The sequence below is a fragment of the Georgenia sp. Z1344 genome (genome assembly GCF_049856295.1).
GTDB lineage: Bacteria > Actinomycetota > Actinomycetes > Actinomycetales > Actinomycetaceae > JB111.
The window spans coordinates 1-91,519 of the sequence record NZ_JBNDMZ010000003.1; the positions used below are offsets into that span (position 1 = coordinate 1).

General features: G+C 72.8%; 92 protein-coding genes and 1 riboswitch. Of the genes, 18 read left to right on the forward strand and 74 right to left on the reverse strand.

The window, feature by feature from the left end; genetic code table 11:
• Window positions 1-48 precede the first annotated feature (48 nt).
• Window positions 49-1,173 carry an IS30 family transposase gene (locus ACPYO6_RS03450; RefSeq protein ID WP_425713196.1) on the forward strand — a complete coding sequence of 375 codons (1,125 nt, stop codon included), beginning with the start codon at window positions 49-51 and terminating at the stop codon, window positions 1,171-1,173.
• Between the two features lie 99 nt (window positions 1,174-1,272).
• Here the strand turns inward: ACPYO6_RS03450 and purH are convergent, their stop codons facing one another.
• Together purH and purN are read right to left on the reverse strand one after the other, a co-directional pair.
• Window positions 1,273-2,931: a bifunctional phosphoribosylaminoimidazolecarboxamide formyltransferase/IMP cyclohydrolase gene (gene purH / locus ACPYO6_RS03455; protein ID WP_425713779.1), complete on the reverse strand. Its 1,659-nt coding sequence runs from the start codon at window positions 2,929-2,931 to the stop codon at window positions 1,273-1,275.
• A 228-nt stretch (window positions 2,932-3,159) separates the two neighbouring features.
• Window positions 3,160-3,248: riboswitch (ZMP/ZTP riboswitch) on the reverse strand.
• 4 nt (window positions 3,249-3,252) lie between these two features.
• On the reverse strand, window positions 3,253-3,876 hold the full coding sequence (purN, locus tag ACPYO6_RS03460; protein WP_425713502.1) for a phosphoribosylglycinamide formyltransferase: 624 nt from the start codon (window positions 3,874-3,876) through the stop codon (window positions 3,253-3,255).
• Window positions 3,877-3,916: 40 nt separating this feature from the next.
• Here purN and ACPYO6_RS03465 point away from each other — a divergent pair, with 40 nt between their 5' ends.
• Together ACPYO6_RS03465 and ACPYO6_RS03470 are read left to right on the forward strand one after the other, a co-directional pair.
• Window positions 3,917-4,552 carry a hypothetical protein gene (locus tag ACPYO6_RS03465; RefSeq protein WP_425713503.1) on the forward strand — a complete coding sequence of 212 codons (636 nt, stop codon included), beginning with the start codon at window positions 3,917-3,919 and terminating at the stop codon, window positions 4,550-4,552.
• A 122-nt stretch (window positions 4,553-4,674) separates the two neighbouring features.
• Window positions 4,675-5,853 (forward strand): cystathionine gamma-synthase, encoded by a 1,179-nt coding sequence (locus ACPYO6_RS03470; protein WP_425713504.1) that lies wholly within the window; start codon window positions 4,675-4,677, stop codon window positions 5,851-5,853.
• 86 nt (window positions 5,854-5,939) lie between these two features.
• On the opposite strand, the gene ACPYO6_RS03475 is transcribed toward ACPYO6_RS03470, so the two are convergent.
• The 8 genes from ACPYO6_RS03475 to ACPYO6_RS03510 all read right to left on the reverse strand — a co-directional run bounded on the left by ACPYO6_RS03475 (window position 5,940) and on the right by ACPYO6_RS03510 (window position 17,663).
• Window positions 5,940-7,607, reverse strand: a complete 1,668-nt coding sequence (locus tag ACPYO6_RS03475) for a DUF6350 family protein (protein ID WP_425713505.1) — start codon at window positions 7,605-7,607, stop codon at window positions 5,940-5,942.
• 136 nt (window positions 7,608-7,743) lie between these two features.
• Window positions 7,744-8,670 carry a succinate--CoA ligase subunit alpha gene (sucD, locus tag ACPYO6_RS03480; RefSeq protein ID WP_425713506.1) on the reverse strand — a complete coding sequence of 309 codons (927 nt, stop codon included), beginning with the start codon at window positions 8,668-8,670 and terminating at the stop codon, window positions 7,744-7,746.
• A 16-nt stretch (window positions 8,671-8,686) separates the two neighbouring features.
• Window positions 8,687-9,853, reverse strand: a complete 1,167-nt coding sequence (gene sucC, locus ACPYO6_RS03485) for an ADP-forming succinate--CoA ligase subunit beta (protein WP_425713507.1) — start codon at window positions 9,851-9,853, stop codon at window positions 8,687-8,689.
• Between the two features lie 183 nt (window positions 9,854-10,036).
• A complete protein-coding gene (locus ACPYO6_RS03490; RefSeq protein ID WP_425713508.1) occupies window positions 10,037-12,361 on the reverse strand; it encodes an acyltransferase family protein in 2,325 nt (774 codons plus the stop codon).
• Between the two features lie 220 nt (window positions 12,362-12,581).
• A complete protein-coding gene (locus ACPYO6_RS03495) occupies window positions 12,582-15,284 on the reverse strand; it encodes a UvrD-helicase domain-containing protein (protein WP_425713509.1) in 2,703 nt (900 codons plus the stop codon).
• A gap of 71 nt (window positions 15,285-15,355) precedes the next feature.
• On the reverse strand, window positions 15,356-15,943 hold the full coding sequence (locus ACPYO6_RS03500) for a hypothetical protein (protein ID WP_425713510.1): 588 nt from the start codon (window positions 15,941-15,943) through the stop codon (window positions 15,356-15,358).
• A 29-nt stretch (window positions 15,944-15,972) separates the two neighbouring features.
• Entirely contained in the window at window positions 15,973-16,629 is a 657-nt protein-coding gene (locus tag ACPYO6_RS03505; RefSeq protein ID WP_425713511.1) for a hypothetical protein, read from the reverse strand.
• Window positions 16,630-16,904: 275 nt separating this feature from the next.
• On the reverse strand, window positions 16,905-17,663 hold the full coding sequence (locus tag ACPYO6_RS03510) for a DUF4352 domain-containing protein (RefSeq protein WP_425713512.1): 759 nt from the start codon (window positions 17,661-17,663) through the stop codon (window positions 16,905-16,907).
• A 160-nt stretch (window positions 17,664-17,823) separates the two neighbouring features.
• Between ACPYO6_RS03510 and ACPYO6_RS03515 the strand changes: the two genes are divergently transcribed.
• Window positions 17,824-19,200, forward strand: coding sequence for a sensor histidine kinase (locus ACPYO6_RS03515; protein WP_425713513.1), 1,377 nt, complete (start codon window positions 17,824-17,826; stop codon window positions 19,198-19,200).
• A gap of 9 nt (window positions 19,201-19,209) precedes the next feature.
• On the forward strand, window positions 19,210-19,869 hold the full coding sequence (locus tag ACPYO6_RS03520; protein WP_425713514.1) for a response regulator: 660 nt from the start codon (window positions 19,210-19,212) through the stop codon (window positions 19,867-19,869).
• A 12-nt stretch (window positions 19,870-19,881) separates the two neighbouring features.
• Here the strand turns inward: ACPYO6_RS03520 and ACPYO6_RS03525 are convergent, their stop codons facing one another.
• The 5 genes from ACPYO6_RS03525 to ACPYO6_RS03545 all read right to left on the reverse strand — a co-directional run bounded on the left by ACPYO6_RS03525 (window position 19,882) and on the right by ACPYO6_RS03545 (window position 23,852).
• Complete coding sequence (locus ACPYO6_RS03525) at window positions 19,882-20,700, reverse strand: hypothetical protein (RefSeq protein WP_425713515.1); 819 nt, start codon at window positions 20,698-20,700, stop codon at window positions 19,882-19,884.
• 66 nt (window positions 20,701-20,766) lie between these two features.
• A complete protein-coding gene (locus ACPYO6_RS03530) occupies window positions 20,767-21,240 on the reverse strand; it encodes a DUF456 domain-containing protein (protein WP_425713516.1) in 474 nt (157 codons plus the stop codon).
• Window positions 21,241-21,303: 63 nt separating this feature from the next.
• The gene (locus ACPYO6_RS03535; protein ID WP_425713517.1) at window positions 21,304-21,651 is read right to left on the reverse strand and encodes a hypothetical protein; all 348 of its coding nucleotides are present in this window, start codon (window positions 21,649-21,651) and stop codon (window positions 21,304-21,306) included.
• A gap of 126 nt (window positions 21,652-21,777) precedes the next feature.
• The gene (guaA, locus tag ACPYO6_RS03540) at window positions 21,778-23,382 is read right to left on the reverse strand and encodes a glutamine-hydrolyzing GMP synthase (protein WP_425713518.1); all 1,605 of its coding nucleotides are present in this window, start codon (window positions 23,380-23,382) and stop codon (window positions 21,778-21,780) included.
• On the reverse strand, window positions 23,379-23,852 hold the full coding sequence (locus ACPYO6_RS03545; protein WP_425713519.1) for a DUF3817 domain-containing protein: 474 nt from the start codon (window positions 23,850-23,852) through the stop codon (window positions 23,379-23,381). The genes guaA and ACPYO6_RS03545 overlap by 4 nt, the downstream gene beginning before the upstream one ends.
• A 106-nt stretch (window positions 23,853-23,958) precedes the next feature.
• On the opposite strand from ACPYO6_RS03545, the gene ACPYO6_RS03550 reads away from it, so the two are divergent.
• Window positions 23,959-25,830 carry an ABC transporter transmembrane domain-containing protein gene (locus ACPYO6_RS03550; RefSeq protein ID WP_425713780.1) on the forward strand — a complete coding sequence of 624 codons (1,872 nt, stop codon included), beginning with the start codon at window positions 23,959-23,961 and terminating at the stop codon, window positions 25,828-25,830.
• Window positions 25,827-27,560, forward strand: coding sequence for an ABC transporter ATP-binding protein (locus ACPYO6_RS03555; RefSeq protein ID WP_425713520.1), 1,734 nt, complete (start codon window positions 25,827-25,829; stop codon window positions 27,558-27,560). The genes ACPYO6_RS03550 and ACPYO6_RS03555 overlap by 4 nt, the downstream gene beginning before the upstream one ends.
• A gap of 130 nt (window positions 27,561-27,690) precedes the next feature.
• On the opposite strand, the gene ACPYO6_RS03560 is transcribed toward ACPYO6_RS03555, so the two are convergent.
• Window positions 27,691-28,848, reverse strand: a complete 1,158-nt coding sequence (locus tag ACPYO6_RS03560) for an SURF1 family protein (protein ID WP_425713521.1) — start codon at window positions 28,846-28,848, stop codon at window positions 27,691-27,693.
• A gap of 137 nt (window positions 28,849-28,985) precedes the next feature.
• Here ACPYO6_RS03560 and pta point away from each other — a divergent pair, with 137 nt between their 5' ends.
• Window positions 28,986-31,058, forward strand: a complete 2,073-nt coding sequence (gene pta / locus ACPYO6_RS03565; protein WP_425713522.1) for a phosphate acetyltransferase — start codon at window positions 28,986-28,988, stop codon at window positions 31,056-31,058.
• A complete protein-coding gene (locus tag ACPYO6_RS03570; RefSeq protein ID WP_425713523.1) occupies window positions 31,055-32,242 on the forward strand; it encodes an acetate/propionate family kinase in 1,188 nt (395 codons plus the stop codon). Before pta ends, ACPYO6_RS03570 begins: the two co-directional genes overlap by 4 nt.
• 264 nt (window positions 32,243-32,506) lie before the next feature.
• Here ACPYO6_RS03570 and ACPYO6_RS03575 read toward each other — a convergent pair whose 3' ends face one another.
• Both ACPYO6_RS03575 and ACPYO6_RS03580 read right to left on the reverse strand, forming a co-directional pair.
• Window positions 32,507-33,901, reverse strand: a complete 1,395-nt coding sequence (locus tag ACPYO6_RS03575; RefSeq protein ID WP_425713524.1) for a class II fumarate hydratase — start codon at window positions 33,899-33,901, stop codon at window positions 32,507-32,509.
• A gap of 142 nt (window positions 33,902-34,043) precedes the next feature.
• Window positions 34,044-35,168 (reverse strand): GuaB3 family IMP dehydrogenase-related protein, encoded by a 1,125-nt coding sequence (locus ACPYO6_RS03580; protein ID WP_425713525.1) that lies wholly within the window; start codon window positions 35,166-35,168, stop codon window positions 34,044-34,046.
• A 65-nt stretch (window positions 35,169-35,233) separates the two neighbouring features.
• Between ACPYO6_RS03580 and ACPYO6_RS03585 the strand changes: the two genes are divergently transcribed.
• The 3 genes from ACPYO6_RS03585 to ACPYO6_RS03595 all read left to right on the forward strand — a co-directional run bounded on the left by ACPYO6_RS03585 (window position 35,234) and on the right by ACPYO6_RS03595 (window position 38,790).
• A complete protein-coding gene (locus ACPYO6_RS03585) occupies window positions 35,234-35,950 on the forward strand; it encodes an exonuclease domain-containing protein (RefSeq protein ID WP_425713526.1) in 717 nt (238 codons plus the stop codon).
• Between the two features lie 79 nt (window positions 35,951-36,029).
• On the forward strand, window positions 36,030-37,151 hold the full coding sequence (locus tag ACPYO6_RS03590) for a DNA glycosylase AlkZ-like family protein (protein ID WP_425713527.1): 1,122 nt from the start codon (window positions 36,030-36,032) through the stop codon (window positions 37,149-37,151).
• A gap of 190 nt (window positions 37,152-37,341) precedes the next feature.
• Window positions 37,342-38,790: an HNH endonuclease gene (locus tag ACPYO6_RS03595; RefSeq protein ID WP_425713528.1), complete on the forward strand. Its 1,449-nt coding sequence runs from the start codon at window positions 37,342-37,344 to the stop codon at window positions 38,788-38,790.
• Window positions 38,791-38,940: 150 nt separating this feature from the next.
• Here the strand turns inward: ACPYO6_RS03595 and guaB are convergent, their stop codons facing one another.
• Window positions 38,941-40,452, reverse strand: a complete 1,512-nt coding sequence (gene guaB, locus ACPYO6_RS03600) for an IMP dehydrogenase (protein ID WP_425713529.1) — start codon at window positions 40,450-40,452, stop codon at window positions 38,941-38,943.
• A 4-nt stretch (window positions 40,453-40,456) separates the two neighbouring features.
• Window positions 40,457-41,752: a MerR family transcriptional regulator gene (locus tag ACPYO6_RS03605; protein WP_425713530.1), complete on the reverse strand. Its 1,296-nt coding sequence runs from the start codon at window positions 41,750-41,752 to the stop codon at window positions 40,457-40,459.
• Between the two features lie 213 nt (window positions 41,753-41,965).
• Between ACPYO6_RS03605 and ACPYO6_RS03610 the strand changes: the two genes are divergently transcribed.
• Window positions 41,966-42,268 carry a WhiB family transcriptional regulator gene (locus ACPYO6_RS03610; RefSeq protein WP_425713531.1) on the forward strand — a complete coding sequence of 101 codons (303 nt, stop codon included), beginning with the start codon at window positions 41,966-41,968 and terminating at the stop codon, window positions 42,266-42,268.
• A 129-nt stretch (window positions 42,269-42,397) separates the two neighbouring features.
• Here the strand turns inward: ACPYO6_RS03610 and groES are convergent, their stop codons facing one another.
• Window positions 42,398-42,694 carry a co-chaperone GroES gene (gene groES / locus ACPYO6_RS03615; RefSeq protein ID WP_425713532.1) on the reverse strand — a complete coding sequence of 99 codons (297 nt, stop codon included), beginning with the start codon at window positions 42,692-42,694 and terminating at the stop codon, window positions 42,398-42,400.
• Window positions 42,695-42,886: 192 nt separating this feature from the next.
• On the opposite strand from groES, the gene ACPYO6_RS03620 reads away from it, so the two are divergent.
• Window positions 42,887-44,095: a class I SAM-dependent methyltransferase gene (locus ACPYO6_RS03620; protein ID WP_425713533.1), complete on the forward strand. Its 1,209-nt coding sequence runs from the start codon at window positions 42,887-42,889 to the stop codon at window positions 44,093-44,095.
• A 94-nt stretch (window positions 44,096-44,189) separates the two neighbouring features.
• Window positions 44,190-45,299: a glutamate--cysteine ligase 2 gene (locus ACPYO6_RS03625; RefSeq protein WP_425713534.1), complete on the forward strand. Its 1,110-nt coding sequence runs from the start codon at window positions 44,190-44,192 to the stop codon at window positions 45,297-45,299.
• A 60-nt stretch (window positions 45,300-45,359) separates the two neighbouring features.
• Here ACPYO6_RS03625 and tsaD read toward each other — a convergent pair whose 3' ends face one another.
• On the reverse strand, window positions 45,360-46,403 hold the full coding sequence (gene tsaD / locus ACPYO6_RS03630) for a tRNA (adenosine(37)-N6)-threonylcarbamoyltransferase complex transferase subunit TsaD (RefSeq protein WP_425713535.1): 1,044 nt from the start codon (window positions 46,401-46,403) through the stop codon (window positions 45,360-45,362).
• Between the two features lie 31 nt (window positions 46,404-46,434).
• Window positions 46,435-48,297: a dihydroxy-acid dehydratase gene (gene ilvD / locus ACPYO6_RS03635; protein WP_425713536.1), complete on the reverse strand. Its 1,863-nt coding sequence runs from the start codon at window positions 48,295-48,297 to the stop codon at window positions 46,435-46,437.
• 94 nt (window positions 48,298-48,391) lie between these two features.
• Between ilvD and ACPYO6_RS03640 the strand changes: the two genes are divergently transcribed.
• Window positions 48,392-49,183: a helix-turn-helix transcriptional regulator gene (locus ACPYO6_RS03640; protein ID WP_425713537.1), complete on the forward strand. Its 792-nt coding sequence runs from the start codon at window positions 48,392-48,394 to the stop codon at window positions 49,181-49,183.
• Window positions 49,184-49,226: 43 nt separating this feature from the next.
• On the opposite strand, the gene ACPYO6_RS03645 is transcribed toward ACPYO6_RS03640, so the two are convergent.
• The 11 genes from ACPYO6_RS03645 to glmS all read right to left on the reverse strand — a co-directional run bounded on the left by ACPYO6_RS03645 (window position 49,227) and on the right by glmS (window position 60,658).
• Window positions 49,227-49,979, reverse strand: coding sequence for a succinate dehydrogenase/fumarate reductase iron-sulfur subunit (locus ACPYO6_RS03645; RefSeq protein ID WP_425713538.1), 753 nt, complete (start codon window positions 49,977-49,979; stop codon window positions 49,227-49,229).
• Entirely contained in the window at window positions 49,976-51,940 is a 1,965-nt protein-coding gene (locus tag ACPYO6_RS03650; RefSeq protein WP_425713539.1) for a fumarate reductase/succinate dehydrogenase flavoprotein subunit, read from the reverse strand. The genes ACPYO6_RS03645 and ACPYO6_RS03650 overlap by 4 nt, the downstream gene beginning before the upstream one ends.
• A 10-nt stretch (window positions 51,941-51,950) precedes the next feature.
• The gene (locus tag ACPYO6_RS03655; RefSeq protein WP_425713540.1) at window positions 51,951-52,652 is read right to left on the reverse strand and encodes a succinate dehydrogenase cytochrome b subunit; all 702 of its coding nucleotides are present in this window, start codon (window positions 52,650-52,652) and stop codon (window positions 51,951-51,953) included.
• Window positions 52,653-52,792: 140 nt separating this feature from the next.
• Window positions 52,793-53,272 carry a ribosomal protein S18-alanine N-acetyltransferase gene (gene rimI, locus ACPYO6_RS03660; RefSeq protein ID WP_425713541.1) on the reverse strand — a complete coding sequence of 160 codons (480 nt, stop codon included), beginning with the start codon at window positions 53,270-53,272 and terminating at the stop codon, window positions 52,793-52,795.
• The gene (gene tsaB, locus ACPYO6_RS03665; RefSeq protein ID WP_425713542.1) at window positions 53,269-53,952 is read right to left on the reverse strand and encodes a tRNA (adenosine(37)-N6)-threonylcarbamoyltransferase complex dimerization subunit type 1 TsaB; all 684 of its coding nucleotides are present in this window, start codon (window positions 53,950-53,952) and stop codon (window positions 53,269-53,271) included. Before tsaB ends, rimI begins: the two co-directional genes overlap by 4 nt.
• Window positions 53,953-53,972: 20 nt before the next feature.
• A complete protein-coding gene (locus tag ACPYO6_RS03670) occupies window positions 53,973-54,947 on the reverse strand; it encodes a hypothetical protein (RefSeq protein WP_425713543.1) in 975 nt (324 codons plus the stop codon).
• Complete coding sequence (tsaE, locus tag ACPYO6_RS03675; protein WP_425713544.1) at window positions 54,944-55,594, reverse strand: tRNA (adenosine(37)-N6)-threonylcarbamoyltransferase complex ATPase subunit type 1 TsaE; 651 nt, start codon at window positions 55,592-55,594, stop codon at window positions 54,944-54,946. The genes ACPYO6_RS03670 and tsaE overlap by 4 nt, the downstream gene beginning before the upstream one ends.
• Window positions 55,591-56,787, reverse strand: a complete 1,197-nt coding sequence (gene alr, locus ACPYO6_RS03680; RefSeq protein ID WP_425713545.1) for an alanine racemase — start codon at window positions 56,785-56,787, stop codon at window positions 55,591-55,593. The genes tsaE and alr overlap by 4 nt, the downstream gene beginning before the upstream one ends.
• A 23-nt stretch (window positions 56,788-56,810) precedes the next feature.
• Complete coding sequence (locus tag ACPYO6_RS03685; RefSeq protein WP_425713546.1) at window positions 56,811-58,439, reverse strand: NAD(P)H-hydrate epimerase; 1,629 nt, start codon at window positions 58,437-58,439, stop codon at window positions 56,811-56,813.
• On the reverse strand, window positions 58,439-58,780 hold the full coding sequence (locus ACPYO6_RS03690; RefSeq protein WP_425713547.1) for a holo-ACP synthase: 342 nt from the start codon (window positions 58,778-58,780) through the stop codon (window positions 58,439-58,441). Before ACPYO6_RS03690 ends, ACPYO6_RS03685 begins: the two co-directional genes overlap by 1 nt.
• A gap of 24 nt (window positions 58,781-58,804) precedes the next feature.
• A complete protein-coding gene (glmS, locus tag ACPYO6_RS03695) occupies window positions 58,805-60,658 on the reverse strand; it encodes a glutamine--fructose-6-phosphate transaminase (isomerizing) (protein ID WP_425713548.1) in 1,854 nt (617 codons plus the stop codon).
• 41 nt (window positions 60,659-60,699) lie between these two features.
• Between glmS and coaA the strand changes: the two genes are divergently transcribed.
• Window positions 60,700-61,692 carry a type I pantothenate kinase gene (coaA, locus tag ACPYO6_RS03700; RefSeq protein ID WP_425713549.1) on the forward strand — a complete coding sequence of 331 codons (993 nt, stop codon included), beginning with the start codon at window positions 60,700-60,702 and terminating at the stop codon, window positions 61,690-61,692.
• Between the two features lie 14 nt (window positions 61,693-61,706).
• Here coaA and ACPYO6_RS03705 read toward each other — a convergent pair whose 3' ends face one another.
• From ACPYO6_RS03705 to ACPYO6_RS03725, 5 genes are all read right to left on the reverse strand, one after another.
• Window positions 61,707-62,483, reverse strand: coding sequence for a DedA family protein (locus tag ACPYO6_RS03705; protein WP_425713550.1), 777 nt, complete (start codon window positions 62,481-62,483; stop codon window positions 61,707-61,709).
• A 5-nt stretch (window positions 62,484-62,488) separates the two neighbouring features.
• Complete coding sequence (gene glmM, locus ACPYO6_RS03710; RefSeq protein WP_425713551.1) at window positions 62,489-63,853, reverse strand: phosphoglucosamine mutase; 1,365 nt, start codon at window positions 63,851-63,853, stop codon at window positions 62,489-62,491.
• Window positions 63,854-63,984: 131 nt separating this feature from the next.
• Entirely contained in the window at window positions 63,985-64,476 is a 492-nt protein-coding gene (gene rpsI / locus ACPYO6_RS03715; protein WP_425713552.1) for a 30S ribosomal protein S9, read from the reverse strand.
• A 29-nt stretch (window positions 64,477-64,505) separates the two neighbouring features.
• Window positions 64,506-64,964, reverse strand: coding sequence for a 50S ribosomal protein L13 (rplM, locus tag ACPYO6_RS03720; protein WP_425713553.1), 459 nt, complete (start codon window positions 64,962-64,964; stop codon window positions 64,506-64,508).
• A 230-nt stretch (window positions 64,965-65,194) separates the two neighbouring features.
• Entirely contained in the window at window positions 65,195-66,127 is a 933-nt protein-coding gene (locus ACPYO6_RS03725; RefSeq protein ID WP_425713781.1) for a tRNA pseudouridine synthase A, read from the reverse strand.
• 165 nt (window positions 66,128-66,292) lie between these two features.
• Between ACPYO6_RS03725 and ACPYO6_RS03730 the strand changes: the two genes are divergently transcribed.
• Window positions 66,293-66,874: a hypothetical protein gene (locus ACPYO6_RS03730; protein ID WP_425713554.1), complete on the forward strand. Its 582-nt coding sequence runs from the start codon at window positions 66,293-66,295 to the stop codon at window positions 66,872-66,874.
• A gap of 243 nt (window positions 66,875-67,117) precedes the next feature.
• On the opposite strand, the gene rplQ is transcribed toward ACPYO6_RS03730, so the two are convergent.
• The 35 genes from rplQ to rpsL form a co-directional block, all read right to left on the reverse strand.
• Entirely contained in the window at window positions 67,118-67,765 is a 648-nt protein-coding gene (gene rplQ / locus ACPYO6_RS03735; RefSeq protein WP_425713555.1) for a 50S ribosomal protein L17, read from the reverse strand.
• Between the two features lie 42 nt (window positions 67,766-67,807).
• Window positions 67,808-68,830 carry a DNA-directed RNA polymerase subunit alpha gene (locus ACPYO6_RS03740; RefSeq protein ID WP_425713556.1) on the reverse strand — a complete coding sequence of 341 codons (1,023 nt, stop codon included), beginning with the start codon at window positions 68,828-68,830 and terminating at the stop codon, window positions 67,808-67,810.
• 179 nt (window positions 68,831-69,009) lie between these two features.
• A complete protein-coding gene (gene rpsK, locus ACPYO6_RS03745) occupies window positions 69,010-69,417 on the reverse strand; it encodes a 30S ribosomal protein S11 (protein WP_425708312.1) in 408 nt (135 codons plus the stop codon).
• 74 nt (window positions 69,418-69,491) lie between these two features.
• Complete coding sequence (rpsM, locus tag ACPYO6_RS03750) at window positions 69,492-69,866, reverse strand: 30S ribosomal protein S13 (protein WP_425713557.1); 375 nt, start codon at window positions 69,864-69,866, stop codon at window positions 69,492-69,494.
• Window positions 69,867-70,007: 141 nt separating this feature from the next.
• Window positions 70,008-70,121, reverse strand: coding sequence for a 50S ribosomal protein L36 (rpmJ, locus tag ACPYO6_RS03755; RefSeq protein ID WP_100421663.1), 114 nt, complete (start codon window positions 70,119-70,121; stop codon window positions 70,008-70,010).
• Between the two features lie 76 nt (window positions 70,122-70,197).
• Complete coding sequence (gene infA, locus ACPYO6_RS03760) at window positions 70,198-70,419, reverse strand: translation initiation factor IF-1 (RefSeq protein WP_043501486.1); 222 nt, start codon at window positions 70,417-70,419, stop codon at window positions 70,198-70,200.
• Window positions 70,420-71,033: 614 nt separating this feature from the next.
• Entirely contained in the window at window positions 71,034-73,499 is a 2,466-nt protein-coding gene (locus ACPYO6_RS03765) for a LuxR C-terminal-related transcriptional regulator (protein WP_425713558.1), read from the reverse strand.
• A 269-nt stretch (window positions 73,500-73,768) separates the two neighbouring features.
• Window positions 73,769-74,599: a type I methionyl aminopeptidase gene (gene map / locus ACPYO6_RS03770; RefSeq protein ID WP_425713559.1), complete on the reverse strand. Its 831-nt coding sequence runs from the start codon at window positions 74,597-74,599 to the stop codon at window positions 73,769-73,771.
• 10 nt (window positions 74,600-74,609) lie between these two features.
• Window positions 74,610-75,185 (reverse strand): adenylate kinase, encoded by a 576-nt coding sequence (locus ACPYO6_RS03775; protein WP_425713560.1) that lies wholly within the window; start codon window positions 75,183-75,185, stop codon window positions 74,610-74,612.
• Window positions 75,182-76,468 carry a preprotein translocase subunit SecY gene (secY, locus tag ACPYO6_RS03780; protein ID WP_425713561.1) on the reverse strand — a complete coding sequence of 429 codons (1,287 nt, stop codon included), beginning with the start codon at window positions 76,466-76,468 and terminating at the stop codon, window positions 75,182-75,184. The genes ACPYO6_RS03775 and secY overlap by 4 nt, the downstream gene beginning before the upstream one ends.
• Window positions 76,469-76,693: 225 nt before the next feature.
• Complete coding sequence (gene rplO / locus ACPYO6_RS03785; RefSeq protein ID WP_425713562.1) at window positions 76,694-77,164, reverse strand: 50S ribosomal protein L15; 471 nt, start codon at window positions 77,162-77,164, stop codon at window positions 76,694-76,696.
• Window positions 77,165-77,166: 2 nt separating this feature from the next.
• Complete coding sequence (rpmD, locus tag ACPYO6_RS03790) at window positions 77,167-77,349, reverse strand: 50S ribosomal protein L30 (protein ID WP_425713782.1); 183 nt, start codon at window positions 77,347-77,349, stop codon at window positions 77,167-77,169.
• Window positions 77,349-78,059, reverse strand: a complete 711-nt coding sequence (gene rpsE / locus ACPYO6_RS03795) for a 30S ribosomal protein S5 (RefSeq protein ID WP_425713563.1) — start codon at window positions 78,057-78,059, stop codon at window positions 77,349-77,351. The genes rpmD and rpsE overlap by 1 nt, the downstream gene beginning before the upstream one ends.
• A 29-nt stretch (window positions 78,060-78,088) precedes the next feature.
• Window positions 78,089-78,460: a 50S ribosomal protein L18 gene (rplR, locus tag ACPYO6_RS03800; RefSeq protein WP_425713564.1), complete on the reverse strand. Its 372-nt coding sequence runs from the start codon at window positions 78,458-78,460 to the stop codon at window positions 78,089-78,091.
• A gap of 2 nt (window positions 78,461-78,462) precedes the next feature.
• Window positions 78,463-79,002: a 50S ribosomal protein L6 gene (gene rplF / locus ACPYO6_RS03805; protein ID WP_425713565.1), complete on the reverse strand. Its 540-nt coding sequence runs from the start codon at window positions 79,000-79,002 to the stop codon at window positions 78,463-78,465.
• Window positions 79,003-79,021: 19 nt separating this feature from the next.
• Window positions 79,022-79,420: a 30S ribosomal protein S8 gene (gene rpsH / locus ACPYO6_RS03810; RefSeq protein WP_425713566.1), complete on the reverse strand. Its 399-nt coding sequence runs from the start codon at window positions 79,418-79,420 to the stop codon at window positions 79,022-79,024.
• Between the two features lie 58 nt (window positions 79,421-79,478).
• Window positions 79,479-79,664, reverse strand: a complete 186-nt coding sequence (locus ACPYO6_RS03815; protein ID WP_425713567.1) for a type Z 30S ribosomal protein S14 — start codon at window positions 79,662-79,664, stop codon at window positions 79,479-79,481.
• A gap of 3 nt (window positions 79,665-79,667) precedes the next feature.
• Complete coding sequence (rplE, locus tag ACPYO6_RS03820; RefSeq protein ID WP_425713568.1) at window positions 79,668-80,234, reverse strand: 50S ribosomal protein L5; 567 nt, start codon at window positions 80,232-80,234, stop codon at window positions 79,668-79,670.
• A gap of 1 nt (window position 80,235) precedes the next feature.
• Window positions 80,236-80,577 (reverse strand): 50S ribosomal protein L24, encoded by a 342-nt coding sequence (rplX, locus tag ACPYO6_RS03825; protein ID WP_425713569.1) that lies wholly within the window; start codon window positions 80,575-80,577, stop codon window positions 80,236-80,238.
• Window positions 80,577-80,945: a 50S ribosomal protein L14 gene (rplN, locus tag ACPYO6_RS03830; protein WP_425713570.1), complete on the reverse strand. Its 369-nt coding sequence runs from the start codon at window positions 80,943-80,945 to the stop codon at window positions 80,577-80,579. Before rplN ends, rplX begins: the two co-directional genes overlap by 1 nt.
• A 79-nt stretch (window positions 80,946-81,024) precedes the next feature.
• Window positions 81,025-81,321 carry a 30S ribosomal protein S17 gene (gene rpsQ / locus ACPYO6_RS03835; protein ID WP_425713571.1) on the reverse strand — a complete coding sequence of 99 codons (297 nt, stop codon included), beginning with the start codon at window positions 81,319-81,321 and terminating at the stop codon, window positions 81,025-81,027.
• 8 nt (window positions 81,322-81,329) lie between these two features.
• Window positions 81,330-81,584 carry a 50S ribosomal protein L29 gene (gene rpmC / locus ACPYO6_RS03840; RefSeq protein WP_425713572.1) on the reverse strand — a complete coding sequence of 85 codons (255 nt, stop codon included), beginning with the start codon at window positions 81,582-81,584 and terminating at the stop codon, window positions 81,330-81,332.
• Window positions 81,584-82,003, reverse strand: coding sequence for a 50S ribosomal protein L16 (gene rplP / locus ACPYO6_RS03845; protein WP_425713573.1), 420 nt, complete (start codon window positions 82,001-82,003; stop codon window positions 81,584-81,586). Before rplP ends, rpmC begins: the two co-directional genes overlap by 1 nt.
• Window positions 82,004-82,005: 2 nt before the next feature.
• Window positions 82,006-82,800 (reverse strand): 30S ribosomal protein S3, encoded by a 795-nt coding sequence (rpsC, locus tag ACPYO6_RS03850; RefSeq protein WP_425713574.1) that lies wholly within the window; start codon window positions 82,798-82,800, stop codon window positions 82,006-82,008.
• The gene (rplV, locus tag ACPYO6_RS03855) at window positions 82,800-83,189 is read right to left on the reverse strand and encodes a 50S ribosomal protein L22 (protein WP_425713575.1); all 390 of its coding nucleotides are present in this window, start codon (window positions 83,187-83,189) and stop codon (window positions 82,800-82,802) included. The genes rpsC and rplV overlap by 1 nt, the downstream gene beginning before the upstream one ends.
• A 38-nt stretch (window positions 83,190-83,227) precedes the next feature.
• Window positions 83,228-83,509 (reverse strand): 30S ribosomal protein S19, encoded by a 282-nt coding sequence (rpsS, locus tag ACPYO6_RS03860; protein ID WP_425713576.1) that lies wholly within the window; start codon window positions 83,507-83,509, stop codon window positions 83,228-83,230.
• A 19-nt stretch (window positions 83,510-83,528) separates the two neighbouring features.
• Window positions 83,529-84,365, reverse strand: coding sequence for a 50S ribosomal protein L2 (rplB, locus tag ACPYO6_RS03865; protein WP_425713577.1), 837 nt, complete (start codon window positions 84,363-84,365; stop codon window positions 83,529-83,531).
• A gap of 34 nt (window positions 84,366-84,399) precedes the next feature.
• Entirely contained in the window at window positions 84,400-84,705 is a 306-nt protein-coding gene (rplW, locus tag ACPYO6_RS03870; RefSeq protein ID WP_425713578.1) for a 50S ribosomal protein L23, read from the reverse strand.
• Window positions 84,702-85,346 carry a 50S ribosomal protein L4 gene (gene rplD / locus ACPYO6_RS03875; RefSeq protein ID WP_425713579.1) on the reverse strand — a complete coding sequence of 215 codons (645 nt, stop codon included), beginning with the start codon at window positions 85,344-85,346 and terminating at the stop codon, window positions 84,702-84,704. The genes rplW and rplD overlap by 4 nt, the downstream gene beginning before the upstream one ends.
• 2 nt (window positions 85,347-85,348) lie before the next feature.
• Window positions 85,349-86,017, reverse strand: coding sequence for a 50S ribosomal protein L3 (rplC, locus tag ACPYO6_RS03880; protein ID WP_425713580.1), 669 nt, complete (start codon window positions 86,015-86,017; stop codon window positions 85,349-85,351).
• 11 nt (window positions 86,018-86,028) lie between these two features.
• Window positions 86,029-86,337, reverse strand: a complete 309-nt coding sequence (gene rpsJ / locus ACPYO6_RS03885; RefSeq protein WP_019146773.1) for a 30S ribosomal protein S10 — start codon at window positions 86,335-86,337, stop codon at window positions 86,029-86,031.
• 448 nt (window positions 86,338-86,785) lie between these two features.
• Window positions 86,786-87,979: an elongation factor Tu gene (gene tuf, locus ACPYO6_RS03890; RefSeq protein WP_425713581.1), complete on the reverse strand. Its 1,194-nt coding sequence runs from the start codon at window positions 87,977-87,979 to the stop codon at window positions 86,786-86,788.
• 119 nt (window positions 87,980-88,098) lie between these two features.
• Window positions 88,099-90,213 (reverse strand): elongation factor G, encoded by a 2,115-nt coding sequence (gene fusA, locus ACPYO6_RS03895; RefSeq protein WP_425713582.1) that lies wholly within the window; start codon window positions 90,211-90,213, stop codon window positions 88,099-88,101.
• Window positions 90,214-90,285: 72 nt separating this feature from the next.
• Window positions 90,286-90,756: a 30S ribosomal protein S7 gene (gene rpsG / locus ACPYO6_RS03900; protein ID WP_425713583.1), complete on the reverse strand. Its 471-nt coding sequence runs from the start codon at window positions 90,754-90,756 to the stop codon at window positions 90,286-90,288.
• Complete coding sequence (rpsL, locus tag ACPYO6_RS03905) at window positions 90,756-91,130, reverse strand: 30S ribosomal protein S12 (protein WP_425708342.1); 375 nt, start codon at window positions 91,128-91,130, stop codon at window positions 90,756-90,758. Before rpsL ends, rpsG begins: the two co-directional genes overlap by 1 nt.
• Window positions 91,131-91,519: the final 389 nt, after the last annotated feature.

The window sequence follows — 91,519 nt, forward strand, 5'->3', positions numbered from 1 at the left end:
GGCGGTTTCAATCGGTTGTTGCAACGTGCGCCTTGGGAGGGTGTACGGATGGCTGGGAAGAGATTGACACTTGAGGAGCGGGCGAAGATCGAGGCGCTGTTCGGTCAGCGATTGACGTTCCCGCAGATCGCTGAGCGGATCGGTCGTCACCGGACCACGGTGTGGCGCGAGGTCACTCGCAATAACTCCTACCGGGGCGCTCACCTGGACACACCCGGGACGCGTTCCCCGGCGGGACGCCGGCAGGCCAATCCCGCCGGTCGTGGTGGCGCCTACCGGTGGGCGTACTCGTGCCGGAACGCGCAGCGCAGGGCCGACAAGCGGGCCCGCAGGCCCAGGCCCGGCAAGTTGACCGGCGATCGCCGCCGCGGGGTGACCTCGGGTCGCGGCCGGCTATGGCCCCTGGTGCGGGACAAGCTCGAACAGCGGTGGTCTCCGCAGCAGATCGCACACTGGCTTCGTCAGGAGTATCCCGACCGGCCGGAGCGATGGGTGTCCCACGAGACGATCTACCAAGCGATCTACTACCAAGCTCGTGGCGGGCTGCGCAGCGAGATCGCACGCCAGGTCGCACTCCGTACCGGGCGGACCAGGCGGCGCCCCCAGTCCCGCCTCGCGCGGGCGGCACACTCGGGCAAGGCCTGGACCCATGGCCTGAACATCAGCACCCGGCCGGCCGAGGTCGAAGACCGGGCCGTGCCCGGGCACTGGGAAGGTGACCTGATCATCGGTGCGCGTAGCGCGTCGGCGATCATCACCCTGGTCGAGCGTTCCACGCGGTACGTCATGCTCGGCGCTCTACCGGAGAGCAGGGTCTCCGAGCAGGTGATCGACGTGCTGATCGAGACGATGGGCCGCCTGCCGGCCGAGCTGGCCGCGACTCTGACCTGGGATCAGGGCGCTGAGATGGCCAAGCACGCCCACTTCACGCTGGCGACAGACTGCCGGGTCTTCTTCTGCGACCCGCACTCGCCCTGGCAGCGAGGCTCGAACGAGAACACCAACGGCCTGCTGCGGCAGTACTTTCCCCGCTCGAGTACCGACTTCCGCACCTACGCCCAGCGCGACCTCGACGCCGTCGCCCGCGAGCTCAACACACGACCACGCATGACACTGGGCTGGCAGACTCCAGCGAAACGACTCAACGACCTACTCGTTGCAACAACCACTTGAAACCGCCGCCACCTGAACCGCACTCTCGACGAACTCAACCTCGACGAACCGCAATCTCGGCGACGACGAACCGCAATCTCGACGAGGGGACGTGCGTCGTCAGTGGGCGAAGTGGCGCGTGCCCGTGAGGTACATCGTCACGCCGGCGGCCTGGGCGGCCGCAGTCACCTCGTCGTCACGGATCGAGCCGCCCGGGTGGACCACCGCACGGACGCCGGCGTCGATGAGCACCTGCAGTCCGTCGGCGAACGGGAAGAACGCGTCCGACGCCGCGACCGAGCCGCGCGCACGCTCGGGCGTCGCCCCGGCCGCACCGTCCTCCGCACCGGCCTGCGCACCACCGGCGGACTCGACGTCGGAGCTCACCTCGACCCCGAGCGTGTTCGCCCGCTCGACCGCGAGACGGCACGAGTCGACGCGGTTGACCTGCCCCATGCCCACGCCGACCGTCGCGCCGGCGTCGGCGAGCAGCACGGCGTTCGATCGCACGGCCCGCACGGAGCGCCACGCGAACTCGAGGTCGGCAAGGGTCGCCTCGTCGGCGGGCTCCCCGGACACGTGGGTCCACCCCTCGATCGAGTCGCCGGGCGCGTCCACGGCGTCGCGGGCCTGGACGAGCGCCCCGCCGGTGATCGGCCGGATCTCGGTGCCGCCGCGCGGTTCGGGCGTCACGGTGAGCACGCGCAGGTTCTTGCGCCGGGCGAGCAGCTCGCGCGCCGCCTCCTCGACCTCGGTCGCCACGAGCACCTCGGTGAACACGCCCGCCATCGCCTCGGCCATCGCCGCGGTCACGGGCCGGTTCGCCGCGATGACGCCGCCGTAGGCGGAAACCGGGTCACAGGCGTGCGCGGCACGGTAGGCGGCCTCGACGCTCTCGCCGACCGCGATCCCGCACGGGTTGGCGTGCTTGATGATCGCCACGGCGGGCCGCTCGTGGTCGAGCGCGGCGCGCAGGGCGGCGTCGGCGTCGACGTAGTTGTTGTAGCTCATCGCCTTGCCCTGGAGCTGGGTGGCGCCGGCGATCCCGCCCTCGACGCCGGCGGCCGCGTAGAGCGCGGCCGCCTGGTGCGGGTTCTCGCCGTAGCGCAGGGTGGCGCGCCGCTCGAGACCGAGCCCGACGTAGGCGGGGGCCTGCGCGGCGGGGGCGTCGGCCTCGTACCCGGAGGTGGCCGTCTCGGCGTCGGCGGCCTGCTCGGCGAACCAGGTGGCCACGGCGGCGTCGTAGGCGGCGGTGTGGGCGAACGCCACGGCGGCGAGGGCGCGCCGCTCGGCGAACGTGAAGCCGCCCTCGGCGAGCGCCCGGGTCACCTCGCCGTACCGGTCCGGGTCGACCACGACCGCGACCGACGGGTGGTTCTTCGCCGCGGCCCGCACCATCGTGGGGCCCCCGATGTCGATCTGCTCCACGGCGTCGTCGTACCCGGCGCCGGAGGCGACGGTCTGCGCGAACGGGTAGAGGTTGACGACCACGAGGTCGAACGGCTCGATCCCCAGCTCGTCGAGCTGCTCGCGGTGGTCGGCGAGCCGCCGGTCCGCCAGCACGCCGGCGTGGACGTTGGGGTGGAGGGTCTTCACGCGCCCGTCGAGGCACTCGGGGAATCCCGTGACCTGCTCGACCGGGGTGACGGGGATGCCGGCCTCGGCGATGCGGGCAGCGGTCGACCCGGTCGAGACGATCTCGACGCCCGCCTCCGCCAGCGCCCCCGCGAGCTCGACCAGCCCGGTCTTGTCGTACACGGAGACCAGCGCGCGGCGCACGGCGTGGCGGTCGGCGGCGGCGCGGGTCGTGCGCTCGGGCCCGGCGCCGGGGGCGGTGTCCGCGGTCGGGGTCGCGTCGGCCACGGGACTGTCGGCTACGGGGCCGGCGGCTACGGGGCCATCGGCAGCGGGTCCGGCGGTTGCGGTGCCTGCAGCGGCGTCGGGGGTCGGCTGGGCGTTCACGGGGTCCTCCTCTTCTCGGCGGTCCCGGGCGCGGTGCGCACCCGGCCCCGGCGCCCAGGCGAGCGGCGCGGTGAGGGGTTCGTCGGCCGCTCCCCGGTGGTCACCCACCTCGTTCGCCAGTCGCGGCCGTCCCCGAGTCTACGCGGGCGGGACCGCCCCGTGCCGGGGGGTCGGCAGGCTGAGATCGCTGCGCGCGAGACGCGTGAGGACGTCGACGAGCATGGCCCGCTCCTCGACCTTGATCCGCTCGTGGAGGGTCTCCTCGGTATCGCCGTCCTCGATCCGGACGGCCCGCTGGTCGACGATCGGGCCGGTGTCCACCCCGGCGTCGACCACGTGGCACGTGCACCCGGTGACGCGCACGCCGTGGGCGAGGGCGTCGCGGACCCCGTGGGCGCCGGGGAAGGACGGCAGCAGCGCGGGGTGGGTGTTGAGGACGGGCCGCGCGCCGAGCACGGCGGGGCCGAGGATCTTCATGAAGCCTGCGCTCACGACGACGTCCGGCTCGTACGCGGCGATCTCGCCGGCGAGGTGGGCGTCCCAGGCGGCGCGGTCCGGGTGGTCACGGAGGGGGGCCACGAAGGTCGGGATCCCCGCGCGCCGAGCCCGCTCCTCGCCGAGCGTCCCGGTCCGGTCCGTCCCCACGCCGACGACGACGAACGGCGCGCCCGGTGCGGCGGCGTCGAGGACGGCCTGCAGGAGGGTCCCGGAGCCGGAGACGAGCACGAGGAGGCGGAGCGGGCGCGGGGGTGCGGAGGTCACGACGTCCAACGGTAGACGCCCGGCGGGTGACAATGACCGGGTGACGACGCCATCGAACGGACGGCAGCCCGCCCCGACGACGGACCCGGCGCCGCCGCGGAGCTCCGAGGAGGAGCGCGCGCACGAGCTCGGCCGGTGGTCGACGGCGGCCAGCGTGCTCGTCATCGGCAGCGCGCTGGGCACCCTGGTCGTCACCCGCTTCCCCGCGACGATCGGGCTGGGCGTGCTCGCGCTCCTCGGCGTGGCGGCGGCCGTGTACGCCCGCCGGTTCCGGGAGCCGAGGAGCGGTACGGACGCGCGGTCGAACCCGGCGGGCGCGCCGGCGGGCCGGACGACGGACCCCCGGGGCGGTGCCGGCGTCCCGGGAACGGGCGTGCCCGGCGTGCTGCCGCCGAGGCGGGGCGGGAGCAGCCCTCCCGGCAGGGGCACGAGCGAGGACGGCGGGTCGTCGGAGCGTCCCGCGGGTCCGACCCTCGCCCAGCGCCGCGAGCGCTCGCTCACGGTCACCGTCGTCATCGGCTCGATCATCGCCGCCCTCCACCTGGTCCCGGCGTTCGCCTGGAACATGCAGATGGAGAACCAGGAGTGCCTCGACGGCGCCGTGACGAACCAGGGCCGCGACGCCTGCGCGAACGAGCTCGACGACCAGCTGCGGGGCCTCCTCCCGACCGGTTGACCGGGGCCGACGCCCGCTCGCGTCGGCCCGCGTCGAGCCCTCCGTCAAGTCCCCGTCCCACGTCCCGGACACCGCGAGGCACGCGCACCGGTCCCCCGGCTCGCACCGTTAGCGTCGGGAGCATGACGCAGCCGAGCACACGCACCATCCACGCAGGTCAGTCCCCCGACGAGGCGACGGGGGCCGTGAGCAGACCGCTCCACCTCTCCTCGACCTTCCGGCACGACTCCGTCGGCGTGCTGCGGGCCGGCTTCGAGTACACCCGCACGGGCAACCCGACCCGGTCCGCGCTGCAGGACACGCTCGCCGAGCTCGAGGGCGGGCGGTCGGCACTGACGTTCGCGAGCGGGATGGCCGCCGAGGACGCCGTGCTGCGCGCGCTGACCGGGCCGGGCGCCCACGTGCTCCTCGGGGACGACGCGTACGCCGGCACCCACCGGCTGCTCGAGTCGACCTACGGCGCCTGGGGCGTCACGCTCGCCACCGTGGACCTCACGGACGTCGACGCGGTCCGCGCCTCCGTGACCGCGCAGGCGCCGACCGTCGTGTGGGTCGAGACGCCGAGCAACCCGCTGCTGCGGATCGTCGACGTCGCCGCCGTCGCCGAGATCGCCCACGCGGTCGGGGCCGTGGTCGTCGTCGACAACACGTTCGCCACGCCCTACCTGCAGCAGCCGATCACCCTCGGCGCGGACCTCGTCCTGCACTCGCTGACGAAGTACCTCGGCGGGCACTCCGACGTCGTCGGCGGCGCGGTGGTCCTGGCCGACGACCGGTGGCGAGAGTCGCTCGCCGACCTGCAGAACGACACCGGGACGGGCCTGGCCCCGTTCGACTCCTGGCTCGTCAGCCGCGGGATCAAGACCCTCGCGGTGCGCATGGACCGGCACTGTACGAACGCCGCCAGGGTGGCTGACGCCCTGACGGCCCACGACCTCGTCACCGAGGTCGCCTACCCCGGCCTCGCCACGCACCCGGGGCACGACGTCGCCGCCCGCCAGATGAGCGGCTTCGGCGGCATGGTCTCGGTCCGCCTGCGCGACGCCGAGACCGCGCGTACCTTCGTCGAGTCCACCGAGCTGTTCACCCTCGCCGAGTCGCTCGGCGGGGTCGAGTCCCTCATCGAGCACCCCGCGACCATGACCCACCTCGCCGCCGTCGGCACGCCGCTGCAGGTGCCCGACGACCTCGTGCGCATCTCGGTGGGCATCGAGGATGCCGGGGACCTCGTCGACGACCTCCACGCCGCGCTCGACCTCGCGCGCAGCGCCACCGGGACGCGGGTCACCGGCCGCGCCTGATCAGGTCCCCGGGCCTGACGAAGGGCCCGTACCGGGCGAGACAGGTCCGGACCGACGACGACGCCGGCACGCGAGGGGCGCCCGGGTCAGCCGGCGGTGCCGCTCGCGGTCGCGCCGTGCCCGTACGCGCGGCGCGTCGGCGTCGCGCTGGCCATCGACCCGGTGGCCGACCAGCGGCCGGAGCGGGACGCGTTCCCCTGGGCCGCCGACGCTGTGCGGGTGGCGGTCGCGCCGGAGCCCGTGCCCGTGCGCGTGCCGCTCTTCGCGCTACCCGCTCCCGTCGAGCCGGCGGCAGTGCCCGCGCCCGTGCCGCCCTTTGCACTGCCCGCGCCCTTCGCACCGCTCGTTGCCGTGCCACCCGTTGTCCCGGTCGCGCCCGACTCTCCTGCCGCACCAGCGCGCGCACCACCGCCACTCGCGCCTCCACCGGGCGTGTCGTCGCCCGACGCGGCGGTGCCAGGCCTCGAACCGCGCGTGTCGTCGTCGGAGGGTGTGTCGTCGTCGGGCGCCTCGTCCGTGGTCCCGTCGGTGCGCTCGAGGCGCTCCCGGACCGAGCCCACTCCCCCGGCCAGCGCGGTGCGGGTGCGGGGGTGGAGGAGGGTGGCGACGAGGACGGCGCCGAGCGCGACCTCCCCGGTGACGAGGCCGGCGAGGACGAGGGCGTCCGGCCCGAGGTCCGCCATGCGACCCGAGCCGATGGCGCCGGCCGACACGAGGCCCGCCAGCAGCGTCGCGACGCCGACGAGGAGGGCAGCACCGAGCGCGGAGGCGACGGCGTCGAGCAGGCGGTGCGCGTGCCCGGGACGGCACATCCACCAGGCCCCGACCGCACCGGCGAGGACGACGAGCAGGGTGGGCCAGATCCCCAGCGGGGACGGGGACTCCGGCAGGGCTCCGAGCAGCGGGATCGCCGGGACCGCGCCCAGCTCGACGCCCCCGTGGCCGACCGCCGTCCCGGTGCCCACGGCGAACCCGGGCCCGGCGACGTAGGCGAACGCCCACACGCCGAGTGTCGGAAGGTAGGCGAGCTGGCCGAGGACGAGGACGGTTCCGCCGACGATCCCGGCGTCGTAGCTCTCGTGCAGGGCGAGGACCCGGTCCGCGTGCAGCGCGATCGCGGCGACGGCGGCGGCGAGCCCGACGACGACGAGCACGGCCAGCGTGGCACCCGCCCCGCGCAGCGCCCGCACACCGACGAGTCCCGCACGGTGGGTGAACCGGTCGCTCGGGGCGCCGGCCGCGTCGTCCTCGATGAGGTCCCGGGTCCGCGCGCCGGTCCGCCACCAGGACCAGGCGCAGCCCGCGGCCGCGACGACGGCGGACCCGACGGCGAGCCGCACGTGGTCGACCGCGAACGGCGAGAGCAGGCTGACGAGCTGGACGAGCACGACGTACCCGAGCGCGACCACCACGTGCGCACCGCCGCGGAGGACGTGCCGGCGGGCGGTGCCCATGACGAGGGCGGCGAGCACGGCACTGAGCCCGAGCGGGACGAGGGAGAGCGAGCCGGCCGGGGCGCCGTGGCCGAGCAACCAGGCGGCGGAACCGATGCCGAGCCCGGACTGCCACGTGCTGTCCCCGAGCGCCGGCGAGGCGGCGGTGGCGACGTACGCGGCGATCGCGGGGACCACGCAGACGAGCCAGCCGAGCAGCGCGGCCTCGAGCGCGGCGACGAGCGCGCGCAGCCAGCCCTCGGGCAGGAGCGAGGCGCGGGCGGCACCGGTCGCCTCGGGTCGGGTCGTCGTGGCGGTCATCGGAGCCATGGTCGCGCCGATCGCCCCCGGCGAGCGGGAGCCACGCCCAGGTGTCGGCGCTCACCACGGCGCGACCCCGCAGACGACGCACGCCCCCGACGACCACGGAGGTCGCCGGGGGCGTGCGTCGGAAAGGTCAGGCCTTCGCCGCGAGGATCTCCTTCGCGAGGTTTGCCGTCTCGGTGGGGGTCTTGCCCACGCGGACGCCGGCGGCCTCGAGGGCCTCCTTCTTGGCGGACGCGGTGCCGGCGGAGCCGGAGACGATCGCGCCGGCGTGGCCCATCGTCTTGCCCTCGGGGGCGGTGAAGCCCGCGACGTAGCCGACGACCGGCTTGGTGACGTTCTCCTTGATGAAGGCCGCCGCGCGCTCCTCGGCGTCGCCGCCGATCTCGCCGATCATGACGATGAGGTCGGTGTCCGGGTCGGCCTCGAACTCGCGGAGCGCGTCGATGTGGGTGGTGCCGATGACCGGGTCGCCGCCGATGCCGATGGCGGTGGAGAAGCCGATGTCGGACAGCTCGTACATCATCTGGTAGGTCAGCGTGCCGGACTTCGAGACCAGGCCGATGCGGCCGGGGCCTGTGATGTCCGGGGGCGTGATGCCGACGTTGGACTGGCCGGGCGTGATGATGCCGGGGCAGTTCGGGCCGATGAGGCGCACGCCCTTGGACTGGGCGTAGGTGAAGAACTCCGCCGAGTCCTTGACCGGGATGCCCTCGGTGATGATGACGACCAGCTCGACGCCGGCGTCGACGGCCTCGACGACGGCGCCCTTGGCGAACTTCGGCGGGACGAAGATGATCGACACGTTCGCGCCGGTGGCCTCCTTGGCCTCGGCGACCGTGCCGAACACGGGGACGGAGACGGCCCCGCCGGTGCGCTCCTCGGCGCCCGGGCCGACCGGCGTCACGTCGAAGTCGACGGTCGTGCCCGCCTTGCGGGGGTTGGTCCCGCCGACGACGTTCGTGCCGGCGGCGAGCATGCGGCCGGTGTGCTTGGTGCCCTCGGAGCCCGTGATGCCCTGGACGATGACCTTGGACTCGCGGTTGAGAAAGATCGACATGTGTGGGTCCCGTTCCTTACTTCGCAGCCGCGAGCTCGGCGGCCTTCGCCGCTCCGCCGTCCATGGTGTCCGCCTGGGTGACCAGGGGGTGGTTGGCCTCGGCGAGGATCGCCCGGCCCTCCTCGACGTTGTTGCCGTCGAGCCGCACGACGAGCGGCTTGGTCGCCTGGTCGCCGATGATCTCGAGCGCCTGCACGATGCCGCGGGCGACCTCGTCGCAGGCGGTGATGCCGCCGAAGACGTTGACGAACACCGAGCGGACCTGCGTATCGCCGAGGATGACGTCGAGGCCGTCGGCCATGACCTGCGCCGAGGCGCCGCCGCCGATGTCGAGGAAGTTCGCGGGGCCGACCCCGTGCGCCTCGCCCGCGTAGGCGACGACGTCGAGCGTGGACATCACGAGGCCCGCGCCGTTGCCGATGATGCCGACCGAGCCGTCGAGCTTGACGTAGTTGAGCCCCTTGGCCTTGGCCTTGGCCTCGAGGGGGTCCTCCGACGCCGCGTCGACCAGCGCCTCGTGGTCCTCGTGCCGGAAGGAGGCGTTGTCGTCGAGCGAGACCTTGCCGTCGAGGGCGATGATCTCGCCCTCCGGGGTGCGCACGAGGGGGTTGACCTCGACGAGCGTGGCGTCCTCCTCGCGGTAGACGGTCCACAGCTTCTGGATCGCGTCGGCCACCTTCGGGGCCACGTCCGCGTCGAACCCGGCGGCGGCGACGATCTCGTCGGCCTTGGCCTGGTCGATGCCGACGATCGGGTCGACGGGCACGCGGGCGAGGGCCTCCGGGCGCTCGACGGCGAGCTGCTCGATCTCCATGCCGCCCTCGACGGAGCACATCGCGAGGTAGCGGCGCTCGGAACGGTCGAGGAGGACGGAGAAGTAGTACTCGGTGTCGATGTCGGCACCGGCGGCGACGAGCACCTTGCGGGCGGTGTGGCCCTTGATGTCCATGCCGAGGATGGCCTGGGCGTGCTGCTCGGCCTCGTCCGCGGAGCGGGCGAGCTTGACGCCGCCGGCCTTGCCGCGGCCGCCGATCTTCACCTGCGCCTTGATGACCGCGAGCTCGCCTCCGAGCTGCTCGTACGCGGCACGCGCCTCGGCCGGGGTCGAGGCGACGATGCCCGGCAGCACGGGGACACCGTGCTTCTCGAACATGTCGCGCGCCTGATACTCGAAGAGGTCCACCCGATGGTTCCTTCCCTCGCTCATTGGCGGTGTCTCGGCTCCGGGACACCGCTCGGAGCCTAGCGCGGGACGAAGGTCCCTCCCGGGCCGTCTCACCGTGTGCCAGGCCACGTTCGACGCCGGTTTCCCGCCGTTTCTCGCGGTCGTGGCCGAGTCTTGGCACGCCCGTGGCGGGGTGTTGTGCTACCCCTGGCCGTGGCGTGCGGCGAGCTCCTCGAAGGCGGCGGTCAGGGTGTGCGTGTACTCGTGCGCCCCGTCGATGTCCGGGTGGATGTTGTCCGCCTGGAGCGCCCCGGGGTTGGCGGACGCGGTCGCGTTCCAGTCGGCGATCGCCACGTTGTCGCGCCCCTCGGCGAGGCGCTCGAGCTCGGCGTTGGCCTCGGGGATCCACGACGACGATCCGTAGAGGTTGACGAGGACGACCGGTCGGTCCGGGCCGAGCGAGTCGAGGATCCGCTCGGGGATGCTGGGGTCGGGCACGCCGCCGTTGGTGCCGTAGTGGATGACGACGGCGCGGCGCACGGAGTCGGTCGCGAACGCGGCCTCGACGGCGGCCTCGCCCTGCGGCCACTGGTCGTTCGACAGCGCGCTGACGTGAACGCCCGGGTAGTAGTACTCGAGCGCGTCGAGGGTCGTGACGACCATGGAGTCGCCGAACACGGACAGCTCGTCGCCCGTGGGGACGGAGAAGTCGGCGTCGGTCTCGATCGGGTCCTCGTCGCCGGGGGCCTCCTCCGACGGCGTCTCCTCGCCCTCGGGAGGCGTCTCACCCTCGCCGGGCTCCTCGCCGGGAGCGCCCTCGGAGGATCCCTCGCCCTCGGGGGGCGGGTCGCCCTCGGCGGGCGCGTCGTCGGAGGGGCTCTCCCCCTCCCCGCCCTGGGCGTCCTCGGCGGCGGCGAGCTCCTCGGCGCGCTGCTGGGCGAGGCGCTCCTCGTTGGTCGCGATCTGCTCGGCGGTGTCCGTCTGCTCGGGGGCCGTGGCGACGGCGACCCCGGTGCCGGCCACGAGCAGGAGACCGAGCGCGCCGGCGATCCGGGCGGGGGCGGTGAACGAGGGGCGCATGCCGGTGACGGCGGCCAGCCAGCCGCGCAGGGTCGCGCGGATCCCGTTGCGCCGGACCGGCTGCTCGAGCCACTCGTAGGAGGCGGCCGAGACGCCGAGGGTGACGACGAGCGCGGCGAGCCGGAGCACGGTGCGGGCGGCCGACCCCTCGGCGGTGGGCACGAGGGCGTCGAGGATGATGACGACCGGCCAGTGCCACAGGTAGATGCCGTAGGAGCGCTCGCCGAGCCAGCGCAGCGGGGCCAGCTCCATCACGCGGGTGAACCAGGTGCGCGGGCCGAGCAGGGCGGCCACGAGCACGGCGCCGGCGAGCGAGGCCGCGAACAGGCCGCCGCGGAAGGTCCACACCGACTCGAAGGGCACGAGGGTCGAGAGCAGGAGGAGGGCGGCGAGGCCCGCGAGCGGGACGAACGGGCGGGCCCGCTGCCAGGCGGGCGTCGTCAGCGGGCCGCGCGAGTCCTGGGCGACGAACGCCAGCGCGATGCCGAGCATGAGCCCGAACAGGTGGGTGTCGGTCCCGTAGTAGACGCGGGTCGGGTCGGCGCCCGGCGTGACGAGGACGGCCATGAGGACGGCCGAGAGCACCGCGACGACGATCGCGATGAGGGCCAGCGCCCGCGGCGCCCGGACGAGCTTGACGAGCGGCAGGGCGAGCAGCGGCCACAGCAGGTAGAACTGCTCCTCGACGGCGAGGGACCAGAAGTTGACGAAGAGCTGCGGAGCGGTCTGGTCGGCGTAGGAGGAGCCGGCGGCGATCTCGAGCCAGTTCGACGAGAACGTCAGGGCACCGAGGACCTGCCGCCCGATGTTGACCATGAGGTCGCGCTCGACCAGGGCCGCGACCGGCACGGTGACGACGACGACGAGCGCGAGCGCCGGCAGCAGGCGTCTCGCGCGCCTGCGCCAGAACCCGGGCAGGTCGATGCGGCCCGAGCGCCCGATCTCGCGCAGCAGCAGGGTCGTGATGAGGAACCCGGACAGCACAAAGAACAGGTCGACGCCGATGAACCCGCCCGGGGCGAGCACCGGGAAGAGGTGGAAGACGAGCACGGCCCCGACGGCGAGCGCCCGGACGCCGTCGAGCCCGGGGATGCGCCCCGACCGGACGATGTCCTTGGCGGAGGTGCCGCCGCGGGGCGGGGCCTGGTCGGAGGTGCCGGCTGAGCGCCCGGAGGTGCCGGTCGAGCGATCGGAGTGACCGCCGGTGCGCTCGGAGCGTGACGGCGACGCCTGGCGGGAGCGGGACGGTTCACGGCTGCCGGCCGGTGCGTGCGTGCGAGTCGAACCGCCGGTGCGGGGCGACCTCTCACCGGGGGTCTCCCGGCCGGAGCGGCCGGACGCCCCGGGCCCCGGAGCGAGCGGACCGCCGGCGAACGGGGACCCGGAGCGCGCGGTGGGGCCGCGTCGTGCGCCGGACCCCCCGTCCGGCCCGTGACGGCCGTCCATCGCTCCTCCACCAGTCGCTCGCTGTCCCGGCCGTGCCGGAACCACGTCTTGAGCGCACACGCTATGACCACGTTCCGACACCGAACAGGTCGACGCGCGGACAGACGTCCCCGATCGGCCGACCCCGCGCACCACTGTTCCCGCACGTCACATGCGCACCACAGGCACCTCACGCTCCGTCGCCCGCACCCCGGGCCGGAGCATCGGCGGCTGCGTTCCGTCAGAGCTTGGTGACCGGCGCGTAGCGCAGGAGGAGCCGCTTGACCTGTCCCCCGCCGAAGTCGACCTTGGCGACGGCGGACGGGCCGGGGTTCTCGAGGCTGACGACGGTGCCGAGCCCGTACGCGTCGTGGGTGACCCGGTCGCCCGGACTGAGGTCGGGCACCTCGACGTCGGCCCGCGGGGTGGCGGACCCGAACCGGGCCTCGCCGTCCTTGCGCACGTTCTCACCCGGCTTCCACGGTCCCTTCGGCGCCCCGCCGCGCGGCACCGACCGCGGTTCGGCCCGGGAGACGCGTACGCCCGACGCCCACGTGCGGCCGTCGGCGCCCCGGCCGGAGCCGCGGATCGCGTCGGTCGAGGACTGCTCGCGCCGCCACTCGACGAGCTCGGGCGGGATGTCGGAGACGAACCGCGACTCCGGCATCTCCTGGGGCAGTCCGAACGCGGTGCGCACGGCGGCGCGCGAGAGGTAGAGCCGCTCGCGGGCGCGGGTGAGCGCGACGTAGGCGAGCCGGCGCTCCTCGGCGATCTGGTCGGACTCCCCCAGGGAGCGCTGGTGAGGGAAGGTGCCGTCCTCGAGGCCGGTGACGAACACGACCGGGAACTCGAGCCCCTTGGCGGTGTGGACGGTCATGAGGGTGACGACGCCCTCGTCCCCGGCGCGCCCGGGGATCTGATCGGCGTCGGCCACGAGCGCGACCCGCTCGAGGAAGTCCCCCAGGGTGGCTTCCGGGTCGGCCTCGGCGAACTCCTGCGCCACGGCGTGGAGCTCGGCGAGGTTCTCCACGCGGCTCGCGTCCTGCGGGTCCTCCGAGGCGCGCAGCTCGGCGAGGTAGCCGGACCGGTCGAGCGCGGCGTCGAGGATCTCCGCCGTCGTCGACCCGTTCTCGGCGAGCTCGCGCAGACCGCTCATCAGCTCGTGGAAGCCGGCCACCGCGGTGCGGCTGCGGGTGGCCAGTCCGAGGACCTCGGGGGTCGACCGGCCGTCGACGACCTCCCCCACGGTGCCGGCGGCGTCGGCGATCGCCTGGCCGAACGAGACGCGCTCGCGGGCCGCGTGCCGCTCGAGCGCCTCCTCCGCCTTGGTCCCGAGGCCGCGCCGCGGGACGTTGATGATGCGCCGGAGGTTCGCCTCGTCGTCGGGATTCGCGACCGCGCGCAGGTAGGCGACGGCATCCTTGATCTCGCGGCGCTCGTAGAACCGCGTGCCCCCGACGACGACGTACGGCACCCCGGCGCGGACGAGCACCTCCTCGAGCGCCCGCGACTGGGCGTTGGTGCGGTAGAAGATCGCCATGTCGCCGTAGCGCATGCGGCGCTCGCCGGGACCGGGACCACCCGTGGTCGCGGACTCGTCGTCCCGCAGGCGGTCGATCTCCTCGACGACGAACCGCGCCTCCTCGTGCTCGCTGTCCGCCACGTAGCCGACGATCCGCGGCCCCGACCCGGAGTCGGTCCACAGGTTCTTCGGCCGCCGGCCCGGGTTCGGCGTGATGACGGCGTTGGCGGCGGTGAGGATGTTCTGTGTCGAGCGGTAGTTCTGCTCGAGCAGGATGGTGCGGGCCTGCGGGTAGTCGGCCTCGAACTCGAGGATGTTGCGGATCGTGGCGCCGCGGAAGGCGTAGATCGACTGGTCGGCGTCGCCCACCACCGTGAGCTCGGCCGGTGGGACCGCCGCCCCGGGACCCATGGGCGCCGTCGCCTCCTCCGTGCCGCCGGAGAGCTCGCGCACGAGGACGTACTGGGCGTGGTTGGTGTCCTGGTACTCGTCGACGAGGACGTGCCGGAACCGGCGGTGGTAGTGCTCGGCGATCGCGGGGAACGCCTGGAGGAGATGGACCGTGCGCATGATGAGGTCGTCGAAGTCCATCGCGCTGGCCTGGCGCAGCCGGGCGTCGTAGCCGCGGTAGACCTGGGAGACGATCTCGTCGAGCTCCTGGCCCGAGCCCATGACGGTGGCCGCGTGGTCGTCCGGGTCGACGAGCTCGTTCTTCAGGTCGGAGATCTTGCGGGCGAGCAGCTTGGCAGGGAAGCGCTTGAGCTCGACGTCGAGCTCCTTGGCCACGAGCGTGATGAGCCGCTGGCTGTCGGCGGAGTCGTAGATGGAGAACGACGAGCGCATGCCGAGCGCCTCGTGCTCGCGGCGCAGGATCCGCACGCACGCGGAGTGGAAGGTCGAGACCCACATCCGCTGGGCGGAGGAGCCGACGAGGTCCTCGACGCGCTCGCGCATCTCGGCGGCGGCCTTGTTCGTGAACGTGATCGCGAGGATCTCCCCCGGGCGGGAGCGGCCCGTGGCGAGCAGGTGCGCGACGCGGTGCGTGAGGACGCGGGTCTTGCCCGAGCCGGCGCCGGCGACGATGAGCAGCGGAGCGCCCGCGTGCGTGACCGCCTCGCGCTGCTGCGGGTTGAGGCCGACGAGCAGGGACTCGGCGCGCTCCTCGTCGCTCCCACGTGCGGCGGCGCGCGCGGCGTCGCGCTCCGCCCGGCTGGGCAGCTGCGCGCCCGAGCCGGCGCCCGGCAGCCCGGCGAACGGGTCGGCCTGGGTGGGCAGCAAGTCCGAGGGGCCCGCGTCCTCCTCGGGCGGCGGCTGGGCGGGCACCCAGCCGTCCTCGTCCGGGCGCGGGGCAAGGGTCGCGGGCAGGGCAGTGGTGCGGCCCGGGCGCGCGGGGAGGTCGAGTCCGTCGAACAGGGTGCTCATCGTCGGTCCAGGGTAGTTGGCCGGGCCGACACTCGAGAGCGAGGCTGTGGACGAGAGCGCAGTGGGCCTCTCTACGGCTCCGTGAGCGCCACTAGTTGCTCACCGGTCAGCGGGTCGCCCCACTCGGTCCCGCCGACGAGGCGGACGTGGTCGAGCGGCCCGAGGTGCCCGGCATCGAACACGAGCACGCGGCGGACCTCCTGCCCGGGATTGACGTGGAGGGACGGCGGCATGGCCCGGTCGCCGGCGACGACCCCAGCGAGCCCGGGCCCGTCGAGCCAGTCGAGCTCGGTCGTCGTGTCCCAGCGTCCCTCGTGGTCCACGAGCACGCTGTTGACGAGTCCGATCTCGTGCGGGTCGTCCGTCGGGTTGCTGATCGCGACGGTGACGAGCTCGACGTCGCGTGCGTACGACCCGGTGCTCTCCTCCGCGAACAGGTCGCTCACCGTCATCGAGAAGTTGTCGTCCTCAGTCTCGACGACCCGCACGTCGAGCTCGCCCACCCGGACGGTGTCCCCCACACCGGGTCCGTCGCCCTCGACCGTGTCGAACCGCCCGGGAAGGTCGTTCGATCCCCCGACCAGGACGAGCGCCTGGACGACGGCGATTGCGAGCAGGACCGCGGCGACGATCGACAGCCCCTTCTGGGTTCGCGTCATGGTGACTCGTCCTCTCGTCGTCCGGGTGGTCATCGCAGCTCCACGAGGACGTCGCCGACACCCGACGTCGTGGTCTCGTCGGGGACCCAGAGGCGCTCGGGCACGGCGTCCACGGGGATGTCGAGGACGAGTCGTCCGCTCGTCCGGGCGTCGCCCGCGAGGAAGACGCGGTCCTCCAGCAACCAGGAGTGCTCCTGCCACAGCTCCTCGGTCGTGTCCACCCCGTGACGCCTGCCCTGGTCGTCGACGACCCTCAACCGCTCCGTGTCGAGCTGGACCGTGGAGCCCTCCCTGTCGTTCTCGAGGACGAGGTCGAGGATGACGAGCTGGCCGTCGGGCTCGCCGAGGCCCGCAGGCACGTCGGCACCGACCTCGACGTCGTCGACGCGCAGCGTGCCGTTCGAGCGCACGTCCTCTCCCGCCGCGGAGATGCGCCCCCCGACGGGGATCCGCTCACCGAGCGCCACGGTCTCGGCATCGTCGTCGGGCGCCTGGCCGGACGCCGGCAACCGACGTCCGTCGAACCAGAGATAGACGTTGGCGGCGACCATCGCGACGACGAGAAGGACGAGCAGACGCGTCCAGGTCGAGCCCCCGCCCCGGATCCCGCTCAAACCCTTCGTCGGTACCGCGTCTCCGGCATCGCTCGCACGACGGTTCGCCGCCGCCTCGTCCGTGTCGCTCATCATCGCCTCCCCCGGTCGTCGTCGCCCCTCGGGCCGTCCCTCGCACGGATACTTCCATCACACCGTCCGGGACCACGGCGTCCAGGGCGGGAACTTCTGCCTGGTGCCATCTGCCCCGGTCGGGAACAGGCCGGACGACGACCAGCGGCCCGACGACGGACCGGGTGGGGTTCGTCGTCGGGCCGCAGTGATGCCCGGGAGCCGCGCGCCGGGGGTCGCACGATCCCGGGGCCCGACCCGCGCCGGGGAGGGTCGCGGGCCGGGCGATCAGGGGGTCAGCGCAGGCGGATGTCGACGTCGTCGGAGAACAGGCCCGCGGAGACCTGGAGGAGGTCGGCCTCAGCGTCGGCCGGGATGTCGAACAGCAGCGCGCCGTCGGCGGTGTTGCCCGGGTTGATGTCCGTGATCAGCCAGGACGACGACTCGTCGAGGTAGATCGACGCCGACGACGTCTCGTGCTGCCGGCCCTCGGTGTCGACGAGCACGGCGTCCTGCTCGAAGAAGGTGGCCGCGCTGTCGCCGGTGTTCGTCATCGTCACCTGGACGAGCACGAACTGGCCCTGGGCCTGCTCGCCGAGGTACTCGTCGCCGACCGACGCGATGCCGGGCTCGACCTCGGTGACGGTGACGTCGAGGTCACCGACCTGGACGGGCATGCCGACCTGCGCGCCGGCGGCCTCCTCGGCCGGCGCCTCCTCGACGACGGCCTCCTCGGCGGCGGGCTGCTCCTCCGCCGGTACCTCGGTCGTGGCGGGGGCCGAGCCCTCGGGGGCCTCGGGTGCTGCGGAGGTGGAGTCTGCGGCCGCGTCGGCCGAGGTGTCCTCCTCGCCGCCGCCCGCGATGCCGGCGACGGCCGCGACACCCACGATGCCGAGCGCGCCGGTGAGGATCTTGTGCCGCGCGACCCAGGGGCGCGCCGCCTTCTGCATCCGCTTCTGGACCTTGAGCTCCTTCTTGCTCATCGGCGCCGCGGGCGTGCCGTAGGGGTTCGGCGCGGCGGGGCCGCCGGTCTCGGGGGTGTGCTGCGTGGTCATGATGTCCTCCGGTGGGGGCTGAGCGGTACGGGTGAAGACTCGCCCGCCGGCCCTGCCTGCCGGATCCCCCGACCGGTCCGGCTCCCCTCCTCCGATCGGTCGGCCCTGCCGGACCGTCCGGAGGGGGTCGGCGTCGGCGCCTGCGGCGACAATGTCCGCCATGCCCATGTCGAACGCCGCCGGACGGTCTGCCGCGAGCGCCGGACCGGCCGGCCGTGCTGGCGCGTCGCGGCGCGACGTCGTCGGTCGTCGTGTGCTGCGCCCGGCACGCGGGCTCGTGCTCGGCGTGGTCCTGGCGGTCGTCGCCCTGATGGACCTCATCTACACGCCGTGGGTGCGGGACTGGATGGAGGAGGACCCGGACACGGTCGCCGGCTGGAAGGTCGGCGTGCTGATGGCGCTCATGTTCGGGGCGATGCTGCACGGCCTGGTGCTGCGCGCCCGAGCCCGTCGGCCGACGGCGACGCTCGTGGTGGTGACGGCGATCGCCCTCGTGCTGCCGTTCTCCCCGCTCGCCGCGCTCGTCGTCCTCTCGAGCCACCTGTCCCACCGCCGGCTCGACCGCCCGGTGCTCGCCTGCTCGGTCGTCGCACTGGCGACCGTGGTCTGCACGTGGCGGGACCTGCTCGGGCAGACGACGTGGACCTCGTGGGTACGGGTGATGCTCGCGAGCTCACCGTCGGACCATGCACCGGCCCCGGCGCCGTGGCCGGGTGTCGCACTCTTCGTGGCGCTCGCCGTCGGGTCGGCGATCGGGATCGGCCTGCTGCGTCGCTCACGGGCGGACGCCCGACGGGCCCGCGCCGCCGCCGAGGCCGCCCGCAGCGCCGCGCAGCAGGCACGGACCGCCGAGACCGACGCGCGCCGCGAGCGCGACGACGCCGTGACCACCGCGTCCCGCACGGCCGAGCGCGAGCAGGTCGCCCGGGAGATCCACGACGGGATCGGGCACCGGCTCTCCCTGCTCAGCCTCGAGGCCGGCGCGCTCCAGCTCGAGGTGCAGGACGACCCCCGCCTGGCGGAGTCGGCGGCCCGCGTCCGCTCGCAGGCCGCTGCCGCCACGGAGGACCTCCGCTCGCTGGTCGGCATGCTCCGCGAGCCCACCCCCGAGCCGGTCGTCACGCTCGACCACCTGCAGACCGTGCTCGACGAGTCCGCCGACGCCGGGCAGCTCCTCTCGGCCACCGTGCGGATCGACGACGGCGCGTCCGCCCCCGCCACGCTCGCCCGCGCGGTGCACCGCATCACCACCGAGATCATGACGAACGCGCGCAAGCACGCCCCGGGTGAGATCCTCCGCCTGCGCGTCACCGGTGGTCCGGGGCACGGGGTCGAGATCGAGGGCGCGAACCGCGTGCCGGCCCCGGCGGCCTCGCCGGGCGAGTGGCACGCGGACGGCAGCTCCTCCGGCCTGGTCGGCATCGTCGAGCGCGCCGAGCTGCTCGGTGGATCCGTCCGGTACGGGGTCGACGGCGACCGCTTCCGGGTGACCGTCCACCTCCCGTGGCCGGTGAACGATGTCGGGGGCCGCTCCTAGACTGCTCGGGTGTCCCCGCCGGTCCGCGTGCTCGTCGACGACGACCCGATGGTGCGCACCCTCGTGCGACGGATCATCGGGACGGACCCGACGCTCGAGGTGGTCGGGGAGGCGACCGACGGCGCTGCGGCGCTCGACGAGGTCATCGCGCACCACCCGGACGTCGTCCTCATGGACCTGACGATGCCCGGGACGGACGGCGTGGCCGCCACCCGTGCGATCCGCGCACGGCCATCGCCGCCGGCGGTCCTCGTCCTCACCACGTGGGACCTGGACACCAGTGTCGACGCGGCACTGCAGGCCGGCGCCGACGGCTACCTCCTCAAGACGGCCGAGCCGGCGGAGATCCTTGCCTCGGTCCACGCGGTGGCCGCCGGGCACGGGGCGATCTCGCCGAGCGTCCAGCCGGGCGTGCTCCGGCGGATCCGCGACGCCGGTGGCGACCGACGCAGGGAGGCGCGCGCGGCGTTGGCGACCCTGACGGGTCGCGAGCTCGAGGTGGCCCTGCTCGTGGCCCGCGGGGACGGCAACGCCGAGATCGCGCGCAGGCTGCACCTCGGCGAGACGACCGTGAAGTCGCACCTCAGCAGCGTGCAGGCCAAGCTCGGAGCGACGAACCGCACCCAGGTGGCCGTCGTCGTCGACCGTGCGGAACCCGAGGCCCGGTAGACGAGCGACCGTCTAGTGCTCCCGGAGGAATACCGCCGTGCCGTCGTCGACGAACCCGATCGACAGCCGCACCGGACCGCTGCGCTCGCCACCCGAGACGTCGAGGTCGAGCTGGTCGAGCGGCACCTCGGAGACCTCGATCCGGGGCTCGTCGCACGCGGGCGGTTCCGTCCCCGTGACCTCGTCGCACACGTACGCCGAACCCGCGGGTGCGTCCGTGGTGACGAGGACGCCGTCGACGACGAGCCCGAGGTTCGGCTCCGCGATCTCGAGGGCGTCCGTGACGGTCCATGTCTCGCGCGGCGCGGGAGCCCCGGACGGCGTCTCGTTCTGCTCGATCACGTCGACGTAGGCGACCGTGTCCTCGTCGACGACCTCGACAACGATGACGACGCCTCCCCACCGCACGCCCGACGCCTCGAACAGGTTGAGGTCGTCGAGCGGAGCACCGGTCAGCTCGAGGATCGCCGGCGAGCAGACGGGCGGGTACGTCTCCCCGACGACATCGCACAGCTCGGCGCGTTCGTCCTCGACCAGTGCCGCGTCGACGACCACCACGTCGCCGGGCTGTGCCGTCTCTGCGACCGTGCGCGCGGGCACGGGCGGACCCGTCGGGCCCTCACCACCGTGCGGCTCGGTCACGGTCGGCGACTCCGCCGTGGCGGTGCCGGCAGACGGCACGTCGCCCGGTGTCGTCGTCCCGTCGTCTCCGGACGATCCGCACGCGGCGAGTGCGGGCACGAGCAGGAGCGACACCAGCCCGGCCCGGGCGCGGGCATGTGCTCGGCCCCCGTCCACGTGCTTCCCGCCGCGCCGTCCGTCGCCCGTCATGCCTGACAGCCTCCCACCTGGTGCCGTCCGCGGGAGGTCTCGTGACAGACCGATGCCCACTCGGGACTACCGCACGATCCATCCCACGACGAACGCCCCGACGGCGACCATCGCATCCGCGAGCTCGATGAGGATCGTCAGCCCGGCAGCCTCGAGCGCCCGGACGGTCGCCGGCCATGCGCGCGCGGCGCTTCGGGCGCGGCCGAGCTCGATGAGGAACACGGCGCCGACGAAGAAGAGGAACATCCCGACCACCGGGACGACGAAGAAGCCGACGACCCCGGCGATCGCCGCGATCACGAGCGTCGAGCTCTTGACCCCGCCGCGTTCCATGTATCGCGCCGCGAGGACGTACTTGAGCACCATCGCCACGACCATGGCGACGACGGCGACGATCGCCACCGTCCAGCCGAGCGTCCCGCCCTGGTACCAGCCCCAGATCGCCACGGCGCCGGCCACGATCGTGCCGCCGGGGAAGACCTGGCTGACGACACCCGCCAGCCCGACGACGATCGCGAGGATCGTGAGCAGCTCGGCCATGGTCGCGCTCCTGCCTCGAGGACGCGCGCCGGTCGGCCGCGCGGCTCAGATCGTACGCAGGGGTCAGTTCCAGAGCACCGCGACAGCGACGTTGACGACGATGAGGCCCGCGAGCGTGGGGATCATCGGCGACCCCTTCTTGCCGGCCTTGCGGTCGCGGTCGCCGAGGAACGCGACGACGGTCGCGCCGATCGCGACGAGCGCCTTGACGCCGATCTTCATGTGGTTGACGTCGCCGTCACCCATCTCGGCCATGCCGACGAGCAGGATGCCGGCCACGAGGGCCGTGAGCACGCCGTGGGTCGCCCCCTTGGGGAGCTCGCCGCCGCGCATGCCCGCGATCGCCATGCCGAGGGCCATCGCCCAGCCGAGGAGGTGGATGACGAGGAGGATGCCGGTGACGATGTCCATGCATCCAGATTATCTGTCACCGTGTCAGAACGGTCGGCCGGGCCCGGAGAGGTCACTCACGTCGGCCGAGGTCGGAGCACTGCCCGACGACGAACGACGCGCGTGACGCCGGGCACCCGCCCGGCGTCACTCCCACTCGATGGTGCCCGGGGGCTTCGACGTGACGTCGAGGACCACCCGGTTGACCTCCGGGACGGAGTTGGTGATGCGGGTCGAGATGCGGGCGAGGACGTCGTAGGGCACGCGCGACCAGTCGGCGGTCATCGCGTCCTCGCTCGTCACGGGGCGCAGCACGATCGGGTGTCCGTACGTGCGGCCGTCGCCCTGGACACCCACCGAGCGGACGTCGGCGAGGAGCACGACCGGGCACTGCCAGATCGACTCGTCGAGTCCGGCGGCGGTGAGCTCCTCGCGGGCGACGAGGTCGGCGGCGCGCAGGATGTCGAGGCGCTCGCGGGTCACCTCGCCGACGATCCGGATACCGAGCCCGGGCCCGGGGAAGGGCTGGCGGGACACGATGGCCTCGGGGACGCCGAGCTCGCGGCCGACGGCCCGGACCTCGTCCTTGAACAGCAGGCGGAGCGGCTCGACGAGCTCGAACGTCATGTCCTCCGGCAGCCCGCCGACGTTGTGGTGCGACTTGATGGTGGCCGCACCCTCGCCGCCGCCTGACTCGACGACGTCCGGGTAGAGCGTGCCCTGGACGAGGAACTTCACCTCGGCCCCACCGTGCCCCGCCTCGGCGACGATCGACGCGGCCGCCTCCTCGAAGGTGCGGATGAACTCCCGGCCGATGATCTTGCGCTTCTGCTCTGGGTCGGTGACGCCGGCGAGCGCCTCGAGGAACGTCTCCGAGGCGTCGACGACCCGCAGGTCGACGCCGGTCGCGGCGACGAAGTCGCGCTCGACCTGCTCGGCCTCGCCGGAGCGCAGCAGCCCGTGGTCGACGAACACGCAGGTCAGCTGGTCGCCGACGGCGCGCTGGACGAGCGCCGCGGCCACGGAGGAGTCGACGCCGCCGGAGAGGCCGCAGATGACGCGGGAGTCGCCGACCTGGGCGCGGATCGCCTCGACCTGCTCGGCGAGGACGGAGGCGGGCGTCCAGTCGGCGTCGACGCGGGCACCCTCGCGCAGGAAGCGGGTGAGCAGGGTCTGCCCGTGCTCGGTGTGGTGGACCTCGGGGTGCCACTGGACGCCGTAGAGCCGGCGTTCCCGGTCCTCGAAGGCCGCGACGGGCGCCCCGGTCGAGGTCGCGAGGACCTCGAAGCCGGCGGGAGCCTGCGACACGGCGTCGCCGTGGGACATCCACACGGTCTGGACGTCGTCCGAGCCGTCGAGCAGGGTCGAGCCCTCGCGCTCCTCGGCGACGCGCACGATCGTGCCGCCGTACTCGCGCTCGCCGGTCCGGTCGACGGTGCCACCGAGCGCCTGGGCCATCGCCTGGAATCCGTAGCAGATCCCGAGGACCGGGACCCCGGCGTCGAACAGCGCGGGGTCGACCCCCGGGGCGCCGTCGGCGTACACCGAGGACGGGCCGCCGGAGAGGATGATCGCCGCGGGCTCCTTGGCGAGCATGTCGTCGACCGAGGCGGTGTGGGGCACCACCTCGGACAGGACGTTCGCCTCGCGTACGCGCCGCGCGATGAGCTGGGCGTACTGGGCGCCGAAGTCGACGACGAGGACCGGGCGGTGGTTCGTGGTGCCGGCGGTGTCCGGCGCGTCCGTGCTCACCGGCCCAGGGTAGTCCGACGCTCGGCGACCACCCGGGCACGTCCCGTGACGGCGGGCAGGTCGGCCTCGACCCAGCCGTGCGCCTTGCGCTCGAGGACGAAGGACAGGACGGGGACGACGCCGGCGGCCACGAGGGCGACCACCCGGCCGAGTCCCCAGCGCATGACCGACCAGAGATTGAGCACGGTGGCCGCGTAGACGACGTAGATCCAGCCGTGCAGGATCGCCACCCACGCACCCATGACGGGCCGAGCGGTCCACCACTTCGTCTCGTCCTCGTAGCCGGCGACGCCGAACACGTACTTGAGCACCATCTCGGCGGTGAGCACGAGCAGCATGACGCCCGTGACGAACGCCATCGCGCGGTACCAGCCGAACGCGCGGTGTGCCCTGGTCTCGGCGGCCTGCGCGGCCGCCTGACCGGCGGCTCGCGCCTCGGCCGAGGTGGTGGTGGGACCGGTCTCCGACATGGGCCCATTGTCCCCCGGACCTGGGTCGGTGCGGGTGAGTCGGCCGTCACCCCAAATCCGATGGCCGGTGTCGGGGGCGCGGCGTAGCGTCCCGGGGGTGCTGACCATGCCCATCGACCACCCCGGGACGCCGCCGCTGACCTCCGCGAACGCGCTCCTGCTGTGGCTCGCACGCAGGCAGCGGCTCACCCTCGTGATCGCGGTCCTGTTCGGCGTGGCACGCAACCTCTCGACGGCGGCGATCCCGCTCGTGCTCGGCCGCGCGCTGGACGCCGGGCTCACCGACGGCCTCTCGGCGGCGACCTGGTGGGGCGCGGGAGCGGTCCTGCTCGTCGGCGTCGCCGCGACCCTCACCTCCGCCTACGGGCACCTGTTCGAGACCCTCGCGTGGGTCTACGGCACGTTCCACACGGGGCGTCTCGTCGGCCACCACGTCACGCGGATCGGCCCGAACGTCACGCGCCGTGCCGCGACCGGCGAGGTGGTCGCGACCATCACGAACGACACGTTCCACATCGGCAACGTCTTCGAGATGGCCCAGCGGTTCGTCGGTTCCCTCGCGGGCGTCCTGTTCGTGGCGCTGGTGCTCCTGCGGTCCTCGGTCGTGCTCGGCGTCGTCGTGCTCGTCGGCATGCCGCTCGTCTCGGTGCTCGTCGCGCTGCTCGTCCGCCCGCTCCAGACCCGGCAGCGCGTCCAGCGCGAGGCCCAGGGCCGCCTCGGCGCTCTCGCGACCGACACGGTGGCGGGCCTGCGGGTCCTGCGCGGCATCGGCGGCGAGGACGTCTTCACCGACCGGTACGCCACCCGCTCCCAGGAGGTGCGGGCGGCCGGGGTCTCGGTGGCGACGATCGCCGCCTCGATGCGCGGTCTCCAGGTCCTCCTGCCGGGCCTGTTCGTCGCGTTCGTCGTCTGGTTCGGCGCGCACCTCGCGCTGTCCGGCGAGATGTCGCCGGGCGACCTCGTGGCCCTGTTCGGCTACACCACCTACCTGGCGGCCCCGCTCCAGGCGTTCACCCAGTTCATCCAGCTCCTCGTCCGCGCGCGGGTGGGCGCCGACAAGGTCATCCGGGTCGTCGGTACGGGGCCGTCGGCCGGCACCCTCGCCGAGTCGGAGGCCGCGGACGAGCGCCCGTGGCCCGCGCCGGCGACCACGGGGGCGCGCCTCGTGGACCCGACGTCGGGCTTCGTCGCCGAGGCGGGCACGTTCGTCGCCGTCGTGTCCGACCCGCCCGAGGACGCGAACGCGCTCGCCGCGCGCCTCGGCCGGCTGCTCGACCCGGAGCGGTCCGACCTCGGTCTCGTCGACCCCGCGCTGGTCCCGGACGCGAGCGAGCCCCTGCCCGGACCCGACCGGCCCGACGCCGACCGGCCAGGCACCGACCGCTCCCCCGCCACCCTCGACGGCACGCCGGTCGACCGGCTGCCGGTGGCCGAGGTGCGCGAGCGCGTCGTCGTCGCCGGTTCGACCCCCGAGCTGTTCGCCGGCACGCTGCGCGAGACGCTCGACGTCCGCGACCGGGGCGACGACGACGAGCTGCTCGGCGCCCTCGCCGCCGCCGACGCCCAGGACGTCCTCGACTCCGTCGGCGGCACGCTCGACGGCGAGATCGCCGAGAAGGGCCGTTCCCTGTCCGGCGGCCAGCGCCAGCGCGTGGCCCTGGCGCGCGCCCTGCTGACCGAGGCACCGGCGCTCGTCCTCGTCGAGCCCACCTCGGCGGTCGACGCCCACACCGAGGCGCGGATCTCCGCCACCCTCGCCGCCCGGCGGGCCGGACGCACCACCGTGGTGGTCACCACCTCGCCGCTCGTGCTCGAGCACGCCGACTCCGTCGCGTTCCTCGACGGCGGCCGGGTCACCGCGCACGCCCCGCACACCGAGCTGGCCCGCCGGGCGCACGAGGGCGACCCCGCGGCCCGCCGCTACCGGTCCGTCGTCACGCGGACCACGGCCGACGACGAGCAGGAGGCCGTGCGATGAGGCTGCCCGTCGCGGACACGCGCACGACCACCCGGCAGGGGCTCGCGTTCCTCAAGGGACACGCCGGCCAGCTCGCCGTCGTCGTCCTCGTCCAGTCGCTCGCGGCCGTCGCCGCCCTGGCGATGCCGTGGCTCCTCGGCCGGCTCGTCGACTCGGTCGCCACCGGGACGACGGCCGCCGAGGTGGACCGGACCGCGCTCTGGCTGGTCGCGGCCGTGGTCGCGCAGACCCTGCTCGCGGCCTGGGCCCACCGGGCCTCCCTCGTGCTGGGCGAGCAGCTGTTCGCCGAGCTGCGCGAGGACTTCCTCCGCACGGTCACCCACCTGCCGCTGTCGACCGTCGAGCGCGCCGGGACCGGCGACCTGCTCGGCCGCACGACGAACGACATCGACCGCGTGCAGTGGGTGCTGCGCTTCGGCATCCCTGCACTCCTCGTCGGCGCCACGACGGTCGCCCTCACCTACGGCGCCGCGTTCCTCGTCGACTGGCAGGTGGCGATCGGGCTGCTCGTCGGGCTGCCCCTGCTGTGGTGGAGCGCCCGCCGATACCTGCGCAAGGCCATGCCCGCCTACCTCGCGGACTCCGCCGCCTTCGCGGACATCAACGGCGTCGTCACCGAGAACGTCGAGCAGGCCGGCACGGTCGACGCCCTGAGCCTGGGGCGGCAGCGCCGGCGCCGCTCGGACGGCGCGATGGCCGACGCGTGGCACTGGGAGGTCGTGACGATCTGGCTGCGCGTGCACCTGTTCCGCAGCCTCGAGCTCAGCTTCGTCCTCCCGCTGGGCGCCGTCGTCGTGTGGGGCGCGTTCCTCATCGAGAACGACCTCGCGTCGATCGGCGCGGTCACCACGGTGGCGCTCTACGCGATGCAGGTGCGGGCGCCGTTCACCGAGCTCCTCATGTGGATCGACGAGCTCCAGGTGGCCGCGGCCTCCCTCGCCCGGATCTTCGGGATCTCCCTCGTCGAGCCCGACCGCACCGCCCGTGACGAGCGGCCGCGCGGCGCCGAGCTCACCGCCCGCGGCGTGCGGTACGCCTACGTCGAGGGCAAGGACGTCCTGCACGGGATCGACCTCGACCTGCGCCCCGGCGAGCGCCTCGCGATCGTCGGCCCGTCGGGGGCCGGCAAGTCGACCTTCGGCCGCATGCTCGCCGGCATCCACCCGCCCACCGGCGGCTCCGTCACGGTCGGTGGCGTGCGCCTCGTCGACCTGCCCGAGGAGGAGCTGCGCCGCCAGGTCGCCCTCGTCACGCAGGAGCACCACGTGTTCGTCGGGACGCTCGCGGACAACCTGCGCCTTGCGGACGCGGGTGTCGACGACGCCGGGATGCGCCGGGCGCTCGACGCCGTCGACGCGCTCGACTGGGTCGACCGCCTCGAGGACGGCCTGCAGACCGAGGTCGGCTCCGGCTCGCTCGAGCTGACGCCGGCGCAGGCGCAGCAGCTCGCGCTCGCGCGGCTCGTCCTGCTCGACCCGCACACGCTCGTCCTCGACGAGGCGACCTCGCTGCTCGACCCGCGCGCCGCCCGGCACCTCGAGCGGTCGCTGTCGAACGTGCTCGCCGGACGCACGGTGGTCGCGATCGCGCACCGCCTGCACACGGCGCACGACGCCGACCGGGTCGCCGTCGTCGAGGGCGGGCGGATCGTCGAGCTCGGCTCGCACGACGAGCTGGTCGCCGCGGGCGGCGAGTACGCGGCCCTGTGGGCGAGCTGGCAGCAGGACTGAGCAGGAGCCGTCCCGGGAGGCGCATCGTCCGGCGCGCCTGGCGTCGGCGCGTCACCTGACATCGGCGTTTCACCCGGCGCCGGCGCGACCGACGGCGCCGGAGCGGTCACCGCCCGGGCGGCGGGGAGGACTACTCGGACCGGTCGGCGTCGGCGTCGGCGTCGCGACGATCGGGGTCCCGGCCGCCACCCGCGAGCAGCAGCTCCTCGTCGCGGCGGTCGAGGGCGTCGTCGCGGACGAGGCGCCACCACAGCCACAGGGCGAAGCCCCCGAACACGAGCCACTCGATCGCGTACATGAGGTTCTGCAGGTTGAGGCCGGTCTCGACAGCGATCGTGGGGTCGGGCGCCTGTTCGAGAGCGCCCTCGAGCGGGACCCACTGCTCGCCGTCGTGGGCACCCTGGACGAGGTAGCCGGAGAACGTCGGCCCGCCCCACGTGCCGGCGAAGCCGGCGGTGGAGATCGACAGGGCGGTCCCGGGCGCGGTCTCGCCGTCGCGCTGCGCCTCGGAGTTCGACAGGTGCCCGGTGACGGCGACCTCGCCGTCCGGGAGCTCGAGGGCCGCCGGGGCGGCGACGCTCGCGCCGGCGTCGGTCACCTCGACGTCGGACTCCGGCAGCCAGCCGCGCAGGACCGGGATCATGGCACCCGAGTCAGGTCCCTCGGTCACGCGCAGGGCGGCGACGACGAGGACCGCTGGCTCGCCCTCGACGGCCCGGTCGACGACGAGGACCTGGTTCTCTCGCTCCCACTCGCCCGTCACCGTGACGCCGGTGGCGTAGACGTCCATGGAGAAGCTCGACTGGGCGGGCAGCACGTCGTCGAGCGGGACCGGGTCGGCCTCGAGGGTGGCCTCGTGCGCGGCGATCGCTCGGTCCGCCCCACGCAGGGAGGCGCGGTCGAGCTGCCAGGCGGCGAGCTGGACGCACACGACGGCGGCCGCGATGAGCAGGACGAGGAGCCCGATCATCCGCGGGGAGATCGCGGAGCGCCACAGCTCGCCCGCCGAGACGCGCGGCCGTCGCGGTCCCTTGCGCCTGCCCTTCCGCGCCGCGGCGTCGGCCCTGGCCTCAGCGGCAGCGGCCGCGTCGGCGGCGATGGCGGCCGGATCGCGCCAGGGATCGAGCCCACGCACGCGGTCCGTCCCCGGGTCGAGCCCCGTCGAGGTGACGTCGTCCGCGGAGGTTCGTGCCGCCGTCGCGCTCGCGCCCTCGTCTGCGACGGCGAGCCCCCCGCGCCCGGCGTCGCCCACCGGCTCGCCGTGGGGTCGTTCGGCCGAGGGGTCCATCGTCCCAGGGTAGGCGAGCGCCCACGGTGTTGACTGGTCCGGGCTCTGCGTGGCCCGCCACTCCCGTGCCGCACGCGCGCCGCCGATCTGGAAGCATCGACCTCGCGAGCCACCACCTCCCGATAGGAGCCCTGAGCATGACCCAGAGCCTGTACATCGCCTCGATCGAGGGGTTCACGGGGAAGTCGCTGGTCGCGCTCGGGGTGGTCGACCAGCTGGCACGGCGCGCGTCCCGGGTCGGCGTCTTCCGACCGCTCGTGGAGTCCCGCGAGAAGCGCGACTCCGTCCTCGAGCTGCTCCTCGAGCACGACGCGGTCGACCTCGACTTCGACGAGTGCCTGGGCGTCACCTACGACGAGTGGTTCGAGGACGAGGACGCGGCCCTGACGAGGATCGTCGAGCGGTACCGGGCGGTGGCGCGGCAGACCGACGTCGTCGTCGTGGTCGGTTCGGACTACACGGACGTGACGACGCCGACGGAGCTCGCCTCGAACGCGCGGATCGCGGCGAACCTCGGCGCGCCGGTGCTGCTCGTGGTGCTCGGCCTCGGGCGCAGCATCGACGAGATCCGGCAGGTCGTGGCCGTCGGGCAGCACGAGATCGCCCAGGGGCACGCAACGACGGTGGGGGTGGTCGTCAACCGGTGCGAGTCCGACCGGCTCGACGAGGTGCGGGCGGCCTTCGCGGACGACGAGCTCGAGACCGGCGTGCTGCCCGAGCTCCCCGTGCTCTCCGCCCCGACGGTCGACGAGGTGCGCGAGGCCCTCGGCGGGCGGCTCTACATGGGTGAGCCCGACCTGCTCGCCCGCGAGGCCGAGCACATCCTCGTCACCGGGATGAACGCCGAGCACATCATCGAGCGGCTGCGCGAGGGCACGCTCGTCATCGCGCCCGCCGACCGGGTCGACGCGGTCCTCGCCGTCATCGCCTCCCACGCCGCGGACGGGTTCCCCTCGCTGTCCGGCCTCGTCCTCAACGGAGGCCACCTGCCGAGCGAGCAGGTGCGCCAGCTGATGTCGGGGCTCGTCGACCGCCTGCCCGTCATCACGACCGAGGACGACACGTTCGAGACGGCGCTCAAGGTCTCGGGCACGCGGGGCGTGCTCTCCCGCAACACCCAGCGCAAGCTCGACCTCGCGCTCGGCGTGGTCGAGCAGCACCTCGACTCCGAGAAGCTCCTCGCCCTCATCGACGTTCCCACCAGCGAGGTGGTCACCCCGCTGATGTTCGAGGCCACCTTGCTCGACCGCGCCCGCTCCGACCGGCAGCACATCGTGCTCCCCGAGGGCGACGACGACCGGATCCTGCGCGCGGCCTCGACCGTCCTGTCCCGGCAGGTCGCGGACCTGACGATCCTCGGCAAGGAGTCGGAGGTGCGGGCGAGGGCCGCCGAGCTCGGCCTCGACATCGACGCCGCGCGCGTCATCGACCCCGCCACCTCGGAGCACGTGGAGGAGTTCGCGGCCGAGTACACGCGACTGCGCGAGCACAAGGGCATGACGCTCGAGCGGGCGCGCGAGGTCATCACGGACGTCTCCTACTTCGGCACCCTCATGGTCCACCTCGGGCTCGCCGGCGGCATGGTCTCCGGCGCGGCCCACACCACGGCGCACACGATCAAGCCGTCGTTCGAGATCATCAAGACCCGTCCCGGGGTCTCGATCGTCAGCTCGGTGTTCCTCATGTGCCTGGCGGACCGCGTACTCGTCTACGGCGACTGCGCCGTCAACCCCGACCCGAACGCCGACCAGCTCGCGGACATCGCGATCAGCTCGGCGCAGACCGCCGCACAGTTCGGGGTCGAGCCGCGGATCGCCATGCTCTCCTACTCGACCGGGACGTCCGGCGCGGGCGCCGAGGTGGAGAAGGTGCGCGCCGCCACGGAGGCCGTCCGCGAGCGGGCGGCCGAGCTGAGCGTCGAGGGACCCATCCAGTACGACGCCGCCGTCGATGCCTCCGTCGCCTCGAAGAAGCTGCCCGGCAGCGAGGTCGCCGGCCGCGCCACGGTGTTCATCTTCCCGGACCTCAACACGGGCAACAACACCTACAAGGCCGTCCAACGATCTGCCGGTGCTGTCGCCGTCGGCCCGGTCCTCCAGGGCCTCAACAAGCCGGTCAACGACCTCTCACGCGGTGCGCTGGTCAGCGACATCGTCAACACCGTCGCCATCACGGCCGTCCAGGCCCAGGCGCAGAAGGAGAACGCATGAGCGGCACCGTCCTCGTCGTCAACTCGGGCTCGTCGTCGATCAAGTACCAGCTGCTCGACCCGGACTCCGGCGACGTCGTCGCCTCCGGCCTGCTCGAGCGCATCGGCGAGCCGTCGGGCCACTTGCGGCACACCGTCGACGGCGAGAAGCACGAGCGCGACCTGCCGCAGGTCGACCACACGGCGGGGCTGTCGGCGGTCCTCGCGGCCTTCGACGAGCTCGGGCCGGCCCTCGCCGACGCCGGGATCCGAGCGGTCGGCCACCGGGTCGTGCAGGGCGGCGCCGAGTTCTCCGGCCCGGTCGCGCTCGACGACGACGCAGTCAGCCGGATCGACGCCCTGTCCCCGCTGGCGCCGCTGCACAACCCCGGGAACGTCGCCGGGATCCGCGTGGCGCGCGAGCTGCTGCCCGACGTCCCGCACGTGGCCGTCTTCGACACCGCGTTCTTCGCCGACCTGCCCGAGGCGGCGGCGACCTACGCGCTCGAGAAGGAGACCGCCAAGAAGTACGCGATCAAGCGGTACGGCGCGCACGGGACCTCGCACCAGTTCGTCTCCGACGCCGTCAGCACCATGCTCGGCCGCGACGACCTGCGCCAGATCGTCCTCCACCTGGGCAACGGGGCGTCGGCGTCGGCGGTCGTGGGCGGGCGCGCGGTCGACACCTCGATGGGGCTCACGCCGCTCGAGGGCCTCGTGATGGGCACGCGCACCGGCGACATGGACCCGGCGGTGGTCTTCCACCTGCGCCGGGTCGGCGGGCTCGGGGTCGACGAGATCGACGACCTGCTCAACAAGCGGTCCGGCCTCAAGGGCCTGACCGGCCACAACGACATGCGTGAGGTCCGCGAGCTGGCCGGTGCCGGCGACGCCGACGCCCGCCTCGCGCTCGACGTGTACGGGCACCGGCTGCGGAAGTACGTCGGCTCCTACGCGGCCGTCATGGGTGGGCTCGACGCGGTGACGTTCACCGCCGGCGTGGGCGAGAACGACGCGCTGATCCGCGCCGAGGTCCTCGCCCCCCTCGGCTTCCTCGGGATCGAGCTCGACGACGCCGCCAACACCGCGCGCTCGAGCGAGCCGCGCGTGATCAGCGCGCCGGGGTCGGCCGTCACCGTGCTCGTCGTGCCGACGAACGAGGAGCTGGCCATCGCGCGCCATACGATCGAGGTCAGCGGCGCCTGAGGATCGTCGTCGTCGGGCCCGGTCTCCGTCGTCGAGATCGCGGTTGGGGCCCGTCGAGATTGCGGTTGGGGCCCGTCGAGATTGCGGTTGGGGCCCGCCGAGATTGCGGTTCGTCGTCGGGCCTGAGGATCGTCGTCGGGCCTGAGGTTCGACAGTGGTCGAGAGTGTGGCTCAGAGATCTCTGAACCGCACTCTCGACCAAGGCACCACGAGCGACTCCCGACGACGACGAACACCCGGCGACCACCAACCGCCGACCGCCGCTCAGGCCTTGTTCGGACCCGTCATCGAGCGGACGTCGAGGAGCTCGTCGAGCTGGGCCTCGGTGATCTCGCCGCGCTCGACGTGTCCGAGGTCGACGACGGCCTCACGGATCGTCAGATCGGCCTTCACCGAGTGCTTGGCGATCGCCGCGGCCGCCTCGTAACCGATGACCCGGTTGAGCGGGGTGACGATCGACGGCGACGACTCGGCGAGGCGCAGGCAGCGCTCCTCGTCGGCCTCGAGCCCGTCGACGCACCGCTCGGCGAGCACGCGCGAGACGTTGCCGAGGATCGTCATCGACTCGAGCAGGTTCTGCGCCATCACCGGCAGCATGACGAGCAGGTCGAAGTTGCCCTGGGCGCCGGCGAAGGCGATGGCCGCGTCGTTGCCGATGACCTGGGCGGCGACCATGACGGCGGCCTCGGGCAGGACCGGGTTGACCTTGCCGGGCATGATCGAGGAGCCGGGCTGGAGGTCGGGCAGGCGGAGCTCGCCGAGGCCGGTGCGGGGGCCGGAGCCGCCCCAGCGCAGGTCGTTGGCGATCTTGGTGAGGGACACGGCGGTCGCGCGCAGGGCGCCCGAGGTCTCGACGGCGGCGTCGAGGGCGGCCTGGGCCTCGAAGTGGTTGGGCGCCTCGGTCAGCGGGAGTCCGGTGTTCTCGGCGATGAGGCCGATGACGCGCGGCGCGAAGCCCTCCGGGGTGTTGATGCCGGTGCCGACGGCGGTGCCGCCCAGCGGGAGCTCGGCCAGGCGCGGGAGGGTGGCCTCGATCCGGGCGATGCCGTTGCGGATCTGCTGGGCGTAGCCGGAGAACTCCTGCCCGAGCGTGATCGGGGTGGCATCCATGAGGTGTGTGCGGCCGGACTTGACGATGTCCGCGAACTCCTCGGCCTTGCGCTCGAGGGACTCGGCGAGGACGGTGAGGTTCGGGACCAGCTCGCCCGTGGCCAGGCCGACGGCGGCGATGTGGATCGACGACGGGAACGTGTCGTTCGACGACTGCGACGCGTTGACGTGGTCGTTCGGGTGCACGGCGAGGCCGGAGTCCCGCGAGGCGATCGTCGCGATGACCTCGTTGGTGTTCATGTTCGAGCTCGTGCCGGAGCCGGTCTGGAACACGTCGATGGGGAACTCGGCGTCGTGCTCGCCGGCGATGACCTGCTCGGCGGCGGCGACGATCGCGGCGGAGACGTCCTCGGCGATGACCCCGAGCTCGGCGTTCGCGATCGCCGCGGCGCGCTTGATCTGGCCGATGGCGTGGATGTGGTGCGGCGTGAGGGTCTTGCCCGAGATCGGGAAGTTCTCCACGGCCCGCTGCGTCTGCGCGGCGTACAGGGCGTCCGCGGGGACGCGGACCTCCCCCATGGTGTCGTGCTCGATCCGGTACTCAGTCACGTCGTCGTATCCCTTTCGCTGCGCGGGTCGCAGGCGCGTCCGCGCGCCCGTCCGGGTCCATCCTCGCACCCGGGAGAAAGGCGGGTGCCCGACGACGAGGGCGCGCAGGCGAGGTGCGCCCCCAGCCTGGCGCGCGTCCCGGTCAGGACGCCTGGTAGGGCGAGACGACGACCTCGACCCGCTGGAACTCCTTGACGTCGGAGTAGCCGGTCGTGGCCATGGCGCGGCGCAGGGCGCCCATGAGGTTGACGGTGCCGTCCGCGCGGTCGGACGGGCCGTGGAGGATCTCCTCGAGCGACCCGGCGGTGCCGACCTTGACGCGCGAGCCGCGCGGGAGGTCGGGGTGGTAGGCCTCGGGGCCCCAGTGCCAGCCGCGCCCGGGGGCCTCCTCGGCGCGGGCGAGCGCCGCGCCGAGCATGACGGCGTCGGCGCCGCAGGCCACGGCCTTGACGAGGTTGCCCGAGTGGCCGACCCCGCCGTCGGCGACGACGTGGACGTAACGCCCGCCGGACTCGTCGAGGTAGTCGCGGCGCGCGGCGGCGACGTCGGCGATGGCCGAGGCCATGGGCACGTGGATGCCGAGAGACTGGCGGGTCGTCGAGGCGGCGCCGCCGCCGAACCCGACGAGGACGCCCGCGGCGCCCGTCCGCATGAGGTGGAGCGCGGCGGTGTAGGTCGCGGCGCCGCCGACGAGCACGGGCACGTCGAGCTCGTAGATGAACCGCTTGAGGTTGAGGGGCTCGGCCGCGGAGGAGACGTGCTCGGCGGAGACCGTGGTGCCGCGGATGACGAACAGGTCGACGCCGGCGCTGACGACGGTGCGCCAGTGCTCCTGGGTGCGCTGCGGGCTCAGCGAGCCGGCCACGGTCACGCCCGCCGCGCGGATCTCCTGCAGGCGCGAGGTGATGAGCTCGGCCTTGATCGGCTCGGCGTAGATCTCCTTCATGCGCGTGATCGCGGTCTCGGCGTCGAGCCCCGCGATCTCCGCGTACAGGGGCTCGGGGTCCTCGTAGCGCGTCCACAGGCCCTCGAGGTCGAGGACGCCGATGCCCCCGAACCGTCCGAGCGCGACGGCCGTCGCGGGAGACATCACCGAGTCCATCGGCGCCGCGAGGACAGGGATGTCGACGTGGTAGGCGTCGATCTGCCAGGCGATCGACACGTCCTCCGGGTCCCGGGTGCGACGGGAGGGGACGACCGCGACGTCGTCGAAGGAGTATGCGCGGCGGGCCCGCTTACCGCGTCCGATCTCGATCTCGATGCTCACATGTGGAGGCTACCTGCACGATGTCGGGGTGCTCTGCGACAGTGGCCGGGACGACAGGAGGATCCATGACCGGGTGGACGCAGGACGTGTGGCTGGGCTTCGACACCGAGACCACGGGGATCGACGTCGGTCACGACCGCATCGTGACGTCGGCGCTCGTCGTCCGCGAGTCGGACGGCTCGATCGGCAGCTCGAGGACGTGGCTCGCCGATCCCGGCATCGAGATCCCCGAGCAGGCGACGGCGGTGCACGGCATCACCACCGAGTACGCGCGGGAGCACGGCGCGCCGCCCGCTCAGGTGCTCGACGAGGTCGCGCAGGTGATCGCCGGGGCGCTGGGCTCCGGTGCGGTGCTCGTGGCGTTCAACGCGACCTACGACCTGTCGATCCTGCGGGCCGAGCTCGTCCGGCACGGGCTGGCCACGCTCGAGGACCGGCTCGGCCGGGACGTCTCCCCCGTGGTCGACCCACTGGTGGTCGACCGGAAGGTCGAGCGGTTCAGGAAGGGCAAGAAGACGCTCGAGGCCATGGGCGAGGCGTACGGCGTGGCGGCGAACGACGCGGCGCACACGGCCGACGGGGACGTCGCGCACACGCTCGCCGTGCTCGAGGCACTGACGGCCAAGTACCCCCAGGTCGCGGAGATGGCGGCAGCCGACCTGCACCGGTCGCAGGCCGCGTGGCACGCCGAGTGGGCCGAGAACTTCGAGGAGTTCCTGCGCGGCAAGGGGCGCGCCGACGCGCACATCTCCCGGGCGTGGCCGGTCGAGCCGGTGGCCTAGGACGCGAGGACGGGACGACGGCGACGGCGACGGCGACGGCGACGGCGACGGCGACGGCGACGGCGGGAGTGTCGAAGAGATGACTCGCGAGATCGGGCTCGACGTCCGCCAGGCACTCGCCTGGCGGCTCGACCGGCACAGGCTCGGCACCGAGGGCGCGACGGACGCGGTCGACGTCGTACGACGGGTCGTGGCCCTCCGCGGCTGGCCGGCGGATCGCGCCGACCTGGCCGTCGGCGTGCGCCTGGCGTCGCCGCGTCCCGGGATGCTCCGGCCCGCGCTCGACGACGACGAGCTCGTGCTCGCCTACGCCTTCCGCGGCGGCGCGTACGTCATGGATGCTCGCGCGGCGTCCGTGCTGCTGACGGTGCGCCGGACGACGCGCGTGTGGGAGTCGGCGCGTTACCAGCGTCAGGCGGGGTTCGAGCTCGACGACTGGGCCCCCTTCCGGGCCGCGGTGCGCGACCTGCTCGGCGAGGGACCGGCGAGCCGCGACGAGATCGCCGTGCACCTCGCCGGCAGCCCGTCCCTCGCCCACCTCGTCCCGGCCGCCGACGGGCGCGGCTCGGACGCCCTGTACAAGCCGCTCCACTGGTGGGGCGACCTCTCGTTCGGGCCGACTCGTGACGGGCGGGCGACGTTCAGGCTCGCGCCGGATTCGGGCGACGAGACCGGCATCGGGGCCGACTCCGACGCGGCGATCGACGCGGCCGGTCGCGCCGCGGTCGAGCTGTACCTCGCCGCCTACGCGCCGGCGACGGAGGCCAACCTCCTCTACTGGCTGGGAGAGGGGTTGAGCGCGCCGCGCAGCCGGATCCGCCGCTGGCTGGATGCGGCGGAGGTGGTCCCGGTCACGGTGCACGGCGTGGACTCGTGGGTGCGTCCTGCGGATCTCGACGAGATCCGCTCGGCCCGGCCGTCCGGCGTCGTGCGCCTGCTGCCGGCCCACGACTCGTGGGTGCTCGGACCCGGCACCGCCGACGAGCGCATCGTCCCGACGGCGCATCGCGCCGCCGTGTCGAGGGGTGCGGACCTCGTCGTGCGCGACGGCGTCGTCGTCGGGACGTGGCGGCTCCGAGGGCACGAGGTGTCCGTCGAGTGGTTCGACGATCGCGAGGCGGCGACGGCGCACGAGGTCGGGGAGGAACTGGCACGTGTGGGTCGCGCACGGGGCGCCACTCTCACGCTCGCCGACGATTGAGACGATCGTGGCGCCACGCCGTCCCGCGCTCCCCCGCGCGGTTCTCGCCACGCCGTCACCACACATCCACCGGTGACAGTCGCATCCACAGGCGCGGGATCGGCCGCTCTCGATGTCAGTCCCGGCAGGTAGCGTGGCAGTCATATCGAACACGCGTTCTGTTCCGACGACGATGCGGAGGGGGCAGGCGATGACGACGACGGAGCAGGACGAGCACGACGCCGCGCTCACCGCGACACCTCCGCCACCCCCGACGCTGGCCGACCTCCGTGCGCTGCGGGACGCGATCGGCAGGCTCGAACGCCACTCCGATGCCGACGCGGTGGACCAGATCCGGTTCCTCGAGGAGCTCAAGGCGGTCGCGTCCGCCGGCCAGGCCGTGGCGTCGGCCGATCTCGCCGAGCGGCGTGAGGCGGACGAGGAGATGCGTGGCATTCCCGCGGACGAGCGGGGACGCGGCCTGAAGGCCGAGGTCGCACTGGCGCGCAACGACTCGCCCAGCAGGGGCGACCAGCACCTCGGGCTGGCACGCGCGCTGGTCCACGAGCTCCCCCGCACCCTCGACCTCATGTCCCAGGGGCTGGTCAGCGAGTGGCGTGCCACGATCCTCGCCCAGGAGACGGCCGGCCTCACTCCTGAGGACCGCCGAGAGGTCGACGCCGCTCTCGCTCCCGACCTGCCGGGCTGGGGCGACAAGCAGGTTCGGCGGCACGCCCGCAAGGCCGCGCAGGAGCGCGAGGAGGACGCCGCCGAGCTGCGCCGCCTGCGCGAGAAGCGCCAGCGCCACGTGAGCATCCGGCCGGCCACCGGATCGATGGCCCGCGTGACGGCCCTCCTGCCGATGACGGAGGCCGTCCGTGTCCACGCATCGCTGCTCAAGCAGGCCGCGAGCATCGTCACGGCCGGCGACGCCGATGGACGCACACCGGGCCAGATTGCCGCGGACCTGCTCGTCGAGCACGTGACCGGGACGCCGTCGAGCGCTCCACGGGACGTCGACCTCACGATCGTCATGACCGGCGAGACTCTCGCCGGCGGACGGGAGTCGGCCTGGCTGCCCGGCCAGGGGCCGCTGCCGGCACAGGCGGCGCGGGACCATGTGCGCGAGGCGGGTCGGGTCTGGTTCCGTCGCCTCTGGACCGATCCGGCCACGGGCGGCGTCGTGTCCCTGGAGTCCCAGGGTCGCACGTTCGAGGGCGGGCTCCGGCGCCTCATCCTCATGCGCGACGACCTGTGCACCGAGCCCTTCTGCAATGCCCCCATCCAGCACGTCGACCACGTGGTCGAGCACGCGAGGGGCGGGGCGACGAGCGCCGCCAACGGCACCGGGCTGTGCGCGGAGCACTACTACCTGAAGATCAGGCCCGGTTGGCGCCACGAGGTCGACGAGGCGGGCGAGAGCGCCGAGATCCGCACGCCCACGGGGCACCGGTACCGGCGGTCGCGGTCACCGTTCCCTTACCGGCGGCCGGCCACGCCACCACCCGAGATGACCCGGGAGCGGTACGAGGCGCTCAGGCAGCGGGTGGCCGAGCGCGTCCGCCGGCCGGACGACCGACCCTCACGGACCGACTCGGGATCCTCGACAGGCGGGCCGTCGGGCGGCGACCCTCCGGATCCGGATCAGCCCGGTGACTGACCGAGCTCGTCATCCAGATCACCCGATGCCTGACCGACCTGGTTAGCGCGTGCCGGCCCGGTTGCGTTCCCGCCTGCCACACCGGCTATCTACCCGCGTGCCGGCCTACCTGCTCGCCGTTCGGCGGGACGACCGACCGGACAGCTCCGATCAGCGCGTCGAGTAGTTCGGCGCCTCGGCGATCATCCGCACGTCGTGCGGGTGCGACTCCTTGAGACCCGCCGGCGTGATGCGGATGAACTTGCCGCGCTCCTTGAGCTCCTCGGTCGTGCGCGCCCCGACGTAGAACATCGACTGGTGCAGCCCCCCGACGAGCTGGTGCGCGACGGCGGACAGCGGACCCCGGTAGGGCACCTGCCCCTCGATGCCCTCGGGGACGATCTTGTCGTCCGTGCTGACGTCGGCCTGGAAGTACCGGTCCTTCGAGTAGGACACCCGACCGCGGGAGGCCATCGCACCGAGCGAGCCCATGCCGCGGTAGTGCTTGTACTGCTTGCCGTTGACGAACACGAGGTCGCCCGGCGACTCCTCGCAGCCGGCAAGGAGCGAGCCGAGCATGACCGTGTCGGCCCCGGCGACCAGCGCCTTGGCGATGTCGCCGGAGTGCTGGAGCCCACCGTCGCCGATGACGGGGATGCCGGCCGGCCGGCAGGCCTGGGCCGCCATGTGGATGGCGGTGACCTGCGGGACGCCGACTCCGGCGACCACGCGCGTCGTGCAGATCGACCCCGGCCCGACGCCGACCTTGACGGCGTCCACGCCCGCGTCGACGAGGGCCTGCGCGCCCTCGCGGGTCGCCACGTTCCCGCCGATGATCTGGACGTGAGCGAAGGCCGGGTCGTTCTTCAGCTTGCGCACCATGTCGAGGAGCAGACGGGCCTCGCCGTTCGCGGTGTCGGCCACGAGCACGTCGACACCCGCGTCCGCGAGCGCGGTCGCACGCTCCCACGCGTCGCCCCAGTAGCCGATCGCCGCGCCCACGCGCAGCCGCCCGTCGGCGTCCTTCGTCGCCTGCGGGTACTGCTCGGACTTGACGAAGTCCTTGACGGTGATGAGACCGCGGAGGTGGCCGCCGTCGTCGACGAGAGGGAGCTTCTCGATCTTGTTCTCGGCAAGAAGCTTGGCGGCGTCGTCGTTGCTGATCCCGACCGGGGCCGTCACGAGGGGCATCGGCGTCATCGCGGAGCGCACGGTGCGAGTCGCCATCTCGGCGCCGGGGACGAACCGGAGGTCGCGGTTCGTGATGATGCCGAGCAGCACGCCCTCGCCGTCCACTACCGGAAGACCGGAGATCCGGTACTGGGCGCACAGCTCGTCGAGCTCCGCGAGCGTGGCGTCCGGGCCGATGGTCACGGGGTCCGTGATCATCCCCGACTCGGAGCGCTTGACGACCGTGACCTGCTGGGCCTGGTCCTCGATGGAGAGGTTGCGGTGGAGGATGCCCAGCCCGCCCTGGCGCGCCATCGCGATCGCCATGCGCGCCTCGGTCACCGTGTCCATCGCCGCGCTCACCAGCGGGATCCTCAGCTCGATCTCGCGCGTGAGTCGGGCGCCGGTCGTCACCTCGGAGGGAATGACGTCCGTGGCCCCCGGCAGGAGAAGCACGTCGTCATAGGTGAGTCCGACCAGCGCGAACGGGTCGTGTGCGGGGGTCTCCGTCATCCCCTCATGCTAGATCCGCGTCCTCGAGCAGCGCAGTGACCGTGGACACCGCGGACGGGAGGTCGGAGGCCAGTATCGCCTCGGGCGGAACGCGGCGCGGCAGACCGGGCCCGACGAGCACGACCTCGGGCCGGCGGTCACGTCGCGACCTCGCCAGGGCTCGCACGCTCGCGGCACGTCCGAATCCGACGACGACGGTCACCCCCGACTCCCGGACCGTGAGGTCGGCGAGCGCCTCCGTGGGCACGCGGTGCCGACCGACCCGGCGCAGGAGGCTCGAGATCCCGCGCTCCCCCATCGCGCCGGCGAACACGTGCGCGGCGAGGACGTGCTTGGGAGTCGTGTGCACGACGACCCGCACGCGATCCTCGACGTCGTGCGCCAGGACGTCCGTGCGCACGACCTCGAGGGCGCAGCCCGTGAGCACCGTGATGCCGTCGCTGCCCGGAGCCTGCGGCTCCGCGCCGACGGCGAGCAGGTCGCAGGTCGGAGCAAGCAGCCGCATCCAGGTCGAGCTCCACCCGTGGGCGTCGACGTGCCGCGAGATCGCGAGCCGCACGTCGTTGACGTCGCCGGCCGCGGCCGCGGCGCCGAGGGACTGGACGTCGAGACTGGTTGCCGTGCTGGCGACGGGCATGACCTCGCCGTGGCCGGTCGGGCGCTGCGTGACCGCCCGGGCGGCGTCGGACGGGCTCACCCCGGAGAGCGTGAGTGCCCGCATCCGCTCCAGGCGCACGACGTCGGCCGGCCCGTATCGACGGCGGTCCCCCGCGCGGTGGTCGCTCGGCCCGAGACCGTAGCGCCGGTCCCAGCTGCGCAGCGTCGAGGTCGCGATGCCGAGCCGCTCGGCCAGCGCACCGACGGTCAGCGGCGCCTCCCCGTGCATAACGCGCGGGACGTCGAACCGGGCGCCCGAGTCCGGGCGCGTACGGCCCTGGGGCGACGCACCCGCACCGGCATCGGCATCGGCATCGGCATCGGCATCAGCATCAGCATCAGCATCAGCGTCGTCGTCGGCCCCGCCGGCAGGCCGCTCGTCGTCGGACGCGGCGACGTCTCGATCGACACCGTTCGACCCCGCGTCGTTGCGCTCTCCGCCGTCGAGGCCTACCCGCACACGCTCGCCGGTGAGATCGCGAACATCGTCATGTCCGTTAAGGGATCCGCCCACGACGGCGGCCCCGGGCTGGACCGGCACGGACCCGTCGATGTACGTGCCGTCGATCTGCTCGACCGCGTCCGCCAGCTCACCCATGGCTCCGCCGGGCGCGACCCCGTCGGTTCCCTGGCGAGCAGCCATGCTCCATCCTCCGTCGGTCGGGCCGGGTCGGCAATCCGTAGACGTCCAACCTATGCAGATCCGGTGCACGCGCAACAGGAGACACACAGCGACGACGGCACGGTGTGCCGCCACGCACCCCCTTGCCCAACTTTCGCGCAAGCAATAACCTGTTGATGAATGGTCTGCGCCGGATCCCGGTCCGGACCACGGTGAACTTCTGAGGAGGCCCCCATGGCCGAGCTGTCCCGCCTTCCCGGCCCGCTCCTGGACGTCTGGAGCTGGCAGGCCGACGGCTCGTGCCGCCAGGTGGACCCGGAGCAGTTCTTCCACCCCGAGGGCGAACGCGGCGGGGTCCGACGCCGGCGTGACGACGCGGCCAAGGCCATCTGCTCCCGCTGCCCCGTCATCGAGCAGTGCCGGGACCACGCCCTGACGGTTCGCGAGCCGTACGGGGTCTGGGGCGGGATGAGCGAGGACGAGCGCGCGGCGGTCTACCGCAGCGAGCGTCGGCGAGCGACACCGAAGGCCGGCTGACCAACCCGGTCTGCCCAGCCGAAGCCGGACCGACCCCCGACCACCCGACGCACCCGGCCGGCCCACAGACACGGAAGGGCCCCGCGACCGACATGGTCGCGGGGCCCTTCGCTGTGCTGGTGACGCTGGTCAGCGGTCGACCACCGCGAGCAGGTCGCGGGCCGACAGCACGAGGTACTCCTCGCCCGCGTACTTGACCTCGGTGCCGCCGTACTTGCTGTAGAGCACGACGTCGCCCACGGCGACGTCCATCGGCACGCGCTGGCCGTTGTCGTCGACACGGCCGGGGCCGACCGCGACGACGGTGCCCTCCTGGGGCTTCTCCTTGGCGGTGTCCGGGATGACGAGACCGGACGCGGTGGTCTGCTCGGCCTCGAGGGTCTGGACGACCACGCGGTCCTCGAGCGGCTTGATGGAGACCGACACTGCGGACCTCCCCTTCCTACGTATGGAATGGATCTCTGACTGTCGTCCTCAGCCTCGCTCCCGCCGTCGCGGGGGTCGGGCGCGTGGTGAGTCCGTCAGTGCCCAGACTAGGTCGCCAGTTAGCACTCGCGCAATCAGAGTGCCAACCGTGAGCGGGCGTCGGCCGGCGGCACCCTCTGCGACCATGACCGGATGGAGCTCGAGACCGCACGCACCCTCGCCTCGACCGAGGGCCGCGCGATGCTCGCGGCGCTGCCGCCCTACTCCGCGGCGACCGCCGACCACATGAACTCACGGCTGCGCGCCCACGGCATGGCCCCCGACCTCGCCGCCGCCGCCCTCACCCAGCTCGCCCTGCGCGCCGAGGCCGCCGACCGCCTCGGCCCCGTCGCCGACCTCCTGCTCCTCACGCGCACCGGCCTCGAGCAGGCGACCCGCACCGTCGTCGCCGCGCACCACGCGCACCGCTTCCGCCGCGCCGAGGTCGACCTCGTCGCGGACCTCGGCTGCGGGCTCGGCCTGGACTCGCTCGCGATCGCGGGCCTCGGCACGCGCGTCCTCGCCGTCGAGCGGGACCCCGTCACCGCGACGTTCGCCCGGGCGAACCTCGAGCCCTTCGACGGCGCCGAGGTCCGCGAGGGGGACGCCCTCGAGATCGACCTGCCCGACGTCGGCGCGGACGCACTGTGGGCCGACCCCGCCCGGCGCGACGCGGCCGGTCGGCGCCTCGCGGACCCCGAGAGCTGGGGACCGCCGCTGTCCGCCGTCGTCGCCCGCGCCCGGTCCGTGCGCGCGGCCGGCATCAAGGTCGCTCCCGGCATCGACCTCGACCACGTCCCCGACGACGCGCACGCGCAGTGGGTGTCCGTCGACCGCGAGGTGGTCGAGGCCGCCCTCTGGTTCGGCGACGCAGCCCCGGAAGGCCCCGGCCGCTCCGCCCTCGTGCTGACCGACGAGCAGCCGCACCTGCTCGCGCCCGAGCAGGGCGGGCCCCGGCCCCCGTCCGCCCCGCACGAGGAGGCGCCGGTCGCGCCGCTCGGGGCCTACCTGCACGAGCCCGACGGCGCCGTCATCCGCGCCGGTCTCGTCGCCGAGCTCGGCCGCCGGCTCGGAGCAGGCGTCGTCTCCGAGCGGATCGCGTACCTCACCTCCGACGAGCCCGCCGGTTCCCCGTTCGCCCGCTCCTACCGGGTCCTCGAGCAGGTCGACGCCGGCGCGAAGGGCCTGGCCCGCGCCCTCGCGGCCCGCGAGATCGGGGATCTGACCATCAAGCAGCGCGGCTCCGGGGTCAAGGTCGAGGACGTCCGCCGTCGGCTGCGCCTCACGGGCCCGAACCGGGCGACCCTCGTGCTCACGCGCGCGCAGGGCAGGCACGTGGCGCTCCTGGTCGAGCCGGTCTGAGACCCCGGGCGACATCACCGTCCCGCGCTGACACGATCCGGGACGGCCCCTCCGGCGCACGCGCACGGGCCGAGCACCGGTGCACAATGTCGCCGTGCCTGTCGAGTTCGGATCGTCGGAGCGCTCGACCCTCGGCGTCGAGTGGGAGCTCCAGGTGCTCGACGCGGGCACGGGCGAGCTGCGCAGCGACGGGCTCGAGCTCATCGACGACCTGCGGGCGCCCGGCGGAGCACCGCACCCGCGCCTCGCGCACGAGCTGCTCGCCAACACGGTCGAGATCGTCACGGGCGTGCACGACTCCGTCGCCTCCGCGCTCACGGAGGTCCGCGACGTCCTCGCCGAGCTCACGGAGGCGGCCGGGCGGCGCGGGCTCGTCCTCGCCGGCGGCGGCACCCACCCGACGGCGGACCCCCAGGCCCAGCCGACGACCACGGGCTACGAGCGGCTGCTCAGGCGCACCGGGTGGTGGGGCCGCGAGATGCTCATCTACGGGCTGCACGTGCACGTCGGGGTCGAGCGGCGGGAGAAGGCGCTCCCGATCATGCGCGGCGTCCTCGACCGGATCGGCACCCTCCTCGCCCTCTCGGCCGCCTCCCCCGTATGGCGCGGCACCGACACCGGCTACGCCTCCAACCGCACGATGATGTTCCAGCAGCTCCCCACGGCGGGCCTCCCGGACGTCATGCGCACGTGGGAGGACTACGAGCGGGTGGTCGAGCAGCTCGTCGCGTCCGACGTCATCGCGCGGCGCAACGAGACGCGCTGGGACGTACGGCCCACGCAGTTCGGCACGGTCGAGTCCCGCATCTGCGACTCACCGCCGACCCTCGCCGAGGTCACCGCCCTCACCGCGCTCAACGTCTGCCTGGTGGACGCGGTCTCCCAGGCCATCGACGACGGCGAGGAGCCCGCCGCGCTCCCCCGCTGGCTGACGGCCGAGAACCGCTGGCGCGCGGCGCGCTTCGGCCTCGACACCGACTTCGTCACCGACAGCTCCGGCGGCTCGCTCGACGCGCGGGACTCGGTCCGCGCGCTACTCACCGAGCTCGCGCCGGCCGCGCACCGCCTCGGCTGCGCGCCGGAGCTCGCGCTCGTCGAGGACATCCTGGGGCGCGGCGCGTCCTACGAGCGTCAGCGGGCCTGGGCGGAGGCGGACGGGTGGGACGGCGTCGCGCTGCGGCTCGCCGGCGAGCTGACGGGCTGACGAGCTGACGAGCTGACGAGCTGACGGGCTGACGGGCTGACGGGCTGAGGTTCCCTCCCGTCAGACGAGCACGCTGGTCGTCGGCATCGCGGAGTCGGCACCGAAGTCCAGGTCCGACGCCGGAAGACCCGCCTCGACGACCGCGCTCCCCAGCGCGGCGATCATCGCACCGTTGTCGGTGCAGAACCTGATCGGCGGGATCCGCACGTCGACCCCGGCCTCCGCCCCGCGCTCGGCGAGCAGCTCGCGCAGCCGGGAGTTGGCGGAGAATCCCCCTCCGACGACGAGGACCTCCGCCCCCCTGTCCGCGCACGCCCGGAGCGCCTTGGTGACGAGGACGTCGGCGACCGCCTCGGAGAAGCCGGCCGCGACGTCCGCCGCCGGGATCTCCTCCCCGCGCGCCGTCCGGGCCTCGAGGTCGCGGGCGACCGCGGTCTTGAGGCCGGAGAACGAGAAGTTGTACGCGTGCCGCTCGCGGTCCTTCGGCGCGGTCAGGCCCCGCGGGTAGCGGATCGCCTCCCGGTCGCCGGTGGCGGCCAGCCGGTCGACGTGCGGGCCGCCCGGGTACGGCAGGCCGAGCAGGCGACCCACCTTGTCGAAGGCCTCGCCGGCGGCGTCGTCGAGGGTCTCGCCGAGCAGCGTGACGTCGGTGATGTCGTCCCCGACGGCGAGCAGGGTCGTGTGCCCGCCGGAGACGACGAGCGCCACCGACCGGGCGGGGACGGGCCCGTGCACGAGGGCGTCGACGGCCGCGTGCCCGATGACGTGGTTGACGCCGAGGAGCGGCCGGTCGATCGACAGCGCGAGCGCCTTCGCCGCCGCCACCCCCACCGTGAGCGAACCGACGAGCCCGGGGCCCGCCGTCACCGCGACGGCGTCGACGTCCGTGAGGTCGACCTCCGCGCGCTCGAGGGCCGCGTCGAGCGTGGGCCCGAACGCCTCGAGGTGGGCGCGCGACGCGATCTCCGGGATGATCCCGCCGAACCTCGCGTGGTCGTCCATCGACGACGCCGTGACGTCGGTGAGCAGCTCCGTGCCCCGGACCAGCGCCACGCCGGTCTCGTCGCAGGAGGTCTCGATGCCGAGGACGAGCGGTGAGGTCACCCGAGGATGGTACGCGCGGCGCGGTTCCGGCTCAGACGGTCTCCGGGACGAGCCGGACCGCCCCCTTGTCGGCGGACTGGGCGAACGCCGCATAGGCCCGGAGCGCCGGGGTGACCTTCCTGGGCCGCGGCTCCCGCGGCCGGTAGCCTCCGCCCTCCTCGAGGGCCGCCCGACGCCGCTCGAGCTCGTCGTCCGGGACCTCGAGCCGCATGCTGCGCCGGGGGATGTCGATGGTGATCGTGTCCCCCTCCTCGACGAGCGCGATCGTGCCGCCTGCCGCTGCCTCGGGCGAGACGTGCCCGATCGACAGCCCCGAGGTGCCGCCGGAGAACCGCCCGTCGGTGATGAGCGCGCACGCCTTCCCGAGGCCGAGCCCCTTGAGGTAGGAGGTCGGGTAGAGCATCTCCTGCATCCCCGGTCCGCCCTTGGGTCCTTCGTACCGGATGACGACGACGTCGCCCTCGCTCACCTCCTTGCCGAGGATCCGCTGCACGGCCTCCTCCTGCGACTCGCAGACCACTGCGGGCCCGGTGAACGTCCAGATCGACTCGTCGACGCCTGCCGTCTTGACGACGGCGCCGTCGGGGGCGATGTTGCCGCGCAGGACGCCGAGGCCGCCGTCCTTGGAGTAGGCGTGCGCGAAGGAGCGGATGCAGCCGTGGGTGTCGTCGAGGTCGAGCCCGGCCCAGCGCTCGGACTGGGAGAACGCCGTCGAGGAGCGTCGCCCGCCGGGGGCGGCGTGCCACAGCTCGACGGCCTCGTCCGTCGCGCGCCCGCTGCGCACGTCCCACTCGTCGAGCCAGGCGCCGAGCGTCTGCGCGTGCACCGTGTGGACGTCCTCGTCGAGCAGCCCGGCGCGGCGCAGCTCGCCCAGCAGGGCGGGGATGCCGCCGGCGCGGTGGACGTCCTCCATATAGTAGGTCCGGCCCTCGGCGACGTTGGGGGCGACCTTCGCCAGGCACGGCACGCGGCGCGAGACCTCGTCGATCTCCTCGAGCCCGAACGCGACCCCGGCCTCGCTCGCCGCCGCGAGCAGGTGGAGGATCGTGTTGGTCGAGCCGCCCATCGCGATGTCGAGCGCCATCGCGTTCCCGAACGCCGCAGGCGTCGCGATGCTCAGCGGGAGGACGGTGTCGTCGTCGTCCTCGTAGTACCGGCGCGTGATGTCGACGACGAGCGAGCCGGCCTTCTCGTACAGCGCGCGACGGGCGGTGTGGGTGGCGAGGACCGAGCCGTTCCCGGGCAGCGAGAGGCCGATCGCCTCGGTCAGGCAGTTCATCGAGTTCGCGGTGAACATGCCGGAGCACGAGCCGCACGTGGGGCAGGCCGCCTCCTCGATGCGCATGAGGTCGGCGTCGGACACACTCTCGTTGACGGCCTCGGACATCGCGTCGACGAGGTCGAGGGTGCGCACCGTGCCGTCGACGAGCGTGGCCCGGCCGGACTCCATCGGCCCGCCCGAGACGAACACCGTGGGCACGTTGAGCCGCAGCGCGGCGAGCAGCATCCCGGGCGTGATCTTGTCGCAGTTCGAGATGCACACGAGCGCGTCCGCGCAGTGCGCGTTGACCATGTACTCCACCGAGTCGGCGATGAGGTCGCGCGAGGGCAGGGAGTAGAGCATGCCGTCGTGCCCCATGGCGATGCCGTCGTCCACCGCGATCGTGTTGAACTCGCGGGCGATGCCGCCGGCCTCCTGGATGGCCTCGGAGACGATCCGGCCGACCGGGGCGAGGTGGGTGTGGCCGGGGACGAACTCGGTGAAGGAGTTCGCCACGGCGATCACCGGCTTGCGGCCGATGTCGCCGCCGGCCACGCCGGAGGCGCGCATGAGGGCGCGGGCGCCGGCCATGTTGCGGCCGTGGGTGACGGTGCGGGAGCGGTACGCGGGCATCCACCCATCCTCCCCCGCCCCGGCCGGCCGACCGGACGATCCGGGGCCGAGAGCCGGATGCGGGTGGTACCGGTACTCGCAGTACCATCTCCGGGTGATCCGTCCGCGCACTCCCCGGCGCGTCGAGCTGGGCGACTTCCTCCGGGTCCGGCGCCTCGCGTCCGACCGTGCCGCGCTCGGCCTCCCGACCCCGCCCCGCCGCGGCGGCGCGGGCCTCAGCCGCGAGGAGGTCGCCACCCTGTCCGGCGTGAGCGCCAGCTGGTACACGTGGCTCGAGCAGGGGCGCGACACCAACGTCTCGCGCCAGGTCCTCCTCGCCGTGGCCCGCGTCCTGCGCCTCACCGACGACGAGACCGCCTACGTCCTCGGTCTCGCCGAGCAGGAGGTCGCCGTCCCGCAGGTGCGCCGCGAGGCCGTCCCGGCCCACCTGAGCCGGCTCGTCGACGCGCTCGACTTCCCCGCCTTCGTCGTGACGACGGACTGGGCGATCGTCGCCTGGAACGCGGGCTACGCGTGGCTCTACCCGCGCATCGCGGACGTGGACCCGGCCGACCGGAACCTGCTCTGGCTCGTCTACACGGACCCAGACCTGCGGGAGATGCTCCCCGACTGGGAGCAGGACAGCCGGCGGTTCCTCGCCGAGTTCCGGGCGGAGTCCGGCGTCCGCCTGGCGGGCGCGGAGCACAGGGCCGTCGTCGACCGGCTGTCGGCGGCGAGCGAGGAGTTCCGCACCCACTCCGCCGAGATGGCCGTCTCCCGGTTCGAGTCGCGCACGCGCACGTTCCGGCACCGAGAGCTCGGGCTGCTCGAGTTCGAGCACCACCGGCTCGTGCCCGCCGACGCGGTCGACCTGCACGTCGTCATGTACGTGCCGGTCAGGTCGTAGCCGCGGTCAGGACGAGGCGCGCCCACCGGCGAGCGCCGCGCGATCAGGACGAGGCGCGCCCGCCGACCGCGGCGCGGCCGAGGTCGGAGTTGAGCTGGGAGATGACGTCGAGCGGGATCTCCTTGGGGCACACGGCAGCGCACTCGCCGATGTTCGTGCACCCGCCGAAGCCCTCGGCGTCGTGCTGGGCGAGCATGTCGACCACGCGGGCCTGTCGCTCGGGCTGGCCCTGCGGCAGCATCCCGAGGTGCGTGACCTTCGCGCCGAGGAAGAGCATCCCCGAGGCGTTGGGGCAGGCCGCCACGCACGCGCCGCACCCGATGCAGGCGGCGGCCTCGAACGCGCGGTCCGCGTCGTTCTTCGGCACCGGGGTGGCGTGCGCGTCCGGGGCGGCGCCCGTGTTGACGGACACGTACCCGCCGGCCGCGATGATGCGGTCGAAGGCGCCGCGGTCCACCACGAGGTCCTTGACCACCGGGAAGGCGTCGGCGCGCCACGGCTCGATCGTGATGGAGTCGCCGTCCTTGAAGGACCGCATGTGCAGCTGGCAGGTGGTCGTCACCTCGGGCCCGTGGGCCACGCCGTCGATGACGATGCCGCACGCGCCGCAGATGCCCTCGCGGCAGTCGTGGTCGAACGCGATCGGGTCCTCGCCGGCGGCGAAGAGCTGCTCGTTGAGGACGTCGAGCATCTCGAGGAAGGACATGTGCTCGGAGACGTCGTCGAGCCGGTAGGAGTGCATCGACCCCTTCGCCTCGGGCCCGGACTGACGCCACGCGTTGATGGTGATCTTCACTTGTAGCTCCGCTGCTTCATCTCGACGTACTCGTAGGTGAGGTCCTCCTTGTGGAGCACCGGGACGCCGTCGGCGCCGTGCTCCCAGGCGGCGACGTACGCGAACTCGTCGTCGTGCCGCAGGGCCTCCCCCTCCTCGGTCTGCGACTCGGCACGGAAGTGCCCGCCGCACGACTCCCTGCGGTGCAGGGCGTCGATGCACATGAGCTCGCCCAGCTCGAAGAAGTCGGCCACGCGGCCGGCCTTCTCGAGGCTCTGGTTGAGCTCCTCGTTCGTGCCGGTCACCTTGACGTCGCGCCAGAACTCCTCGCGCAACGCCCGGATCTTCTCGATCGCGGTCCGCAGGCCCTCCTCGGTGCGCTCCATCCCGCAGTACTCCCACATGATCGAGCCGAGCTCCTTGTGGAAGGAGTCCACGGAGCGCGTCCCGTCGTTGGACAGGAAGTGCTCCACGCGCTCGCGCACCTGGTCGGCCGCGGCGACGACGTCCGGGTGGTCCGGCGCCACCGGCGAGCCGTGGTTGTCCGCCAGGTAGTCGTTGATCGTGTTGGGCAGCACGAAGTAGCCGTCCGCAAGGCCCTGCATGAGCGCCGACGCGCCCAGCCGGTTGGCCCCGTGGTCGGAGAAGTTGGCCTCGCCGGCCACGAACAGGCCCGGGATCGAGGACTGGAGGTCGTAGTCGACCCACAGCCCGCCCATCGTGTAGTGCACGGCCGGGTAGATGCGCATCGGCACCTCGTAGGGGTTCTCCCCCGTGATGCGCTCGTACATGTCGAAGAGGTTGCCGTACTTGGCCTCGACCGCCCCGCGGCCCATCCGCCCGATGGCCTCGGCGAAGTCGAGGTACACGCCGCGCCGCACACCGTCGACCTCGGGGCCCACCCCCCGCCCGTCGTCGCACATGTTCTTCGCCTGTCGCGAGGCGATGTCACGCGGCACGAGGTTGCCGAACGAGGGGTAGATCCGCTCGAGGTAGTAGTCGCGGTCCCCCTCGGGGATCTCGCGCGGGTCCTTCGTGCAGTCGTCGGCGCTCTTCGGCACCCAGATGCGGCCGTCGTTGCGCAGCGACTCGCTCATCAGCGTGAGCTTGGACTGGTAGTCGCCCGCCTGCGGGATGCACGTGGGGTGGATCTGCGTGTAGCAGGGGTTGCCGAAGTAGGCGCCCTTCTTGTGCGCGCGCCAGGTGGCGGTGACGTTGCAGCCCATCGCGTTGGTCGACAGGAAGAAGACGTTGCCGTAGCCGCCCGAGGCGAGCACGACGGCGTCGGCGAGGTGGGTCTCGATCTCGCCGGTGACCATGTCGCGCACGATGATCCCGCGGGCACGACCCTCGACGACGACGAGCTCGAGCATCTCGTGCCGGGTGTTCATCTGCACCGTGCCGGCGCCGATCTGTCGCTCGAGGGCCTGGTAGGCGCCGATGAGCAGCTGCTGGCCCGTCTGGCCGCGCGCGTAGAAGGTCCGCGAGACCTGCACGCCGCCGAAGGAGCGGTTGTCGAGGAGGCCGCCGTACTCGCGGGCGAAGGGGACGCCCTGGGCGACGCACTGGTCGATGATCTGCTTGGAGACCTCGGCCAGCCGGTAGACGTTGGACTCGCGCGAGCGGAAGTCGCCGCCCTTGACCGTGTCGTAGAACAGCCGGTAGACGGAGTCGCCGTCGTTCTTGTAGTTCTTCGCGGCGTTGATGCCGCCCTGCGCGGCGATCGAGTGCGCCCGGCGCGGGGAGTCCTGGTAGCAGAACGCCTTGACCTGGTACCCGGCCTCGCCGAGCGTCGCCGCCGCCGAGCCGCCGGCCAGCCCGGTGCCGACCACGATGACCGAGATCTTCCGGCGGTTGGCCGGGTTGACGAGCTTGGCGCCGAACTGGCGCTTCTCCCACCGCTCGGCGAGGGGGCCCACGGGCGCCTTGGTGTCCGCGACCGGAGCGCCCTCGCGGTACAGGTCCTGGATCAGTGCAGTCATCTGGGGCGCCTCAATTCACGATGCCGAGGAGGATGGCCGTCGGGCCCGCCATGAACCCGACGAGGAGCAGGAGGGCGACGACGATCGCCAGGCCGTTGAAGGCCGCCTCGCGCCGCTTCGTCGACAGTCCGAGCGTGGCGAGCGCCGACCACACGCCGTGCCGCACGTGGAACGCGAGGAGGACGATCGCGACGAGGTAGATCGCGAACACCCACCAGTGCTCCGGCTGGAACGCCTCGACCATGCGGGCGTAGGGGCTGTCGAACGAGCCGCCGACCTCGATGGTCATCGTGGTGAACTGCAGGATGTGGAAGACGAGGAAGGCGAGGATGATGACGCCGCCCCACCGCATCGTGCGCGACGCATAGCTCTGCTGCAGCGACCGCCTCTTGACGTACCGCGTGGTGCGGGCGCCCTTGGCCCTCTTCCACAGCGTGAACGCCGCGCCCGCGTGGATCACCAGCGAGGCGAGCAGCACGACCCGCATGATCCACAGCATCCCCTGGTGCGGCAGCATCGGGTAGAACGCCTCGCGGAGCCAGTGCGCATATCCGTCGAACGCCTCGGCGCCCTGGAACATCTTGAGGTTGCCGTACATGTGGGACAGGACGAAGAGCACGAAGATCACACCCGTGACGGCCATCGAAGCCTTGAGCGCGACCGTCGTCCTCCGTACCGTCTGCGCCCTCGATGGCGCTGCAGTGGTGGTCACGGGCCGATCCTAACCCCCGCAGATCGGTCGATCCGGGCACCCGCCGAATGCGAGACGAATCGTCCCGAGATTGTCTTTCCGGAGCCTCTCGACACGGTCAAGAACAATTGTCGTGCGTATTTTCGTGCGCCTTTCGTGCGCTATTCCTTCTCGGTGTTCCCGGCGTCCTCGGGGGCTGTGAGATCGAGCCGCATGACGACCGCGTCGCGGCCCGAGCGCTGGTAGTACCGCGGCCGGATCCCGATCTCCTCGAAGCCCCGACGCGCGTACAGGGCGCGGGCGCCGGGGTCGTCGGCCCGCACCTCGAGCAGCATGCTGCGTGATCCGTCACGCCGCGCGCGGTCGACGAGCTCGTCCATCAATCGGGTCGCCAGGCCTCGGCGCCGGTGGTCCGGGTCGATCCCGATCGTCATCACCTGGACCTCCTCACCCGCGGCCGTGCCCGCCCAGCCGACGAGCCGGTCCTCCTCGTCGACGACGGCGAGGTAGGTGCGCCCCACGAGCTCGAGCTCGGTGCGGTAGACGGAGGCCGACCAGTCGTCGGGGCCGAAGAGCACCGGCTCCAGCTCCGCGACCCGGCGCACGTCCGAGGGGCGCAGCGGGCGCAGCCGATAGCTCACGGCGCCACCTGGGCGGGGACGGCGGCGTCGGGCCTGCGCAGGTAGAGCGGCTCGGTGGGGAGGCTCGCGCCGGCGGCGCGGCGCACGAGGGCGAGCCGGGCGAGCGCGCGCGGGAACGCGGCCGGGTCGGGGGTGGGGACGTCGGCCTGCCGGTCGCCCCCGGTGACCTCGTCGGCCTTCTCCCCCACGACGACGACGCCCGGCGCGAGATCGGCACCGACCTGCGCGCCCGCGGCCACGGCGGGACCGGCGAGCACCTCAACCTCGTCCGGCCCGGCCGCCCGGTACCGCCCGTGGTAGACCTCGCGGCGGCGCGCGTCGGTGGCGACGACGACCGTGGCACCCGGGTGCGCGTCGAGCGCGACCCGGGCGACGGCGTCGAGCGAGGGGACGCCGGCCAGAGCGGCGCCCCAGCCGCGCGCCAGCGTCCGCGCGGTGACGAGTCCGACCCGCAGCCCCGTGAACGGCCCGGGCCCGGTGCCCACGACGACGAGGTCGGGGCGGCCGTGCTCGGCGGCGAGCGCGGCGACGGCCGGCGCGAGCTCCTCGGCGTGCCGGCGGTCGTGGGCACCCTCGACCAGTCCGAGGTGCTGCACGAGGGGCGACGCGTCGGGCGCGTCCCCCGCGACGAGCATCGCGGCGACGGGGCGGGACGAGGTGTCGATGACGAGGACGCGCACCGGTCAAGGGTAGGCGCGCGTCAGCCGCGGTGGCTCCATCGGCCCGAGCGGCCCTCGCGGAGCTCGGCGCGGACCCGCGCCCGGAGCCGCTCGGTGGCCGGGGCGGCCGGCGACTCGTCCTCCTCCTCGCTGCCGCGCAGCCAGACGGCGATCCCCGCCGCGAGCAGCACCGCACCGACGGCCACGACGCCACCGACGACGACCCAGCGCACAGAGTCCTCGCGCTCCGCCCCGCCGCTTCCGGAAGGCTCCGGGTCCAGGAGGAACGGCAGGTAGGCGGCAAGGTCCGTCGAGCCGGCGAGCATGCCGCCGGCCCGGTCGTCGAGGGGGCTGACGCGGCCGTGGGCGTAGGCGTACCAGGCGCCGGTCCGCCCGTCCTCGACGACACCGACCTCGGGGTCGAGCTCGGCGAGCGCCGGGCCGAGCCCGGGCACGTCCCGCACCTCGCCGACGTACGTCCCGGTCGCGGTCTCCAGCACGACGACGCCGACCGCCGTCCCGTCGAGCAGCACGGGTGCCACGACCCTCGTCGTGGCCACGACGACGGGCTCCACCGCGTTCCCGACCATGAGGTCGGACGACCAGGCGAGGACGGGTCGTGGCGTCCCCACCGTCAGGTCCTCGGCCCGACCGTCCACGGCATCGGCCAGCACGGTGGGCGCGCCGGACCTCGCGACCGCCTGCGCCTCGACCGTGAACCACCGCTCGACGGTCATCGGGAGCGTGAGCAGGTTCTCGAGCGCGGGGTCGGGCTCGACGGGCCCGTCCGAGTCGGACTCCGAGGGGGCCTCGGTCGGCACCTCGGCGCGTGCGGCGGTCGCCGTGGCCGCGCTCTCGTCGAGCGCCGTCGCGGCCGGTCCCGCGTCGAGCGCCGTCGCGGCCGGTCCCGCGTCGAGCGCCGTCGCGGCCGGTCCGGCGTCGGGCGACGCCGCGGCCGGTCCCGCGAGGAACGCGGCGACGAGCAGGACGAGCAGCGCCGCGGATGCCCGCCTCACCCGGGGCCCGTCACGTCCGAGAGGTCCGTACCGGCCCAGCGCGGTCCGTGCGCGGTGATGTCGATCGTGCGGGGCTCGTCGGCCGGCGGGGCGAGGTCGGTCTCCTGATCGTCCTCCTCGGAGGCCGCCGAATCCTCCGCCTCGCCGGCCACGTCCCCCACCGGCCGGGTGAGCACCACGTCGAGGCGGCTCTCGGCGAGCGCCTCGGCGGTCCCCTCGCCCCACTCGACGACCGTCACCGACTCCTCGAGCGAGCTGTCGAGGTCGAGCGCGTCGAGGTCGCCGGCCCCGGCCAGGCGGTAGGCGTCGACGTGGACGAGCCCCGGCCCGCCGCCCTGCCCCACGTGCTCGCGGGCGATGACGAAGGTCGGCGAGGCGATCGTCCCGCGCACCCCGAGCGCCGCCCCGAGGCCCTGGACGAAGGTCGTCTTGCCGGCGCCGAGCGGGCCCGTGAGCACGAGCAGGTCGCCGGCCCGCAGGTGCGCGGCGAGCCGGGCCGCGAGGGCGCGCGTGTCCTCGGCCGTCGGCGCCGTCGCGCGCCAGGTCGCGCTCACCTGCCGGGCCTGCCCGCCCCGACCCGCGACCTCGGCCTGCCCGGTCCGTCTGTACTGGCCCACCTGCCCGGTGTCCCCGGTCCGTCCCGTCATCGTTCCTCCCGCCCCGCGCCGCCGGCGGCGCCCACGTGCACGCGCGGGACCCGCACGCCGACCGACGTGAGCATCTCGTAGGCGATGGTCCCGGACGCCTCCGCCCAGTCCCAGGCCGACGCCTCGCCGCGCGCGGGGTCGCCGAACAGGACGATGTCGTCGCCGGGCCGGTCCGCCGCCCCCGGCCCGAGGTCGACGACGACCTGGTCCATGCTCACGCGCCCGACCTGAGGGACGCGCCGCCCCGCGGCGCTGAGCGCGACCTGGTTCGAGGCCGCGCGCGGGACGCCGTCCGCGTACCCGAGCGGGACGAGCCCGAGGACCGTGTCCCGCTCCGTGGCGGCGGTGTGCCCGTAGCCCACGGGCGTGCCGGCGGGCGCCTCGCGCGTGAGGACGAGCCGGCCGCTCACCGTCATCACCGGACGCAGGCCGTGCTCGGCCGCGGGGGCGACGTCCTCGGCCGGGGAGACCCCGTACAGGGCGATGCCGGGACGGATCATGTCGAGATGGGTGGCCGGGTGCAGGAGCACGCCCGACGACGCCGCGAGGTGCAGCGGCCCGGGCTCGGTCCCGGCGGCGCGGAGCCGGTCGACGAGCGCGAGGAACAGCTCGGTCTGACGCTCCGTCACGCCGCTGCCGGGCTCGTCCGCGCTCGCCAGGTGGGAGAAGGTCGAGGCCACGCGGACCGACCCCTCGGCGACCGCCGGGCCGAGCCTGGCGGCGAGCTCGTCGACCTGCCGTGGCTCGACGCCGTTGCGGGCCATCCCCGTGTCGAGCTTGAGGTGCACGTCCGCGGCGATGCCGGTCTCCCGGGTCGCGGCGAGGACCTCGTCGAGCATCCACGGGGCACCGATGCCGATCTCGATGTCGGCCCGGAGCGCCGCGGCGAGCGGGGCGCCGGGGGCGTACAGCCAGGCGAGCACGCGACCGCCGGGGCCGAGCCCGTGCCGCAGCGTCAGCGCCTCGGCCAGCTGCGCCACCCCGAGGAGGGTGGCCCCGGCCTCGAGAGCGGTCCGCGCGACGGGCAGCAGTCCGTGCCCGTAGGCGTCGGCCTTGACGACGGCGAGGACGTCGACCCCGCCGGCACGGTCCCGCAGGGTGCGGAGGTTGTGCGCGAAGGCCTCGTGGTCGATCCGCGCCCGCGCCGGCCAGTGGCTCTCCGCGGCGCTCACGCTCCCGCCCTCGTTCGTCACCGCGACAGTGTGCCAGGCGCCGCTCACCGCAGGCCGAACCGCTGGAGGATCCCACCGCCGCGGGCCGACGTCTGCTCGCCCGCCGGGTCGCGCCCGGCCACGAGGTCGGCGACGACGTCAGGCAGGGCGGCCGCGACGTCGCCGGCGACGATCGGCCGACCTGGTGCGTCCCCGGCCGCGCGCAGGCCCGCGCTGCCGTGGACGTGGGCGGCCGCCACGGCGGCGTCGGCGAGCTCGGCGCGGCTGAGCGGGCGCCCCACCGCCTCGGCCCGAGCGCCGGCCGAGGTGAGGAGCGCGCCGAGCACGCCGGCAAGGACGTCGCCGGAGCCGGCGGTCGCGAGCCACGGGACGCCGGCGGAGGCCACGCGCAGCGGTCCGCCCCCGGCGACGACCGTGCGGGCGCCCTTGAGGAGCACCACCGCGCCGGTCCCGTGGGCGATCTCGGTCGCCGCGGCCGCGGGGGCGGCCTCGACCTCCGCGCGGTCCACCTCCGCCGACCGCAGCGTGCTCAGCAGCCGCGCAGCCTCCCCGGGGTGCGGGGTGAGGACGAACGGCACCGTCCCGGCGAGGTCGCCGGTCACCCCGTGCCCGCTGCGGTCGAGCCCGGTCACGAGCGGCAGCGCACCGGCGTCGACGACCGTCGGGGTGCCGTCGCGCAGCGCCCGCTCGAGGGCGGCCGAGAGCCGCTCCCGGTCGGCGCCGTCGGCCGTGCCGGGGCCGACGACGAGGGCCTGGACGCGCCCGTCGGCACCGACGACCTCGGGGTGGGCGGCGAGCACGAGGTCGACGGACCGCCGGTCCGCGAGGTGCCGGACCATGCCGACCCCGGTGCGCAGCGCGCCCGCCACCGTGAGAACGGCGGCGCCCGGGTAGGTCTCCGAGCCCGCGACCACCCCGAGGACGCCGCGGGAGTACTTGTCGTCCTCCCACGAGGGGGTGTGCACGCTCCGCGCGACCTCGGCCCAGCCCGGTTCGACCACGGCCGGCTCGCCCGTCGGCGCCACCCCGATGTCGGACACCTCGATGCGACCGGCGCGGCCGGCCGCCGGCGGGAGGAGGATCCCCGGCTTCGCGGCGATCATCGTCACGGTGACGTCGGCGTGGAGGACCGGCCCGGGCAGGGTCCCGTCGTCGACCCCGATCCCGGAGGGCACGTCGACGGCCACGACCGTGCGCCGCGGCCCCGCGAGCACGGTCTCGGCCACCGCGCGGGCGGGCCCGCGCAGGCCGCCCGTGGCCCCGATCCCCAGCATGCCGTCGACGATCAGCTCGGACCACGACACGAGGTCGGGGACGTCGGTCGCCTCGGGGACGTCGGGCACGGCGGAGCCCGGGGCGGACCGGAGGTCGACCCCGGCCGTGCGCGCCGCGTACAGGCCCGGCGGGTGCACGGAGTCGCCGACCGTGAGGGCGACGACCCGCACGCCCGTCGAGGCGAGCCGGGCCGCGGCCAGCAGCGCGTCCCCGCCGTTGGCACCGGGGCCGACGAGCACGAGCACGCGCGTGCCCGTGAGGTCCTTCGTGGTCGCGCGCAGCTCCGCCTCGACGGCGGCCGCCACGGTGCCGGCCGCCCGTTCCATCAGCGGCACGCCGGCCGCGAGGTGCGGCTCCTCGAGCGTCCTGATCGCCCCGGCCGTCAGTGCGGTCCGCATCAGTCTCCCTCCCCGATCGCCACGGCGGCGGCGATCCCGGCGTCGTGCGAGATCGAGAGGTGCCACCGGACGATGCCGAGCTCGGCCGCCCGGGCCGCCACGGTGCCCCGGATCTCGACGAGCGGCGCGCCGCCGCTCACCCGCCGCACGGTGCAGTCGTGCCAGCGCATGCCCGCGGGCGCACCGAGCGCCTTCGCGATGGCCTCCTTCGCGGCGAACCGCGCGGCGAGCGACGCCGGCGGCAGGTCGCGCTCCTCGGGCGTGAACAACCGCGTGAGCAGCCGCGGCGACCGTTCGACGGCCTCCGTGAACCGCTCGACCGAGCAGACGTCGATCCCCACCGACCGCACCCCCACCGCGGGCCGCTACTCGACCGTGACGGACTTGGCGAGGTTGCGGGGCTGGTCGACGTCGAGCCCCTTCGCCGCGGCCACCTCGGAGGCGAAGATCTGCAGCGGGACGGTCGTCACGAGCGGCATCATGAGGGTGGGCGTGCGCGGCACGCGGATGACGTGCTCCGCGACCTCCTCGACGTCCGTGTCCCCCTCCTCCGCGACCACGATCGTCAGCGCGCCCCGCGCACGGACCTCCTGGATGTTGGAGACGACCTTCTGGTGGAGGACGGGGCGCCGAGGCGTGGGCACGACGACGAACACCGGCTGCCCCTCGTCGACGAGCGCGATCGGCCCGTGCTTGAGCTCGCCGGCGGCGAAGCCCTCCGCGTGGATGTACGCGAGCTCCTTGAGCTTGAGCGCCCCCTCGAGGGCGACGGGGAAGCCGACGTGCCGGCCGAGGAAGAGCACCGAGTCCGTGTCGGCCATCGACCGGGCGAGCTCGCGGACGTGCTCCTCCTCCTTCTCGAGGACCTCCGCGATCTTGTCCGGCATCGCGGCGAGCTCCTCGAGGTAGCCCGCCACCTCCTCCGGGTACTTGTTGCCGCGCAGCTGGGAGAGGTAGAGGCCGAGCAGGTAGCAGCCCGTGATCTGGGCGAGGAACGCCTTGGTCGAGGCGACGGCGATCTCGGGGCCCGCGTGCGTGTACAGCACGGCGTCGGCCTCGCGCGCGATCGTCGACCCGAACGTGTTGACGATGGCCAGGACCTTCGAGCCCTGCTCGCGCGCGTGCCGCACGGCCATGAGCGTGTCCATCGTCTCCCCCGACTGGGAGATCGCGACGACGAGGGTGCGCTCGGTGACGACCGGGTCGCGGTAGCGGAACTCGCTCGCGAGCTCGACCTCGCAGGGGATCCGGCACCAGTGCTCGATGGCGTACTTGGCCACGTGCCCGGCGTACGCGGCGGTGCCGCAGGCGATGATGATGACCTTGTCGACGGTGCGCAGCACCGACTCCTCGATCCGCATCTCGTTGAGGACGAGGCGTCCCTCCTCGTCGCGGCGCCCGAGCAGCGTGTCGCGCACGGCGGCCGGCTGGTCGTGGATCTCCTTGTCCATGAAGGTGGGGAACCCGTCCTTGACCGCCGCGGCCGCGTCCCAGTCCACCGTGTAGCGGCGTCCCTGGGCGGGCGAGCCGTCGAAGCCGACGACCTCGACCGAGCCGGGCGTGATCGTCACGACCTGGTCCTCGTCGAGCTCGAGGGCCTCCTTCGTCCCGGAGATGAACGCGGAGACGTCCGAGCCGAGGAAGTTCTCGCCCTCGCCGAGCCCGACCACGAGCGGGGAGGACCGGCGGGCGCCGACCACCGTGCCGGGCTGGTCGCGGTGCTGGGCGAGGATCGTGAACGCGCCCTCGAGCCGGCCGACGACGGCGAGCATCGCGGCCGTGAGGTCGCCGTCGTAGGCGGCGGCGAGCAGGTGGGCGACGACCTCGGTGTCGGTCTGCGACGTCATCTCCACGCCGGCCTCGACGAGCTCGCGGCGCAGCGGGGCGAAGTTCTCGATGATGCCGTTGTGGATGACGGCGACGGCTCCGTCGCCCCCGACGTGCGGGTGCGCGTTGGCGTCGGTGGGGCCGCCGTGGGTGGCCCAGCGGGTGTGGCCGATCGAGGCCACGCCGTCCGGCACGGGGTCCTGCTCGATCGCGTCGCGCAGGTTCTGGAGCTTGCCCGCCCGTTTGCGGACGACGATCTCCTCACCCGTGTGCACGGCGATGCCCGCGGAGTCGTACCCGCGGTACTCGAGCCGCGCGAGACCGTCCATGGCGATCTCGAGGGGGCGGGTGGACGGGGCGCTGGGGCCGACGTAGCCGACGATTCCACACATGGGAGCGAGGATAACTGCCTCGCCGGTGGCAGAATGTCCGGGTGTCAGCGGACCTCCAGCGACCCGACGACGGATCCCGGGACGGGGCCGAGCACGGCCGCCACCTCACGCCCTACACGGAGCTCGACCGCGAGTCGTGGTCGCGCCTGGCCGAGACGACCCCGCTGCCGCTGACCGACGCCGACGTCGTCAACCTCCGCGGGCTCGGGGACCCGCTCGACCTGTCCGAGGTCGACGTCGTCTACCGACCGCTCTCCGCGCTGCTCCAGCAGTACGTCGCGGCGACGGACCACCTGCACGCCGGCACGGCCCACTTCCTCGGCGGCAGCTACCAGCGCACACCGTTCGTCATCGGGGTCGCCGGTTCGGTCGCGGTCGGCAAGTCGTCGACGTCCCGGCTGCTGCGCGAGCTCCTGCGGCGCTGGCCCCAGACACCGCGGGTCGAGCTCGTGACGACCGACGGGTTCCTCTTCCCCAACGCCGAGCTCGAGCGGCGCGGGCTGCTCGGCCGCAAGGGCTTCCCCGAGTCCTACGACCGGCGCGCGCTGCTGCGCTTCGTCGCCTCGGTCAAGGCGGGCGCGACCTCGGTGTCCACGCCCGTCTACGACCACGTGCGGTACGACATCGTGCCGGGCGAGCGGAAGGTCGTCACGCACCCGGACATCCTCATCGTCGAGGGGCTCAACGTCCTCCAGCCGGCGCGGCCCACCGCCGACCGTTCGTCGATGCTCGCCGTCAGCGACTTCTTCGACTTCTCGATCTACGTCGACGCGCGGACCTCCGACGTCAAGCGGTGGTACGTCGACCGGTTCCTCGCGCTGCGCGAGACCGCGTTCTCCGTGCCCGGCTCGTACTTCCGCCGCTACGCCGACCTCGACGACGAGGAGGGCGCCGCCACCGCCGCGCACATCTGGGAGACGATCAACGCCCCCAACCTCGTGCAGAACATCCTGCCCACCCGCGGCCGGGCCAAGCTCGTCATCACGAAGGACGGCGACCACCGGATGCACCGGATGCTGCTGCGCAAGCTCTGAGCGCCGACGCCGCGCTACGCGACCTGGCCCTCGGTGTCCGAGTCGGACTCCGGGTCCGTGTCCGGCTCGCCGTCGGCTCCGCCCACGCGGTCGGCGGGAGCAGCAGTGGCGGCGGCGTCGTGCTCGTCGTCGTCGTGCTCGTCCTCCTCCTCGTCGTCCAGCCCGAGCTGCGGGAGGAAGCGGCCCTGCGCCCAGCCGAGCACCCGCTCGAGGAGGATCCCGAGGAGGAAACCGCCGACGACGCCGAGCACCACCCCGAGCAGCGGGTGCTCCTTGATCGCCGCGCCCGCGCCGAACCCGAGCGCCACCGCGTAGGTCGCCCAGACGATCGCCGCGATCCCGCTGAGCAGGACGAACCTGGTCCGGGGGTAGTCGACCGCCCCCGCGGTCATGTTGACGGCCACCCGGCCGAACGGGATGAAGCGCGCGGCGAGGATGAGCGCGGCCCCGCGCCTGCCGAGCGTGCGGCGCGCTCCGGCCACGACCTTCGCGCCGCGCCCCCGGTTGAGCACGGGGATGCGGTGCAGCGGGATCGCCATGCCGATCCGGTAGGCGATCTGGTCGCCCACGAACGCACCGACGGCCGCCGCCGGCCACAGGAGGTAGATGTGCGGGCCCTCGCCGTGCGCGGTGAGCGCGGCGGCCGCGATGACGACCCCCTCGCTCGGCGCCGCCGGGAAGAAGCCGTCGACGATGCAGCCCGCGAGGACGATGACGAGGACCCACGGAGACGCCGCGAGGTCGACCATCCAGTCCTGGACGGCGTCGACGAGCGCGAGGACGTCTCCCACGTCGGTCAGGCGGGCAGGGCGAGCCGGTCGGCGACGACCGCGGCCAGGGTCTCCGCCTCGTGGCGGGCCACGTCCTCCGTGCCGGCCTCGACCATCACGCGCACGACCGGCTCGGTGCCGGACGGGCGCAGGAGCACGCGGCCCCCGCCGCCGAGACGCCCCTCGGAGGCCGCGACGGCGTCGGCGACGCCCTCGTCCGTGGCGGCCCCGGCCCGGTCGACGCCCTTGACGTTGAGCAGCACCTGCGGGAGGCGGGTGACGACGGACGCGAGATCGGTGAGCGAGCGCCCGGTCTGGACCACGCGCTGGGCGAGGAGGAGCGCCGTGAGCACACCGTCCCCGGTCGAGGCGTGGGAGGCGGCGATGACGTGGCCCGACTGCTCGCCGCCGAGGACGAACCCGCCGGCGCGCATCGCCTCGAGCACGTAGCGGTCGCCCACGCCCGTCTGGACGGTCGCGATGCCCTCGCGCTCCATCGCCTTGAGGAGGCCGAGGTTGGACATCACCGTGACGACGAGCGTGTCGTGCGCGAGCTCGCCGCGCTCCTTGAGGTCGGTCGCAAGGATGCCCATGATCTGGTCGCCGTCGACCAGCGTCCCGGCGGCGTCGACGGCGAGGCAGCGGTCGGCGTCCCCGTCGAACGCGACGCCGAAGGCGGCGCCGGCGGCCACGGTCACGGCCTGGAGCTGCTCGGGGTGCGTCGACCCGCAGGCGTCGTTGATGTTGTAGCCGTCCGGCGAGGCGTTGAGGACGACGACGTCGGCGCCGGCCTCCCGCAGCGCGGCGGGCGCGATGTCCGAGGCCGCGCCGTTCGCGCAGTCGACGGCCACGCGCAGACCCTTGAGCGGCGTGCTCCCGATCGCGCCGACGAGGTGCTGGATGTAGGTCGCGTCGGCAGCGCCGGCGCCGGCCCCGAGGCGGCCGAGGCCGTCGCCGACGGGGGCGTCGTAGTCGGTGCCGAGGAGCGACTCGAGCCGGTCCTCGACCGCGTCGTCGAGCTTGTAGCCGCCGCGGGCGAAGAACTTGATGCCGTTGTCCGGCATCGCGTTGTGCGAGGCGGAGATGACCACGCCGAGGTCGACGTCGGAGGTCGCGGTGAGGTGGGCGATCCCCGGCGTGGGCAGCACCCCGACATCGTCGACGTCGACGCCCGCCGAGGCCAGGCCCGCGCACATCGCGGCCGACAGCATCTCGCCGGAGACGCGCGTGTCACGGCCGACGATGGCTCGCGGCCGGTCCCCGGCGCCGTGCGCGGCCCCCGAGGCGACGAGCTCGCGCGCGGCGGCCACGCCGAGCTCGAGCGCGAGGCTCGCGGTGATGTCCCGGTTCGCGAGTCCGCGAACCCCGTCCGTGCCGAACAGCCGTGCCATGCGGTCCCCTCCAGAGGTGGTCTCCGTCCGCGCACAGCGTGCCGGACGGCGGCGGGTGCGCGCAGCGGGGCGCGCGGGGGTGGACGACGACGGCCCCGTCCCCAACCGGGACGGGGCCGTGGCCGAATGGATCAGCGCTTGGAGTACTGCGGCGCCTTGCGGGCCTTCTTGAGGCCGGCCTTCTTGCGCTCGATGGCGCGGGCGTCACGCGTGAGGAACCCGGCCTTCTTCAGCTCGGCGCGGTTCGCGTCGCGGTCGATGACGTTGAGCGCGCGGGCGATACCGAGGCGCAGCGCGCCGGCCTGGCCGGACGTACCGCCACCGGCGATGCGCGCGTGGACGTCGAAGCGACCGTCGAGGTCGAGCAGCGTGAACGGCGAGCGCGCGAGCTGCTGGTGGAGCTTGTTCGGGAAGTACTCCTCGAGCGTGCGACCGTTGATGGTCCACTCCCCCGTACCCGGGACGAGCCGGACGCGGGCCACGGCCTCCTTGCGGCGGCCCAGGGCCTGGCCGGGGGCGGTGATCGACGCGCCGGCACCCTCGGGGGCGGACTCGCTCTCGGACGTGTAGCTGGCGGGCACGTCGTCTGCGTCGACGTCGAACTCGGTGGTGGGCTCGGCCACGGTTCTCCTCGTGGGTCTCGGTGGTGGGCTCAGGCCTTGGCGGGCTGCTGAGCGACCTGGTCAATGACGAACGGCTGCGGCTGCTGGGCCGCGTGCGGGTGCTCGGGGCCCGCGTAGATCTTGAGCTTGTCGAGCTGCTGACGACCCAGGGTCGTCTTCGGCAGCATCCCGCGCACGGCGCGCTCGACGGCGCGCGTCGGGTGCTTGGCGAGCATCTCGACGTAGGTGGTCGACTTGAGCCCGCCCGGGAAGCCCGAGTGGGTGTAGGTCTTCTTGTCCGCCAGCTTGGCGCCGGTCAGCGCGACCTTGTCGGCGTTGATGACGACGACGAAGTCACCGCCGTCGACGTGCGGGGCGAAGGTCGGCTTGTGCTTCCCACGGAGCAGGGTGGCGACCTGGGAGGCCAGACGGCCCAGGACCACGTCGGTGGCGTCGATGACGTGCCACTGCCGCGTGATGTCGCCGGGCTTGGGTGTGTACGTGCGCACGGGCGTATGCCTCACTACTACTGTCGGCGTTCTTGACGAACGGGTGCGGCGCTCGTGGGCGCCACCACCAATGGTCGGTTGCTTCGTGCCGCGGTCATCCTCGGCGCGGCTCCGGCGAGTGGGAGGCACCGGGCGCACGAGGGACGTACGACGACTCCCCAGGGTAGCCCACCCGCGCCGGGCGCGGGAGACCCCGCACCTCGCAGAGGTCGTGACGGTGGACACCACGCCTACTCCTCCAGCGTCCGCACCCGCCGGGCCGCCGCCGCCCTCACGGCCAGCCGGCTGTCGTCCGGGTACCCGACCTCCTCGAGCGTGAGCCCGTGCGCCGGCGCGACGTCGACGCCCGCCGTCCGGCTCCGCAGCGCGAGCGCCTCCGCGGGCCACCCCGGGTCGCGCCGCCCCTCCCCCACGGCCAGCAGCGCGCCGGCGAGCGAGCGGACCATCGAGTGGCAGAACGCGTCGGCGCGCACGGAGAGCACGAGGAGCCCGGCGTCCGCGCCGCTCGCCGCCCGCTCGACGGCGGCGGACTCGAGGGTGCGGATCGTCGTCGCGCCCTCCCGGGGGCGGCAGTAGGACAGGAAGTCGTGCTCGCCGACGAGGCCGGTCGCCGCCCGTGCCATCGCTCGCTCGTCGAGCGGGCGCGGGTGCCACAGCACGGTGCCGCGCCGCCCGGGGTCGCGGGTGGCCGCCGCGTCGCTCACGCGGTACCGGTAGCTGCGCCAGGTGGCCGAGAAGCGTGCGTCGAAGCCGTCGGGGGCCGGTGCAGCACCCCGCACGACGACGTCGCTGCTCCCGCGCGGTCCGCCCGCCGCCTTGGCGAGGACACCGGCGAGGCGCGCGACGAGGGCCTCGCCCGGGGTGCGGCCCGAGCGTCCGGGGACGGCGTCCCAGGCCTCGCGAGGGACGTCGACGTGCGCCACCTGGTGGTGTGCGTGCACGCCGGCGTCGGTCCGCCCCGCCACGGTGAGCCTCAGACCCGGCACGCGCAGCACCGTGGTCAGTGCCGCCGTCAGCTCGCCCTCGACGGTGCGCAGGCCCGGTTGCGCCGCCCAGCCGGAGAAGTCCGTGCCGTCGTAGGCGAGGTCGAGGCGGACGCGCACCGGGTCGACGGGGGGTTCGCTCTCCACCCGAGCAGGGTAGTCGGGGGCCGCCCCACCCATCCGTGCCCGCGCGACCACGCACGGGTCTCTGGCGCCGGATGAACGCCTCCACCACGAGATGAGGGGACCTTCACATCGCTCTCCCGGTCTTCACCGATCGCTTCGGCAGAGTTCAGGTCATCGAGAGACCCCGTCCCCCCGGACGGCCGACGAAGGAGAGAGATCATGAGCAAGAAGCTGTGGATCACCACCGGCACCCTGTCCGCCGTGGCCATCATCGCGGGCGGCTCGCTCGCCGTCGCCGACGACCGCGACGACCGGGACGACCGACCCGCGGACCGCACCCCCGCGTCGCAGCGGCAGACCGTGTCCGGCCCGTCGGCACCGTCGCCCTCCTCGGCACCGTCCGCGCCGTCGGCACCGCGCGTCGAGCTGCTCGGCCCGGGCCGCCTCGCGCTGCCCGAGTCCGCCTACAGCACGCGCACCGCGGTGAGCACGGTCAGCGCTCCCAGCCAGGCCTCGGCCGTCTCGGCCGCGAGCCCGGCGCCGGCCCCGTCGCCCGCCTCGGCGCAGTCCGCGCCGTCGGCACCGTCGCCGGCCCCCGCGCCGCGCCAGCAGGCCCCCGCGCCCGCACCGGCTCCCCGTCCCGCGCCCGCCCCGGCACCGGCTCCCGCGCCTGCCCCCGCGCCGCGTCCGGCTCCGGTCTCGGCAGACTCGGGCTGGTCGGCCGACTCCCCGGCCTCCGCCCCGAGCGCGAGCTCCCCGGACTCCCCCGACTCGGCCCCGAGCGCCGACTCGGGCGACTGACCACGCCCGTGGCCGCGAGCCACGCGCGTGCCGCGACCGGGGTCTGAGGGGTCCCCGGTCGCCACCGGCCGGAAGCGGTGGTTCCTGAGGGGGTTCCGCCGGCACGGGCGGTCGACGACCGCGGCGCTCCGGCGTCGCGGCCGTCGTCGTGCGGGCACACCCGCCGGTCCACGACGCTCGAACGCCGGAGGGCGGACCACCCATCGGTGGTCCGCCCTCCGGCGTCTCTGCTGAGCCCGAGCGTCAGGCCTTGTCGGCGTCCGCCTCGCCGTCGGTCGCCTCGCCGTCGGTCGCCTCGTCGGCGTCCACCTCCGTCGCCTCGGCTGCGGGCGCATCGGCCTCGACAGCCTCGACGTCGGCGGTGTCGCCGGCATCGGCCTCGATCGACTCGGCGGAGGTCGGGACCTCCACGGCGGTCTCCTCCGAGCTCGTGTCCCCCGAGCTCGTGTCCTCGGCAGCCGGCGCCTCGGCGGCCGGGGCCGCCTTCTGCGCAGCCTTCGTGGCCTCCTTGACGACGGCCTGCTTCGGCGAGACCGGCTCGAGGACGAGCTCGATGACCGCCATGGGGGCGTTGTCGCCCTTGCGATTGCCGACCTTCGTGATGCGCGTGTATCCGCCGTCGCGGTCGGCCATCTTCGGGGCCGTCTCCGCGAACAGTGTGTGCACGACGCTCTTGTCCGACAGGTGCGTCAGCACCCGGCGGCGCGAGGCCAGGTCGCCGCGCTTGGCGAACTGGACGAGGCGCTCGGCCAGCGGCTGGACGCGCTTGGCGCGCACGACCGTCGTCGTGATGCTGCCGTGCTCGAACAGGGACTGCGCGAGGTTGTCGAGCATGTGGCGCTCGTGCGACGGGCTACCACCCAGACGCGGACCCTTGGCGGGCTTGGGCATGATGACTCCTTGAGTGAATACGGTGCGCGATGGGCGGTGGGATCAGGCGGGGTTCTCGGCGGAGAACCGGATGTCCCCGTAGTCGTCGTCCGCCTCGGTGCCGCGGTGCTGGGCCAGGTCGAAGCCCGCGGGGCTGTCCTTGAGACCGAGGCCGAGCGTCTGCAGCTTCTCCTTGATCTCGTCGATCGACTTCGCGCCGAAGTTGCGGATGTCGAGGAGGTCCGCCTCCGAGCGGGCGACGAGCTCGCCCACGGAGTGGATGCCCTCGCGCTTGAGGCAGTTGTAGGAGCGCGACAGCAGGCCGAGCTCCTCGATCGGGAGCGCCATGTCCTGGGCGAGCTCGGTGTCCATCGCCGACGGGCCGATCTCGATGCCCTCGGCCTCGACGTTGAGCTCGCGCGCGAGGCCGAACAGCTCGACCAGCGTCTTGCCGGCCGAGGCCAGCGCGTCGCGCGGGGTGATCGCGCTCTTGGTCTCGACGTCGACCACGAGCTTGTCGAAGTCCGTGCGCTGCTCGACACGGGTCGCCTCGACCTTGTAGCTGACCTTGAGCACCGGCGAGTAGATCGAGTCGACCGGGATGCGGCCGATCTCGGCGTCGATCGACTTGTTCTGCTGCGCGGAGACATAGCCGCGGCCGCGCTCGACGGTGAGCTCGATCTCGAGCTTGCCCTTGTCGTTGAGCGTGGCGATGTGCAGCTCGGGGTTGTGCACCTCGACTCCGGCGGGCGGCGTGATGTCCTCGGCCGTCACCGTGCCGGAACCCTGCTTGCGCAGGTACATGACGACGGGCTCGTCGTTCTCCGAGGAGACGACGAGGTTCTTGATGTTGAGGATGATCTCGGAGACGTCCTCCTTGACACCCGGCACGGTCGAGAACTCGTGCAGCACGCCGTCGATGCGGATCGACGTGACGGCGGCACCGGGGATGGAGGAGAGCAGGGTGCGACGCATCGAGTTGCCGAGCGTGTAGCCGAAGCCGGGCTCGAGGGGCTCGATGACGAAGCGCGAACGCTGGTCGTCGACGACCTCTTCGGTGAGAACGGGGCGCTGTGCGATGAGCACGGTCGATCATTCCTTTCGCGCGGGCGTCCGCTATATGACGCCTCGCAGGGCCGCGCGGACTCGGTCCGTCCGCGCGGGTCGTGCGGCAGACCGCCCCAGGGGGGCGGTCGACCCCGGTACCGCCGACGACGACGAACGACGCGCGCTCGTCCCCGCCCGCGGCACCGGGGTGCGGTGTCTCAGACCCGGCGGCGCTTCGGCGGGCGGCAGCCGTTGTGCGCCTGCGGGGTGACGTCCTGGATCGAGCCGACCTCGAGACCCGTCGCGGTGAGCGAGCGGATCGCGGTCTCACGGCCGGAGCCGGGGCCCTTGACGAAGACGTCGACCTTCTTCATGCCGTGCTCCTGGGCGCGGCGGGCGGCCGCCTCGGCCGCGAGCTGCGCCGCGAACGGCGTGGACTTGCGGGAGCCCTTGAAGCCGACCTGGCCGGACGACGCCCAGGCGATGACCGCGCCGGACGGGTCCGTGATGGAGACGATCGTGTTGTTGAACGTCGACTTGATGAAGGCGTTGCCGGCGGAGACGTTCTTCCGCTCCTTGCGACGCGGACGACGCGCGGCCGTCGAGGTACGAGCCTTGGGAGGCATGGGTGGTTCCGTTCTCGCGAGGGTGGGTGATCGGGGAGGCGCTCACGCCGCGGGGCGGGCGCCGTCGGGTGTCGCTACTTGGTCTTCTTCTTGCCGGCCACGGTCTTCTTCGGGCCCTTGCGGGTGCGCGCGTTGGTCTTGGTGCGCTGCCCGCGGACAGGAAGGCCGCGACGGTGGCGGATGCCCTGGTAGCTCCCGATCTCGACCTTGCGACGGATGTCCGCGGCGATCTCGCGCCGCAGGTCACCCTCGATCTGGTAGTTGCCCTCGATGAAGTCGCGCAGGGCGACGAGGTCGGCGTCCGTCATGTCCTTGACGCGCAGGTCCGGGCTGACCCCGGTCGCCTCGAGCGCCTTGGCCGCACGGGTACGGCCGACGCCGTAGATGTAGGTGAGCGCAACCTCAAGCCGCTTCTCGCGGGGGAGGTCGACGCCGGAAAGACGTGCCACTCGAGTTCTCCTCGATCGTTCCGGAGGTCCGATCACCCCGACCTCCCGCCTGCTGCGGGCCCCGGCCTCCGGACCGGGGGTGGCACGCGCGCGGCGTGCTGTCGGAATGTCGCCGGCCGGGTACGGCCGACTTCCAGGGGATCAGCCCTGGCGCTGCTTGTGACGAAGGTTGTCGCAGATGACCATGACGCGACCGTGGCGACGGATCACCTTGCAGTTGTCGCAGATCTTCTTGACGCTGGGCTTGACCTTCATGGCGCTTCCTTCATCGTCGCTCGCCCGCCGGCCCGGATCGGGCTCGGGCGGCGTCGACGCTCGAGATGTGGATGGGTTACTTGTAGCGGTAGACGATGCGGCCGCGGGTGAGGTCGTACGGGCTGAGCTCGACCACGACCCGGTCCTCGGGGAGGATCCGGATGTAGTGCTGACGCATCTTGCCCGAGATGTGAGCGAGGACCTTGTGCCCGTTGCTCAGCTCAACCCGGAACATCGCGTTCGGGAGCGCCTCGACGACGCTTCCCTCGATCTCGATGACCCCGTCCTTCTTCGCCATGTGCTCCGCTCACGTCGTGGGTGGTGGTACGACCGCGCCGCGCGGTCGCACAGCCGTGCCGAGACACGACTATGCCCAGCGAGCAATCCTACGCCATCGCTCCTCGCCGCGGAACTGCCCGTCGCGGTGAGCCAGCGCACGTCCGGCGCCGGTCCCGGCCGTGCCTCCGCCGGGCCGGGCGCGGGGGCGCTCGACCCGTGGGTTCCCGGGCCGGCCGGGCGCGGGGGCGCTCGACCCGTGGGTTCCCTGGCCCGGCCGGGCGCGGGGGCGCTCGACCGGGGGACCCGTGCGGGGCGGGGGTGGGGGCGCCCGGCGCCCCCACCCCCTCGGACGACGCTGTCCGGCACGGCCCCCGCCGCCCGGAGACGTCCGTCCGGGCACGGTTGCCGGGCCCTTCCCTTCCCTGCAGCCGTGGAACCGCCGGCACGACCTCGGCCGGCGGGGGACCGTGTCTGCGGCGCCCCACGCACAGTCAAGCCCGCGCCGACCGGCAGGTGGAGGGGGAGGCGCATGGACTCCGGTCGACCCGGTGCGAGAGTGGGGTCCGGATCGCGTCCAGGTGGCGTCCAGACGGTGTCCGGGGGCGTCCGGTCCGACGCCGCCGACCACCACGCTCAGGCGTCGTCGCCCGTGCCCGGCAGCAGACCGAGGCGCTGCGCCCGCTCGATCGCCGCGGCGCGCGTCGTGACGCCGAGCTTGCGGTAGAGCGCGGAGGTGTGGGTCCGGATCGTCGACGGGGCCACGACGTAGGTCCGCGCGATGGCGGGCACCGTCGCGCCCTTGGCGAGCTCGGTGAGGACCTCCAGCTCGCGCGCCGTCAGTCGCACCTCGTCCTCGGGGGCCGGGAAGACCCCGCGGTGCTCGTGCAGGAGCGGGACGTCGAGGTCACCGAGCGCCGGTGCCGCGAGCTCGACGATGTCGGGCGCCACGTCCGCCGGCAGCATGAGGAACGGTCGGACGATCCGGTGCTCGACGGCGAGCGCGACCGCCTCCCTCACCGCCTCGGACAGGACGTAGAGGAGGCCGGAGCGCTTCGCGGCGGCGGCCCGTCCCAGCCAGAGCTCGATCGCGTACCGCGGCGCCACCGACTCGTCGATCGTCTCGGTCCGGCGCAGGACCTCCGCGACGTCCCCGCGCGCGAGGAGCAGCCGGACCCGGACGGGCTCGAGCAGGACCGATGCGTACGCGCCCGCGTGGGCGGAGTCGATCCACGAGCCCGCCGCGGTCGTGTGGCCGAGCGCGAGGCAGAGGTCGGCAGCCGAGCTGTGCATGAGGATGCGGGCGACGGGGATCTCGGTGGCCGACCGGGCGACGATCGCGCGGCGCTCGACCTCCGCGAGCATCGGGGCGGCCTCACCGCGCAGGAGCGCGATCCCGGTGAGGACGAGCACGAGCCCGCCCTGCAGCCCGGCGTCCGTCGTCGCGTCGAGGAGCCTGCGCACGACGTCCGCCTGGTCCGTGGCTCCCTCCTCCGCGCCGCGCCCCGTCCCGGCGGCGACGGGGCCGAGGCGGTCGAGCTCGTCGGCGATCCGGGCGAGCGTGCCGGCGACGACGACGGACTCGGTCGCGGGGTCTCCCGCGACTCCGACCAGGGCGCGGCCCTCCCCCTCGACCTCCCCCGCGTCCGGCGCGTCACCGGGGCGCTCGACGCGCCTGACCCACTCCAGCGCGGCGGTCGTGTTGCCGACCAGGGTGAGGGCCAGCGACAGCCCGGCCACGACGGCGCGGTCGCTCGCCCAGACGGGCGTCTCGTCGTCGGGCCCGGGGGTGAACTTCAGCGCCTGGTGCGCCGCGATCGTCGCCGTCACACCGTCGGCGGCCCGCAGGCGCGACACCGCGACGAGGGCGAGGGTCTTGCGCCAGTCGAGCAGGTCGATGCCGCGCTCGCCGGCCGCCGGCAGCGGCCCCATCGACGCCGCGGGCGGGCTCGCCGGGATCCGGGCGGCCATGAACTCGCCCATCCAGCTCGGCGGGAGGCCCGGGCCGAGGAGCTCGCGGCCGACGAGCAGCCTCGGGTCCCCGCGCACCTCCGACTCCGGCGCACGCACGGCGACCGAGTGCAGGGCGTCGCAGTGGTCGCGGACGAGGGCCTCCCAGTGCTCGTGGACGACGCCGCGGACCACCGCCCAGTCGCCGGCCTCGGTGGCGAGCAGCAGGGTCTCGCGCACGTCGCCCTCGGCACGCGCCCGCTCGAGGAGCTTCCGGGCGAGGCCACGCAGGTGGTCGGGGTGCGACTCCCGGAACGCCCGCATCCCGATCCGGCGGATCCCCGGCGCGAACACGAAGGCGTCGCCGTCCGGTCGCACGACCCCCAGGCCCTCGACGCGTCGGACCACGGACGAGGCGTCGAGCCCGCCGAACAGCTCGTCCGTCACCCAGTTCGTGATGCGTTCGGGCAGCATGAGCCCCGCGTAGCCCCCGGAGGTCATCGCCGAGAAGTCGGTCATGACGTGGGCGGACAGGCGGGTGAGGACGTCGTAGCTCGCGGCGCCTGACCCACCGGTGACCTCCCCGAAGAGGGCGCCGCGGACGAGCCCGGGCCAGCCGGCGAAGTCGTCGACCATGCGCTGGGCGTGCTCCGTGCTGATCTCCACCCCCATCCGTCGGCCGATCTCCACGGTCCGGTCCGCGTCGAGCCGCAGGTGCTGCCCGGTGATGATGACGGAGTCGGGCGCCAGCGGGGCGAGCGTGACCAGCGGGCGCGAGTCGCGGGACATGAGCACGAGATTCGGCCCGTCCCACGCCTCGGCGGTCTCGAGCAGGACCCCGACGGCGTCCGGGGAGAGCTCACCGACCCCGTCGAGCACGAGGGTCGGGCGCTCGGTCGGGTCGGTGGCGACCTCCCGCAGCTGGGCGAGGTAGATCTCGACGTCGCTGCCGCTGACGGGGGCCTCGCCCACCGCCACCCAGTGCACGGGGCCGCCATGGCCGCCCGCCGACGACAGGCGCGACGCCATGAGTGAGGTCTTGCCCCAGCCACGCGGGGCGTGGACCAGGGTGAGCGCCGGGAGCGGGTCGAGCTGTGCCGCCGCGGCGGGCGGCATCCGGTATCCGACGGATACGCGGGGCATGCCGCTCATCGACCGGCTCCTGTCAGTGGTAGGGGGGCACCAGGGGCCCGACTCGGCCCGGTCGCGCACGGCAGCGCCCCACCGGGCTGAGCGTTCGGTTGCTCGGCCCGGCGGGTCTGCACGGCGATGGAGCCACGCAAACCATGACCTCCCGGGGGTGAGGTGTGCACACCGTAGCGCCGCTCACACCGCCAGGGGAAGCGTTCACCGGATCTCGGATCCGCATCGGTCGCCGGGTACTCGCCCGCCACTGCCGCAGGTCGAGGTGGACGCGGCGGTCAGGCGTCGAGCGGGACGACCTCGATGCCACGCGCGGCGAGCTCCGCGGCCCCGCCGTCGGGTGCCGTCAGCACCCACGCGCCCCGCGAGTGGACGGCGACGGTGTGCTCCCAGTGCGCGGCGCGGGACCCGTCCAGGGTGACCACGGTCCACTCGTCGTCGAGGATGGTGTTGTCCTGGGAGCCCACGGTCAGCAGCGGCTCGACGCAGACGACGAGACCCGGACGCACCGGGTTGCGCGGGACGCGGGAGCGGTGGTTGACGACGTCGGGCGCCATGTGCATCGCGGTGCCGATGCCGTGCCCGATGTAGTCGCGCACGACGTCGTGGGTCGTGCCGTGCTCGGCGTCGTAGGCCTCGACCTCGTCGCGGACCGCGTGGCCCACGTCCGTCACGTGCCCGCCGCGGGCGATCGACGCCACGCCGGCCCACATCGCGCGGCGCGTGGCCTCGACGAGGTGGGCGTCGCGCTCGCTCGGCTCCCCCACCGTGGTCGTGAACGCCGCGTCGCCGTGCCAGCCGTCGACGACGGCGCCGGCGTCGACCGACACGACGTCGCCCTCGACGAGCGGTCGGTCGTCGGGGATGCCGTGGACGACCCGGTCGTTGACCGAGACGCAGATGTGCCGGGGAAAGCCGTGGTAGCCGAGGAAGTTGGACTCCGCGCCGTGCTCGCGCAGCACCGCCGCCGCGACGTCGTCGAGGTCGACGGGGGTGCGCCCGGGCGCGATCGCGTCGCGCACGGCCGCATGGATCGCGGCCACGACGAGTCCCGGGGTCCGCATCGACCGGATCTCGGCGTCGGACTTGTACTCGATCTTTCCGCGCACGACCGCAGCCTCAGCGCGCCGACGGGAGGGCGGCAAGGAGGCGCTCGGTCACCGACTCGATGTCTCCCATGCCGTCGACCTGCACGAGCAGGCCCCGGTCGGCGTAGATCTGGGCCAGGGGCGCGGTCTGCTCGGCGTAGACCTCGAGGCGACGTCGGATGACGACCTCCGTGTCGTCCGCGCGGCCCTGCTCCTTCGCGCGCTGCAGCAGGCGGGTGACGACCTCGTCGGTGTCGGCCGTCAGCTCGACGACCACGTCGAGCTGGGTGCCGGCCGCGGTGAGCATGCCGTCGAGCTCGGCCACCTGGTCGGCCGTGCGCGGGTAGCCGTCGAGGAGGAAGCCGCCCTGGGCGTCCTCCTCGGCCAGGCGGTCCCGCACCATCGCGTTGGTGACCTCGTCGGGCACGTACTCGCCCGCGTCCATGTAGCGCTGCGCGCGCCTGCCGAGCTCGGTCTGCTGGGCGACGTTCTGCCGGAAGATGTCGCCCGTCGAGATGGCGGGCACGCCCAGCGCGTCGGAGATCCGGCCGGCCTGGGTGCCCTTGCCGGCTCCCGGGGGGCCGAGGAGGACGAGTCGAGAGGTCATCGCAGGAACCCTTCGTAGTGGTGCTGCTGGAGCTGGGAGTTGATCTCCTTGACGGTCTGCAGACCGACGCCGACGACGATGATGATCGACGTCCCGCCGAACGGCAGCTGGGTGACGTTCATGGCGGCCAGCGCGATCGTCGGGATGAGCGCGACGATCGTCAGGTAGATGGCGCCGACGGTCGTGATGCGCGTGGTGACGTACCGCAGGTACTCGGCGGTCGGGCGGCCGGCACGGATGCCGGGGATGAAGCCGCCCGCGCGCTTCATGTTGTCCGAGATCTCCTCGGGGTTGAACGTGATCGACGTGTAGAAGAACGCGAAGAACAGGATCATCACGGCCATGAGGATCATGTAGCCGGCGCTCTGCGGCGAGAAGTTGACGAGCACCCACTGCACCCAGCCCTCGGTGGGGTCGCCGAACTGCGCCGCCATCGTCGGCAGCATGAGGATCGACGACGCGAAGATGACCGGGATGACGTTGGCCATGTTGATCTTCAGCGGGATGTAGGTCGAGGAGCCGCCGTAGGTGCGTCGCCCGACCATCCGCTTGGCGTACTGGACGGGGATGCGGCGCTGGCTCTGCTCGACGAACACGATGACGAGGGTGATGACGAGCAGCAGCCCGACGATGAGCGCGAAGCGGCCGACGCCGCCGTCGCCACGGCCCACGGTCAGCATGGCCGACGGGAACGAGGCGGCGATCGAGACGAAGATGAGGAGCGACATGCCGTTGCCGACGCCGCGCTCGGTGATGAGCTCGCCGAACCACATGATGAGGACCGTGCCCGCGGTCAGCGAGATGACGGTGACCAGCAGCGCGATCGGCGAGGTGTCGGGGACCGGGTCGACCGGGCAGCCCGGGAAGAGCCCGTTGTTCGCGACGGTGACGACGACGGCGGACTGCAGCAGCGCGAGGCCGACCGTGAGGTACCGGGTGTACTGCGTGAGCTTGGCCTGCCCGGAGGAGCCCTCCTTGTGGAGCTCCTCGAACCGCGGGATGACCACGCGCATGAGCTGCGTGATGATGCTGGCGGTGATGTAGGGCATGACACCGAGGGCGAAGACCGAGAGCTGGAGCAGCGCCCCGCCGGAGAAGAGGTTGATCATCCCCATGAGGTCGTTCTGCTGCGCGGCGCCGAGGCACTGCTGGACGTTCGGGTAGCTCACGCCCACGGCGGGGACGAACGCCCCGATCCGGTAGATCGCGATGATCCCCAGCGTGAACAGCAGCTTGCGCCGAAGGTCCGGAGTCCGGAACGCCTGGAGGAATGCGCTCAGCACCTAGTTCGTCTCCTGATCATGGTCGTCGACCGGCTGCGCGGTGAGCGAGCGGTCCGCGGCGCACGGAGCGCCTGGGTCACCCTACCTGCCGCCCCAGGACCTCTCGGGCGCCGGGGTCGGGGCTGGACGTGACGTAGATCCCCCTCCCCGCGTCGGGCCTGGTCCGGGGACGACGAAGGGCGACCCGGCCTGGCCGGGTCGCCCTTCGTCACGTGCGGGTCGGTGTCACGCGGTGGTGACCGTGCCGCCCGCCGCCTCGATCTTCTGGCGCGCGGACGCCGAGGCCTTGTCGACGCTCAGCGTGAGCGCGACGGACAGCTCGCCGTCGCCGAGCACCTTGACCGGCCGGCCCTTGCGGACCAGGCCCTTGGCCACGAGCTCCTCGACACCGACCGTGCCGCCGTCGGGGAAGCTGGCGCCGAGCGCGTCCAGGTTGACCACCTGGTACTCGACGCGGAACGGGTTCTTGAACCCGCGCATCTTCGGCAGCCGCATGTGCAGCGGCGTCTGGCCACCCTCGAACCCTGCGGGAACCTGGTAGCGCGCGCCGGTGCCCTTGGTGCCGCGGCCGGCCGTCTTGCCGCCCTTGCCACCCTCACCACGGCCGACCCGCGTGCGCGCGGTCTTCGAGCCGGGGGCGGGACGCAGGTGGTGGACCTTGATCGGGCGCGAGGCGCCCGTCGTCTCCTCCGACATGGTCAGTCGACCTCCTCGACGGTGACGAGGTGCGCCACCGTGCTGATCATGCCGCGGACCTCGGGGCGGTCCTCGCGCACGACCGACTGGCCGATCTTGCGCAGGCCGAGGCTCCGCAGCGTGTCCTTCTGGGACTGCTTGCCACCGATGGTGGACTTCGTCTGGGTCACCTTGAGCTGGGTCATCACGCGGACACCCCCGCCACGGCGGCCTCGTTCTCGGCCTTGGCGGCGTCGTCGGCCTTCGCGTCGCGCTCCTTGGCCTCACCCTCGGCGCGCGCCCGAAGCATCGCCGCCGGGGCGACGCGCTCGAGCGGCAGGCCGCGGCGAGCGGCCACGGACTCGGGCTGCTCGAGGTTCTTCAGCGCCTGCACCGTCGCGTGGACGATGTTGATCGCGTTCGAGGAGCCGAGCGACTTGCTGAGGATGTCGTGGATCCCGGCGCAGTCGAGGACGGCGCGGACGGGACCGCCGGCGATGACTCCGGTACCCGGCGCGGCCGGGCGCAGGAAGACGACGCCCGCGGCGTCCTCGCCCTGCACGGTGTGCGGGATCGTGTTGCGTACGCGCGGCACCTTGAAGAAGTTCTTCTTGGCCTCCTCGGTCCCCTTGGCGATCGCCGCGGGCACCTCCTTGGCCTTGCCGTAGCCGACGCCCACGGTGCCGTCGCCGTCGCCCACCACGACCAGCGCGGTGAAGCTGAAGCGGCGGCCGCCCTTGACGACCTTGGACACGCGGTTGATGGTCACCACGCGCTCGATGTACTGGCTCTTCTCCTCGCGACGGTTGTCGCGCCCACCCCGGCGGTCGCCGCGGCCGCGGCGGTCGTCACGGCCCTCCGTGGACCCGCCGGTCGTGGCCGAGCCGGAGCTTCGGTCTCGCTGCTGTGCAGCCATGTGTCTCTCCTTGAGCTCTCTACTCGGGGTCAGAGTTCCAGGCCCGCGTCGCGGGCGCCGTCGGCGACGGCGGCCACGCGGCCGTGGTACTTGTTGCCGCCGCGGTCGAAGACCGCGGCCGTGACACCCTTGGCCTTGGCGCGCTCGGCCACGAGGCGGCCGACCGTGCGGGCCTTCTCGACCTTCTCCGCACCGGCGGAGCGGAGGTCGGCCTCGAGCGTGGACGCCGAGGCGAGCGTGATGCCGGCCGTGTCGTCGACCAGCTGCGCGACCATGTGGCGCGAGCTGCGGGTGACGACGAGGCGCGGACGGGTGGCCGTGCCGTGCACGTGCTTGCGCACGCGCAAGTGGCGACGGGAGCGGGCGACGCGGCGCCCCTTGCCCTTGATCGTGATCGCCATCGTTACTTACCAGCCTTTCCGACCTTGCGGCGGACCTGCTCGCCCTCGTACCGCACGCCCTTGCCCTTGTACGGCTCGGGCTTGCGGATCTTGCGGATGTTCGCGGCGGTCTCGCCCACGAGCTGCTTGTCGATGCCCGAGACCTTGATCTTGGTGGGGCCCTCGACGGTGAACGTGATGCCCTCCGGCGGGGAGACGACCACGGGGTGGGAGAAGCCGAGGGCGAACTCGAGGTTCGATCCCTTGGCGACGACGCGGTAACCCGTGCCGACGATCTCCAGGCCCTTGGTGTAGCCGTCCGTCACGCCGATGACCATGTTGTTGATCAGCGTGCGGGTGAGGCCGTGCAGCGAGCGGGACTCACGCTCGTCGTCCGGACGCGAGACGACGATCGCGCCGTCGTCGTCGCGGGCGACGGTGATGGGCTCCTTGACCGTGTGCGACAGGGTGCCCTTGGGGCCCTTGACGGACACGGCGGGACCCTCGATGGTGACCTCGACGCCCGAGGGCACGGAGACCGGGTACTTTCCGATGCGGCTCATAGTGTGACTTCCTTCCCGATCACCAGACGTAGGCGAGGACTTCCCCGCCCACGCCCTTGTCGCCGGCCTCACGGTCGGTCAGCAGACCGGAGGAGGTGGACAGGATCGCCACACCGAGGCCGCCCAGGACGCGCGGCAGGTTCGTGGACTTCGCGTAGACGCGGAGCCCGGGCTTCGACACGCGGCGGACGCCGGCGAGCGAGCGCTCACGGTTCGGGCCGAACTTCAGCGCGAGCACGAGGGTCTTGCCGACCTCGGCGTCCTCCACGCTGGAGCCGGCGATGTAGCCCTCGGCCTGCAGGATCTCGGCGATCGCGGCCTTGAGCTTGGAGTAGGGCATCGACACCGACTCGTGGTAGGCCGAGTTGGCGTTGCGCAGACGCGTCAGCATGTCTGCGATGGGATCGGTCATGGTCATGGTGGGCAGCAGCCCTTCCTCGTCGCGGTTTCCGTCTCGGACCTGCGACGTCAGTGAATTACCAGCTGGACTTGGTGACGCCGGGGAGCTGGCCGCGCAGGGCCATCTCGCGCAGGCAGACGCGGCACAGGCCGAACTTCCGGTACACGGAGTGCGGACGTCCGCAGCGCTGGCACCGGGTGTAGCCGCGCACCTTGAACTTCGGGGCGCGCGAGGCCTTCTGCTTGAGAGCGGTCTTGGCCACGGATCAGTCCTCCTTGAAGGGGAAGCCGAGGCGCTTGAGCAGCGAGCGCCCCTGGTCGTCGTTGATGGCGGACGTGACCACGGTGATGTCCATGCCGCGGACCCGGTCGATGGCGTCCTGGTCGATCTCGTGGAACATCGACTGCTCGTTGAGACCGAAGGTGTAGTTGCCGTTGCCGTCGAACTGCTTGGCGCTGAGCCCGCGGAAGTCGCGGATGCGCGGCAGGGCGATCGACAGCAGGCGGTCGAGGAACTCCCACATGCGGTCGCCGCGCAGCGTGACGTGCGCGCCGATCGGCATGCCCTCGCGCAGCTTGAACTGCGCGATGGAGCGCCGGGCCTTCGTGACCTGCGGCTTCTGGCCGGTGATGAGGGTGAGGTCGCGGATCGCGCCCTCGATGAGCTTGCTGTCGCGCGCGGCGTCACCGACACCCATGTTCACGACGACCTTGACGAGGCCGGGAACCTGGTTGATGTTGGCGTGGCCGAACTCCTCGCGCAGGCCGGCCTTGATCTCGGAGCGGTAGCGCTCCTTGAGGCGCGGCGACGCGACGGTGGTGGTCTCGGTCATGTCAGACGTCCTTACCGGAGCGCTTGGCGATGCGGACGCGCACGTTGCGCTCGCGTCCGTCGCGCTCCACCTGCTCGGTGCGGTACCCCACGCGGGTGCCCTTCTTCGTCTCCGGGTCCACGAGCATGACGTTGCTGACGTGGATCGGCGCCTCGACGGTCTCGATGCCGCCGGACGTGCCGCCCGACGAGGACTGGCCGACCTTCGTGTGGCGGGTGACGCGCTGGACGCCCTCGACGATCAGGCGGTCCTTGGCCACGTCGACCTTGAGGACACGGCCCTGCTTGCCCTTGTCGCGGCCGGCGATGACGACCACGAGGTCGCCCTTCTTGATCTTCGCCATCACAGCACCTCCGGCGCCAGGGAAATGATTCGCATGTACTTCTTGTCGCGCAGCTCGCGGCCGACCGGGCCGAAGATGCGGGTGCCGCGCGGGTCGCCGTCGGCCTTGAGGATGACGGCGGCGTTCTCGTCGAAACGGATGTAGCTGCCGTCGGGACGACGACGCTCCTTGCGGGTGCGGACGATGACCGCCTTGACGACGTCGCCCTTCTTGACGTTGCCGCCCGGGATGGCGTCCTTGACGGTGGCGACGATGACGTCGCCGATGCCGGCGTAGCGTCGGCCGGAGCCACCGAGCACACGGATGCAGAGGATCTCCTTCGCACCCGTGTTGTCGGCGACCTTGAGCCGCGACTCCTGCTGGATCATTCTTTACTCCTGTCGTCGTGCCGGTTCTCGCCGGGCGAGCCTGGCCGAACGGATGTGATGGTGGGTCGGGAGACCCGCGTCAGCGGGCCTTCTCGATGATCTCGGTGACGCGGTAGCGCTTGGTGGCGGACAGCGGCCGGGTCTCCATGATCCGGACCAGGTCGCCCACGCCGACCTCGTTGTTCTCGTCGTGCGCCTTCACCCGCTCGGTGCGGCGCAGGACCTTGCCGTAGAGCGCGTGCTTGACGCGGTCCTCGACCTCGACGACGACGGTCTTGTCCATCTTGTCCGACACGACGTAGCCGCGACGGGACTTGCGGTAGTTCCGCTCGTCCTCGGTCGCCTGCTCGACGGCGGAGCTCGTGTTCTCGCTCATGTCGTCCTTCACTTCTTCTTCGTGGTCTCGGCCGGGGCCGGCGCGGTGCGCAGCCCGAGCTCGCGCTCACGCGCGATCGTGTAGATGCGCGCGATGTCCCGCTTGACGGCCTTGAGCCGGCCGTGGTCCTCGAGCTGGCCGGTGGCCGAGGAGAACCGCAGGTTGAACAGCTCGGCCTTGGCCTCGGCAAGCTTCTCGGCGAGGACCGAGTCGTCCATCTCGTCGAGCTCGATCGGCGTCAGACCCTTCGATCCGATGGCCATCAGCCCTCACCACCTTCACGCACGACGAATCGCGTCTTCATCGGGAGCTTGTGCTGCGCACGGGACATGGCCTCGCGGGCCAGGTCCTCGGGGACGCCGGCGAGCTCGAACATCACTCGGCCCGGCTTGACGTTGGACACCCACCACTCGACGGAGCCCTTGCCGGACCCCATGCGGGTCTCGGCCGGCTTCTTCGTGAGCGGGCGGTCCGGGAAGATGTTCACCCACACCTTGCCGCCACGCTTGACGTGACGGGTCATGGCGATACGGGCGGCCTCGATCTGCCGGTTGGTCACGTAGGCGTGCTCGAGGGCCTGGATGCCGTAGTCACCGAACGAGATGGTGGTGCCACCCGTCGCGGTGCCCCGGCGCCCGGGGTGGTGCTGCTTGCGGTGCTTGGTCCGCCTGGGGATGAGCATGCTCAGGCCTCCGTCGTGGGCGTAGCGGGCGCCGCGGGGGCACCCTCGGTGGCGGCCGGGGCGGGCCGCGAGTCCCGGCGCGGGCCACGGCCACCGCCGCGTCCCTGACGGGGACCGCGCTGCGAGCCGGCGTCGGCCTCCTGGCGGGCGAACTCCTTCTCGGTGACGTCGCCCTTGTAGATCCAGACCTTGACGCCGATGCGGCCGAAGGTCGTGCGGGCCTCGAAGAAGCCGTAGTCGATGTTCGCGCGGAGCGTGTGCAGGGGCACCCGGCCCTCGCGGTAGAACTCCGAGCGCGACATCTCCGCACCGCCGAGGCGGCCGGCGCACTGCACACGGATGCCCTTGGCGCCCGCGCGCTGGGCGGACTGCATGCCCTTGCGCATGGCGCGGCGGAACGAGACGCGCGAGGCGAGCTGCTCGGCGATGCCCTGGGCCACCAGCTGCGCGTCCATCTCGGGGTTCTTCACCTCGAGGATGTTGAGCTGGACCTGCTTGCCCGTGAGCTTCTCGAGGTCGCCGCGCAGGCGGTCGGCCTCGGCGCCGCGGCGGCCGATGACGATGCCCGGTCGCGCGGTGTGGAGGTCGATGCGGACGCGGTCGCGCGTGCGCTCGATGTCCACCTTGGAGATGCCGGCGCGCTCGAGGCCGCGGGACATCAGCTTGCGCACCTCGACGTCCTCGCGGACGTAGTCGCGGTAGCGCTGCCCCTCCTTGGTCGAGTCGGCGAACCAGCGCGAACGGTGGTCGGTGGTGATGCCGAGCCGGAAACCGGTCGGGTTGACCTTCTGACCCACTAGTTGGTCCCTCCCTTGCTTCCGGCGCCCGCGGGCACCTCGGACTCGTCGCCGACGACGACGGTGATGTGGCTCGTCCGCTTGAGCACCCGGGCGGCGCGCCCCTGGGCGCGCGGCCGGAACCGCTTCATGGTCGGACCCTCGTCGACGTACGCCTCGAGCACGCGGAGCTCGCCCGCGTCGAAGCGCTCGCCGTCGCGGTCGGCCACCACACGTGCGTTGGCGATCGCCGACTCGAGCACCTTGCGGACGGTCTCCGCCGCCGCCTGGGGGGCGAACCGGAGCACGTCCACGGCCTCCTCGGCGCGCTTGCCGCGGACCACGTCCACGATGCGGCGTGCCTTCATGGGCGTCACGCGAACGAATCGCGCCTGCGCCTTGGCTTCCATGTCTCTGCCTTACCTCTGCTGGTCGTCGGGCGCGCGCCTCAGCGGCGGCGGCCCTTCCGGTCGTCCTTGTCGTGCCCGCGGTAGGTACGCGTCGGGGCGAACTCCCCGAGCTTGTGACCAACCATCGCCTCGGTGACGAACACCGGGACGTGCTTGCGGCCGTCGTGCACGGCGAAGGTGTGGCCCAGGAAGTCGGGGGTGATGACCGACCGGCGGGACCAGGTCTTGATGACGTTCTTCGAGCCCTTCTCGTTGGCGACGTCCACCTTCTTCTGCAGGTGGTCGTCGACGAAGGGGCCCTTCTTCAGGCTGCGTGGCATCTCGTCAGTGCTCCTTGGCTCAGCGCTTCTTGCCGGTCCGGCGACGACGCACGATCAGCTTGTCGCTGGGCTTGTTCGGACGGCGGGTACGGCCCTCGGGCTGCCCCCACGGGCTCACCGGGTGGCGACCGCCGGAGGTCTTGCCCTCACCACCGCCGTGCGGGTGGTCGACCGGGTTCATCACGACGCCGCGGACGGTCGGGCGCTTGCCCTTCCACCGCATGCGGCCGGCCTTGCCCCAGCTGATGTTCGACTGCTCGGCGTTGCCGACCTCGCCGATCGTGGCGCGGCAACGCGCGTCCACCCGACGGATCTCGCCCGACGGCATGCGCAGGGCGGCGTAGATCCCCTCCTTCGCGAGGAGCTGGACCGACGAGCCGGCCGAGCGGGCGATCTTCGCGCCGCCACCGGGGCGGAGCTCGATCGCGTGCACGGTCGTACCGACAGGGATGTTGCGGAGCTGGAGCGAGTTGCCCGGCTTGATGTCCGCGCCCGGGCCGGCCTCGACCGTGTCGCCCTGGCTCAGCCGCGTCGGCGCGAGGATGTAGCGCTTCTCGCCGTCGGCGTAGTGCAGCAGCGCGATGCGCGCGGTGCGGTTCGGGTCGTACTCGATGTGCGCGACCGTGGCCGGCACCCCGTCCTTGTCGTGACGACGGAAGTCGATGACGCGGTACGCGCGCTTGTGGCCGCCACCCTTGTGCCGGGTGGTGATCCGACCGGAGGAGTTGCGGCCCCCGGACTTGCTGAGCGGGCGGACGAGCGACTTCTCCGGCGTGGAGCGCGTGATCTCGACGAAGTCGGCCACGCTCGAGCCGCGACGGCCCGGGGTGGTCGGCTTGTACTTACGGATTCCCATGTTCTGGTTCCCTCGATCCCAATCCGACCGGCGGTCAGCCGGCCACCTCACCGAAGATGTCGATGGTCCCGGAGCGCAGGGTGACGATGGCGCGCTTGGTGTCCTTGCGCTTGCCCATGCCGTTGCGCGTGCGACGGGTCTTGCCCGCCCGGTTGATCGTGTTGACGGACGAGACCTTCACGTCGAAGATCTGCTCGATCGCCTGCTTGATCTCGGTCTTGTTCGATCGGGGGTCCACCTCGAAGGTGTACTTGCCCTGGTCGATGAGGTTGTAGCTCTTCTCCGACACGATGGGTCGGACGATGACGTCGCGGGGGTTCTTCACGGCCTCGAGGCTCACTTCGACTCCTCCTCGTCCGCGCGCGTGCCGACGAGAGCGTCGAGCGCCGCGGAGGTGAACACGACGTCGTCGTTGACGAGGACGTCGTACGTGTTGAGCTGGTCGACCCACAGGACGTGGACCTCGGCGAGGTTGCGCACGGAGAGTGCGGCCACCTCGTCGGTGCGCGTGAGCACCACGAGCGCGCGGCGCGAGCCGGCGAGGCTCGTGAGCGTCGCGCGGGCGGCGCGCGTCGACGGGGTGTCACCCTCGACGAGCGAGGAGACCACGTGGACGCGGCCGGCGCGGGCCCGGTCGGACAGGGCGCCACGCAGGGCGGCGGCCTTCATCTTCTTCGGGGTGCGCTGGCTGTAGTCGCGCGGCTGCGGTCCGTGGACCACGCCACCGCCGGCGAACTGCGGGGCGCGGGTCGAACCCTGACGGGCACGGCCCGTGCCCTTCTGCTTGTACGGCTTCTTGCCACCGCCGCGGACGTCGCCGCGGGTCTTGGTGGCGTGGGTGCCCTGGCGGGCCGCCGCGAGCTGCGCGACGACGACCTGGTGCATGAGGGCCGTGTTGGCCTGCACGTCGAAGACCTCGGCGGGGAGGTCCGCGGTGCCGGTCTTCTTGCCGGTGGCGTCGATGACGTCGATGGCGGTCATGGTCAGGCCCCCTTCGCGGCGGAGCGGACGACGACGAGGCCGCCCTTGGGACCGGGGACCGCGCCGGCGATCAGCAGAACGCCGTGCTCGAGGTCCACGGCGTGGACGGTGAGGTTCTGGACCGTGCGCCGGGCGACGCCCATGCGGCCGGCCATCTTCTGGCCGCGGAACACGCGGCCGGGGGTCGCGGCGCCGCCGATCGACCCGGGCTTGCGGTGGTTGCGGTGCGCACCGTGCGAGGCGGAGACACCGGCGAAGCCGTGCCGCTTCATGACGCCCGCGAGACCCTTGCCCTTGGTCGTGCCGACGACGTCGACGCGCTGGCCGGTCTCGAAGGTGGAGCCGTCGAGCTCCTGGCCGACCGAGTACTCCTCGGCGTCGGCGGTGCGCAGCTCGGTGACGTGCCGGCGAGGGGTGACCCCGGCGGCGTCGAAGCGCTTGCGCAGCGGCTGGGTCACGCGTCGCGGGTCGATCTCGCCGTAGGCGATCTGGACGGCGGTGTAGCCGTCGCGCTCGACCGTGCGGATCTGGGTCACGACGTTGGTGTCCACCTTGACGGCGGTCACGGGGACGAGGAGCCCGTCCTCGTCCCACACCTGGGTCATGCCGAGCTTGGTGCCGAGGAGACCCTTGACGGTGGCCCCGGCTGTCTGCTGGGAAGTGGTGGTCATGGCGTCGTTCCTCAGAGCTTGATCTCGATGTTGACGTCCGCCGGCAGGTCGAGCCGCATGAGCGAGTCGACGGCCTTCGGCGTCGGGTCGATGATGTCGATGAGCCGCTTGTGCGTGCGCATCTCGAAGTGCTCGCGGCTGTCCTTGTACTTGTGGGGCGACCGGATGACGACGAAGACGTTCTTCTCCGTCGGCAGCGGCACCGGGCCCACGACCGTCGCACCAGCGCGCGTCACCGTGTCGACGATCTTGCGCGCCGAGCTGTCGATGACCTCGTGGTCGTAGGACTTGAGCCGGATGCGGATCTTCTGTCCCGCCATGGCGTCGTCATACCTCTCTCGTACCCTTGCGTCGGCCGACCCCCGCGCCCGGGCGTGTCGCACTTCGCGCACGTCCGGCCCGAGCGACCCGTGTGGGCCTGACCGTTGGATGCTTACCGTCGCGGGCCTCGCGCCCACGCCCCGCACTCCCGGACCTCGGTCCGTGCGTGCCGGCCTGCGGCATGCCGGGCGTACCCGGTCTCCGCAACGTCTGCCCGTCGTAGGTTGGAGTGCCTGCGACGGTCGGTGCACGCCTGGGCGCGCACCCGTGTCCGACCGACAACGTTACCAGCGCACGACCACGGCCGGAACCCCGGGTGGACCGCTCGCCGTGTGAGGCTCCGCACCAGGTCACCGGCCGCTCCCCCGACGTCGGACATGCGTGAGGGCCCGGCCTCCCTCGCGGGAGACCGGGCCCTCACGGTGCGCCGGCCGGAGCCGGCTCAGATCACTTGAGGATCTTGACGACGCGGCCGGAGCCGACGGTGCGGCCACCCTCGCGGATGGCGAAGCCGAGGCCCTCCTCCATCGCGATGGGCTGGATGAGGTCGACCGTCATCTCGGTGTTGTCGCCCGGCATGACCATCTCGGTGCCCTCGGGCAGCTGGATGACGCCGGTGACGTCCGTGGTGCGGAAGTAGAACTGCGGGCGGTAGTTCGAGTAGAACGGGTTGTGGCGGCCACCCTCGTCCTTGCCGAGGATGTAGACCTGCGCCTCGAACTGCGTGTGCGGCGTGATCGACCCGGGCTTGCAGACGACCTGGCCGCGCTCGACGTCCTCGCGCTTGGTGCCGCGCAGGAGGAGACCGACGTTCTCGCCGGCGTCCGCGGTGTCGAGCAGCTTGCGGAACATCTCGATGCCCGTGACCGTGGTGGTCTGCTTGTTCTCCTGGATGCCGACGATCTCGACGTCCTCGTTGACCTTGAGCTGACCACGCTCGACACGGCCGGTGACGACCGTGCCACGACCGGTGATCGTGAAGACGTCCTCGATGGGCATGAGGAACGGCTTCTCGATGTCGCGGACCGGGTCCGGGACGTTCTCGTCGACGGCGGCCATGAGGTCCTGGACCGACTTGACCCACTGCTCGTCGCCCTCGAGCGCCTTGAGCGCCGAGACGCGCACGACGGGGGCGTCGTCGCCGGGGAACTCCTGGTCCGAGAGGAGCTCACGGACCTCCATCTCGACGAGCTCGAGGAGGTCCTCGTCGTCGACCATGTCGGACTTGTTGAGCGCCACGAGGAGGTAGGGCACACCGACCTGACGGGCGAGCAGCACGTGCTCACGCGTCTGGGCCATCGGGCCGTCGGTCGCCGCGACCACGAGGATCGCGCCGTCCATCTGCGCCGCACCGGTGATCATGTTCTTCACGTAGTCGGCGTGACCAGGGGCGTCGACGTGCGCGTAGTGGCGCTTCTCCGTCTGGTACTCGACGTGCGAGACGTTGATCGTGATGCCGCGCTGACGCTCCTCGGGAGCGTTGTCGACCTGATCGAACGGCGTGAAGTCGTTGAGGTCCGGGTACTGGTCCGCCAGAACCTTCGAGATCGCCGCGGTCAGCGTCGTCTTACCGTGGTCGACGTGACCGATCGTGCCGATGTTGACGTGCGGCTTGGTCCGCTCGAACTTGGCCTTAGCCACTGTGGTGTCCTCCTGGGACTCGGGTAGTTGTCTGTCTGGCGAGAACCGGATGCCCACGCCAGGGGCAGATGGATCCTACGGGTCGGTCGGGTGTGGTGCTGGGGTGCGGCCCGTGGGACCTACTCGCCCCGGGTCTTCTTGACGATCTCCTCAGCGACGTTCCGAGGAACCTCGGCGTAGCTGTGGAACTGCATCGAGTACACCGCGCGACCCTGGGTCTTCGACCGCAGGTCCCCGACGTACCCGAACATCTCGGACAGCGGCACGAGCGCCCGGACGACCTTGACGCCGGTGGCGTCCTCCATCGACTGGATCATGCCACGCCGCGAGTTGATGTCGCCGACGACGTCGCCCATGTACTCGGCGGGCGTACGCACCTCGACGTCCATCGTCGGCTCGAGAAGGACGGGGTCCGCCTTCTTCACGCCCTCCTTGAGGGCCATCGAGCCGGCGATCTTGAAGGCCATCTCCGAGGAGTCGACGTCGTGGTACGCGCCGTCGAGCAGGGTGGCCTTGATGCCCACGAGCGGGTAGCCCGCGACGACGCCGCCCTGCATGGCGTCCTGGATACCGGCGTCGACCGACGGGATGTACTCCCGCGGGACGCGACCACCGGTGACCGCGTTGGCGAACTCGTAGAGCTCGCCGTCCTCGGTGTCCAGCGGCTCGAACGAGACCTGGACCTTCGCGAACTGGCCGGAGCCACCGGTCTGCTTCTTGTGCGTGTAGTCGACCTTGTCGACCGTGCGGCGGATCGTCTCGCGGTAGGCGACCATCGGCGCACCGACGTTGGCCTCGACGCGGAACTCACGCTTCATGCGGTCGACGAGGACGTCGAGGTGGAGCTCGCCCATGCCGCCGATGACCGTCTGACCGGTCTCGTCGTCGAGGCGGACCGTGAACGTCGGGTCCTCCTCGGCGAGCTTCTGGATCGCCGTGCCGAGCTTCTCCTGGTCGCCCTTGGTCTTGGGCTCGATCGCGACGTGGATGACCGGCTCCGGGAAAGTCATCGACTCGAGCACGACCGGGTCGTTGACGTCGGAGAGCGTGTCGCCCGTCGCGGTGTCCTTGAGGCCGATGACCGCGTAGATGTGCCCGGCGCCGATCTCCTCGACCGGGTTCTCCTTGTTGGCGTGCATCTGGAAGATCTTCCCGATGCGCTCCTTCTTGCCCTTGGTCGAGTTGAGGACGGGCGAACCGGACTTGATCGTCCCGGAGTACACGCGGATGTAGGTCAGCCGGCCGAAGAACGGGTGCACGGCGATCTTGAACGCGAGCGCGGCGAACGGCTCCGACGTGTCGGCGTGCCGCTCGATGACCTTCTCCTCGTCCTTCGGGTCGGTGCCCGGGATCGCGGGGACGTCGAGCGGGCTGGGCAGGTAGTCCACGACCGCGTCGAGCATCGGCTGCACGCCGCGGTTCTTGAACGCCGAGCCGCACAGGACCGGGTAGACCTCGGAGTTGACCGTGAGCTTGCGGATGCCCGCCTTGAGCTCCTCGATCGTCAGCTCCTCGCCCTCGAAGAACTTCTCCATGAGGGTCTCGTCCGACTCCGCGACGGCCTCGACGAGCTCGGCGCGGTACTGCTCCGCCTTCTCGCGGAGGTCGGCCGGGATCTCCTGGGTCTCGTAGCTCGCACCGAGCGTGGTGTCGCCCTTGGAGTCCGCCGGCCACACGAGGGCCTTCATCTGGAGCAGGTCGACGACGCCGATGAAGTCGTTCTCCGCGCCGATCGGGAGCTGGAGGACGAGCGGCTTGGCGCCGAGCCGGTTGACGATCGTGTCGACGGTGAAGTAGAAGTCCGCGCCGAGCTTGTCCATCTTGTTGACGAAGCAGATGCGGGGGACGTCGTACTTGTCCGCCTGGCGCCACACCGTCTCCGACTGGGGCTCCACGCCCTCCTTGCCGTCGAAGACCGCGACCGCGCCGTCGAGCACGCGCAGCGAGCGCTCGACCTCGACCGTGAAGTCGACGTGGCCGGGCGTGTCGATGATGTTGATCTGGTTGGTGTCCCAGAAGCACGTGACCGCGGCGGACGTGATGGTGATGCCGCGCTCCTGCTCCTGCTCCATCCAGTCGGTCGTCGACGCGCCGTCGTGGGTCTCACCGAGCTTGTGGTTGACGCCCGTGTAGAAGAGGATCCGCTCGGTCGTCGTCGTCTTGCCGGCGTCGATGTGCGCCATGATGCCGATGTTGCGGACCTTGGTCAGGTCGGTCATGACGTCAGTTGCCACGTCGCGTTCTCCTCGTGAGGTTCGGTGTCGGTCGGTCGGCGAACGCGGCCGGGTCGCCCCGGCCGCGCTCGGTCACCAGCGGTAGTGCGCGAAGGCGCGGTTGGCCTCGGCCATCTTGTGGATGTCCTCGCGACGCTTGACCGCCGCACCGAGCCCGTTGGAGGCGTCGAGGATCTCGTTCATCAGGCGCTCGGTCATCGTCTTCTCGCGGCGGGCGCGGGCGTAGTCGACGAGCCAGCGCAGGGCCAGCGTGGTGGACCGGGAGGGGCGAACCTCGACCGGCACCTGGTAGGTGGAGCCACCCACGCGCCGCGAGCGCACCTCGAGCGAGGGGCGCACGTTGTCCATGGCGCGCTTGAGCACGGCCGTGGGGTCGCCCTCGGTCTTGCCGCGGACGCCCTCGAGGGCGCCGTAGACGATCCGCTCGGCGGTGGACTTCTTGCCGTCGAGGAGCACGCGGTTGACGAGCTGCGTGACGATGGTCGAGCCGTAGACCGGGTCGACGACGACGGGACGCTTCGGGGCAGGGCCCTTACGAGGCATTACTTCTTCTCCTTCTTGGCGCCGTAGCGGCTCCGGGCCTGCTTGCGGTTCTTCACGCCCTGCGTGTCGAGCGCGCCGCGCACGATCTTGTAGCGGACGCCGGGGAGGTCCTTCACACGACCGCCGCGGACGAGCACCATCGAGTGCTCCTGGAGGTTGTGCCCCACGCCCGGGATGTAGGCGGTGACCTCGATGCCGCTCGAGAGGCGGACGCGCGCCACCTTCCGCAGGGCCGAGTTCGGCTTCTTCGGGGTGGTCGTGTACACGCGGGTGCACACGCCACGGCGCTGCGGGCTCCCCTTGAGGGCCGGCGTGCTCGAGGAGCTCGACTTGACCGACCGGCCCTTGCGGACCAGCTGCTGGATCGTGGGCACTACTTCTCCGTCTCGTTGCTGCAATCGTTGCGACTGCCTCGGGTCGATCTGTTGCTCGGCACCTCGCGCTCGGGCGTGGCGCACCAGGGTGACGCCGACCGGCCGAACGAGGCCGTGGTGACGTCTCCGGGCGGTCCGCCTGAAGGTCCTGCGTCGCCGGCCGCTGGTCGTGGACCGGGCAGGTGACGTGCGCGCGGGAGCCCGATCGGTCCGGGCACCGCCGTCCAGAGTAGCGGCCGCCAGTTTCCGGCGTCAAAGGACCGGGGTCGCCGAAGTGGTGTGATGAGACACGTCGACGTCGGCGGGGGTGGGGGGGGGGGGGGGGGGGGGGGGGGTGTGTTGTGTTGCTCTCCGCCGTGTGGGGGGTGGAGGGGTGTGCGGGGGGGGGG

Excerpts from the sequence above, each read along its gene's own strand:
- ACPYO6_RS03450 (WP_425713196.1), top strand. The coding sequence starts at position 49 with ATGGCTGGGAAGAGATTGACACTTGAGGAGCGGGCGAAGATCGAGGCG.
- ACPYO6_RS03470 (WP_425713504.1), top strand. The coding sequence starts at position 4,675 with ATGACGCAGCCGAGCACACGCACCATCCACGCAGGTCAGTCCCCCGAC.
- ACPYO6_RS03475 (WP_425713505.1), bottom strand. The coding sequence starts at position 7,607 with ATGACCGCCACGACGACCCGACCCGAGGCGACCGGTGCCGCCCGCGCC.
- sucD (WP_425713506.1), bottom strand. The coding sequence starts at position 8,670 with ATGTCGATCTTTCTCAACCGCGAGTCCAAGGTCATCGTCCAGGGCATC.
- ACPYO6_RS03490 (WP_425713508.1), bottom strand. The coding sequence starts at position 12,361 with ATGGACGGCCGTCACGGGCCGGACGGGGGGTCCGGCGCACGACGCGGC.
- ACPYO6_RS03495 (WP_425713509.1), bottom strand. The coding sequence starts at position 15,284 with ATGAGCACCCTGTTCGACGGACTCGACCTCCCCGCGCGCCCGGGCCGC.
- ACPYO6_RS03500 (WP_425713510.1), bottom strand. The coding sequence starts at position 15,943 with ATGACGCGAACCCAGAAGGGGCTGTCGATCGTCGCCGCGGTCCTGCTC.
- ACPYO6_RS03505 (WP_425713511.1), bottom strand. The coding sequence starts at position 16,629 with ATGAGCGACACGGACGAGGCGGCGGCGAACCGTCGTGCGAGCGATGCC.
- ACPYO6_RS03510 (WP_425713512.1), bottom strand. The coding sequence starts at position 17,663 with ATGACCACGCAGCACACCCCCGAGACCGGCGGCCCCGCCGCGCCGAAC.
- ACPYO6_RS03515 (WP_425713513.1), top strand. The coding sequence starts at position 17,824 with ATGCCCATGTCGAACGCCGCCGGACGGTCTGCCGCGAGCGCCGGACCG.
- ACPYO6_RS03525 (WP_425713515.1), bottom strand. The coding sequence starts at position 20,700 with ATGACGGGCGACGGACGGCGCGGCGGGAAGCACGTGGACGGGGGCCGA.
- ACPYO6_RS03530 (WP_425713516.1), bottom strand. The coding sequence starts at position 21,240 with ATGGCCGAGCTGCTCACGATCCTCGCGATCGTCGTCGGGCTGGCGGGT.
- ACPYO6_RS03535 (WP_425713517.1), bottom strand. The coding sequence starts at position 21,651 with ATGGACATCGTCACCGGCATCCTCCTCGTCATCCACCTCCTCGGCTGG.
- ACPYO6_RS03545 (WP_425713519.1), bottom strand. The coding sequence starts at position 23,852 with ATGTCGGAGACCGGTCCCACCACCACCTCGGCCGAGGCGCGAGCCGCC.
- ACPYO6_RS03550 (WP_425713780.1), top strand. The coding sequence starts at position 23,959 with ATGCCCATCGACCACCCCGGGACGCCGCCGCTGACCTCCGCGAACGCG.
- ACPYO6_RS03555 (WP_425713520.1), top strand. The coding sequence starts at position 25,827 with ATGAGGCTGCCCGTCGCGGACACGCGCACGACCACCCGGCAGGGGCTC.
- ACPYO6_RS03560 (WP_425713521.1), bottom strand. The coding sequence starts at position 28,848 with ATGGACCCCTCGGCCGAACGACCCCACGGCGAGCCGGTGGGCGACGCC.
- pta (WP_425713522.1), top strand. The coding sequence starts at position 28,986 with ATGACCCAGAGCCTGTACATCGCCTCGATCGAGGGGTTCACGGGGAAG.
- ACPYO6_RS03570 (WP_425713523.1), top strand. The coding sequence starts at position 31,055 with ATGAGCGGCACCGTCCTCGTCGTCAACTCGGGCTCGTCGTCGATCAAG.
- ACPYO6_RS03585 (WP_425713526.1), top strand. The coding sequence starts at position 35,234 with ATGACCGGGTGGACGCAGGACGTGTGGCTGGGCTTCGACACCGAGACC.
- ACPYO6_RS03590 (WP_425713527.1), top strand. The coding sequence starts at position 36,030 with ATGACTCGCGAGATCGGGCTCGACGTCCGCCAGGCACTCGCCTGGCGG.
- ACPYO6_RS03595 (WP_425713528.1), top strand. The coding sequence starts at position 37,342 with ATGACGACGACGGAGCAGGACGAGCACGACGCCGCGCTCACCGCGACA.
- guaB (WP_425713529.1), bottom strand. The coding sequence starts at position 40,452 with ATGACGGAGACCCCCGCACACGACCCGTTCGCGCTGGTCGGACTCACC.
- ACPYO6_RS03605 (WP_425713530.1), bottom strand. The coding sequence starts at position 41,752 with ATGGCTGCTCGCCAGGGAACCGACGGGGTCGCGCCCGGCGGAGCCATG.
- ACPYO6_RS03610 (WP_425713531.1), top strand. The coding sequence starts at position 41,966 with ATGGCCGAGCTGTCCCGCCTTCCCGGCCCGCTCCTGGACGTCTGGAGC.
- ACPYO6_RS03620 (WP_425713533.1), top strand. The coding sequence starts at position 42,887 with ATGGAGCTCGAGACCGCACGCACCCTCGCCTCGACCGAGGGCCGCGCG.
- ilvD (WP_425713536.1), bottom strand. The coding sequence starts at position 48,297 with ATGCCCGCGTACCGCTCCCGCACCGTCACCCACGGCCGCAACATGGCC.
- ACPYO6_RS03650 (WP_425713539.1), bottom strand. The coding sequence starts at position 51,940 with ATGACTGCACTGATCCAGGACCTGTACCGCGAGGGCGCTCCGGTCGCG.
- tsaE (WP_425713544.1), bottom strand. The coding sequence starts at position 55,594 with ATGACGGGACGGACCGGGGACACCGGGCAGGTGGGCCAGTACAGACGG.
- ACPYO6_RS03685 (WP_425713546.1), bottom strand. The coding sequence starts at position 58,439 with ATGCGGACCGCACTGACGGCCGGGGCGATCAGGACGCTCGAGGAGCCG.
- glmS (WP_425713548.1), bottom strand. The coding sequence starts at position 60,658 with ATGTGTGGAATCGTCGGCTACGTCGGCCCCAGCGCCCCGTCCACCCGC.
- glmM (WP_425713551.1), bottom strand. The coding sequence starts at position 63,853 with ATGGCACGGCTGTTCGGCACGGACGGGGTTCGCGGACTCGCGAACCGG.
- ACPYO6_RS03725 (WP_425713781.1), bottom strand. The coding sequence starts at position 66,127 with ATGGGTGGGGCGGCCCCCGACTACCCTGCTCGGGTGGAGAGCGAACCC.
- ACPYO6_RS03730 (WP_425713554.1), top strand. The coding sequence starts at position 66,293 with ATGAGCAAGAAGCTGTGGATCACCACCGGCACCCTGTCCGCCGTGGCC.
- rplQ (WP_425713555.1), bottom strand. The coding sequence starts at position 67,765 with ATGCCCAAGCCCGCCAAGGGTCCGCGTCTGGGTGGTAGCCCGTCGCAC.
- rpsK (WP_425708312.1), bottom strand. The coding sequence starts at position 69,417 with ATGCCTCCCAAGGCTCGTACCTCGACGGCCGCGCGTCGTCCGCGTCGC.
- rpmJ (WP_100421663.1), bottom strand. The coding sequence starts at position 70,121 with ATGAAGGTCAAGCCCAGCGTCAAGAAGATCTGCGACAACTGCAAGGTG.
- infA (WP_043501486.1), bottom strand. The coding sequence starts at position 70,419 with ATGGCGAAGAAGGACGGGGTCATCGAGATCGAGGGAAGCGTCGTCGAG.
- ACPYO6_RS03765 (WP_425713558.1), bottom strand. The coding sequence starts at position 73,499 with ATGAGCGGCATGCCCCGCGTATCCGTCGGATACCGGATGCCGCCCGCC.
- ACPYO6_RS03775 (WP_425713560.1), bottom strand. The coding sequence starts at position 75,185 with ATGACCTCTCGACTCGTCCTCCTCGGCCCCCCGGGAGCCGGCAAGGGC.
- rplO (WP_425713562.1), bottom strand. The coding sequence starts at position 77,164 with ATGTCGGAGGAGACGACGGGCGCCTCGCGCCCGATCAAGGTCCACCAC.
- rpmD (WP_425713782.1), bottom strand. The coding sequence starts at position 77,349 with ATGACCCAGCTCAAGGTGACCCAGACGAAGTCCACCATCGGTGGCAAG.
- rpsE (WP_425713563.1), bottom strand. The coding sequence starts at position 78,059 with ATGGCTGCACAGCAGCGAGACCGAAGCTCCGGCTCGGCCACGACCGGC.
- rplR (WP_425713564.1), bottom strand. The coding sequence starts at position 78,460 with ATGGCGATCACGATCAAGGGCAAGGGGCGCCGCGTCGCCCGCTCCCGT.
- rplF (WP_425713565.1), bottom strand. The coding sequence starts at position 79,002 with ATGAGCCGCATCGGAAAGTACCCGGTCTCCGTGCCCTCGGGCGTCGAG.
- rpsH (WP_425713566.1), bottom strand. The coding sequence starts at position 79,420 with ATGACCATGACCGATCCCATCGCAGACATGCTGACGCGTCTGCGCAAC.
- rplE (WP_425713568.1), bottom strand. The coding sequence starts at position 80,234 with ATGACCGAGACCACCACCGTCGCGTCGCCGCGCCTCAAGGAGCGCTAC.
- rplX (WP_425713569.1), bottom strand. The coding sequence starts at position 80,577 with ATGGCGAAGATCAAGAAGGGCGACCTCGTGGTCGTCATCGCCGGCCGC.
- rplN (WP_425713570.1), bottom strand. The coding sequence starts at position 80,945 with ATGATCCAGCAGGAGTCGCGGCTCAAGGTCGCCGACAACACGGGTGCG.
- rpsQ (WP_425713571.1), bottom strand. The coding sequence starts at position 81,321 with ATGAGCGAGAACACGAGCTCCGCCGTCGAGCAGGCGACCGAGGACGAG.
- rpmC (WP_425713572.1), bottom strand. The coding sequence starts at position 81,584 with ATGGCCATCGGATCGAAGGGTCTGACGCCGATCGAGCTCGACGAGATG.
- rplP (WP_425713573.1), bottom strand. The coding sequence starts at position 82,003 with ATGCTCATCCCCAGGCGGACCAAGCACCGCAAGCAGCACCACCCCGGG.
- rplV (WP_425713575.1), bottom strand. The coding sequence starts at position 83,189 with ATGGAAGCCAAGGCGCAGGCGCGATTCGTTCGCGTGACGCCCATGAAG.
- rpsS (WP_425713576.1), bottom strand. The coding sequence starts at position 83,509 with ATGCCACGCAGCCTGAAGAAGGGCCCCTTCGTCGACGACCACCTGCAG.
- rplB (WP_425713577.1), bottom strand. The coding sequence starts at position 84,365 with ATGGGAATCCGTAAGTACAAGCCGACCACCCCGGGCCGTCGCGGCTCG.
- rplD (WP_425713579.1), bottom strand. The coding sequence starts at position 85,346 with ATGACCGCCATCGACGTCATCGACGCCACCGGCAAGAAGACCGGCACC.
- rplC (WP_425713580.1), bottom strand. The coding sequence starts at position 86,017 with ATGACCACCACTTCCCAGCAGACAGCCGGGGCCACCGTCAAGGGTCTC.
- rpsJ (WP_019146773.1), bottom strand. The coding sequence starts at position 86,337 with ATGGCGGGACAGAAGATCCGCATCCGGCTCAAGTCCTACGACCACGAG.
- rpsG (WP_425713583.1), bottom strand. The coding sequence starts at position 90,756 with ATGCCTCGTAAGGGCCCTGCCCCGAAGCGTCCCGTCGTCGTCGACCCG.